Annotated in this window: 70 protein-coding genes, 6 tRNA genes and 1 other RNA gene (1 of these 77 only partly in view); 54 read left to right on the top strand and 23 right to left on the bottom strand. The window is 33.5% G+C overall.

Features of this window, described 5'->3' with window-relative positions; genetic code table 11:
* Positions 1 to 636, bottom strand: partial view of a tRNA (N(6)-L-threonylcarbamoyladenosine(37)-C(2))-methylthiotransferase MtaB gene (gene mtaB / locus ACYSNM_RS09000; RefSeq protein ID WP_461756587.1) — the 5' portion only. It extends 681 nt beyond the left edge of the window; 636 of the gene's 1317 nt are visible here — the first part of the coding sequence; it begins with the start codon at positions 634 to 636; its stop codon lies beyond the left edge, outside the window.
* 87 nt (positions 637 to 723) lie between these two features.
* Between mtaB and ACYSNM_RS09005 the strand changes: the two genes are divergently transcribed.
* The 7 genes from ACYSNM_RS09005 (at position 724) to trpB (ending at position 12033) form a co-directional block, all read left to right on the top strand.
* Complete coding sequence (locus ACYSNM_RS09005) at positions 724 to 2343, top strand: ABC transporter substrate-binding protein (protein WP_461756588.1); 1620 nt, start codon at positions 724 to 726, stop codon at positions 2341 to 2343.
* A gap of 141 nt (positions 2344 to 2484) precedes the next feature.
* Positions 2485 to 3207 (top strand): LytR/AlgR family response regulator transcription factor, encoded by a 723-nt coding sequence (locus ACYSNM_RS09010; protein WP_461756589.1) that lies wholly within the window; start codon positions 2485 to 2487, stop codon positions 3205 to 3207.
* On the top strand, positions 3195 to 6176 hold the full coding sequence (locus tag ACYSNM_RS09015) for a sensor histidine kinase (RefSeq protein ID WP_461756590.1): 2982 nt from the start codon (positions 3195 to 3197) through the stop codon (positions 6174 to 6176). Before ACYSNM_RS09010 ends, ACYSNM_RS09015 begins: the two co-directional genes overlap by 13 nt.
* A complete protein-coding gene (locus ACYSNM_RS09020; protein ID WP_461756591.1) occupies positions 6176 to 7315 on the top strand; it encodes a metallophosphoesterase in 1140 nt (379 codons plus the stop codon). Before ACYSNM_RS09015 ends, ACYSNM_RS09020 begins: the two co-directional genes overlap by 1 nt.
* A 50-nt stretch (positions 7316 to 7365) precedes the next feature.
* Positions 7366 to 9222 carry an ABC-F family ATP-binding cassette domain-containing protein gene (locus ACYSNM_RS09025; RefSeq protein WP_461756592.1) on the top strand — a complete coding sequence of 619 codons (1857 nt, stop codon included), beginning with the start codon at positions 7366 to 7368 and terminating at the stop codon, positions 9220 to 9222.
* Positions 9223 to 9692: 470 nt separating this feature from the next.
* On the top strand, positions 9693 to 10337 hold the full coding sequence (locus ACYSNM_RS09030; protein WP_461756593.1) for a peptidoglycan-binding protein LysM: 645 nt from the start codon (positions 9693 to 9695) through the stop codon (positions 10335 to 10337).
* 514 nt (positions 10338 to 10851) lie between these two features.
* On the top strand, positions 10852 to 12033 hold the full coding sequence (gene trpB / locus ACYSNM_RS09035; protein ID WP_461756594.1) for a tryptophan synthase subunit beta: 1182 nt from the start codon (positions 10852 to 10854) through the stop codon (positions 12031 to 12033).
* 62 nt (positions 12034 to 12095) lie between these two features.
* Here trpB and fumC read toward each other — a convergent pair whose 3' ends face one another.
* Complete coding sequence (gene fumC, locus ACYSNM_RS09040) at positions 12096 to 13499, bottom strand: class II fumarate hydratase (RefSeq protein ID WP_461756595.1); 1404 nt, start codon at positions 13497 to 13499, stop codon at positions 12096 to 12098.
* A gap of 145 nt (positions 13500 to 13644) precedes the next feature.
* Between fumC and ACYSNM_RS09045 the strand changes: the two genes are divergently transcribed.
* The gene (locus ACYSNM_RS09045; protein WP_461756596.1) at positions 13645 to 13821 is read left to right on the top strand and encodes a hypothetical protein; all 177 of its coding nucleotides are present in this window, start codon (positions 13645 to 13647) and stop codon (positions 13819 to 13821) included.
* A gap of 242 nt (positions 13822 to 14063) precedes the next feature.
* Here ACYSNM_RS09045 and ACYSNM_RS09050 read toward each other — a convergent pair whose 3' ends face one another.
* Both ACYSNM_RS09050 and arsC read right to left on the bottom strand, forming a co-directional pair.
* The gene (locus tag ACYSNM_RS09050; RefSeq protein WP_461756597.1) at positions 14064 to 16541 is read right to left on the bottom strand and encodes a TonB-dependent receptor; all 2478 of its coding nucleotides are present in this window, start codon (positions 16539 to 16541) and stop codon (positions 14064 to 14066) included.
* A gap of 90 nt (positions 16542 to 16631) precedes the next feature.
* Positions 16632 to 16973 carry an arsenate reductase (glutaredoxin) gene (gene arsC, locus ACYSNM_RS09055; RefSeq protein WP_461756598.1) on the bottom strand — a complete coding sequence of 114 codons (342 nt, stop codon included), beginning with the start codon at positions 16971 to 16973 and terminating at the stop codon, positions 16632 to 16634.
* Between the two features lie 42 nt (positions 16974 to 17015).
* Between arsC and ACYSNM_RS09060 the strand changes: the two genes are divergently transcribed.
* From ACYSNM_RS09060 to glsA, 3 genes are read left to right on the top strand one after another with little or no spacing between them, the layout of a single operon-like run.
* Positions 17016 to 17921 (top strand): lysostaphin resistance A-like protein, encoded by a 906-nt coding sequence (locus ACYSNM_RS09060; protein ID WP_461756599.1) that lies wholly within the window; start codon positions 17016 to 17018, stop codon positions 17919 to 17921.
* 10 nt (positions 17922 to 17931) lie between these two features.
* Positions 17932 to 18975: an AMP-binding protein gene (locus ACYSNM_RS09065; protein WP_461756600.1), complete on the top strand. Its 1044-nt coding sequence runs from the start codon at positions 17932 to 17934 to the stop codon at positions 18973 to 18975.
* A gap of 10 nt (positions 18976 to 18985) precedes the next feature.
* Entirely contained in the window at positions 18986 to 20020 is a 1035-nt protein-coding gene (gene glsA, locus ACYSNM_RS09070) for a glutaminase A (RefSeq protein WP_461756601.1), read from the top strand.
* Between the two features lie 81 nt (positions 20021 to 20101).
* Here glsA and ACYSNM_RS09075 read toward each other — a convergent pair whose 3' ends face one another.
* From ACYSNM_RS09075 to ACYSNM_RS09110, 8 genes are all read right to left on the bottom strand, one after another.
* A complete protein-coding gene (locus ACYSNM_RS09075) occupies positions 20102 to 21274 on the bottom strand; it encodes a calcium:cation antiporter (protein WP_461756602.1) in 1173 nt (390 codons plus the stop codon).
* 181 nt (positions 21275 to 21455) lie between these two features.
* A complete protein-coding gene (locus tag ACYSNM_RS09080) occupies positions 21456 to 21875 on the bottom strand; it encodes a nucleoside-diphosphate kinase (protein WP_461756603.1) in 420 nt (139 codons plus the stop codon).
* Between the two features lie 81 nt (positions 21876 to 21956).
* Positions 21957 to 23153: a nicotinate phosphoribosyltransferase gene (gene pncB / locus ACYSNM_RS09085; protein WP_461756604.1), complete on the bottom strand. Its 1197-nt coding sequence runs from the start codon at positions 23151 to 23153 to the stop codon at positions 21957 to 21959.
* Between the two features lie 159 nt (positions 23154 to 23312).
* Positions 23313 to 25142: an ABC transporter ATP-binding protein gene (locus tag ACYSNM_RS09090; protein WP_461756605.1), complete on the bottom strand. Its 1830-nt coding sequence runs from the start codon at positions 25140 to 25142 to the stop codon at positions 23313 to 23315.
* Between the two features lie 64 nt (positions 25143 to 25206).
* Positions 25207 to 26934 (bottom strand): phospho-sugar mutase, encoded by a 1728-nt coding sequence (locus ACYSNM_RS09095; RefSeq protein ID WP_461756606.1) that lies wholly within the window; start codon positions 26932 to 26934, stop codon positions 25207 to 25209.
* Positions 26935 to 26936: 2 nt separating this feature from the next.
* On the bottom strand, positions 26937 to 27902 hold the full coding sequence (locus tag ACYSNM_RS09100; protein WP_461756607.1) for a glycosyltransferase family 2 protein: 966 nt from the start codon (positions 27900 to 27902) through the stop codon (positions 26937 to 26939).
* 27 nt (positions 27903 to 27929) lie between these two features.
* A complete protein-coding gene (locus ACYSNM_RS09105; RefSeq protein ID WP_461756608.1) occupies positions 27930 to 28592 on the bottom strand; it encodes a DUF4199 domain-containing protein in 663 nt (220 codons plus the stop codon).
* A 240-nt stretch (positions 28593 to 28832) separates the two neighbouring features.
* Positions 28833 to 30122 carry a S28 family serine protease gene (locus ACYSNM_RS09110; protein ID WP_461756609.1) on the bottom strand — a complete coding sequence of 430 codons (1290 nt, stop codon included), beginning with the start codon at positions 30120 to 30122 and terminating at the stop codon, positions 28833 to 28835.
* 409 nt (positions 30123 to 30531) lie between these two features.
* On the opposite strand from ACYSNM_RS09110, the gene ACYSNM_RS09115 reads away from it, so the two are divergent.
* Both ACYSNM_RS09115 and ACYSNM_RS09120 read left to right on the top strand, forming a co-directional pair.
* Positions 30532 to 30783, top strand: coding sequence for a type B 50S ribosomal protein L31 (locus ACYSNM_RS09115; protein ID WP_155035842.1), 252 nt, complete (start codon positions 30532 to 30534; stop codon positions 30781 to 30783).
* Between the two features lie 127 nt (positions 30784 to 30910).
* Positions 30911 to 32113, top strand: a complete 1203-nt coding sequence (locus ACYSNM_RS09120) for a GlmU family protein (protein WP_461756610.1) — start codon at positions 30911 to 30913, stop codon at positions 32111 to 32113.
* 53 nt (positions 32114 to 32166) lie between these two features.
* Here the strand turns inward: ACYSNM_RS09120 and ACYSNM_RS09125 are convergent, their stop codons facing one another.
* Together ACYSNM_RS09125 and ACYSNM_RS09130 are read right to left on the bottom strand one after the other, a co-directional pair.
* On the bottom strand, positions 32167 to 34032 hold the full coding sequence (locus ACYSNM_RS09125; protein WP_461756611.1) for a hypothetical protein: 1866 nt from the start codon (positions 34030 to 34032) through the stop codon (positions 32167 to 32169).
* A 40-nt stretch (positions 34033 to 34072) separates the two neighbouring features.
* Positions 34073 to 34516 carry a DUF4268 domain-containing protein gene (locus tag ACYSNM_RS09130; protein ID WP_461756612.1) on the bottom strand — a complete coding sequence of 148 codons (444 nt, stop codon included), beginning with the start codon at positions 34514 to 34516 and terminating at the stop codon, positions 34073 to 34075.
* A 49-nt stretch (positions 34517 to 34565) separates the two neighbouring features.
* Here ACYSNM_RS09130 and ACYSNM_RS09135 point away from each other — a divergent pair, with 49 nt between their 5' ends.
* The 9 genes from ACYSNM_RS09135 to fabV all read left to right on the top strand — a co-directional run bounded on the left by ACYSNM_RS09135 (position 34566) and on the right by fabV (position 48514).
* On the top strand, positions 34566 to 35213 hold the full coding sequence (locus tag ACYSNM_RS09135; RefSeq protein ID WP_461756613.1) for an NUDIX hydrolase: 648 nt from the start codon (positions 34566 to 34568) through the stop codon (positions 35211 to 35213).
* 149 nt (positions 35214 to 35362) lie between these two features.
* On the top strand, positions 35363 to 36193 hold the full coding sequence (locus tag ACYSNM_RS09140) for a lysophospholipid acyltransferase family protein (protein ID WP_461756614.1): 831 nt from the start codon (positions 35363 to 35365) through the stop codon (positions 36191 to 36193).
* A gap of 303 nt (positions 36194 to 36496) precedes the next feature.
* A complete protein-coding gene (locus ACYSNM_RS09145) occupies positions 36497 to 38866 on the top strand; it encodes a tetratricopeptide repeat protein (protein WP_461756615.1) in 2370 nt (789 codons plus the stop codon).
* Positions 38867 to 39542: 676 nt separating this feature from the next.
* Entirely contained in the window at positions 39543 to 40502 is a 960-nt protein-coding gene (locus tag ACYSNM_RS09150; RefSeq protein WP_461756616.1) for an AraC family transcriptional regulator, read from the top strand.
* Between the two features lie 174 nt (positions 40503 to 40676).
* Entirely contained in the window at positions 40677 to 41672 is a 996-nt protein-coding gene (locus ACYSNM_RS09155; protein ID WP_461756617.1) for a helix-turn-helix domain-containing protein, read from the top strand.
* Between the two features lie 1142 nt (positions 41673 to 42814).
* Positions 42815 to 44116 (top strand): gliding motility-associated C-terminal domain-containing protein, encoded by a 1302-nt coding sequence (locus tag ACYSNM_RS09160; protein ID WP_461756618.1) that lies wholly within the window; start codon positions 42815 to 42817, stop codon positions 44114 to 44116.
* A 7-nt stretch (positions 44117 to 44123) separates the two neighbouring features.
* A complete protein-coding gene (locus tag ACYSNM_RS09165) occupies positions 44124 to 45071 on the top strand; it encodes a PorP/SprF family type IX secretion system membrane protein (RefSeq protein WP_461756651.1) in 948 nt (315 codons plus the stop codon).
* A 13-nt stretch (positions 45072 to 45084) separates the two neighbouring features.
* Positions 45085 to 47046 carry an OmpA family protein gene (locus tag ACYSNM_RS09170; RefSeq protein ID WP_461756619.1) on the top strand — a complete coding sequence of 654 codons (1962 nt, stop codon included), beginning with the start codon at positions 45085 to 45087 and terminating at the stop codon, positions 47044 to 47046.
* A 274-nt stretch (positions 47047 to 47320) separates the two neighbouring features.
* Complete coding sequence (fabV, locus tag ACYSNM_RS09175) at positions 47321 to 48514, top strand: enoyl-ACP reductase FabV (RefSeq protein WP_461756620.1); 1194 nt, start codon at positions 47321 to 47323, stop codon at positions 48512 to 48514.
* An 84-nt stretch (positions 48515 to 48598) separates the two neighbouring features.
* Here fabV and ACYSNM_RS09180 read toward each other — a convergent pair whose 3' ends face one another.
* Together ACYSNM_RS09180 and ACYSNM_RS09185 are read right to left on the bottom strand one after the other, a co-directional pair.
* Positions 48599 to 51037, bottom strand: a complete 2439-nt coding sequence (locus ACYSNM_RS09180) for an ATP-binding protein (RefSeq protein WP_461756621.1) — start codon at positions 51035 to 51037, stop codon at positions 48599 to 48601.
* A gap of 175 nt (positions 51038 to 51212) precedes the next feature.
* Complete coding sequence (locus ACYSNM_RS09185; RefSeq protein WP_461753049.1) at positions 51213 to 52352, bottom strand: acyl-CoA dehydrogenase family protein; 1140 nt, start codon at positions 52350 to 52352, stop codon at positions 51213 to 51215.
* 97 nt (positions 52353 to 52449) lie between these two features.
* Between ACYSNM_RS09185 and ACYSNM_RS09190 the strand changes: the two genes are divergently transcribed.
* From ACYSNM_RS09190 to ACYSNM_RS09260, 15 genes are all read left to right on the top strand, one after another.
* Positions 52450 to 53547, top strand: coding sequence for an anhydro-N-acetylmuramic acid kinase (locus tag ACYSNM_RS09190; protein WP_461756622.1), 1098 nt, complete (start codon positions 52450 to 52452; stop codon positions 53545 to 53547).
* A 294-nt stretch (positions 53548 to 53841) separates the two neighbouring features.
* Positions 53842 to 54561, top strand: a complete 720-nt coding sequence (locus ACYSNM_RS09195; protein WP_461756623.1) for a MotA/TolQ/ExbB proton channel family protein — start codon at positions 53842 to 53844, stop codon at positions 54559 to 54561.
* Positions 54561 to 54956 carry an ExbD/TolR family protein gene (locus ACYSNM_RS09200; RefSeq protein WP_461756624.1) on the top strand — a complete coding sequence of 132 codons (396 nt, stop codon included), beginning with the start codon at positions 54561 to 54563 and terminating at the stop codon, positions 54954 to 54956. Before ACYSNM_RS09195 ends, ACYSNM_RS09200 begins: the two co-directional genes overlap by 1 nt.
* A 1-nt stretch (position 54957) precedes the next feature.
* Positions 54958 to 55776 (top strand): energy transducer TonB, encoded by an 819-nt coding sequence (locus ACYSNM_RS09205; RefSeq protein ID WP_461756625.1) that lies wholly within the window; start codon positions 54958 to 54960, stop codon positions 55774 to 55776.
* 18 nt (positions 55777 to 55794) lie between these two features.
* Positions 55795 to 57012, top strand: coding sequence for a bifunctional folylpolyglutamate synthase/dihydrofolate synthase (locus ACYSNM_RS09210; protein WP_461756652.1), 1218 nt, complete (start codon positions 55795 to 55797; stop codon positions 57010 to 57012).
* A 92-nt stretch (positions 57013 to 57104) separates the two neighbouring features.
* Positions 57105 to 57182: transfer RNA gene (locus ACYSNM_RS09215), tRNA-Val, on the top strand.
* A gap of 45 nt (positions 57183 to 57227) precedes the next feature.
* Positions 57228 to 57302: transfer RNA gene (locus ACYSNM_RS09220), tRNA-Val, on the top strand.
* 41 nt (positions 57303 to 57343) lie between these two features.
* Positions 57344 to 57418 (top strand) — tRNA-Val (locus tag ACYSNM_RS09225).
* 41 nt (positions 57419 to 57459) lie between these two features.
* A tRNA-Val gene (locus ACYSNM_RS09230) sits at positions 57460 to 57534 on the top strand.
* Between the two features lie 41 nt (positions 57535 to 57575).
* Positions 57576 to 57650 (top strand) — tRNA-Val (locus ACYSNM_RS09235).
* Positions 57651 to 57691: 41 nt separating this feature from the next.
* Positions 57692 to 57766, top strand: a tRNA-Val gene (locus ACYSNM_RS09240).
* Positions 57767 to 58593: 827 nt separating this feature from the next.
* Positions 58594 to 60375 carry an arginine--tRNA ligase gene (argS, locus tag ACYSNM_RS09245; protein WP_461756626.1) on the top strand — a complete coding sequence of 594 codons (1782 nt, stop codon included), beginning with the start codon at positions 58594 to 58596 and terminating at the stop codon, positions 60373 to 60375.
* Between the two features lie 60 nt (positions 60376 to 60435).
* Complete coding sequence (locus tag ACYSNM_RS09250; protein ID WP_461756627.1) at positions 60436 to 61947, top strand: GDSL-type esterase/lipase family protein; 1512 nt, start codon at positions 60436 to 60438, stop codon at positions 61945 to 61947.
* On the top strand, positions 61937 to 63412 hold the full coding sequence (locus ACYSNM_RS09255; protein ID WP_461756628.1) for a LysM peptidoglycan-binding domain-containing protein: 1476 nt from the start codon (positions 61937 to 61939) through the stop codon (positions 63410 to 63412). Before ACYSNM_RS09250 ends, ACYSNM_RS09255 begins: the two co-directional genes overlap by 11 nt.
* Positions 63399 to 65060: an MBOAT family O-acyltransferase gene (locus ACYSNM_RS09260; protein ID WP_461756629.1), complete on the top strand. Its 1662-nt coding sequence runs from the start codon at positions 63399 to 63401 to the stop codon at positions 65058 to 65060. The genes ACYSNM_RS09255 and ACYSNM_RS09260 overlap by 14 nt, the downstream gene beginning before the upstream one ends.
* A 72-nt stretch (positions 65061 to 65132) precedes the next feature.
* Here ACYSNM_RS09260 and ACYSNM_RS09265 read toward each other — a convergent pair whose 3' ends face one another.
* Positions 65133 to 65609, bottom strand: coding sequence for a DUF4265 domain-containing protein (locus ACYSNM_RS09265; protein WP_461753951.1), 477 nt, complete (start codon positions 65607 to 65609; stop codon positions 65133 to 65135).
* A gap of 294 nt (positions 65610 to 65903) precedes the next feature.
* Here ACYSNM_RS09265 and ACYSNM_RS09270 point away from each other — a divergent pair, with 294 nt between their 5' ends.
* The 3 genes from ACYSNM_RS09270 to ACYSNM_RS09280 all read left to right on the top strand — a co-directional run bounded on the left by ACYSNM_RS09270 (position 65904) and on the right by ACYSNM_RS09280 (position 68592).
* A complete protein-coding gene (locus tag ACYSNM_RS09270) occupies positions 65904 to 66206 on the top strand; it encodes a DUF6804 family protein (protein ID WP_461756630.1) in 303 nt (100 codons plus the stop codon).
* A gap of 574 nt (positions 66207 to 66780) precedes the next feature.
* A complete protein-coding gene (locus ACYSNM_RS09275; RefSeq protein ID WP_461756631.1) occupies positions 66781 to 67632 on the top strand; it encodes a hypothetical protein in 852 nt (283 codons plus the stop codon).
* Between the two features lie 117 nt (positions 67633 to 67749).
* Complete coding sequence (locus ACYSNM_RS09280; RefSeq protein ID WP_461756632.1) at positions 67750 to 68592, top strand: sulfurtransferase; 843 nt, start codon at positions 67750 to 67752, stop codon at positions 68590 to 68592.
* Between the two features lie 48 nt (positions 68593 to 68640).
* Here ACYSNM_RS09280 and ACYSNM_RS09285 read toward each other — a convergent pair whose 3' ends face one another.
* Positions 68641 to 69336, bottom strand: coding sequence for an RluA family pseudouridine synthase (locus ACYSNM_RS09285; protein ID WP_461756633.1), 696 nt, complete (start codon positions 69334 to 69336; stop codon positions 68641 to 68643).
* Between the two features lie 77 nt (positions 69337 to 69413).
* Positions 69414 to 70232 carry a 3-methyl-2-oxobutanoate hydroxymethyltransferase gene (panB, locus tag ACYSNM_RS09290; RefSeq protein ID WP_461753956.1) on the bottom strand — a complete coding sequence of 273 codons (819 nt, stop codon included), beginning with the start codon at positions 70230 to 70232 and terminating at the stop codon, positions 69414 to 69416.
* 370 nt (positions 70233 to 70602) lie between these two features.
* On the opposite strand from panB, the gene ACYSNM_RS09295 reads away from it, so the two are divergent.
* The gene (locus ACYSNM_RS09295) at positions 70603 to 70854 is read left to right on the top strand and encodes a PH domain-containing protein (protein WP_461756653.1); all 252 of its coding nucleotides are present in this window, start codon (positions 70603 to 70605) and stop codon (positions 70852 to 70854) included.
* 233 nt (positions 70855 to 71087) lie between these two features.
* Here the strand turns inward: ACYSNM_RS09295 and ACYSNM_RS09300 are convergent, their stop codons facing one another.
* On the bottom strand, positions 71088 to 72512 hold the full coding sequence (locus ACYSNM_RS09300) for an L-serine ammonia-lyase (RefSeq protein WP_461756634.1): 1425 nt from the start codon (positions 72510 to 72512) through the stop codon (positions 71088 to 71090).
* Between the two features lie 539 nt (positions 72513 to 73051).
* On the opposite strand from ACYSNM_RS09300, the gene dnaK reads away from it, so the two are divergent.
* Together dnaK and ACYSNM_RS09310 are read left to right on the top strand one after the other, a co-directional pair.
* Positions 73052 to 74941: a molecular chaperone DnaK gene (gene dnaK / locus ACYSNM_RS09305; RefSeq protein WP_461756635.1), complete on the top strand. Its 1890-nt coding sequence runs from the start codon at positions 73052 to 73054 to the stop codon at positions 74939 to 74941.
* 126 nt (positions 74942 to 75067) lie between these two features.
* The gene (locus ACYSNM_RS09310) at positions 75068 to 75742 is read left to right on the top strand and encodes a DUF2461 domain-containing protein (protein ID WP_461756636.1); all 675 of its coding nucleotides are present in this window, start codon (positions 75068 to 75070) and stop codon (positions 75740 to 75742) included.
* Between the two features lie 56 nt (positions 75743 to 75798).
* Here the strand turns inward: ACYSNM_RS09310 and ACYSNM_RS09315 are convergent, their stop codons facing one another.
* Positions 75799 to 76890 (bottom strand): glutaminyl-peptide cyclotransferase, encoded by a 1092-nt coding sequence (locus ACYSNM_RS09315; RefSeq protein WP_461756637.1) that lies wholly within the window; start codon positions 76888 to 76890, stop codon positions 75799 to 75801.
* 89 nt (positions 76891 to 76979) lie between these two features.
* Between ACYSNM_RS09315 and ffs the strand changes: the two genes are divergently transcribed.
* From ffs to ACYSNM_RS09335, 4 genes are all read left to right on the top strand, one after another.
* Positions 76980 to 77078, top strand: an RNA gene (gene ffs / locus ACYSNM_RS09320) — signal recognition particle sRNA small type.
* 206 nt (positions 77079 to 77284) lie between these two features.
* Positions 77285 to 82387 carry a translocation/assembly module TamB domain-containing protein gene (locus ACYSNM_RS09325; protein ID WP_461756638.1) on the top strand — a complete coding sequence of 1701 codons (5103 nt, stop codon included), beginning with the start codon at positions 77285 to 77287 and terminating at the stop codon, positions 82385 to 82387.
* On the top strand, positions 82353 to 84668 hold the full coding sequence (gene tamL, locus ACYSNM_RS09330; protein WP_461756639.1) for a translocation and assembly module lipoprotein TamL: 2316 nt from the start codon (positions 82353 to 82355) through the stop codon (positions 84666 to 84668). The genes ACYSNM_RS09325 and tamL overlap by 35 nt, the downstream gene beginning before the upstream one ends.
* An 821-nt stretch (positions 84669 to 85489) precedes the next feature.
* The gene (locus ACYSNM_RS09335) at positions 85490 to 86899 is read left to right on the top strand and encodes a sigma-54-dependent transcriptional regulator (protein WP_461756640.1); all 1410 of its coding nucleotides are present in this window, start codon (positions 85490 to 85492) and stop codon (positions 86897 to 86899) included.
* A 93-nt stretch (positions 86900 to 86992) separates the two neighbouring features.
* Here the strand turns inward: ACYSNM_RS09335 and ACYSNM_RS09340 are convergent, their stop codons facing one another.
* Positions 86993 to 87541 carry a ferritin gene (locus ACYSNM_RS09340; protein WP_461756641.1) on the bottom strand — a complete coding sequence of 183 codons (549 nt, stop codon included), beginning with the start codon at positions 87539 to 87541 and terminating at the stop codon, positions 86993 to 86995.
* A gap of 181 nt (positions 87542 to 87722) precedes the next feature.
* Here ACYSNM_RS09340 and ACYSNM_RS09345 point away from each other — a divergent pair, with 181 nt between their 5' ends.
* From ACYSNM_RS09345 to ACYSNM_RS09360, 4 genes are all read left to right on the top strand, one after another.
* A complete protein-coding gene (locus ACYSNM_RS09345) occupies positions 87723 to 88058 on the top strand; it encodes a hypothetical protein (RefSeq protein WP_461756642.1) in 336 nt (111 codons plus the stop codon).
* Between the two features lie 168 nt (positions 88059 to 88226).
* A complete protein-coding gene (locus ACYSNM_RS09350; protein WP_461756643.1) occupies positions 88227 to 91172 on the top strand; it encodes an alpha/beta hydrolase family protein in 2946 nt (981 codons plus the stop codon).
* Positions 91173 to 91418: 246 nt separating this feature from the next.
* Entirely contained in the window at positions 91419 to 92663 is a 1245-nt protein-coding gene (locus ACYSNM_RS09355) for a serine hydrolase domain-containing protein (RefSeq protein WP_461756644.1), read from the top strand.
* Positions 92664 to 92858: 195 nt separating this feature from the next.
* Positions 92859 to 95093 (top strand): S9 family peptidase, encoded by a 2235-nt coding sequence (locus ACYSNM_RS09360; RefSeq protein ID WP_461756645.1) that lies wholly within the window; start codon positions 92859 to 92861, stop codon positions 95091 to 95093.
* Between the two features lie 89 nt (positions 95094 to 95182).
* On the opposite strand, the gene ACYSNM_RS09365 is transcribed toward ACYSNM_RS09360, so the two are convergent.
* Positions 95183 to 97369, bottom strand: a complete 2187-nt coding sequence (locus ACYSNM_RS09365; protein WP_461756646.1) for a M3 family metallopeptidase — start codon at positions 97367 to 97369, stop codon at positions 95183 to 95185.
* A gap of 172 nt (positions 97370 to 97541) precedes the next feature.
* Between ACYSNM_RS09365 and ACYSNM_RS09370 the strand changes: the two genes are divergently transcribed.
* The 3 genes from ACYSNM_RS09370 to ACYSNM_RS09380 all read left to right on the top strand — a co-directional run bounded on the left by ACYSNM_RS09370 (position 97542) and on the right by ACYSNM_RS09380 (position 102328).
* A complete protein-coding gene (locus ACYSNM_RS09370) occupies positions 97542 to 99536 on the top strand; it encodes a S8 family serine peptidase (protein ID WP_461756647.1) in 1995 nt (664 codons plus the stop codon).
* Positions 99537 to 99819: 283 nt separating this feature from the next.
* Positions 99820 to 100884, top strand: a complete 1065-nt coding sequence (locus tag ACYSNM_RS09375) for a type II asparaginase (protein WP_461756648.1) — start codon at positions 99820 to 99822, stop codon at positions 100882 to 100884.
* Between the two features lie 100 nt (positions 100885 to 100984).
* On the top strand, positions 100985 to 102328 hold the full coding sequence (locus ACYSNM_RS09380) for an anaerobic C4-dicarboxylate transporter family protein (RefSeq protein ID WP_461756649.1): 1344 nt from the start codon (positions 100985 to 100987) through the stop codon (positions 102326 to 102328).
* Positions 102329 to 102871 lie beyond the last annotated feature (543 nt).

A 102871-nucleotide genomic window follows, 5' to 3' on the forward strand; every position in this document is an offset into this window, starting at 1 on the left:
TTTTTTATTTCCAAATTCTCCCTTACCATAGTCTCCAATGTTTACTCCAGTAAGAACGATTTCTTTTATGTTTTGAGCGGATATTTCTGCTGCATTTTTCAACACATTTTCCATCGTATCACTTCTAGAGATACCACGTGCTAAAGGAATAGTACAATAGGTACACTTATAGTCACAACCGTCTTGAACCTTTAAAAAAGCTCTTGTTCTATCTCCAATGGAATAACTTCCAACATAGAAATCAGCTTCTGATATTTCGCAAGAATGCACTTGGCCCATATCATTTTTTGAAAGGTCATTGATATAATCCGTTATTTTAAACTTCTCTGTCGCTCCTAGTACTAAATCCACACCATCTACTTGTGCTAATTCCTCTGGTTTTAATTGAGCATAACATCCAACTGCAGCAACAAAAGCTTTATTATTTTTCTTTTGTGCCTTTTTTACTATTTGCTTAAACTGTTTATCGGCATTTTCTGTAACCGAACAAGTATTAATTACATAAATATCTGCTACTTCTTCAAAATCAACGCGATCAAAACCTTCTTGCTCAAAACTTCTGGCAATAGTGGAGGTCTCTGAGAAGTTAAGTTTACAACCTAAAGTATAAAAGGCTACTTTTTTTCTATTTTCCATAATGATTACCTACTATAGTAGTAACTTTGACTATATTTCTTTTTTGCTTTTAAAAAGAATGCAAATTTACGTACAAAAATCGGTTTGATGAAATCAATAATACATTATATATCAATTATTTGGGTAGTTTTAACTATACAAGGGTGCCAAAAAAAAACCAATAAAGACATTGATCACCTTGTTTTTAGATACAATGAAGCCTCTAGTGTAAGTAGTTTAGATCCTGCTTTTGCAAAGAGCATGTCTATTATTTGGCCTTGTAACCAACTTTTTAATTCTTTAGTGCAGTTAAATGATAGTCTTGTGGTTGAGCCAGATATCGCTAAAGACTGGTTTATTTCACCCGATGGCTTAGAATATGAGTTTGTTTTACGTCAAGATGTGTATTTTCATAAACATAAAAATTTTGGACAAGACAGCACGAGAAATGTTGTAGCCTCTGATGTAGTTTATAGTTTAAATCGTCTAAGGGATCCTAATTTACTTTCTCCAGGAGTTTGGGTAATGCAGAATGTGGATCAAATAAGGGCTATTAATGATAGTGTGTTAAATATTCGCCTACATAAAGCATTTCCTGGATTTTTGGCTTTAATGTCTACCCGTTATACCTCTATTGTACCTAAGGAAGTAGTAGAAGATCCTAGTATTGACTTTAGAGTAAGTCCAATAGGAACAGGACCTTTTTATTTTAAATATTGGCAGGAAAATGTCAAGCTAATATTGCGTAAAAATCCATTGTATTTTGAGAAGGATAGCTCCGGGGTAGCTTTGCCTTATTTGGAGTCTGTTGCTATTACGTTTTTACCAGATAAACAAAGCGCTTTTTTGCAATTTTTACAAGGAAATATAGACTTTGTTTCAGGAATAGACCCTTCCTATAAGGATGATATTATCGATGCTAAAGGAGAGTTGCAATCCAAATATACCTCTAAAATACGTATGCAAAAGGGACCCTATCTAAATACAGAGTATTTAGGATTTAATCTTTCTGATACTGTTCAATCTAAGATCGATCACAATTTAAGACAAGCGCTACATATAGGATTTGATAGGGAAAAGATGTTATTATACTTAAGAAATAATCTTGGGATTTCTTCCATAGGAGGCATGATTCCAAAGGGATTAGCAGGTGGTTTTGAAATGCAAAATAATTTTGATCCAATCCAAGCAAGACAACTAGTAGAGAAATATAAGAAGCAACATAATGTATCTAAGGTTAGTTTAACTCTTTCTATGGATGCATCTTATGTAGATATTGGACAGTATTTACAAAGACAGTGGGCTGAAATAGGAGTAGATGTATCCATAGATATACTTCCTGCTTCTACTTTAAGACAAGGCCTTTCTAGTGGGAAATTAGATTTTTTTAGAGCAAGTTGGATTGCGGATTACCCAGATGCTCAAAATTACTTATCCTTGTTTTATAGTAAGAATTGGGCTCCTAATGGGCCTAATTATACCAGATTTTCTAATAAACAATACGATGAGCTTTATCTAAAGTCCCTAGAGGCAACCGATACAAAGCTGCGAGAACAATATTATTATAAAATGGATTCTATCCTAAGGAGGCAAGTTCCAGTAATTGTACTTTATTATGATCAAGCAGTGCGATTTTCCCATCAAAATGTACATAATTTGTCCATTAATCCTATGAATAATTTATTTTTAAAGACGGTCTATAAAACAAGAACAGACCCAAGGAACTAAAAAGGATTAAAAAGCTTAAACTAGCTTTAGGATTAGGATATTTTTACAAGTAAGGTCAAGGTATTTTTTTATCTTTGTGAGGGATTTTATAGGATATAATTTTCCGTTTAACTACTACAACAACAAACAACACTTTAAATAATGATAAATGACCTAGTGGTTCTGATTGTGGATGACGAACCAAAAGTGGCCGATGTTTTAAAAACTATTATAGAAACAAAGGTTACTACGGAAGAAAAAATATTAATTACGTGTGTGCACTCTGTTAAGGACGCTGTGAAATTTATTGACAGCTACCTACCTGATCTAGTTTTTTTAGATATTCATATGCCAGAAGAAAATGGCCTTCAACTTTTAAATCAAGTAGATAGTAAGAGTTTTGAGGTAGTATTTACTACAGCTTATGACCAATATGCAATTCAGGCCATTAATGAATACGATTGTTTAAAGTATTTATTAAAGCCTTTAAGTATAAAGGATGTTCAAAGTGTATTTGATAAATACAAAGACAAAGCCGGTTACCAATATTACTATAAGATTGTAAAGAACAATGCTAAACGCTATTTAATTAGAATTGAAGATGTAGTGTTTTGCAAAGCTGCCGATAATTATTGTGAAATTTATTTGTTAGAAAACAAACATTTGGTTTCTAGGACTTTAAAGTCTGTGACGGAACGTATTTTACATAAGAATTTTCGCAGGGTAAATCGCTCTTTTTTCGTCAATATGGATTATGTACAACATATTGATAGAGATAATAGGATTCATTTTAAATCTGTATTAAAGCACAATAATCAACCCGTAGATCCTCAAATCGTTATTGCTCAAAATACCATGAAAGATTTTAGCTCATGGACGCTATAAGGAAAATTTTTATGGTTTTAGCACTTTTGGTCTGTTCTGTTTTTTATGGACAGTACCGAGTGCTCAGTAAGAAATACGATGTAACTAGTGGATTAATCGCTAATGATGTACAAGCACTATGTTTAGACTCACAGGGTGTTTTATGGGTAGGGTCTACCGTTGGGGTTTCTAAAATTATCAACGGTGTAGTGGAGCTAGATCAAGAAATTAATGAGCATAGCTTTACTAATATCACTAGTATAGTGGAAGATCCCACACAGGGAATCTGGATATCTAGTTATGGACAAGGTGTACTTTATAAAGTAGATGATAAAATTATCACTTTTGGTCTGCTAGAAAATTTAATTTCAGACAGGGTAAAAACCCTTGAGGTCTTTCAAGATAAACTTTATGTAGGGACTACTAATGGGATTTCTATCATTGATTTAAAAACCCATCAAGTCTACAATCCCAAAGTGGAATTACAGAAGAACTTCCCTTATGAAGTAAGTGATTTCTTTGTATATGATGACCAGATTTATGCTACTACCATAAATAATGGTGTATGTGTAATAGAAGACTCTCAAGCTAAATGTATTAATCCTCTAAAAGGAGTTTTTACTGGTATTCCATACCAAGGCATGATGTTTTATGCCACCCAAGAGGGATTAATTGTACAGGATTTTTTAACCCAAGAAACAATTTATCAAAAAAACATTCCAAATATTAAGTCTTTTGAAATAATCAATGGGGAACTTTTTATCATTAGTTCTGGATTTTTTGACAATCAAGGAGGAGTTTATAAATGGGATAACGCTGAGGTGGAACAGATAAACCAAAGTGTTAAACTTCCAACTAATAGTTTTCTATCTATGACCTATGATAATAATCATGAGTTTTTGTACATAGGAAGTACCAGTAGTGGTTTGTTTCAAATAGATATGTTTTCTGCTTTGACTTTAGATACTACTAAGGAACATGTCATGGCCTTAGGTGGGGTAAAGGATACTGTGTTTTTATTTTCTAATAAAGGACTAGATCTCTTTAAGGAAGGAAAGCAAATCAAACATGTAGATATACAGGTTTTTAAAGATTTTCAACAAAAAAACTTCGAACGACTTAAGGATATTACTACAAAAGAGAATTACTTTTTAGAAATAGATTATTCCATCGATGTAGATCATATCTTATTTTATAAAGCAGTAGAACATAAAAACTCCATGTGGGTGAGTAGTAATATTGGATTGTTTGAATTAGATAGCAAAGGGGAGCTAATCCATTATTACAATATTTTCACTGTTCACTTTGAGTTTTACAAAGGACAATTAATTGAAGTGATGCCTTTTCAAGGAGTAAGAATTTATTCTGATTTGAAAAACTTTAAATATACCAATTACCTACGCTTTGATTCCCAGGACATTCCCACGGAAATTGTAAGTATGGTAAAAATGGAGGACACTCTTTATTTTGGAAGTGCCTTTGACGGGCTATTTTCTTATAATGAAGAGCAAGGTTTTGTGAGTTTGTTTGAAAAAGGTTGGTTTAAGCCCAAGCGTATCAAACGCTTATCTGCAGGGCCCAAAGGAATTCTTTATGTAGCTACGGATACCAATGAAATTTATGCCTTACAAACTAATTCTCCTATTTACTATGATCAAAAAGTAATAGATAGAGATCAAATAATGGGATCGGATATTAGCTTTATTTCTTGGAACTTGGACAAGGTAACAATTGGAACCAATAAAGGGCTTACTGTTTTTAAAGAGGATGGCGTTTTTTATTTTGATCAAGAACAGGGTTTTGATCCCACTAAAATAACTACGTATTACAAAAAAGGAAATATACTTTATTTAGGAACTTTAAATGGCCTTTATACCATTGATACTTATTATTTTCAAACCAAGTCTAGGCAGTTAGAGGTGAAAATTTCTCAAATTTTGGTAAATGGTAAGAAGACTACCTTATCTCAGGAGTCCTTTAAAACACACCAAGGTTTAATCCTACCTTATAATATGAATTCTTTGCAAATCAATTTTAGTGTAGATGGGGCAAAGTTTCCTAAAAAGTTACATTATCAATACCGTCTTAAGCCAGATGGGAATTGGCGAAAGGTTAGAGAAAGTAGGGTAGAGTTACACTATTTAGAATCGGGTACTTACCCCATAGAATTGAAAATTCGAGATTACGATTCTGGCTATGAAATATTACGTCCACTTTTATTTGTAAAAATAAGAGTACCTTATTATCGCACCGTTTGGTTTATTGCAGGTTGTATTGTAGGAGTGAGTTTTCTAACCTTTATTTTTTATAGAAATCAAATTCTTCAATTAAAAAGAAAACAGAGCGTAAGGGCTAGAAAACTTGTTTATGATAAGAGGTTAGCTGAGGTAAAGCTTTTAGCTATTCGAAGTCAAATGAATGCCCACTTTATTTTTAATGTTCTTAGTAGTATACAATTTTACATTCTAAAAGATAGTCAGGACCAAGCTTTTGAATATTTAGGGAAGTTCGCTCATTTAATACGAGAGAGTTTGAATCTATCTACTAAAGAAAGAATAAGCCTAGCTAGAGAAATAGAGTACTTAACCCATTATGTGGAAATTGAAAACATGCGCCTTGATGGAAGAGTTGTCTTTGAGGTTAATGTTTTAGATGATATTGATATTGAGCAGATTTTCTTACCCCCAATGCTCTTACAACCCTTTGTTGAAAATGCTATGGTACATGCATTTCCACTTAGTATTGAAAACCCTAAGTTGGAGATTTGTATATATAAGCTTAATCAGGAAGATTTGTGTATTGTCATTCAGGACAATGGTATTGGAGGAGTGAGTAAAGTCAAGAAAAAGCACAACTATAAATCCAAAGGGATGAGTATAGTTCGTCAACGAATGTCCTTGATTCAAAAATACCTTGAACAGGATATAAAAACTTACACCAGTGATAAAGGTTCTAGGGTGGAGTTAATTTTAAAAAAGGTGATTAAATAATGAAAAAATACGTATTTACACTTGTATTTCTACTTTACCTACTGGGTAATTCCTATGTTTTTTACCGCTTTTTTGCCATTGTTTCGGGCCAAGATAATTGGTTAGTTAATTTGTTTTTGACCTTGGCTATAGCAATAAGTTCTAGTATTTTTATATTCTATGGTTTTAGAAATAAGCTATGGGTACCATTAGGTAGTGTTTTATATAAAATAGGAACCGGATGGCTGATGCTATTAATCTATGCTTTTATCCTTTGTGTAATTGCCGACATTGTTTCCTTTGTTGGTATTTACCTTCTGAAAGCAGACTACCATATTTTAGCTTTTGATCATCCAATAAGAGGGTTTATATTAATTGTGTGTACGGTTGTTTTTGCGGCTTTAGGTTTTGCTTCCTACTGGAGTAAAGCAAAAGTGCAACTTTTTTTAACCACAGATAAAAAACTTAGCAAAGACACTAAAATAGTCTTTGTATCGGACTTACATCTTGGGTATGCTATTCAAAATAAAGAATTAGATAGCTGGGTTAAATTAATCAATGAGCAAGAAGCTGATTTGGTTTTAATTGGTGGTGATGTTATCGATTGTGATGTTAGACCTTTAGAGTACCATCAATTGGAGGATTCTTTAAGGCAAATTAAAACCAATTATGGCACATTTACTTGCCTAGGTAATCACGAATATTTAGCTGGAGTGGACCAAAGTATTGCTTTTTTAGAAAAAGCCAATATTACTGTTTTACGCGACAAAGCTGTTTTTATTCCAGGTTTAGATCTATATCTTATAGGTAGAGATGATAAGACAAATACTAAAAGAGAGACTTTGTCTAGTTTAACCAAACCATTAGATCCAAGTAAAATGAGCATCTTATTAGATCATCAGCCTTATCACTTAAAACAAGCTGCTAAAGCTGGTATAGATTTACAGCTCTCTGGACATACTCATAAAGGGCAAGTATGGCCAATTTCTTGGATAACCGATTATTTATTTGAGAAGAGTCATGGTTATTTGAAAAAAGACAACACACAATATTATGTAAGTTCTGGACTTGGTATTTGGGGAGGTAGATATCGAATTGGAACCACAAGTGAATATGTAGTAATAGAGCTTAGCTCTAGGAAAGAGGCCTTTAAAAAGTAGAAGTTTTATTATAGCCGAATAAAAGGCTATTTTTGTAAAAAATAAGTATTGTGAATTATCTATCAGTAGAAAATATAGCCAAGTCTTTTGGTGCTCGCACCCTTTTTGAAGACATTAGTTTTGGAATAAACAAAGACCAAAAAATTGCCTTTGTTGCAAAAAATGGTACAGGGAAAACCACTATTTTAAAAATCTTGATGGGGGAGGACTACCCTGATCAAGGACAGGTGGTTATTAGAAAAGGTATTCGAGTAGCTTTTTTAGCCCAAGAACCACTTTTACAAGACGAATTAAGCATTGAGGAAAGTATTTTTGCCTCAGATAATGATATTTTAAAGATTATCGAGCAATATGAAAAGGCTTTAGAAAATCCAGAAGATCAAGATGCTTACCAAGCAGCTTTTGAGAAAATGGATGCTTTTAATGCATGGGATTTTGAAACCCAATACAAACAAATCTTATCCAAGCTTAAATTAGATGATTTAAAAATCAAAGTAAAAAGCTTGTCTGGAGGACAAAAAAAGCGTTTGGCCTTAGCCATTATCTTAATTAATCGTCCGGATCTTCTTATTTTAGATGAGCCTACCAACCACTTAGACTTAGAAATGATTGAGTGGTTAGAGAATTACTTTGCCAAAGAGAACATAACTCTTTTTATGGTAACGCACGATCGTTTCTTCTTGGAAAGAGTATGTAATGAAATCATTGAATTAGATAATGGTAAGATTTACCAATATAAAGGTAATTACTCTTATTACTTAGAAAAGAAAGAGGAGCGTATTGCCATGGAGAATGCTAGTATTGATAAGGCTCAAAACCTATTGGTAAAAGAGCTTTCTTGGATGCGTAGACAACCTAAGGCAAGAACTACAAAGAGTAAGAGTAGAATAGATGATTTTTACATTATAAAAGAAAAAGCGCAATCTCGACGTACCGAACATCAAGTGGAATTAGAGATCAATATGGAGCGTATGGGAAGTAAGATTGTAGAGATGCATAAGCTTTATAAATCTTACCCGGATAAAACGATTTTAGACAACTTTTCTTACACCTTTAATAAAGGAGAGAGAATTGGTATTATTGGTAAAAATGGAAGTGGAAAATCCACTTTCCTAAATATCTTAACCCAAAGCGATAAACCAGATGCAGGTAAGGTTGTTGTAGGAGAAACCATCAAAATTGGTTATTATACCCAAGGTGGAATTAATATTAAACCAGAGCAAAAGGTAATTGATGTTATTAAAGAATTTGGAGAACAAATACCTTTGGCAAAAGGACGATCCATTTCAGCAGCTCAATTATTGGAAAGGTTTTTATTTGACCGTAAAAAGCAACACGATTATGTTGAGAAATTAAGTGGAGGGGAGTTAAAACGACTGTATTTATGTACTGTTTTAATTCAAAATCCAAATTTCCTTATTTTGGATGAGCCTACCAATGATTTAGATATTGTTACTTTGAATGTTTTAGAGAGCTTCTTATTGGATTTCCCTGGATGTTTAGTAGTTGTTTCCCACGACCGTTATTTCATGGATAAAATCGTAGATCACTTATTTGTCTTTAGAGGAGAAGGGGTGATTGAAGATTTTCCTGGTAACTATTCTGACTTTAGACAATATGAAGATAGCATCGAGCCAGAGAAAGAAGAACCAAAAGAAAAAGTAAATTGGAAACAAAAGCAAGAAAAACAAGGTTTGAACTTCCAAGAACAAAAAGAGTTTCAAAAAATAGAAAGAGACATTAGTAAGCTTCAAAAAAGCAAAGAGGATATAGAAAAGATCTTTGAGGACCTTTCCTTAACAGAAGAAGAAATTCAGAAGAAATCTTTAGAGCTGGAAAAAATTCTAGAAGAATTAGATGAAAAAGAAATGCGTTGGTTTGAGCTTAGTGAAAAAATGGAGCAATAAAACTTAGTAGGGAATTAAAAAGCCCTTGTCAAAATATAAATTTAAATCCCTACCGCCTTGAAAAAGGAGTAGGGATTTTTTATTGGTATAAAAGGCACTTTTTACCCTAGAATATTTTAGACTTTTTAGCGGTTTTATTTTGTCTTTTCTCTCTAGAATTAAAGTTTGGAAAATGGGGATTTAATACAAGAATAGAAGTGTAATAAAAGATGGGGAAAAGGTTGCTTTTTTGGACAAATTGAGGATATATTGTTCCTTGGCATGCTTATGGATGCCTAGTAAAACTGTAAAATGGCTTTTTTTTGATTGTTAAAAAGTTATTTTGTATGTAGCTGATAATTAATAAGTTGTAATTATTTTCTTGTTAAAGTAGGCTTTAAAATGAGGTGTTGTGATACGGAATTGAAAAAAGGCAGTAACTTTGCAAACAGAAATTTCAAGTGGTGACAGGGCTTGAGAAATTAAATTTAATGAGAAAAAAATGTTCTTTTTTTATCGGATCTTTACTACTAGTAGCTATGTTAATTTCCAGTTTTAAACAGTATGAATTACTAGTTACACCGGAGCTAAATATAGCTGCACCAGAGAATCTTTTTTACGCTAATCCACAAGAGTTTAGTGTGACAGAGGTTGCTAAAAGTAGTACAATTCCGTTCACAGGAAAGACCTATATGGGCTTTAAGCAAGCCTTAGGTGTGCGAGAGTCAAATGGATTATACGACATAGTTAATTCATATGGGTACTTGGGGAAATACCAATTTGGTAAATTAGCATTGCGTTCTATTGGAATAGTAGATGCCTCCAAGTTTTTACAAAATCCATTATTACAAGAAAAAGCATTTGATGCATTAGTATCAAAGAACAAATGGATTTTACGTAAAGAAATAAAGGAATTCCACGGTAAGCGCATCGCTGGGATACATATTACAGAGTCAGGTTTAATTGCTGCAGCTCACTTAGGTGGTGCAGGTTCTGTAAAGAAATTTTTAAAGAGTAATGGTGCTTATGGATTCAAAGATGGCTATGGTACTTCCATTAAATCGTATTTAAAACGTTTTAGTGGATACGACATCTCTCAGATACAAGCAGATAAAAACGCTGTGGTTTCCATATAAACCGGTATAATACAATCATTTAGGGCTAAAATACGCAATGTATTTTAGCCCTTTTTGTTTTTAAAGCCATTTTAAGCTTTTAAAAATATTTTACTAGAATAAGTCTTTGGATTGGGTACGGGTGCTTTAAAAGGTGTTTAAAATCGATTCTAAAGCTATTTGGTTCTGGTTTTTAAATAGTTAGAAGTAAGCTATGAAAGATAAGAAAAATTTTAAAGAGTAAAAAAGCGGAGTTTTTTGTTTGCTATTTCGACCTAGCTTTGGGGTGCGTTTTACTTTTTTTTTACTTTTTTTTTGTTTGGTATTGCTTTTTTTATACTTTTGTCCCTCAACAAAGAAAGAAAATGAATTTAATTCTTACAAATACTTGGTGGTGGAATTCTCTTACGTCGAACGTCGTGAGCGCTCCTTGCTATGTGTATATGTAATAATAAAAATATACGTAATTAATGCAAAAAGGCTTGTCACACGACAAGCCTTTTTTTTTGTTTAAAATTTAAAAAATATAGATAGAATGAACTTTCAAATAGACGCAAACGGATTTTATGGAAATTATGGTGGAGCTTATATACCAGAGCAGTTACAACCTGTAATTCAAGAATTACAAGAAAAATATTTACACTACTTAGAACAGGAGGATTTCAAGCAAGAAATGCAAGAATTACTTCAAGACTATGTTGGGCGTCCTACGCCACTTTATTTTGCAAAGAATTTATCCCAGAAGTATGGAGCAAAAATTTATTTAAAAAGAGAGGACTTATGCCATACGGGTGCTCATAAAATCAACAACACTATTGGTCAAATTTTATTGGCCAAGCGCATGGGTAAAAAGAAAATCGTTGCTGAAACTGGTGCAGGACAGCATGGTGTAGCAACTGCTACGGTTTGTGCTTTAATGGGGATGGAGTGTATTGTATATATGGGAGCTCTAGATATGGAAAGACAAGCACCTAATGTTGCTAGAATGAAAATGCTAGGAGCGACAATTGTTGCAGCAAAAAGCGGAGCGATGACCTTAAAGGAGGCAGTCGATGAGGCATTAATGTACTGGATTGATAACGCACATGATACCTTTTACTTACTTGGATCTGTAGTAGGACCTCACCCTTATCCAGATATGGTAGCTAAATTTCAATCGGTGATTTCCAAAGAAATCAAATCCCAATTATTGGAAAAGGAGCAAAGAGAAAATCCAGATTATATCATTGCTTGTGTTGGTGGAGGAAGTAATGCTGCTGGGGCATTTTATCATTTCTTAGAGCAAGATAGTGTTAAGTTACTTATTGCAGAAGGGGGAGGTAAAAATATAAATACTCTAGAAACTGCGGCTACTTCTTTTGTTGGGAAACCTGGTGTATTACACGGAAGTAAGACATTGTATATGCAGGATGAAAATGGAGAGCCTTTAGAGGCATATTCTATTTCAGCAGGTTTAGACTACCCTGGTTTTGGACCTTTATATGCACATATGAAAGAATTAAACCGCGCTGAGTTTTTTGCCATATTAGATCATCAAGCCATGCAAAGCGGTTTAGACTTATGTAAGATGGAAGGAATTATCCCAGCAATTGAGAGCTCTCATGCTTTAGCGGTTTTAGATCAAAAGAAATTTAACCCAGAGGATATCGTTGTGGTGAATCTTTCGGGAAGAGGAGATAAAGACTTAGGGAATTATCGTTCTTACTTTAATTTCTAAATCTTAAGAAGATAGGTTATAAAATTAAGAGGCCTTGCTTTAAGGAGCAAGGCTTTTTTACTTTATTTCTCTGGTGAATTTCTAACCATTTTACTAGGTACTACTAATTGATCAAAATCTTGTTCACTAACATGACCTAAATCCAGGGCAGCTTGTTTTAGAGTTGTATTGTTAGCATGTGCATATTGAGCAATTTCTGCGGACTTATAATATCCAATATGAGGATTTAAGGCAGTAACCAGCATAAGAGAGTTTTGTACTAATTCCTCTATTTTGTTCAAGTTAGGTTGCATCTCTTTTATGGCGTGTATATCAAAAGAAACACAAGCCTGTCCTAACAAAGTGGCAGATTCTAAGAAATTAGCAGCCATTACTGGCTTAAAAACATTTAATTCAAATTGGCCTTGGGTACCACTAAAGGTAATGGTTACATCATTACCTATAACTTGGGCAGCTACCATAGTTAAAGCCTCACATTGAGTAGGATTCACTTTTCCAGGCATAATGGAAGAACCAGGTTCATTTGCTGGAAGTATAATTTCTCCTATTCCAGATCTTGGCCCTGAGGCTAATAAACGAATGTCGTTGGCAATCTTGTATAAAGAAACGGCTAATTGTTTTAATGCTCCATGGGATTCTACTATGGCATCGTGAGCTGCTAAAGCTTCAAATTTATTCTTAGCAGTAACAAAAGGGTATCCAGTAAAACTAGCAATGTATTTTGCTACCAACTTATCATACCCCTTAGGAGTATTTAAACCTGTACCCACTGCAGTACCTCCAAGGGCTAATTCTGCTAGATGAGGTAGAGTATTTTTTAAAGCTGCCAATCCGTGATCTAATTGGGCAACATATCCAGAAATTTCTTGTCCTAGTGTTAAAGGAGTAGCATCCATTAAGTGGGTTCTACCTATTTTAACGATGTCTTTATATTCATGGGCCTTATGGTCTAAGGTATCTCTTAATTGCGTAATACCTGGTATGGTGATATCCATGATTGTTTTATAGGCAGCTATATGCATAGCAGTAGGGAAGGTGTCATTGGAGGATTGGGATTTATTGACATCATCATTGGCTAGTAATACTAAAGGCTCCTCACCAATTTGTCTGTTAGCAAGTACTTGTGCTCTATTGGCAATAACTTCGTTAACATTCATATTGGATTGTGTCCCTGAACCTGTTTGCCAAATTACAAGTGGAAATTGATCCTCTAATTTGTTATTTAAAATTTCATCACATACTTGTGCAATGGCTTGTTTTTTCTCTAAAGAGAGTACGCCAAGGTCATAGTTGGCATATGCAGCAGCTTTTTTTAAGTAAGCAAAAGCTTCAATGATTTCCTTGGGCATAGAGCCACTAGGACCAATTTTGAAATTATGGATAGAGCGTTGTGTTTGAGCTCCCCAATATTTGTCTGCGGGCACTTCAACTTTACCTAAAGTGTCCTTTTCAATTCTATAGTTCATAATAGCAATGTTTTGGATGATACTTCTAAAGTTACTCAAAATTATCTAGTTTGATTCTAAATGATTTGAAAATTTATTTAGGTTTTTAGGTTACAAAAAATAAAGTTCTTATATTTGGCAGGTATATACAAAAATTCCGGAAAAAATGTTTGAATTTCAACAGTATTTAGCTTTTATCGTTGGCATGACCGTTATTACAATGGCATTTTGGCTTTTGATATTCTTGATAGGTTTTGCTTGTTATTGGGCAACTGGAGGAGCTATCGAATTGCTTAAAGAGAAAAAAGCTAAAAAACAGCAATTAGAAGAAAGTCGAGTATAATTTTATACTTAGACAAAAAATAAAAGAGCTATATACTCAGTATGTAGCTCTTTTTTTATGGGTAAAAGTTTCCTTTAACTTTTAAACGATCTGTTTTTTTAAAAAGGACTACTTTACTCTTTACACCTTGGTATCTTAGATAGTAGCATTGTTAGTCTTAGTTAAGGCAGAGGTAGTATTACTACCAATAAAAAATCCCTATACTTTAAAGTATAGGGATTTTTTATTAAGAATCGTATTTATTAAATTAACTCCATATCTGAATCATCTGATGATCTTTCAGAAGAAGATTTTTGTCTGTCATTTTTCTTTTGGTTGAAACGGTAAGTAAAGGAAACATTCATTTGTCTACCTCTCCATTGCATTTCACTAAAAGAGTGAGATTGTGCTAAGAAAGTATCCATCTTTCTTTTTCTACTATTGAATAAGTCACTAATATTAACTGTAATAGTAGCTTGGTCTTTTAATACATCTTTACTTAAAGAGATATTAGCCGATAAAGAAGATTTAATTTTTCCTTGAGCTGTTGTAGTAGGAGCCATGTACATCCCATTTAATTGCCAATCAATTTTGTACGGCAAAGTAATTTTAGAAGAAATTCTAGTAAACCAAGCGTAGGCATTATTGTCGAAATTTTGGATTTGCTTGCTTCCGTCTATATCAATAAAGGTATAATCTCCTTTTGTTTGATTTTTGAAGAAGTTAAAGTTTCCATTTAATCTCCACCATTTAAATGGGTTATAGTTAAGAGTAAGATCTAATCCATAACGATATTCTGTAGCTAAGTTAATAGGAGAACTTACCGTAATTGGCGTACCATCTGGTGTTTGTCCAGCGATATATCTTACAAATTGGAAGGTATCTTCTGTTTTATTCAAATATACTGACCCTGTGAAAGTAAAGGTTGTCCATCTTTTCATAAATCCTAAATCAAATGCATTGGTTTTTGCAGGATTTAAATCTGGGTTACCTTTGAAGTAGTTAATATCACTTGTGTAATTAGAGAAAGGATTTAAAAATCTTCCTCTAGGACGCATGATTCTTCTACTATAACTTACCGATAAGTTAGTAGATTCGTTTAATTCGTAATTTAAGAAAGCACTTGGGAAAAAGTCATTATACTTTTTATTGTTGTAATCGTCTGTTCTTAATTGGTTTACGTCAATGTTGCTAGTTTCCCATCTTAAACCTAACATATAGTTTAATTTATCGGTAATCTTACTTCCAAATTGAGCGTATAATGCATTTACACTTTCTTTGTATTCTAATGTATTAGAAATAGCTGGGTCACTGATCCACTGTTGTTGGTTATTTTGGTTATACAAATCATAATCATTAGTGGTTTTCTTGAAAGTACCTAAGTAACCTGCTTCAAAATTAGAAGACTCTCCAATAGGTAAAGTATAGTCTAACTTCACTAATCCACTTAAATAATCATTATCCGAGGTGTTTTTTTGATAACCAATTGTAGTTACCTTTTGATTGATATCTGTTACATAAGTAGTATCATCATTGGTATCTTGAGATATAGATGCTTCCAAGTTTAATTTGTGATCCGAGTTATCTTTGAACACTTTTTCAAAAGAAGTAGTATAATCTACACTATTCCAAGTACTCTTCGCGTCTTCTTGTCTTTGTCTATTATGAGAAAAATCTCCTTGTGCATTAAAGTAGCTATAATCTACATTATTAGGAGCAGTTCTATTATTTCTTCTAACACTAACGACATTAGACCAAGTTAAGCTTGGGGTTAAGAAATAATCTAAACCAAACATAGCATTATACCCCTCTCTTTTATTATCATTGGTTTTGTACTCATTGATAAATTGAGTAGTGTTTCCATCAGCATCAAAGTACTGACTATCGTTTTTGCTATAGCCTTTGGATTTGCTATCTCTATAACCAATTGTAGTGTAAAAGTTGAAATTTTCACTTCTTAGGTTGAAGTTTCCACTAAGATTATAGTTCTCTGGATTTCCAATTGTTCCAGAAATATTACCATTAATACCTTGGGATTTACCTTTCTTTAAGATTATGTTGATAATACCAGCTCCTCCTTCTGCTTCATAACGAGCAGATGGGTTGGTAATTACTTCTATTTTTTCAATGGATTCAGCAGATAAAATACGCATAGCCTCTTCAATGTTACTAGCTAAACCATTTGGTTTTCCATCGATTAATACTTTTACGTTTTCACTTCCTCTTAAACTAACAGTTCCTTCGCTATCTACTGTAACAGAAGGTACATTATCAAGTACATCAGCAGCAGTTCCACCTTTAACAAGCATGTCTTGGCCAACACTATATACTTTTTTATCCAGTTTAATTTCTACACTAGAGGATTGGGCAATAACTACCACGTCATCTAAAAGCTGGGAATCGTCCTCTACTTTTAAAGTTCCAACGTTAGTATTTTGATCTACGAGAATATCTCTTTTTTCTAAAGGAGTGAATCCTAAGAAATCGATACGTATAAAGTAAGTTCCAGGGGGTACTTGAAAAGAGAAGTTTCCTTTTTCATCGGTCATACCGCCTGAAATAATATTTTCTCTGTCTTGATTTTGAGCATAAATACTAGCAAACTCTAAGGGTTGACTAGTACTATTTTCAATTACTTTCCCACTCAGGGTAAAGAGTTTTGGATTTTGAGCTAATGCTGTAACACTATAACATATAGTCAACAGCATTAGTAGAATGGTGTAAACCTGCTTATTTTTCATTGTAATCGTTAGTTTTTATATAAGTTTAGACGCTAAAGATTTACAATGGTTTAATATAAGGGTTGTTAATAAAGTGTTAAAATTATTTATCTACAATATTTCATGTATTTTTTCAGTGGGTCTTGCAATTACTGCGCGAGGTCCATTGACAACAATTGGTCTTTCTATGAATTTAGGATTTTCCACCATTGCTTGAATTATTTGTTCGTCTGTTAACTCTTTTTGTCCAAAAGTTTCCTGCCAAAGACTATCTTTGGTACGAACAAGCTGAATAGGGGAGTAGTTCAATTTCTGTAAAATTGTTTTAACATCCGTTTCGGTAAGTTCGGCATCTAAATATTTTATAATTTTGTAAGCAACGCCTTGTTGCTCCATAAATGCGATACTCTCTCGAGATTTACTGCAACGAGGATTGTGATAAATTGTGATCATAATTAGGTGATTTTCTATCAAATATAGTACATTTTTTGAAATATGAAATATATTGAACAGTTATTAAAGAAAAAACATAAAGTCAACTTATGGCTTTATTTACCATTTTCTCTACTTTTTTTTGGCATAATGGCCTTGAATGCAGTTGTCTTAAAGCTCACTGATGCTTCCACAAATGACATTATACGCCAAAATATTGCCTTGTATGGAAAGAATATAAACTTTCTACTGACCATAGGACCTTTAGTAGGATTACTCTTTGTATTGCTACTTTGGGTAAAACTTATACAAAAACAAAGTATTTTGACCTTGACTACTTCTAGGGATAAAATAGATTGGAACCGAATAGGTTTTGCCTTTATGTTGTGGTCAGCAATCTGTATATTTCTATTTGTAATTTCTTATATAGCCAATCCTCAAGATTTTCAATGGAATTTTAAGCCAGCTAGCTTTTTTACTTTTCTTGTTTTGGCTGTAGCTCTAGTGCCATTACAAACTAGTTTTGAAGAATATTTTTTAAGGGGATATTTATTACAAGGACTTGGATTGGCTACTAAAAGTAGAGGGGTTGCTTTTATATTGACTTCCTTTATTTTTGGATTGATGCACTTTGCTAATCCTGAGGTAGATCAAAATGGTATGTCTATTATGATCTACTATATTGGTACAGGAGTATTTTTGGGTATGATTACCTTAATAGATGAAGGATTGGAACTTGCCTTAGGTTTTCATGCTGCCAACAATTTAGTTGGGGTATTATTAGTAACCTCTAGCTGGACTGCTTTTCAGACGGATTCTCTTTTTATTAATACAGATAACGATTCTGTTGTAGGAGTATGGGAGTATTTGGCTCAAGTGGGTATAATTCTACCTTTAGTCTTTTTCATTTTTGCCAAAAAATATAAATGGCGTAATTATTCCAAACATTTATTTGGAGCGGTTAAATAGAATGTAATTTATGAAACAATATACTAATGATTTTGTACATGAGGATTTTTGCTTGAACGCAATCCCTTATACAAAAGAAGAACTTATCGATTTTGCACAGCATTCTTTAAGAGTTAGTGGACAAAAACACCTGGTTGAATTAGGGGATTTTATAGTTGAGTGGTTGGATGACAACCCTTATATTGTGGTACAAACCTCTGGAACTACTGGAGTTCCGAAGAAAATTCACCTCGATAAACAAGCTGTGATTTATTCGGCTAGAGCTACAGGGGAATTTTTTAATATACCCAATAAAAGTAAAGCCCTACTGTGTATGTCTACCAACTTTATAGCCGGTAAGCTTATGCTAGTAAGAGCCCTAATATTAGGTTGGGATTTACACCATGTTGCTCCAAGTTCTAATGTAATGCAACAAGTGGAAGGAGATTTTGATTTTGTAGCTATGGTACCTATGCAGGTGCAGGCTAGTTTACAGGAATTACATAGAGTAAAATGTTTAATTATTGGCGGGGCAAAAGTTTCGGCTTCTTTAAGTGAACAATTACTATCCCTTGATACAAGAGTATATGAAACCTATGGGATGAGTGAAACCATTACTCATATTGCAGCAAAGCAGATTAATAAGGAGTACTTTACTATTCTATCCCATGTTAGTATTAAGCAAGATGACCGAGGCTGCTTGGTTATTAATGCTCCAAAGATTACAAGTGAGCCTATTATTACCAATGATGTAGTGACTTTACTTAATGAGAAAGATTTTATATGGAAAGGTAGAATAGACAATGTGATAAATAGTGGGGGGATTAAGTTGTATCCAGAAGAAATAGAACAACTTCTTAGCCCTAAAATACCCTATCCTTTTTTTATTGGCAGTAAAAATGATCCTATTTTAGGAAACAAGGTAGTTTTAGTGATACAAGCCAAGGCTTATATGCTAGAAGATACTATCTTTGAGACCTTACACAGGTACCAAAGGCCTAAAGAGATTCAGTTCTGCGATACCTTTATTACCACCGAGTCTGGAAAGGTGATAAGAAGTAAAAATATTAAATAAAAAACTAATTATGATTAAAAGAACATTTGGGCACTTAGCTTTAGCTCTTTTTGCCTTACATAGCATGTCTATTTTTGCTACTACTAATGAAGTTATTGTTGAAACAAAGAAAAATAGGGATCCTGTTTTAAATACAAAGGTAGCTCAGGCTATTTTAGATAAAAATAGAGATTTCGCTGAGCAAGGTGCTGTTGCGGATTATATTCCAGAGCTTGCAAAAATGCGTAAGGATGCTATTGCTTTGAGTGTAGTTAAGCCAAATGGAGAAATTGTAAGTGTTGGAGATGTAGATCAAAAATTTACTATTCAAAGTGTATCTAAGATTATTTCTTTATTTATTGCTGTTCAAGAATTAGGAGAAGAAGCTGTTTTTAGTAAAGTAGGTTATTATGGAACTAATATGCCTTTTAATTATTCAGCTAATTTAGATTTTAATGGAAAACCATTAAATCCAATGATGAACGCAGGAGCTATTTTAACTACTTCGTTGATCCCTGGAGATAAAGATGTAGCTTACCAAAAGATTTTGGAGATGATTCGCTTTATTACCAACAATCCTAGTATTGATATTAATCAAGCGGTTTATCTATCAGAGAAAGAAACAGGTCATAGAAATAGAGCAATGTTCTATATGATGGTTAACAGTGGCTTTATCGACTATTCTCAAGAAAATGAAGATAAGTTAGATAATTACTTTAAGCAGTGTTCTATTGAAATCACGGCCCAGGACTTGGCTAAAATGGGATATTTCTTCGCAAATGACTGCGTGCGTTACGATGGAAATACTAAATACCAAAGTACAGATATGGCAAGATTAATTCAATCGGTTATGTTCACTGGTGGTATGTATGAGTTTAGTGGAGAATATGCTAGAAAAGTTGGTTTACCTAGTAAATCTGGTGTAGGAGGTGGTATCTTAGTTAGTGCTAACAAAGGATATGGTTTAGGTGTATTTAGCCCTAGCTTAGATAAACAAGGTAACTCTATTGCAGGTTATCATATGATTAAAGACATTGCAGACTTATTGGATTTAAATGTATTCTAATAAGAACAGAATAAGGATAAAATAATAAAAGCCTCAAAAGTTAACTTTTGAGGCTTTTATTATTTTATATATCCCAGCTTTTTATGGAGCTATGGTAGTAAATAAATAGGTTGCAAATAACACCAGTAGTACAATTCCCTGTTGAATGTTTGTTCTTCCAGATGAAATAGAAAGATAAACAGTGGCAATACTTGTTAATAGTAATACAGTTGATTTAGCGTCTATTCCCAAGGCAACAGTTAATCCTGTAAAGTAAGAAACAATTGCTACTGCAGGAATAGTAAGTCCGATGGAAGCTAGGGCAGAACCAATAGCTAGGTTTAAGCTAGTTTGTAATCTATCTTGTCTAGCTGCTTTATAGGCAGCTAAGCCTTCTGGAAGTAAAATAACCGTTGCAATGATAATACCAACCAAAGATTTAGGTGCGCCAGCTTGAGCAACTGCACTTTCAATGGTAGGGGATAATAACTTAGATAATAATACAACTGCTGCCAAAGCTACAAGTAGCATAATAAAGGCTACAACGGTAGTAGGAATATTCACAGGTATATGATCTATGTTATTATCTGCATCTTGATCCATACTATTCTCTGCATCTTGATCCGTGGTCTGCTTTGTAGCTGTAGTATTACTATTAGATGTTTTTAAGTCTTCTTCTAACACAAAGTAATTACGGTGACGAATGGTTTGTACCGCTAAAAACCCTCCATAAAGAATTAAAGAAACAATAGCTACAAAGAATAATTGATTACTTGTATAACTATTACCTGGCTGACTAGTAGTGTGATTTGGTAGTATTAAAGTTAAGGTTGCAATAGCTAGTAGGGTAATTAACCCAGTACTAATACCTTGTTTTATAAAGTTTTGTTCTTTAAAGCGATATCCACCACTTAGAAAACAGATTCCGATTATTCCGGTAAGAATAATCATTATTGCGGCAAATACAGTATCTCTTGCTAAGAAAGAAGGTTCTGAGTTACCTTCACTTAGCATTATAGACACAATTAAAGAAACTTCAATTACCGTTATTGCCAAGGCAAGGATGATAGTTCCATAAGGTTCTCCAACGCGATGTGCAACAGTTTCAGCATGGCTAACCGATGCTAGTACTGATCCAATTAGAAAAGCTCCTAAAAGCAGGTCAGTATATAAATTATTAGGTAGAGAGCCTTGTACAAATAAAAGTAGTACGGATACTAAAGGGATAAGAATAGACCAAATAGGTACTTTTATTGATTTTAATGCTTCTTTCATGAGCTTTATATCGAATTTATTTATTTTGTGTGAAAATAATATTTTTTTCGATAAAAAAAGTATATAAAAGTAATAATATGGGAATATTTATATTAATTGTTAAAATAATACCATAACTAAAGTAAAAAGGCCATTTTTATATATAAAAATGGCCTTTGGTATGATAAAGAAGGGTTTCTTCTTAGAATTGTTCTCTTCCTGCGAAATGGAAAGCTGATTCAATAGCAGCGTTTTCGTCGCTATCTGATCCGTGAACTGCATTTTCTCCAATAGATTTAGCATATTTCTTACGGATAGTTCCTTCTGCTGCGTCCGCTGGGTTTGTAGCTCCAATTAATGTTCTGAAGTCTTCTACTGCGTTATCTTTTTCTAAGATAGCTGCAACGATTGGACCTCTAGACATAAATTCAACTAATTCACCGTAAAAAGGTCTTTCACTGTGTACTTCGTAGAATTTTTGAGCATCTCTAACTGTTAATTGAGTTAACTTCATAGAAACAATTTTAAATCCTGCCTCTGTAATCATGTTGATGATACCACCGATGTTCCCTGCCTCAACAGCATCTGGCTTAATCATTGTAAAAGTTCTGTTAGTTGCCATTATATTGTATTTAAATTTTACACAAAAGTAAACTATTAAAGCTTAATTTTCCAATTTGTTAATTAAAAAAAATTGCTTTCTTTATTTTATAAGTGGAATATCTAATAAGCGTTGTGCTAGTTCGATCATTTCTGGTGTACCAGTATGCTTTTTAGGCTCATCCGATAGTTTTACCACATCTGTCCAATTGCCCTTTTCAGGTAATGCTTGTGACATTTTTATCACAATATTCATTGCAGGTAAACCTACATCATTGGTGAAATCCGTCCCAATTCCAAAAGACATACCTATTTTTCCTCTACAAAAATGGGTGATATGCTGTACTTTTTCAGGATTCAAACCATCACTAAAAATAATTGTTTTTGAGCGAGGATCAATATTCAAACTCTTATAGTGATTAATGGTCATTTGCGCAAATTCAATTGGATCTCCACTATCATGTCTAACACCATCAAATAGCTTAGCAAATTTTTTATCAAAGTGTTCAAAGAAGACTTCACTTGTGTAAGTATCTGTTAGGGCTATTCCTAAATCTCCTCTATAAGTATCCACCCAATGCTCTAAGCCCATGGAATTTGCCATTTTAAAGCCATATTTAGCAGCGTGGAACATAAACCATTCATGGGCATGTGTACCAATTGGTTTAATGTTATTGACCATTGCCAGGTGAACGTTACTTGTTCCAATAAAGCATGCCGAGCCATATTTCTTAAGGGTTTCAACTACTATGCTATGTACTTTATAAGAGTATCTTCTTCTTGTACCAAATTCAGCGATAGTAATACCAAGTTTTTTATAGTTTTCAATCTTGTTTTTGGTAGTTTCTATAATTTGCTGCTCTACCATAGGTTGAGCCCCCGTTAGTATATAATACAATTCGCAAATCAAAGACATTAATGGAACCTCCCATAAAATAGATCTATACCAATATCCTTGGATATTAACCGTTAACTGGTCTTTATCTTGTGTTATTTCTACTTCATTTGGATTATAGCTATATCCTTCTAAAAAGTCTAAATAAGTAGGGTCTAAATAAGGGCAAGTTTTTGCTAAAAAGTCTTTCTCAGCCTTAGTTAAACGTAAATCTGCCATCTTATTTACCTGATCTTGCAAGGCCTCAGCAAATCCATCGGGATACTTATGGTCTCCTCTGTTGATAAATACGTAAGATGCCTTTGCGTAGGGAAATTGTTTAATGGCAGCGTGTTGCATCGTAAATTTATAAAAATCGTTATCTAAAATAGAAGTGATTATGGGGTGTTGTATATTACTTTGCATAAATGTTAATTTTAAAAGTATAGAATATCTTTAGTCCAATAAGCAAAAGCTGAGTGGTTTTAGCTAAAGATACTAAAAAGGTTAAATTTTTTTACTGTGTTTTTTATAGAGGTAATAAAAAAATCCAGATAGGCATAAGTAATGCATCTGGATTTAATATTATTCTAAGGATTGTAGCGTTACTAATTTGGAATAAGCTCCATTTTTAAGTAATAGTTGCTCGTGAGATCCTTGTTCGATTATCTTACCTTTTTGCATTACTACAATTAAATCTGCGTTTTGAATAGTAGATAAACGGTGAGCAATTACAATAGAAGTTCGATTTTTCATCATATTCTCTAAAGCTTGTTGTACTATTTGTTCGCTTTCTGTATCTAGTGCTGAGGTAGCCTCGTCTAAAATCATTATAGGAGGATTCTTTAAAACTGCTCTAGCTATAGATAGACGCTGTTTTTGTCCACCAGAAAGTTTATTACCTGAATCTCCAATATTGGTATCTAAGCCCTGAGGTAAATCTTTCACAAATTCATAGGCATTAGCAATTTTTAGAGCATTGATAATTTCCTGGTCACTAGCATTTGGGTTACCTAATTTTAGGTTGTTTTTAATGGAGTCATTAAATAAAATACTGTCTTGGCTAACTAGACCAATCAGATCTCTTAAATCATCTAATTTGATGTCTCTAATATCTACATTGTCGATAAGTATCTTACCTTTATTGATATCCCAGAATCTTGTAAGAAGGTTGGATATAGTACTTTTTCCACTTCCACTTTGTCCTACTAAAGCTATTGTTTTTCCCTTTGGAATCTCTAAGTTGAAGTCTTTTAGTACTTCTTCTTTGTCGTATTTAAAGCCAACATGTTCTAAGGTAATAGCTGTAGTAAAGTCTTTTTTATCAATAGCGTTCTCTTTACTTGTTATGCTATTTTCTTGTTCTAGTATATCTAAGACTCTTTCTGCTGCTGCATATCCTCTTTTTAAACTGTAAGAGGCTTTACTCATAGCTTTAGCAGGAGTTAAGATATTATAAGCCATACCGATATAAGCAATAAAGGAAGCTCCTGACAAGCTTTGTTCGGTTAAAACCATATGTCCTCCAAATACTAATAAAACAGCAATAGTTACAATACCTAAAAACTCACTTAAAGGAGAGGAAAGGTTTTGACGATTTAAAATTTTATTGTTTAGCTCATAAAAGCTTTGGGTAGATTCTTGGAAACGAGCATTAAAATTAGCTTCTGAATTAAAACTTTTTATAATACGCATACCCTGTAAAGACTCTTCAATCAAAGAAAGAAAATAACCTTGCTCTTGGGATGCTTTTTGAGAACTTTTCTTTAGGGACTTACCAACCTTAGAGATTATTACCCCTGCAATAGGAATGAAAATAAATACAAACAAAGTAAGTTTAACACTTATTCCAAACATTGCAATAATGGTAAATACAATGGTTAGAGGTTCTCTAACAATAACTTCTAAAATAGATAAGAAGGAATGTTGGATCTCAAGAACATCGGCTGTAATTCTGGAAATAACATCTCCTTTTCTTTTCTCAGAAAAGAAAGATAGAGGTAGCTCTAATGATTTTTTATACATGGCATTACGCAAATCCTTTAAAACACCGTTGCGTAAGAAAGTACCAAAATACATTCCCCAATAATTGAAAAGGTTCTTAAGTAAAAACAAGGTTATAATAACCCCTGCCATTACCATTAAAGTCTTTTCTGCACCATGGGCTTGAGAAAAAGAATTAATAAAGTAAGACATATAGTCTTCTAAATAATTCTTTAAACTACCGATACCTTGGTAAACTGGTTTTTGCACTATAGGTTTGGCTTCATCAAATAATACTGTCATCATTGGGATCAAAGCCACAAAAGACAAAGCACTAAATAGGGCATATAGTATATTAAAAAATACGTTTAAATAGGCGTATTTTTTATAAGGAAAGGCATATCGAATAATTTTTTTAAAGTATTCGTTCATAGGTAAAGTATATGGTTTTTAGTAAAAGCAAAGTAGACTAGTATAAATACTAGTCTATTTTATATTAGTTTAGATTCATTTCTTGGATGATACTTTGAATTTTATCCTCTAAATGTTGTTCTACTTCTTTTATTTGTGATAAATCATCTACTGGGTGGTTTACACTAAAATAGAATTTAATTTTAGGTTCTGTACCACTTGGACGAGCAGCAATCTTACTTCCGTCTTCTAGGTAATAAATTAATACATTCGAACTTGGAACTTGGATTTCTTCCACTTCGTTTGTAATTAAGTTAAGGGCTTTTTGGGTTTTGTAATCCTCTACACAAACCACTCTTTGTCCAATAATATGAGAAAGTGGATTTTGTCTTAAATCAGACATAATTTGGTTGATTTGAGCAGCTCCATCCATTCCTTTTTTTACCAAAGAGATTAGGTGCTCTTTGTAGTAACTATGGTCAATGTATAGATTTAAAAGTTCTGTGTAAAAAGAACTCTTTCCAGCTTTTGCTAATGCAGCAATTTCACATACTAAAAGGGCAGAAGCAACAGCATCTTTATCTCTTACTTGATCGCCAATCATATAACCGAAGCTTTCTTCTCCACCTCCGATGAATTTTTGATCTGGGCAATCGTTGATGAATTTAGCAATCCATTTGAATCCAGTTAATCCAACTTTACACTCTACCCCATAACTTTGAGCTAAATCTAACATCATAGGTGTAGATACAATTGTAGAACCAATGAATTCATTGCCTTTAAAACCTTGGTTTCTCTTGTATTGTTCTAATAAGAAAGCAGTCATAACTACCATGGCTTGGTTACCATTTAAAAGCGTCATTTTTCCTTCTAAATCACGTACTGCAATTCCAATTCTATCTGAGTCAGGATCCGTACCAATAACAATATCAGCACCAACTTTTTCAGCTAGTTCCATTGCCATTTCTAGAGCTTCTGGCTCTTCTGGGTTAGGGGATTTTACTGTAGGGAAGTCTCCATTAGGTTCTTCTTGCTCTTTTACAATAAAGACATTTTTATAACCTGCCTTTTCTAAAGTTTGAGGGATTAACTTAATAGAAGTTCCATGTAAAGATGTGAAAACAATTTTCAGATCATCTTTAGCCCAAGCTGGAGTATTAAAGCTCGCATGCTCTATAGTAGAATTAATAAAGGCTTGGTCTAATTCCTTACCTACATAAGTAATAAGGTCATCTTGGCCTTTAAAGTTGATATCTTGGTAGTTTAAGCTATTAATAATATCAATAACTGCTTGGTCATTTGGAGGAACAATTTGGCCTCCATCTTGCCAATATACTTTATAACCGTTGTATTCCGGTGGGTTATGTGAAGCAGTTAAAACAATACCTGCTTGACAGTTGTAGTATTTTACTGCAAAGGAAAGCTCAGGAGTAGGACGCATATCTTCAAATAAGTATACTTTGATACCATTTGCAGTAAATACATCTGCTACCACTTTAGCTAATTCTTTACTATTATGTCTACAGTCATAGTTAATGGCAACACTAGATTGTTTGTTTGGAAAACACTCTTTAATGTATTGAGATAAACCTTGGGTGTTTTTTCCTAAAGTGTATTTGTTGATTCGGTTCGTACCTATTCCCATTACACCACGCATACCTCCAGTTCCAAACTCTAAGTTTTTGTAAAAACTATCCTTCAGTAACTCACTGTCCTCTTGGATCATTCTCTCTACTTCTTGTTTAGTTTCTGTATCAAAAGGATCTTGTAACCACTGGTTAGCTATTTGTAAAATATCTTGTTCTGTTTGCATAATTATATTTTTTTAAAACCGACTTTTTGGGCGATTTTGTATCTCTTATTTTTTGTATTTGTCTTTAGTATTATTTCCCCTATAAAGCCTGCTAAAAACAATTGGCTACCTATGATCATTGTAGTTAAAGCAATGTAAAACCACGGATCTCTAGTGACCAAGATAGAGGGTAGGCCATAGTAAAGTTTGTAGAGTTTACTACCTCCTATAAATAAGGAAGCACAGAACCCTATACAAAGCATTAAAAGGCCAAGAGCACCAAAGAAGTGCATTGGACGTTTACCAAATTTAGTTAAAAACCAAATGGTGATTAAATCTAAAAATCCATTTATAAATCGATTCATCCCAAATTTAGTAACTCCGTATTTTCTGGCTTGGTGGATTACTACCTTTTCTCCAATTTTAGAAAACCCTTCGTTTTTGGCTAAAACAGGTATGTATCGGTGCATCTCCCCTGAAACTTCTATGTTTTTTACCACCTCTAGACGGTAAGCTTTTAGTCCGCAATTAAAATCGTTAAGCTGTACCCCTGAAGTTTTTCTTGCAGCCCAATTAAATAGTTTGGAGGGGATGTTTTTAGCCCATAGAGAATCATATCTTTTCTTTTTCCAACCAGAGACTAAATCGAAATTTTGCTCTGTTATCATTTTATATAGGCTTGGAATTTCCTCTGGACTGTCTTGTAAGTCTGCATCCATGGTAATAACCACTTGTCCTTGGGCTCTTTTAAAACCTGCATGTAAAGCCTGAGACTTACCAAAGTTTCTGGCAAAACGGATTGCTTTACAAGCTGGATTTTGTGCTATTAAACCTTGGATAATATTCCATGAATCATCCGTACTACCATCATCAATAAAGATAATCTCATAACTAAAGTTATTTTCCTGCATAACTTTAGAGATCCATTGGTGTAATTCGGGTAAAGATTCTGCCTCGTTTAATAAAGGTATAACAATAGAAAGATTCATGAAAAAAGCTTTAGTTGAGTCGAAGGATTATTTTTTCGAAGGTTGTTCTTTATTTTTCTTAGGCTGTTTTTTAGACACAGAAGATTGTTTATCCTCAGATACATCCTTTACTTGTAGGTTGTCAGTGTGTTTGTCTGGGCTATCTTGTGTTGGTTTTTCTACAGGTATAAATTCTGATTTGTTTCTGAAAATAGCCGCTAATAAGAAACCTAGGATACAATATTTTAATATACTTCCAGCCCATGCAAATACTTGGGTTTGGAAGGTAAAAGGATTGCTTTCTTCAGCTTGTTTGATTTTAGCTAACCTATCGGCTTCAGGCATACCAAGGGCATTGATTTTGTCAATAGCCATTTGGTACAGAGTGTCTCTAAGGGGCTCTTGTGCATTTGGATTAACAAAGTTAAATAGGATATAGTATACTACCATATTCACCGTAACACCTATTAATACATAAAGTAGGTAAGGAGTAAAGGCCTCTTTAAAAGTAATATAGCCTCCTATTTGTTTCTTAGCCATTAATATACAACCTATAGCTAGAGCTATAGTTACGAAAATATTCAAAAAACCTAAAGGGATGTTTGTGAATAAATTTTGGTCAGTAAAAAAAACTATACAATCAAAAAGGGTATAGTAGGCAGCTAGAATTAAACCAAATTTAATTCCAATTTTATTAATTGGGTCTTTCATTATTTGCTAGTAAGTAAACTTTAAAAAAACAAATATACTAAAATAACCCTTTACCTTAATTGTGAATTGTGATATATATAGGTTTTGTAGTAGACAAACCAACCTAGCTTTCAAGCTCAGAAGCTTGCTTTTATTTAGTAAACAATTGGTTTTTATAAGGCAAAAAAAAAGCAAGTACTTCATCAGGTAAGATAAAGTACTTGCTTTAAAGCCAGTAAGGGATAAACTACTAAGTGAAAGTTAATCCAAGATTGGCTTTAATTGAGTGAATTTTTCAAATGTGTCGAAAAAATCTTGTTGCATTTGCGGATTCATATTACCAACTCTAGCCTTATAATGATCGGCATCTTCTACCATATAAGCCTTAGAGTTAACTTTATCACTTGGAATAACTCTTGTAGCACTCCAAGTATCAATATCTCCGTAAACATATAGGATTCCATTAGCATCATTATCCAACCAATTTTGAACCTTAATTAGAAGGCTATTGTCAAAACTATCCGTTGATGTACCTTCTGGCATATGAATAGCAGATGGGTTTTCTTTGAAAGAAACGTATTTTTTAAAAGGAGTAATATCGTATCCATAATATCCCATTTGACTTCCTGCTTGATAGTAGTGTGAAGCAAATTTTTTAATCATTGCATCTCCAAAAAAGTCAATATTACTGATTTTTAGAAAATCATCTGTTAATTGGTCAATGTTTTTGATGTTAGGTAAAGTAGCGCAATCATTTCCTCCTTGCCAAAAAGCAAAGTCATATTCTAATACAGCTAAATCATAAGCAGTATCTAAACCACCAATATAATCGAATTTTAATCGAGCTCCTTTAGCATACCAACGCAATTTTTCTATAATCTGTTTTTTATTCTCAAATAAAGCTGTTTGTACTTTTTGAATAGCTTCGCGACATTTCTTAGAACCAACGGTATCTAAAAAGGTATAGATTCTTTGGTCCTCTAGAGATTTATTAAATGGAGCAACATAAGGTACTGCTACATCTACGTCCTCTGGGTAGAAATATTTGTAAAAGATAGTAGTTTGACCTCCCTTACTGATTCCTGTTGAAATCCATTTACCTTTGTATAATTCTCTAAATAATTGATTTACCTGGTGAAGGTCAGCTGTGGCTTGCTCTAAAGTTAAGTATTCATAAGGAGTATCCTTAGGGGTAGAATCTCCAAAATAGCGGTGCTCTACACTAAGGTAGTTAGTTTGAAAATACTTAGGCAATTCAGTTTGTCCATGTGAAAGGGTATAACCATTGGTTTCCATCACTGTTGGACGATCAAATCCTCTATGTATATAATACACACTTTGATCAAAGTAACCTTTTGACTCATCATTATGGTCGATTGGTTGTCTTACTTTAAGTTTATACTTTAAAACAGAGTCATCCTCAGAATCCATCTGTGTAAAGGTTACATTCTTTAGGTTGTATAAAGCCTTTTCTACTTGTTTTTGGTCGGGATGTGCCCATATAGCAACAAAAAATAGTAAAAACAGGAAGGTGATAATGTTTTTTTTCATTTGAATAGGTTTGTTTAGGTCGGTTATATGTTATGTGAAATTTTATTTAAAATAAAATATGGGTCAAATATGATAAAACTTTTATTACAAACAAAGTCGTGTATATAAACATTTTATTTGTATATAGATGTTTTTTAGTGATTAAAATTCAATAGAATTGAAGGGTGAAGAAGAGATAAAGGCGTAGGTGGTTTTTAGAATCCTAGACGTAGGTTTGGAAATAAAATAGTTTTGTAGCAAAAAAAGCAAATAAAAGTACATTAGTTATTTGTTATTTCAATTTTAGTTGTAAATTTGCGGTCTGAAAAGTAAATAAATGTAACAAAAAAGTTATTGGACGTTTACACCTTTCTTGAAAAACAGAAAGCTTCGGGACGAAAAGTAACTCATAATTTAAAACAGATTTATCATGAAAAAAGGTATTCACCCAGAAAATTACAGATTAGTAGCGTTTAAAGATATGTCAAATGATGACGTATTCATCACAAAATCAACAGTAGATACAAAAGAAACTATCGAAGTTGATGGTGTAGAGTACCCAGTGTTTAAAATGGAGATTTCTCGTACATCTCACCCATTCTATACAGGTAAATCTAAACTTATCGATACTGCAGGACGTATTGATAAATTCAAAACTAAATATGCTAAATTCAAAAAATAATTTGAATTTTAAATTATACGAAAGAGCTTCTAATTTTATTAGAGGCTCTTTTTTTTTTGTCATATAGGTGGTACTTCTTACAACTTTAGTTAACTTTGATAAAATGTTATACTAAAGAACAAGTGCTATGAATTATATATTATTTGATGGGGACCTAAGGGATAATTTTTTACCTTTTACCTCTACTCGTCCCGTTGCAGATATGCGAATTGGTATATTAACTATTCGTGAAAAATGGGAGAAATACTTAGGTTATACAACTACTACTTTGACCCAAGAGTATTTGTCTTTAAAATACCCTATGGTAGAGCTTGAAAACAATGTAATGATCAACTCTTGTTTTCTTCCTACTCAAGCCTTAGTAGATAAGGTTAAAGCTCTTCAAGTTAATCAAGCTATCGTTTATAAGGACGATATTATTGCCTTTTTCACCCAAGATAATCAAGAGGAGGTAGATTTTGATTCCTATCAAATTATTCCATATGATGGAGCATTGGAAAAGCTGGAAAATAAATGGGATATTTTTCAGAAAAACCATTTAGCTATAGAGCAAGATTTTGCATTACTAACTGAAGGCGAAATATCAGAACCTATTTCCAAAACAGTTAATATTATTGGTCCTAGAGAAAATGTTTTCTTAGAGCAAGGAGCAATAGTGGAGTGTGTTACTTTAAATACAACACAAGGACCTATATACATTGGTCGAGATGCTGTGATTATGGAAGGATCTTTAATTAGAGGCCCTTTTGCACTTTGTCAGGGAGCCCAAGTAAAGATGGGAGCTAAAATATATGGAGCAACTACTATTGGACCGGAGTCTCGTGTAGGTGGAGAAATTAGCAATAGTGTCATCTTTGGTTACTCTAACAAAGGACATGATGGATTTTTAGGTAATGCAGTGCTTGGGGAGTGGTGTAATATCGGTGCCGACTCTAATAACTCCAATTTAAAGAATAACTATGCTAATGTGAAGGTATGGAATATGGCCCAGCAAAAGTATGAAGACACTAAGTTACAGTTTTGTGGCTTGTTAATGGGAGACCATAGTAAATGTGGAATCAATACCATGTTCAATACCGGAAGTGTAGTTGGGGTTAGTTGTAGTATTTATGGAGGAGGATTTCCTAAAACTTTTTTAAACAACTTCACATGGGGTGGTGTTGATCAAGAGGAGTTATATGACTTTAAAAAAGCAGTGCAAACCATGAAGGTGGTGATGCAAAGAAGAAATGTAGAGTTAACTCAACTTGACATAGATATCTTGGAATATATTTATGAGCAAACTAATTTAGAGCGCTATGAATTGTCTTTAAAGCAATCTGAATTATAACCAATATAGAACTTAAAAAAAGCTATTATCTTTAAAAGATAATAGCTTTTTTTTTAATAGTAATTTACTGTTTGCGGTTTACCGTAATTAAAATCAGGTAATTCCATATCGTATTTTCTACCATTGGCATAGAATATTGCTCTTTGAGAATCTGGCATAGTAGGGTAGTAAACTAAAGAAATTGCTATACTGCTAAAAACCAAATATTCATTACTTGCTACAAAGCCTATACTTAAACGAGAATATAATTTACCGTCCAAAAAGGCATGGTTTTTATATCCTACAAAAGCCCCTTCTATATTTACATAGGGACTAATATGAAACCCTTTCCAACTATAAGGCGCATAAGCTTGCCATTGATAGGACAGAGAAACTCTTCTTGCCGCTCTAATTTTGGAGGCGCGTATCCCGGCAATTACCTGTTCTAAACGCAATTGATCCTCCATGTGGTCATAGCGATTATAGCCCATTATAAAGCTAGGATTTATAAAGTGTCTAAATTTCCAATTACCACGAAAAAGTAATTTAGTAAAGTAGGTGACATCTAGGCGCAAGGCTCCTTGCTCTGATTTTTTTCCTAAAAAATAGCTTCCCCATTCTATATTAGTGGCTAAATAACCAAAATTGGTGTATTTTCCCATGGCAAATTTTGCTCCAAAATAACTTCTAGTTTTATGGAATTGGTTATTAAAACCACCTGTAATAGAGAAGATTTTCCCAACAGCTACATCTTCAATTCTATCATGAGTGAAGATAAAATGGTCTTGTATATAATTAATAGAGCTAATTCCAAGTGTTGCTAAATAGGTTTTAGAGTTGGAAAAATAGCCTATTGTATCATATTTTTGATCTGGTCTATCAATGTAATCTCTTTGGTAATAACGAACAGCAGCTCTTAAGTTAGTGATTACTGTGTTGTCTTTAACTCTTTGGTAAAGAGGGATAGAGCGTCCCACCCAAGCATCATATTGATTATATTTTCTAGCCTCAAAGCTATATTTATCATCTACACCAATTAAGGAGTCTCTAGAGAATCTTTGGGTGTAATTAAAACCTCCTGCCCATTTGGTGTAAGGAGAGTAGAAAGGACGGTCTACTAAGGCAAATTTTCGATAATTACCCCATACATCAGAGTCATATAATAATTCACTTCTTATAAAGGTTCTTTGAATATTATTGATTCTATAGTTGAAATAGTAACCTTGCTTATCTTGGTCGATACGCCTTCTGTATTGCATACTTAATTCATGACCTAAACCAGCAAAGTTCTTATCGGTAAGGCGAATTCGCATCGAGCTCGTAGAGATAGATCCACTTGGATAAATGGTCCAATAATCAAGCTCCCTTACCATAATATCGACTGAATCTGGGGAAGAAGTAGGAATAGGGTAAATAAGCACTCTTTTTACATAGCGTTGAGAACGGATTAAACGCTCACTTTCTTTAATCATTAAAGAATCAAAAGGCTTGCCTTTTTCAAATAGTAAAAAATTGCGGATCGTAAATTTTTTGGTTTTCAAATGTAGGCGATTTCCCAAGTTTTCTGCTTTAGTAGTGGGAACTTGTAGGGTATCTATTTCAGAAAATCCAAAAGGATCAAGGGTTACAATGTCTATATTTCGTATAATTTTCCCCTCTCCAAGAGCCAGATCTCTATCAAAACTAATAGTAGGAGCTTTTCCTTGACTAGAACTTTTACTCTTGACAAACATTCTTTTGATTAATTTACCTACTTGTGTCTTTGGTTGGTTTGTCACAATGGTATGATTATGAATAGTATCAGTAAGAAAATCAAAATCAGGGGTGTCACCTTGCATTTGGCTTCTTAGGGTATCTAGTTCTATGCTTTTTTGTGTAGATTGACTATAGGTTAAAAAGCAAAAGAAAAAGATAAGTAATAAAGAAAGTTTAAAATGCATGAGTGTGTATTATATTAAGCAACTGAAATATACAACTAAATTAGGTGTTTATTTCTAAATCTCTTAAATAGTCTTCGTATTCGTAAAAAAATAATTCAAAAGCTGCCATGTTTTTCTCAAAGAAATCGAAAATCTCAGGCCATGAATTTCTATTATTAATGGATATACCTGTTAATTCTACCCATATTCTTGAAATTAGTTTGCCATTTTCTAAATAGAACTCTCTTTCAAAAATAGCCTCTGGGATATAATCCTCGGTAAGGATTGTTTTTAAAGATTCCATTTTTTCAAAATAGATTTTTCTTTTCTCTGCATCTCTTGGTTCTATATCTAATAGAACAAAAGCTTTTTTGTTATCGCAATAAAATTTAAAGGCAAAATCTTTTATTTTAGTTTTGTGCAGTAGCCATTTTCTAGGATAAGCCTGGGCAAATTCTATCCAAAACTCTTTTTTAATTCTTTGTGCTTCTTCTTTGCTAAACATGGATATAAAGTTGTATTTTTAATTAAGTGAAATTATAATGTACAAACTTATGACATTTGATTCTTTTTTGCATAAGATCCCTGAAATTAAACGTCTAAAACCTCTGGGATTTCCCGCACAAGCTATAATGATGCCTGCAAACCGTCAAAAACTATCTTATATAGACGAACAGTTGCATAGAAATGCTAAGCAATCTGCTGTAATGATGTTATTGTATCCTAAAGATAAACAAATGTCTATCTTACTAATACAAAGAGCACTTTCTACAGGAGTACATTCTGGTCAAATCGGATTTCCTGGTGGAGCTATGGATAAAGAAGATAAGGATTTACAGTACACAGCATTAAGAGAAACTTATGAAGAAATAGGGGTACATCCCACTAGTATACAAGATATAAAAGCTTTCACAAAGCTGTATATTCCTGCTAGTAACTATATAGTACAGCCTTATTTAGGGGTCTTAACCCAATCTCCTAATATTGTATGTAATTATGATGAAGTTGCAGGGATTATAGAATTGCCAGTAAAGGATTTATTATCCCCTAGTATCATTCAACATGTAGGGCGTACAACAAGTTATGGAACCTATTTAGATGTGCCTGCTTTTGTATATAAGAATTCTATTATATGGGGTGCCACTGCTATGATGTTAAGTGAATTAAGAGAAGCCTTAAAAAGCCTTTATGGTTTAAGTTGATTGTATAGGTTTACCTAAATAGAGAATAAGGTTAGTTAAAGGTCTTCTATTAAAGGAATTAGCATATAAAGTGATAAATATTTATTAAACAATCGAATATAACTCTAGTAATGTAGTAAATTTGCTTTTTGTATTAATCTACATCTATTATGGGATTGTTTAAAAGAAATCCGTTTGGTCATTTGCTTTTTATAAAGCGTTGGATTATTAGGATATTCGGTTTTGCTACACATCAACGCTTTAGAGGCTTCAATGACTTACAAATTGAAGGATCGGAAATTCTTAGAAATTTACCCGATAAGAATGTTTTGTTTATATCCAATCACCAAACCTATTTTGCAGATGTTGTTGCTATGTTTCACGTTTTTAATGCTAGTTTAAAAGGTAGAAGCGACACCATTAAGAATGTGATGTACATTTGGAATCCTAAATTAAACATTTATTACGTAGCGGCTAAAGAGACGATGAACTCTGGTATCTTACCTAGGATCCTATCTTATGTAGGAGCTATTACTGTAGACCGTACATGGAGAAGTAAAGGAAAGGAATTAACAACGAAAAAAAAGGTAAATAAAGCTCAAGTAGAAAATATCAAAATTGCTCTGCAAGATGGATGGGTAATTACTTTTCCACAAGGGACAACCAAGAGTTTTAAGCCAATTCGAAAAGGGACAGCACATATAATTAAAGATTATAAACCTATTGTTGTACCTATTGTAATTGATGGATTTAGACGTTCTTTTGATAAAAAAGGACTTCATTTAAAGAAAAAAGGTATACTACAATCCTTTGTGGTAAAACCTCCATTGGATATCGACTATGAAAACGATACCATTGAACAAATTGTGGAAAAAGTAGAACTTGCAATAGAACAACACCCTTCTTTTTTGAAAGTTATACCACAAGAATTTTTGCAAGAAGAAAAGTTACTCAATGAAAAGAGAACATACGATTATATTGAAAATGAAAAAAAACATTAACCCCTAATTAGTGTTTTTTATCTTACCTTATACTAGCCAAGTAGATTTTATTTACTTGGCTTTTTTTTTATAAAAAGAACAATAGCTCCATTGTAGGACTACTTTAGCCTAGTTTTTTTTGTTTTAGGTTAGGTTACAACTTTAAAACAAGCCATTTTAGTTTATTAACGCAATAAATAATACTAACTTTACTTTTGTAATGGAAAACTTCTACTTCTTTAGAAGATAGCCTAGGTGTTTATATGGCTAAATAGAAAAGCAGTAAAGAAAATAATAGGAGTTAGGTATAGTATTTATAAGAAAATGAACGATAATCAAGCGCTATTAGAGCAAATTAAAGACCTTTATAATCAAATAGATTTTAACCTAATTGCCATAGGTTCTGAGCAAGAACAAGATCCCCAAGGCTATGTAAGAAACAAAGAATTATCTCACGAGATTATTGGCTTGATTCAACAAGTATTACAAAATGATGCATATAATAAAGAAGCTTTGTTTTGGAAGATAAAGATATATGACGGCCCAGTTTTATTTGATACTTCTATAATGTTAGAAACGGCTGATTTTATTATCGAGAACTTAAAAGAAGATTTAGAAGCTGTCTTACAAGCTTACCATTATCAGGCATGGATTTATGAGTACAAGTTACACTTACCTCAGAAAGCGATTCAAAGTCTAGAAGATCGCTTGATTGTATTATCCTTAGCTAAGGAAAACTATAGTTTGGTGGATCATAAATTTGCCGAAACCTATTATATGCTGGCTCTTTTGTATAAAGATATGGATAAGGTAGATAGCTCAATGGATTATTATTCCTTGTGTTTAGAACATTATCCAGACCATAACTTGGCTCTTTTTGAAGCTGGCCTTTTATACTTAGAACAAAGAAATTATCCAAAGGCATATGATTATTTGGAACGTTTTTGCACTTATTTCTCAGAAGATCGCAATGTGGAGATTGGTAGAGAATTAGAAAAACATTTTCATAAGGGGGATTTAGATCTAAGTGTAGATTTAATTGGTTTATTATACCGTATAGAAATAAGAAATTATAAAGATTTTAGGGCAGTCACTAGTAAACAAATTTCCAATCGTTTTTCAAAATGGTTGAAAATGGATGCTAAAACGAGTTCTGAGGCTGTTTTGCGTATGCAAATAGAGCACTTTATCTCCTGTGAAAAAAACTATCCAAAACTCTGGAATCTTTTAGAGATCTATTTTCAAAATCATCCTGTGATTCAAAATGAGTATTACTTTTACTATTTTGAAACTTGCCTTGCCTTAGAGATTACGCCAAAGCACTTTAGCTTTCAGTTAGATGGTTTTTCAGGATGTATGCTAGCTCTGGCTTTTATAGAAAGGGCAGAATATTTTTTGAATAATGACCAAAGGGATTTAGCCTTATCTTACTTTAAAGAAACCCTGAAAATATCCCAATATACTTTAGAAGTGATTCACACTTATTTTGAATTTGGTACAGGAAGTAAAGTAAGTAATAATAAAAAGGGTTATTCTTGGGTATGTAATGCTTTTGGAACTTGTGTTTATAATATTGCTTTATTAGAAGAACAAACAAATAAAGAAGATCCTATTTTTAATAAAGCCGTTGAGATGCACAAAAAAGGATTTGAGCTTGAACCCCTAAGAGAAAATCTTCACAACGGGTTTTTGTTGAGTTCTTTTATAGGCGATATGGTCTCTTGTGAGTGGTTCTTAAGAGAATTATTAGACTATTATCCTTTCTTTACTTTAGAATGGTTAAGAGTACAGTCTAGTATTGTAAATTGCTATATTGAAATGGATAACCAAGAAAAAGTACTTAGTCATTTCGAGCTTCTTACAAAAGACTTCTTAAACCAAGAGATACAAGACCAAGATCTTGTAGAGCAAATGATTTATATAGCAGCGGAGGTCTTTTCTTATATAAGGTATCAAAAGCACCAATATGAACTGTGTATTACACTGACTAATAATTTTTTCGAGCACGCTACTTTTTTAGAAAATGCACCTATTGTGGGGAAAGTAAATTATTGGTTTTCTCTTGGATGGAGTTATCATGGCTTAAAGAAGGAAGTATTAGCACTACAATACTTTACTTTAATTCGAGAGAACTTTTCCGATAACCCTCATTATGCTTCTACGATAGAGGATATACCTAAAGAGTACGTAGTGGGAGTTACGGAAAGACAAGCAATGCATCGATTAAAAGATTGGATGGATCACAAGGAAGTACATCAGCAGAAAGAATATAGTCTTTTTGACCAGCGAATAGACCATAGTCTTTATTTGGAGCACAGTTTAGAATTAGTTTTAAGGGATTGGAAACAACCTTTAAGTATGTGGATAGATGATCAAATGCATATTAGTGTATCGCCAAAGCATTTAGCAAGTGAACAAACCAATAGTGGTTATCAAACTTATATCTCTGTCTATTTGAATGATCAGCAGATTACTATTCAGTTTCTTATTGAAGAAATTTCCTATAATAAGAAGAGCTTTTTTGGTTTGCTTAACTCTCCTGGATGGCATAAAAGTTTTAACGTGTGGATTTATCACCATAAAAATAATGAAATACAAGCTAGCCATTTTACTAGTTTTAAGGATAGTAATACACAAATACAACAAACAGTTCAAAAGATTTGGAATACTTGGCTTACTAAAAGTATTATTTAGTAATAAAAGCAAGAATGTTTTGAAACATTAATTAAGAAATGTAGAGGTGTAAGTATCTTGTTTTTAACTTTTTATAGATTTTTTTAGGGCGAAATGTACTTTTTTCAGTTTTATTTTAGAAATAATTGTGACTTTTTGTGAATTATTAGGTCTTAATAGAGAAGTAATTTTCAAAAGGTGCATATTGTGCGATTTAAGTAGAAAATAATGGTTCATTTTATTAGGACTTGTGGCAAGCGTTTTTTATATATGCAGAGGAATATCTCTTTAATATTTACTTGTGTTAAATGATTTTAAGATTTTTTATTCCTTTTATATACCTATAACTGCTTTGTATCTGTTAATGTAGTGAAAAATCATTTAAAAAACATAGTGTTTTTGGCAAATGATTTGTATTAATTACTTAATATGTCTAAAAAAAATAGAAAAGAGTTATCTTCTTTATTTAAAGATTTGCTTTTTTATAAATCGAATTTAACAAATCGTCAATTGCGTACTTTTTAAAATATAAATAATAATTTTGTACAACTTTAGAAAAACATCTCACTATATAAGTTTCTTAGTGTAATGTTTGTCCCCACTTTAAAGTGTTTTATTGATTTATAATACTCTCCTTTTGAAAAAGATAGGAGTAAAAAAGTGTGTTCTAAAGTGAGTTTAAAAAACCTTACTTACCATGAATGCGATTAATTATTTAAAAACAAGACAACAAAATCACAAGGGTTTCCCCTTGTTACTTTGTATTGTAATTTTGAGCTGTAGCTTACAATGTGTTTTAAGTTTATTGCACAGCTCTATTACTGTTATTTACTTAGCAGCTCCAGTAGTGTATCTTTACTCTGAATCTGTTATTAAATCTAAAAGACTACCTAATATTCTGGTTTTAGTCCATTTATTAGGGGCTGTTGTTCTTATTACAGCCCAGTTCTTCTATCATCAACTAATTTTTTTACTTGTTCAGATTTGTTATTTAATGGCTTATTGCTTTTTGATTTCTGCTAATAGTCTACTAGTTAATAAGGATACTAATAAAAAATCCCAAGTTAACCTGATTATTATTTACAGTAATTTTATGGGAGCTTTCGCTATTGTGCAAGGACTTTACTTTTTGTTGTATTATTTTGAGGTCCCACATGTAATAGAGAATTCTTTTATGAGTTTTAGTCTTTCTTTGATTTGTCTGTTATTTTTGGTTATTACTTCCTACTACATGGATAAAATTACTTTAGTAAATTCTTTAGAAAAAGGAGTTGTAGGAAAAGAGCCTAATTGGCAAACAGCCCAGAAAAAGGTTGAATTATCTCCTGAAGCATCCGTTATTCTTGCTTTTCTACAAACCAATAAGCAAGTTTTGCACCCTAGTTTTAACTTAGAAGATTTAGCTTTTTTCGTTCAATTAACCAAAATGCAAGTCTATGAGGTTATTCACAAAGAGTTGGCCATTAACTTTAGTCAACTAGTGGCAAAGTACCGCATTGATTATGCTAAGGTACTATTGCAAGAGAATCAAAATTTAACCATCGAGGCAATCATGGAGGAATCCGGATTTAACTCTAAGAGTACATTTAATAAGTATTTTAAATTATTTGTTGGACTGACCCCTTCGGTATATAGAAGTAATGCTTTAGTAATATAATGTAGTATGATGGAAAACTATATTTTTATAATTATTCTAAGCTTAACGATTATTTTCAGTTCTATATCGTATTTTATTAATAGCTATTTAGTTCGTTCTAGCTTCGCACAAAAAGCTTTAAAACACTTTTTAATTTTCTTCATCGTTGACAGTTGTTTTTTAATAATAAGTAAAGTGTTTTTTAAGTCAATTGTTTTCGTTGGACTTGGTGCGCCTTTTATTATTTACTATGGTCCTTTCTTTTTTTATTTTATAACGGGCTTATGTAAAGACACTCAAGGGTGTGATCCTACCAATAATAGGATACGTTATCACTTTATCTTGCCAGTATTAATAAGTGTTTTATACTTAGGCGCACTTTTCTTTGTAAATAGTTTAAGTGTGAAGTTTTTAGTATACTATTATTTGTGGCTATATCTTCTAACAGGTTTCTTATTGATTGGTTACGGTATATATGGGTATGTGTTTTTAATGCAAGCTACTTTTAAAATTAAATTTAGATTGTTTTTATTGGGAATCATATGGTTTATGCTTTTTATGGCTATTATTATTATAGGTATTGGGGTATATAATGCAATTCCTAATAATGATATGGATAAGGTGATTTATGGCATGTTATTATTATCCTTCTTAATTTTTAATTATTGTCGTAAAAGGATCAGTATTCCTTCTTCCAAAGAAGAGCAAAGTGAAATAAAACAAGTAAAAGATTATCAGAGCAAAGCAAGTGACAATGTAGTTAACACTCTGCAAGAGAGTTCAGCGGAGACTCAAGTAGCTACAAAATATATTAAAAGCCAACTTTCTCAGGAATACCTTCAAGCTTGTCAAAGCAAAATTGAATATTATACCATCGAGAAGCAATATTATAAACAAGTGGATTTTAATGTAGATATGCTACGTTCTTTATCAGGTATTCCAAAATACCACATTGCTCAAGCCTTTAGTGTATTGTATGGAATGAACTTCAATAGTTTTGTAAATGAGAAGCGAATAGAGTATGCCCTTTTGATCATGGACCAGGAAAACTACAATATTCCTATCTCAGAGTTAACTGAGCGATGTGGATTTAATTCAAGGACTTCCTTTTTTAGAGCATTTAAAAAGCAAACGAATCTATCTCCTTCCCAATATATGGATGAACAAAGGTCTTCACACTATAAATCTTAGTAGTATTTTATTAATAGATTAAAATAGGTTTTTCTATTGTTTTGTGCTATAAATGTCACTAAACATACAAATGGTACCTAAATATGGTTTCAGTTTCTAGGAAAAGACGTGCAGACTAAAGATTTGCACCTTGATTTTAACATGTCAATAGGATATTTGTAGGTAGATAATATAATGGTAGTTTATTTAAAAGTAAAATTCTTAAATTGTATTTCTACAAGATAATGTAGATTGACAAGAAATAATTTTCTAGTTAATTTTCTTTTATGATAACCTTGAGCAAGCATAATTTCTTAAGGCATTTTAGCGCTTTATAAACTTTATTATAGCTTAAGTGTAAACAGGAAAGAGGGTAATATTTTTGTAAATTAAAAGGTGTCAACCTTTATTTTATAGCTTATGCCTGCTGTTTTTTAGGGGTATAAATGTGCTCGCATTCAAATACTATTTGTAAGCTTTTAAACAGTGAATAGTAAGAGCAACAATCTTTTTTTTTTCAAATATCTTTGCGTTAGATGTAAAATAACTCAGAAACTAGCTTAAATAGAGGTTCTTTTTAAAAAAGGCCTCTATTTTTTTTTATCCGTTTTTTAAGTAAAAAAGACAATAGCCCTAAACCGCTTTGAATTGCTTTTTTTACCTTTCATTTACTATATATGGCATCGTGTTATAGCTATTAAATAAGTAAAAACTCTTCCCAAATATAAGCTTTACACCACCTTGTGGCGATGCCAAGGCGCAACCTTATGCAGTCATAGTATAATTTAGCAGAGATTGCTGTTGAAATTTATCTAAGTATTTTATAGACTAAGAACTGACGTTATTTTTATCTGATTTTTTTGGTTGAATACCAAAATGAGTAAAAAGGTAAAATTGAAATAAATTTATGTTTGTAATTCATTTTAACTAATATAATATGTTGGTTTTTAATCAGTTGCGATGTTTGAATACTTTATATATTGGTTTTAGTAAGGGTAATCGAATGTAATTTAATAATATATGTTAAAATATATTTTTAATTTTGTTTTAATTTGTTAAATTTACATTTAAAAAGGTTTTATTCTTAATTGTAGTTGTTTTAAGTATATAAAGTGAAAACTTTTAAATGTTTAGTAAGTTAGAAATCATAAGAAAAATGCAATATGAAAATTGAACGTGTCTTTAGTGGTTTGGTTTTATTAGGAGTGTGCTTGTCGGCAATAAGTAGTTTTGCACAAGAAACGAATAATAATAATGTTTTTTCCAATAGTGGAGTCTTTTATATTAGTCCTGGGACAGAAGTAGGGGTAGAGTCTGAATTCTTAAATGAAGCGGTCAAACCTGGCGATATGTTCATAAATAATGGATCGATCCATTTTTTTAATGATTTTCAAAATCTAGGGATTTTTGATTTTGATTCTACTTTGAAATCAGGGAGAGTTAATTTTGCAAAGACTGGGGATAGACAATTGATTTTAGGAGGTGTCAATCCTACTTCTTTTTATGAGGTTTCTTTTGACTCGGATAGTGATATTTCCATTGAAAATGCTTTAAGTGTTGCTTCTAAAGCTTATTTTGTAAATGGTATCTTATATGTTAATCCATATGAAGGAAGTCTTACTTTTTTAGAAAACTCCTCTCATGAAGGAGCAAGAGACGGGGCCCATGTGGTTGGAAAGGTAGAAAAAGAAGGGAAATTCTTTTTTGAAATGCCCGTAGGAGATTCTCAATATTACAGAGGAATGGCTTTAGGAGAAAGTGGGAGTAGCAAGGATGTCTTTACGGTTCAGTATGTGAGAGAAAACCCAGTGAGCGCTTCCCGACCTTTTGACGCCAAGGAAGATGAACAGATTGATATCATTGACGAAGAAGAATACTGGGAAATAGATACCACTTCTGTAGATGGAAGGGTTATTATCTCTTTGACCTGGAATGAGGCTACAACGCCAAAAGAAATTATTGCCAGAGGAGGTGAGGATAAACTTAGGATTATGTGGTGGGATGAAGTGCTAAAGAAATGGGTAAACGAATCAGGGGTATCTGATGTGCAAACTAAAACGGTAACTACAACCATAGAAGTACGCGCTAAGGGAATCTTTACCTTAGGGGTTGCTTCGGAGAAAGAGGCGGATAATGATACCGATGTTATTATTTATAACGGGGTGAGTCCAAATGGGGATGGAATTAATGATTACTTTACTATTAAAAATATTCATAAATACCCTAACAATAGTGTAGAAATTATTAATAGATGGGGTAATACAGTGTTTAGTACAACCAATTATGATAAAAATGGAGATGGAAGTGAAAATGTGTTTACTGGAATGGCTGAAGGTCGTGGAGTTAGGTCAAGTGGTAAATTGCCTTCCGGTACCTACTTCTATGTCGTAAAATATGAATTTACCGATGCTAATGGTACAAGATGGATTAAGAAAGCGGGTTATTTGAACTTAGAAAACAACTAAATGCATGATGGAAGTAAAAATTGCTATTAAAAAGATAAAGGGACTAGTATTGCTAGGTTTCTTCATGTGTATATCAGCACAGGGATTGGCCCAACAAGATCCACAGTATACACAATATATGTATAATACAACTAACATTAACCCTGCTTATACAGGTTCGAGAGGAAACCTAAGTGTCTTTGGTCTCTATAGAACCCAATGGGTGGGAATGGATGGTGCTCCAAAAACCGTGAATGCATCGGTTGACTCTCCAATTGGGGATACTAATTTATCGGTAGGGGTAAACTTTATCAATGATAAAATTGGTGTTACCACCGAGAATACTTTTTCGGTAAACCTTGCTTATACGGTGTCTTTAAACTATGACTTAAAACTTGCTTTTGGTTTAAAGGGAACCGGAAATTTATTTAGTGTAGAATATTCTCGATTAAATTTAGAAAATCCAGATGATCCAAACATGAATGGAGGACAAGATCTGAAAAATAAGTTTAATCCCAATATTGGAGCTGGTTTATTCTTATATTCTGATAAGGGATATGTCGGGTTCTCTATTCCTCATCTTCTAGATACGGATGTTAAGGGAGAGGAAGGTACAAAACTTATAAAGCAAAGGGCACATTATTACTTAACAGCAGGTTATGTATTTGATGTATCTCCAACGGTGAAATTTAAACCTGCTTTATTAGCAAAAGCCGTTAGTGGTGCCCCTGTACAGGTGGATATTACAGCTAATGCTATGTTTGTAGAAAAGTTCACTTTAGGAGTTGCCTATAGATGGGATGCTTCTGTGAGTGCTTTAGCTGGTTTTCAGGTAAATGACAATGTGTTTGTAGGTTATTCTTATGATGCAGATACATCCAAGCTTAAGAACTACAACAGTGGTTCACATGAAATTTTCTTGAGGTTTGATTTATTTAATCGTTACAATAGGGTGAGTAGTTCTCGCTTCTTCTAAATGAAATTATCTTATGAAAAAATATTTATACAAAGGTTTGGTCGTTATTGGTTTGCTATGTCTTCCTATAACAGGAGTAGCTCAAAACAAAGCTGCTACCAAAGGGGATAGGGAGTTTAATCAAATGGGATTTGCCGAGGCGATTTTAGACTATGAGAGAGCCATTGCTAAAGGAGATAGATCCATTGGAGTACTAAGTAATTTAGCGGAGTCCTATTTTGTAAATGGCCAGTATGCAGATGCAAAAAAATGGTATGATGAATTATTTATAACAGGTGGATTTGATCCAACGGCTGATCAATATTACAATTATGTACAAACCCTGAAGAATGCTGGGGATTATAAAAAAGCAGATGCTTTATTGGATAAAATGAGCCAAGTTTACCCAAGTGATAATAGGGTTATTCTTTACAATAAGGATAAACATTATATGCAGACTTTAAGGAGTAATCCTTATGCTTATGGGGTTAGACATATGCCAAGTGTAAATACTCCTTATGCAGAATTTGGTTCTGCAATGTATAAAGGAAGTATGATTTTCTCTTCCTCTCAAGAACGTACCAATTATTACCAAAGAATACATTCTTGGACCAATGATCCTTTTACGAAAATTTATTCCGTTGAGGTATTTATAGATGGTAGAATTGGAAAAACAAAACCCTTTTCTAAGCAAATAGATAGCAAATTTAACCAATCTACTCCTGCTTTTACTAAGGATGAAAAAACCATGTATTTTTCTAGTAATGACAGGGATCAAAAGTATGGTTCCTCTACCAATTATATGAATCTTTATAGAGCTACTTATAATGGGAAAGTATGGACTAATATTGTAAAGTTGCCCTTTAATGTAGAGGGAGCAAGTACTGCGCATCCTGCTCTTACTAATGATGAGAAGTGGCTTTATTTTGTATCTGATAGGGATGGAGGGTTTGGTCATAGTGACTTATATAGAGTGGAGATTTTGCCTTCAGGGGCTTATGGGGAGCCACAGAACTTAGGCTCGCAGATTAATACAGAATCAAGAGAAAGCTTTCCATATATAAGCAAGGAGAATGTATTGTATTTTGCCTCAGATGGTCATCCAGGGATGGGTGGTTTAGATGTTTATGGCGTACAGCTTTATCCAGATGGAAGTTTTGGGTCTGTTGTGAATTTAGGACCATCTGTGAATACAGCGTACGATGATTTCGCCTTCTATTTAGACAGTGAAGGAAAGTATGGTTTTATGAGTTCGAATCGCCCTGGCGGTTTGGGGAAAGATGATTTATATTTCGTTAGAGAAGCGGAAGGGATTGATTTAAGCCAACACCAAACTATTTATGGAAAAGTGTATGACTTAGCTACTTTAGAACCAATTATGAATGCTCAAGTTTCTTTGCATGATGCCAATAATACTATTGTAGGTAGTGTGACAAGCAATCAAAATGGAGATTACTCCATGGAAGGGGTTACCACTTTTATTGGATACTCTATTAGTGTTCAAGCTCCAGATTATAATTATATTCAAATAGGATTTGATCCTTTTCAACAAGGAAATAAATTTTTCTTTGATTTTGGATTACAACGCAGTGTGCCAGAAGCTCCTGCTTTGAAGATTGAAGAAGGACAAGATTTGATGAAGGTACTTAACTTAGAACCTATTTATTTTGAGTTCGATAGTGCTAAGATAACTAGTAGAGCAGAAATTGAGTTACAATATATTTATAAGATTATGGTGGAAAATCCTACCATGACTATTTTAATTCGCTCTCATACAGATAATAGAGGTGCTGCGGCATATAACCTTGCTTTATCTCAAAGAAGAGCAGATTCAACCAAAGCATGGTTGGTTAAACAGGGAATAAATTCAAGTAGAATAAAAACTATTGGAGTGGGATCTACAGAGCCAATTAATGAGTGTAGTAAAGCCCAACCTTGTACAGAGTTACAATATTTAGAAAATAGAAGAAGTGAGTTTATAATAACTAAATTATAGGGAATATTTTTTGTTTTAAATTCGATATTTTATTCATTAAAAGCATCCTTTTATACTTGTATAAAAGGGTGCTTTTTAGCTTTTTTAATGTTTTGTTTTTAGTCTATTTACTCTAAAAAAGTGGGAAATATTTCTTTTATTGGCTTTTAAAACACGCTGTTTTACTCCCAATAATAGGGGGAAAGCAAAAATATGGTCTAGAGCGATGGTTTGTTGAGAGAAAATGCTTAATTTGCACGATAGAATTAATTTCAAAAGTAGAAAAATATTTATAATGATAATACAACCTAGAACAAGAGGATTTATTTGCTTAACTTCTCATCCACAAGGATGTGCGAAAAATGTTGAAACGCAAATTGAGTATGTAAAATCAAAAGGACTTATTGAAAATGGTCCTAAAAAAGTATTAGTAATTGGAGCTTCTACCGGTTTTGGTTTAGCTTCTCGTATTTCTGCTGCCTTTGGATCCAACGCAGCTACAATAGGAGTGTTTTTTGAGAAACCAGCTGCTCCAGGTAAACCAGGTACGGCAGGTTGGTATAATTCTGCTGCATTTGAGACATTTGCACATGAGCAAGGGTTATATGCAAAGAGTATCAATGGAGATGCTTTTTCTGATGATATTAAAAAACAAACTATTGATTTAATTAAACAAGATTTAGGACAAGTAGATCTTGTGGTATATAGTTTAGCTTCTCCTAGAAGAACTCACCCTAAAACAGGAGTGGCACATTCTTCGGTTTTAAAACCAATAGGACAGCCTTTTACTAACAAAACAGTTGATTTCCATACAGGAGTTGTTTCTCAGATCAGTATTGATCCAATCCAAAATGAGGAGGATATCGATAACACTATTGCTGTTATGGGTGGAGAAGACTGGAAATTCTGGATGGAAGAATTAAAGCAAGCTGGAGTACTAGCTCAAGGATGTAAAACAGTTGCTTATTCTTATATTGGACCTGAGTTGACTTTCCCTATTTACCGTAATGGTACAATTGGTATGGCTAAGAATGACTTAGAGAAAACTGTAGAATACTTAAATGATTATTTAAAAGATCTTAATGGTGTTTCTTATGTTTCTGTAAACAAAGCTTTAGTTACTCAATCTAGTTCTGCTATTCCAGTAGTTCCTTTATATATTTCTTTACTATATAAAGTAATGAAAGAAAAAGGAATTCACGAAGGATGTATTGAGCAAATGCAACGTTTATTTGCAGAGAGACTTTATAGTTCCACTACACAATTAGATGAGCAAGGAAGAATCCGTGTGGATGATTTAGAAATGAGAGAAGATGTTCAACAAGAAGTAGCTAAGTTATGGGATGAGGTAACAAGTGAAAATATTGCTGAAATTTCTGATATTGAAGGATACAGAAAAGATTTCTTCAACTTATTTGGTTTCGAATTTGACGCTATAGATTATGATAAAGATACAGATGAGCTTGTAATGGTTCAAAGTATTGGATAATCTATCTTAGATACATAAAAAAAGAGTTCACTTTTAGTGAACTCTTTTTTTTTATCTGCCAGTTACAATACCAAATTGTTTATTTTAAAAGTAATCTGTTTTGATTTGCTTTATCAATAGGGCTATGCTCTTATTGAGATGTTGTATATGGGATTGTAATTTGTTTTGCTTTTCAAGGTCGCTAGGTCGCTGTTCTAAATCCTCTAAGTATGGTATAACCTCTATGACTTTAAGTTGTTTAAACATAGGTAGCATTTTATGGGCAATATTGGAAACCATTGTCAAGTCTAATTCTTGCTCGGCATAACTTAAATCCAATAAATTCTCACTAGTACTTTCCATAAAAATAAGAAGTATTTTTTGTATTGCCTCTAGATCTTGACCTATGAATTTTTGTAAATCTTCTACACTATACATGGTAGAAGATGTGCTATTTGGTAGTATTTGTGTTTCTTTTTTATCCTCTATTTCCTGTAGTTGCGCTTCTATTTTTAAAGCTTTTGCAATAATAAGTAGTAAAATATTTAAATGCAGAGGTTTATTGTGGGAAGCAGTAAAGCCAGCTGAAGTAAAGTCCAAAGGATTTAAATCTCTCTTACCTGAAAGGGCTATAATAGGTATGTCACAAAAAGCCGTAGTGGATCTTATTTTTTGTACAAGCTCAAAACCATCTAATTGCGGCATCTGTATATCACTTAGAATAATATCTACTTTTTGTTTTTCTAAAGCAGGAATCACCTTTGTAGAGTCATTTATTAATATGGTCTCTTTAAATAATGGAGTAAAGATTTCCTGCATTAATTGTAGCTGTATTTTATCATCATCTACAATTAGTACTCGGTGATTTTTAAAAAGATCTTTAGCTAAAAGATTTAATTCAAGATCTTTTGGTTTTGCATCTATTTTTTCTTGTAAAGGTAAACTTATTGTAAAGGTAGATCCTTTAGAAAGGATGCTTTCTACTTTGATGCTTCCTTTTAGAAGTTCTACTAAACGTTTAGAAATATTTAAACCTAATCCTGTACCTCCAAATTTCTTTTCAATACCTGCATTGGCTTGGGTGAATTCTTTGAAAATTTGGTCTAACTGATCTTGCTCAATACCTATTCCTGTATCTTTCACTTCAATGATTAGATCCATATCTTTTTTACTTGCCTTGATTTGCACAGATCCCTGTTGAGTGAATTTTACAGCATTGGAGATAAGATTGGTAAGTATTTGTTTAATACGGTAGCCATCTACATAGAATTCTTGATCTAAGTCTGGCTCAATATCCCAAGTTAGTTCTATGCTTTTGTTATTAGCCATTACCAGTAAAGGAAAGCAAGAGCTTTGTAAAAGGTCTTTTATATTGGTATTGGTATAGCTAATAGTAATTTTATTATTTTCTAATTTAGAAAAGTCCGTTAAGTCTTGAATTAAGTTTGCAATGTATTTTCCCGAAGATTTTATGTTCGCGATATATTGGGTTTGCTTTTGATTTAAAAGACTTTGCTCTAGTAGATCACTAAAGCCAAGTAAGCTTCCTAAAGGAGTCTGTAAATCATGGGTCACTGTTGCAAATAACATTGTTTTACTTCTTAAAAGCTCTTCTTTTTCAATGTTTAATCTTTCTAGGGCTAGACGATTTTCTTGGGTTTGATTAATGTCTTTTATGATAATAAAGCCAAGTATGATAATAACAAATAAGGCAGACCCACCTATATAGGCAATGTTTGTTGAAGCTGTGCTTATATGGGATTTTGATTCGTTTATTTTTTGGAAGGAAAGGGCAATAATATTTTTCTCAACTCCTAGTAGAATGTCATTTAGTTGATCGGTTATGATTTTATTTTGGTCAATTAACTGTAGTTCTCTTTGGTATAAAATATTTTGTTGGCCTTTGATTTTATCCTGTGTACTTAGGATAATTTTTTGCATAGATGAAATTAAAGAGTCTGCTATACTAGGGTAGTTTACCGTTGTTTTTATAGTATCGGTATGATCTCCTTTAAATAGTCTTGCAAGAGCTCCTCTTTTTTCTTTTTGCGTAGTTTGTACAATGATAGGTTCGATGTTCTTTTCTATTTCCTGTCTAATGTCATAGATTTCTAAGAATGCTGCATCGTAATTATTTTGATCCTCAATAGCTGCTCTAGCAACTAATAGTTCCTGAAAGCTCGTTTTCTTTTTTAAAAGTAAATCTTTTACTGTATCGAGTTTATCTAGTACTACTTTATCTGAAATTCCTTGTTGTAATAGTTCAATTTGTCCAACGATTGTATCTAGCTCTGCATAATAAAGATGAATGTCCTTTTTATTATTAGTAAGGATGGCATTTCTGGCGTAAGACTCCGAATTGAATATATTATTCATCATAGTACTTACAAGAAAAGCTTTGTTGTTTTCCTGTTGAATTGCCGTCTCTGGCTCAGTAAAAGTTTTAGCTTCTCTATATATATATGCACCCGATAAAATAACGGTGGTCAATAGAATCAGATATAAGGTAAATATTTTGAGCTTAATGGATAAACTATTCTTCATTATAAGGGACTTGATAAGTTAGTCAACTGCAAAAGTACAAAACAACTTCATAGCTTATACTCCTATAAGGAAGATTCTTACCCTAGAGTAAAACAAAATCTAAGAATATATTGGAAAGCAAAAAAAAATGGAGACACATTACGTATCTCCATCTTACTTTATTTTTTTAGAGGGATTATTTTGCAATACCTCTTGAAATAACGATTTTTTGGATCTCTGAAGTACCTTCATAGATTTGAGTGATCTTAGCATCTCTCATCATTCTCTCTACGTGGTATTCTCTTACATATCCATTTCCACCGTGGATTTGTACCGCTTCTATAGTGGTATCCATAGCTGTTTTTGAAGCAAATAACTTAGCCATAGCACCAGAGATAGAGATATCTTGTCCTTGGTCTTTTTCTGCAGCTGCTTTCATACATAATAAACGTGCAGCAGAGATATTAGTAGCCATATCTGCTAATTTAAATGCAATAGCTTGGTGGTTGATAATCTCTGTTCCGAAAGCTTTACGCTCCTTAGCATATTGTAAAGAAAGCTCATAAGCTCCTTGTGCAATACCTAATGCTTGAGATGCAATACCAATTCTTCCTCCGTTTAAAACATTCATTGCAAATGCAAAACCAAAACCATCTTCTCCAATTCTGTTAGCTTTAGGAACTTTCACATCTGTGAACATTAAAGAGTGTGTGTCAGAACCTCTAATTCCCATTTTTTGTTCTTTTGCACCAATTTCAAAACCAGGAGTACCTTTTTCAATAATTAAGGCATTGATTCCTTTGTGTTTTTTATCTGCATCGGTTTGAGCAATTACGATAAAAGTATCTGCTGTTCCTCCGTTTGTAATCCAGTTTTTTGTACCATTAACAAGGTAGTAATCTCCCATGTCAATTGCTGTAGTTTTTTGAGAAGTAGCATCTGAACCTGCTTCAGGCTCTGATAAACAAAATGCTCCGATTACTTGACCAGAAGCTAGTGGAACTAAGAATTTTTCTTTTTGTTCTTCACTTGCGTACTTTTCAAGACCTGCACAAACTAAAGAGTTGTTTACAGACATAACCACTGCAGCAGAAGCATCCACTTTAGCGATTTCTTCCATAGCTAATACATAAGATACGCTATCTAAACCACTACCTCCATATTTTGGATCTACCATCATTCCTAAAAATCCTAACTCCCCAAGTTTTTTAACTTGTTCTGTAGGGAAGATGGAATGTTCATCTCTTTCTATAACTCCAGGTAATAGCTCTGTTTGAGCAAAATCGCGCGCAGCTTGTTGAATCATCAACTGCTCTTCCGTTAAATTGAAATCCATTTATTTTTCTTAATTTATATTTATTTAGTTTTTTGTAGTGCTCAAATATATATGAATTTAATTAATAATTCAACCAAGTTTCTGTATTTTTATAGCCATGGGAAGATATTGTTATAGTATTGTCGGTGTTATGAGTGGTACCTCTTTGGATGGAATTGATTTAGCATATGTTAAATTTAGCTATGATTCAGACAAAGAAAAGGGATGGAGTTTCTCGCTTAAAGAAGCTCAAACGATACCCTATAAGCAAAAGTGGCGTACTACTTTAAAACAAGCTTTGCATTATAGCAAAGAAGAGTTAGAACAGTTAAATCACGATTATACCGTCTATTTAGCAGGAGTAATTCAGGATTTTATTACCCAACACAATCTAGAGGATATTGATGCGGTTTGCTCTCATGGGCATACCATTTTACATCAGCCAGATTTAGGGTATACCTTGCAAATTGGCAATTTGCCAATTTTAGCGGATCTTATTAATCAAACGGTGGTATGTGATTTTCGTACCCAAGATGTAGCTTTAAAAGGACAAGGTGCTCCACTAGTTCCATTAGGGGATGCTTTACTTTTTTCCCAATACCAGGCTTGTGTGAATTTAGGAGGTTTTGCTAACATTTCCTTTACTGATGCATACAACAAGCGCATTGCCTTTGATATTTGTCCAGTGAACATTGTTCTAAATGCTTTTGTAGCTGGGCAAGGATTATTGTATGATAAGGACGGAGATCTGAGTAAACTAGGTAAGGTTAATGTTGATTTGTTAGAGGAGTTAAATGCCTTAGATTACTATAAAGAACCTGGGCCAAAGTCTTTAGGTGTAGAATTTGTGCAGGAGTATATACAACCTGTTTTACAGAAGTATACTTTATCTACGTCTGATTATTTATGTACTTATACGGCTCATATTGTGAAGCAAATAAAACTGGTTTTAGAACACAATGCCTTGCAAAATGTTCTCTTAAGTGGTGGTGGAAGTCACAATGCTTTTTTAGTAGAACAATTAAAATCTTCGAGTGATAAATTCACCCTAGTGGTTCCAACAAAAGATATCGTGGATTTTAAAGAGGCTATTATTTTTGGTTTTTTAGGAGTTTTACGACTTTTAGGGCAAAATAACATTTTAAGCAGTGTTACAGGAGCAACCAAAGATCATTGTGGCGGAATGGTTTATCAACCCTTTACCCAATTCAAATAAGGGCTGTTTCTTTGTATAGCCTCCGATTTTACGCACAGCTATTCTTATAGTTGAGAAAATCTTATATTTAGCTAGCTATTTGGGAGATAAAAAAACGTGTATTTGATTCGTTTGTGACTAAAAACATTTTATATTTGACTAATAATAACTAAAGGATAAAATTTCTAGGTTTTTACAGGTGGAATACCTCTTAATTTGACTGAAAGCAAAGTAATAGAGTAACTTATCGGCATGACTCTTGCAGTTGTTGTGTCAAGCAAAAAAAATACGTACAAAATTTAAACAAAATTATTTATGATTCATTTCTTACAAGTGGATACAGTGGGAGTTGCAAATGCTGCTTTGCAGGGTATAGAACAAGGTGAACAAGCCATTAAAAAGGAGCTTGCTATTAGTGAAATAATTTTTAGCGGTGGAATAATTGGTCAGACTATTATGGCTATTTTATTTATAATGCTTTTTATGACGATCTACCTTTACTTTGAACGTTTTTTTGCTATTAAAAAAGCAGCTCAAATTGATCAAAATTTCATGACGCAGATCAAAGTATTCTTAGCTCAAGGTAAAATTGATAAAGCAAAAGAACTTTGTGCCTCTACTAATGCCCCTGTTGCTCGATTAATTAATAAAGGTATCTCTAGAATTGGTAAACCACTTCAAGATATTAATACAGCTATAGAGAATACAGGTAAAATTGAAATTTACAAATTAGAAAAAAACTTGAACTTATTAGCAACTCTTTCAGGTGCTGGTCCTATGACTGGATTTTTAGGAACAGTTGTAGGAATGGTAATGGCCTTTCATGAAATGTCTGCTCAAAGTTCAGCTAGAATTGATATGAGTGTTTTAGCCGAAGGTATTTATACTGCGATGATGACAACTGTTGCTGGTTTAATTGTTGGAATTATTGCCTATGTAGGTTATAACCACTTGGTTTCTAAAATTGATAAAGTAATACATCATTTAGAGGCAAGTGCTATCGAATTTTTAGATCTTTTAAATGAGCCTGCATAATGAATATTAGAGGAAGAAATAAAGTATCAGCAGAATTCAATATGTCTTCAATGACAGATATTGTTTTTTTACTATTGATTTTCTTTATGGTAGCCATTACAACGATGACAACTACTAATGCTTTAGATTTGGTTTTACCTAATTCAGAGGGTAAAAGCGATGCGGTGGAAACCCTTGCAGTTAGTATTGATCCTCAAAGTAATTATTTTGTCAACCAAAAGAAAGTAGACCCATCTGTTTTGGAAGTAGAATTACAAGAGGCTTTGAAGGACGAACAAGAACCTAACCTTGTTTTACATGTATCTAAAGGTGTTCCTGTGGAAGATGCAGTGCTTGTTATGGATATAGCTTATAGAAATAATTATAAAATTGTATTGGCCGTGCAGCCAAAATAATATGAAGATACTCCAAGAAGATAGCCAAAGACGATCCTTTGCGATAACCTCTACTATTTTTGTAGTCTTATTGCTTTTGATTTTTTTCTGGAAGTTACCCAAGGTAGAAGAACAACCTATTTTAACAGGAGGGGAGATAGCTATTAGTTTTGGTAATAGTAAAACAGGAAGTGGAAAGGTACAGCCTAAGGAAATTATAGAAACAACTCCTGAGGTTGCTAAACCAGAACCTAAGAAGACCCAAGAAGTACAAGAGGTTTTAACGCAAAATACAGTGGAGACTCCTGTGGTGAAACCACCTACAACTAAACCTGTAGAGAAAATAGTACAGCCAGAACCTGTGGTTAAGCCCGAACCAAAGCCTGATCCAAAGCCAAGCCAAAGTACTACAGATGCTTTAGCCTCACTTATCAATGGACCTAAGCAAACAGGCAAGCCTGAACAAGGTCAAGGCCAAAGTAGTACTGCAGGAGATCAAGGTGCTTTACATGGAGATATGTATTCCAATTCTACCTATGGTAGTGGACAAGGCCAAACAAGTGGAGGAGGAGCTAGTTGGGGGTTAAATGGACGTTCTTTATCTAGTAGAGGACAAGTAATCCCAGATTGTAATGAAGTGGGGACTGTAGTGGTGGAAATTCGAGTAGATCAGTCCGGAAGGGTAATTTCTGCTCAACACACTAAAGGAACTACTAATTCAGCTAAATGTTTAACGGATGCTGCTATTGCTACAGCTAAGACCTTTAGATGGAAACCAGATCAAAAAGCTCCAAGTACACAAATTGGCTTTATAGTAATTAATTTTAGAGTGGGGGCTTAAGGCCTTTATTGTATGAAAATGACTTATCAACAAACTTTACAATGGATGTTTGCTCAATTACCTATGTACCAAATGCAAGGTGCAGTAGCTTATAAGGCAGATTTATCTAATATTTACAAACTATGTGATTACTTAGGTAATCCACAAAAAGATTTTAAGACCATACATATAGCGGGAACCAATGGTAAAGGGTCTACCTCTAGTATGGTTAGTTCTATATTACAACAAGCAGGTTATAAAGTAGGATTGTACACCTCTCCACATTTAAAAGACTTTCGCGAGCGAATTAAAATAAGTGGGCAGGAAATATCCCAAGATTTTGTAGTAGAGTTTATACACAATAACAAATCTTTTTTTGAACAAAATGATTTAAGCTTCTTTGAGATGACTGTAGCGATGGCTTTTGCTTATTTTAAACAGCAACAAGTTGATGTAGCAGTTATTGAAGTTGGAATGGGTGGGCGATTAGATGCCACCAATATTATTAATCCACTTTTAAGTATAATTACTAATATTGGATTAGATCATACCGCTTTTTTAGGAAATACCTTAGCTAAGGTTGCCTTTGAGAAAGCTGGTATCATTAAAGAGAATACTCCAGTGGTGATTGGTGAATATACCCATGAAACCAAAGAGGTTTTCTTAGAAGTTGCTAAGCAAAAAAATGCACCTATATATTTTGCCCAAGACCTTTATAATAAAGAACTACCTCAAAGTGATTTAAAAGGAGCTTATCAAAAGAATAATATTAGATGTGTTTGTCAGGCGATGGAGGTATTAAAGCAAGATTTTACTATTTCTTCTGATGCTATAGAGCAAGGCCTATTACATGTGGTAGAGAATACCCATTTTCTAGGACGCTGGCAAAAATTAGGTCAAAATCCAACTATTATTGCGGACACTGCACATAATGCTCATGGATTAGAAATAGTGATGCAGCAATTAAAAGAGCAGACTTATGACAAGCTTTGGATTGTTTTTGGGGTAGTAAATGATAAAGATTTAGATAGTATTTTAGGATTCTTACCTAAAGAGGCTAATTATTTATTTTCAAAACCAGATAATTCAAGAGCAATGGATCCTTTTGTTTTACAAGAAAAAGCAAAACAATATGGATTAATTGGCGAGGTTTATGGTTCAATACCAGAGGCTTATGCTAAGGCAAAGGCTTTAGCAGCACAAGAAGACTTTATTTATATAGGAGGAAGTACTTTTGTTGTTGCAGAAATTTTATAAAAAAAGTGACAAAATGCTTGCAGAGTTAAAATGAGGTCGTATATTTGCACCCGTAATAACAACAGTATTACACGTTCTTTTAAAAGGAAAATGGGCGATTAGCTCAGTTGGTTCAGAGCACCTCGTTTACACCGAGGGGGTCGGGGGTTCGAATCCCTCATCGCCCACCATTTTTCTAAAATAGCGTAATCCAAACTTGTATTAAAGACATTTTTGGGCGATTAGCTCAGTTGGTTCAGAGCACCTCGTTTACACCGAGGGGGTCGGGGGTTCGAATCCCTCATCGCCCACAAGAATTTAAGTTTATCCAAAACTTGTTTAATACAGTTTCGGGCGATTAGCTCAGTTGGTTCAGAGCACCTCGTTTACACCGAGGGGGTCGGGGGTTCGAATCCCTCATCGCCCACAAGAATTTAAGTTTATCCAAAACTTGTTTAATACAGTTTCGGGCGATTAGCTCAGTTGGTTCAGAGCACCTCGTTTACACCGAGGGGGTCGGGGGTTCGAATCCCTCATCGCCCACAAGAATTTAAGTTTATCCAAAACTTGTTTAATACAGTTTTGGGCGATTAGCTCAGTTGGTTCAGAGCACCTCGTTTACACCGAGGGGGTCGGGGGTTCGAATCCCTCATCGCCCACAAAATCTAAGTTTACCCAAAACTTGTTTTAATACAGTTTCGGGCGATTAGCTCAGTTGGTTCAGAGCACCTCGTTTACACCGAGGGGGTCGGGGGTTCGAATCCCTCATCGCCCACAAAAAAGCCTTACATAAATTTATGTAAGGCTTTTTTTATTTCTAGTTTATCCTTTTGCTTAGTCTGCTTACTGTGTTTTTTGAGCTATAACAGAATTTATTTCCAAAAATAAAGCCGAGCAATTAATTTAATTCTTACCTTAGAAAGGCATTATTTCAATACTACTAATTATGATTTATCCATTTATCTCATTAGGACTATTAGTTGCTTTTTTTGTTTACCTTATCTACGTAATAGGTATAAAAAAAGATTTTAAACGACAGAAAAATAATGTTTTTGCAGGTTTATTTATTGTATTGATTTGGGGAGTTATTTATTACTTTTTGGTTAAGTAATTTTTTTATTCAACGAACTAAGTATTACCACTCTACGTATTTCTCCTTCTGACAAGCAAGTGTAGCTATGCTGCAATGAGATATAAAGCAACCTTTTATAAAAAAAGGCAGTATTTGCCGTTATTTTTACAGACTAGTTAAAGGTATAACTCAGAAAATAACTAGGGATCAAAAAATAAAATTCTTATCTTAACTATACATTCAAAGATTTTCAATTTTTATTACAGCCTCTAAAAGCCTGTTTTTACAAAATTAAGGGAAGAATGAGCCGTTCTAAGGTTAGTTCGATAACTTTAGAAGTGGACTTAAGAGTAAAGACTTTGTAATTTTTTAGTTTCTAAGCTTCCCTTTGTTTTTTGGTAAAGGCCTTGGTTTTGCATTATGCTAGCTAAATAGTGGTTAATTGTTGGGATAAAAGCTAAATTACCGCTGTAGAGTTCTTGTAATGTGGAAATATGAATTATCTTTGTCTCTTATTAAAATTAAGAAAAATGACATTAAATCAGATATTAACTCCACAGATAGAGAAGGCAGTTCATACCATATACGGAGTAACCGTAGAGAAAGTTGAATACCAAGGTACAAGGAAAGAGTTTGAAGGAGATATTACGGTAGTTATTTTCCCTTTTTTAAGACAAATAAAGGGGAATCCAGTAGAGATAGGAACCAAAATTGGGGAATACTTAGTGGAGAATACTTCTATTATCGAACGGTTTAATGTAGTGAAAGGATTCCTAAACCTTGTGGTTTCTGATACCTATTATATTAACTTCTTTAATGATATTAAAGCACAAGAGCATTTTGGATTTGTTCCTTTAGATCAAAATTCAAAGGCTGTATTGGTAGAATATTCTTCTCCTAATACCAATAAACCTTTACACCTTGGACACGTTAGAAATAACCTTTTAGGTTATTCTGTTGCTGAGATTTTAAAGGCAGCTGGTAATAAAGTATATAAAACACAAATTATCAATGACCGTGGTATCCATATTTGTAAGAGTATGCTTGCTTGGCAAAAATTTGGACAGGGACAAACTCCTGAATCTACAGGATTAAAAGGAGATAAATTAGTTGGTAATTACTACGTTAAGTTTGATCAAGTTTACAAAGAGCAAATTAATGCTTTAATGCAGAACGATGGCTTAACAGAAGAAGAAGCTAAAAAGCAAGCTCCTATTATTTTAGAGGCTAAGCAAATGCTTTTAGATTGGGAAGCTAATAAACCAGAGGTAATCGAATTATGGAAAACAATGAACCAATGGGTTTATGATGGTTTTGCTGTAAGTTATAAGAACCTAGGTGTAGATTTTGATAAAAACTACTTTGAAAGCGACACCTACCTTTTAGGAAAAGATATCGTTGAGCAAGGTTTAGAAAAAGGAGTGTTTTTCAAAAAACCAGATAATTCTGTATGGATTGATTTATCAGATGAAGGTTTAGATGAGAAGTTAGTTCTAAGAGGAGATGGTACTTCGGTATACATGACTCAAGACTTAGGTACAGCTATTCAACGTGTGAAAGATTTTGCTGATACTTCAGGTATGGTTTACACTGTTGGAAACGAACAAGATTATCACTTTAAAGTTTTGTTTTTAATTTTAAAGAAATTAGGATACCAGTGGGCAGAAAGCCTATACCATTTATCATACGGAATGGTGGACTTACCTTCAGGAAAGATGAAGTCTAGAGAAGGAACTGTTGTGGATGCGGATGATTTAATGTTAGAAATGGCTCAAACAGCTCAAACTATATCAGAAGATTTAGGTAAGTTAGAGGGGTATTCTGATCAAGAGAAACAATCTTTATATAATACAATTGGACTTGGAGCTTTAAAATACTATATTTTAAAAGTAGATCCAAGAAAGAGAATATTATTCAATCCTGAAGAATCTGTGGATTTTGCTGGGAATACAGGTCCTTTTATTCAATATACTTATGCGCGTATCCAATCTATTATTCGCAAGAGTGATTTTGATTATAGCCAAACTATCTCCAATATCGCATTAGATCCAAAAGAGAAAGAATTATTAAAACTTGTTGCTGAATTCCCAACAGTTATCCAAGATGCAGCACGTAGTTATAGTCCTGCTTTAATTGCAAACTATATCTATGATTTGGTAAGAGAATACAACTCTTTCTACCAAACTGTTTCTATCTTAGGGGAACAAGAACAAGACTTAAAGGTTTTCAGAGTACAATTATCTCTAAAAGTGGGACAAATCATTAAAGATGCATTTGCACTTTTAGGTATTGCTGTACCTGAGCGTATGTAATATTTTACTTAAGTGAAAAAAGAAAAGTCCTATATATATCAGTCGCTTGTCATAATCATTATGGCAAGTGGCTTTTTTTTATTCTTTAAGGCTCAGTTGCCCAATAAGATATTCTCTGTAGAACCTATTGTAAATAAGAATGTTGTCATTGATTCCCTTCTTTTACAAGCAGTAGCCGATTATAAAGATAGTAGCTTAACTACAGCTGATACCTCTAGTGGTAAACAAACAGAAAAGCAGAATACTTCTGAGAATAATCAAGACACTACTGTAGAGCAAAAGGGGCAAAGTCCAAAGAGCAAAGATGGTTTCTTGGGGCAAGAGGATTTTAAAAACAATGGCTTTGCCAATACCGATGGTATGGACAATTTGGAGTACTTCTACAGTCAATTATACGATCTACAGCAAGATCCTAATAAGTCGGTTAGGATAGCTTATTATGGGGACTCTATGACAGATGGTGATATGATTGTACAAGATTTAAGAGCAAGCTTCCAAGAGAACTTTTCTGGTAACGGTGTGGGATTTGTACCTATAACCAATGAATCTAGTAGATCAAGGGCTTCTATTACCCATCGTTATTCCAATAACTGGAACACTATTTCTTATGTAAATAACAGAAATCCTATACGTCCTTTTGGGGTATCTGGACAAGTGTTTTTAGTAAAAGATAGCGTTAATCCCACTTGGGTTTCTATTGCTGCTGGTGGTATTAAACATATGCGCTCTTTATATAGTCCTACCCTTTATTATGGCAAGTCGGATAATAAAACAGCAAGTGTTCAAATTATAGCTGATAGAGATACTGTAGTAAAACAATTACAACCCAATAATAAGCTTAATCGTTTAGAGCTTGTAAAAGGTCCTGTTAAAAAACTAGAGGTTAATTTTATAAAGGCTGATTCTATTGCCTTTTACGGTATAAATGTTGGAAGCAGTAAAGGAGTACAAGTAGATAACTTCTCCTCTAGAGGAAATTCAGGTCTACCTATCTCATTATTCTCTACGGGGTTAATTAATTCCTTTGATAACTATTTACATTACGATCTTATTATCTTACACTTTGGTACTAATGTTTTAAACTATGGTTCTTATAATTACTCTTGGTATACCAATCAAATGTCTAGGGTAGTTAAGCACTTACAACAGTGTTTTCCTAAGGCGGATATTTTGGTTATTTCAACAGCAGATAAAGCAACAAAATATGAAACAAGTATGCAAAGTGATTCAGCAGTTACTCCATTAGTTAATGCCCAAAAACGCTATGCTAAGCAAAATAATATTGCATTTTTCAACCTGTATAAGGCCATGGGAGGAGAAGGTTCTATGGTAGAGTGGGTGGAAGAGCTTCCTACAAGAGCCAATAAGGACTATACACACTTTAACTATAGAGGTGCAAAAGAAGTTGCTAATTTACTGTATAAGCAGATCGATCAAGGTTATTTATTATACCAAGGTAAAAGAGAAGAGCAGAAAAAAAATAAAGAAAAACAGATTCGATTAGAAAAGCAAAGAGATTCTTTAGCCCTTGCTAAGGACTCTTTGACAATAGAAGTATCCAATGAAAATTAAATCACTACCCAACATAAGCCATTTGTTCAATAAATTTCACCTATTTGTTGTTCTATTTTTTAGTTGTTTTACCCTAGCTTTTTCTCAGTCTACTACCATAGCAATAAAAGATAGCGAAGAGCAGATCTATTTTGATAGCACTTCAACAGAGCAGCCAGCAATTTATTATGCCGAGCATTTAGAACAGTTTTTTACCAAACTAGAAATGCTAGATTCTTTAAAACAAGGTAAAATTAATATCGTACACATAGGGGATTCTCATATACAGGCCGATTTTTTTACTGGACAAATGCGTAATTTATTACAAAATCGCTTTGGAAATGGAGGAATGGGGTTTGCTTTCCCTTACAAATTAGCGCGAACTAATGGTAATAGCGATGTAAAATATACCTCGAATATCGCCTGGGAGAGTTATAGAAATATCTTTCCAGTCAATGGTGCTAAAGTAGGCTTAAGTGGTATTGCATTATCTACTAGTAGTAAAGATGCTGTGGTTGAACTTTCGGTGAGTAATCCTTTGTTTTACTTTTCAAGATTAAAGGTATTTACTCCTTCTGATCAGCAGATATTTAATATTGCTACTTCCAATACGCCTATTAATATGGTGAGTAATGTAGCCAAGAAAACTAGCCATACCATAAAAAGTGGGGAGTCTTTATCTGGAATTGCTCGAAAATATGGTACTACAGTTGCCCAAATTAAGAAAGCTAATAATCTAAAGAGCGATAATATTGTAGCTGGAAAAAAGCTTAGTATTCCCTCTAAAGAAATGCAGACTGTAAAGGTGAATATTTCTTCTTTTAATCCTTTAGTAGCCGAACAGAAAACGGGTTACTATGATTTTAGTTTTGAAGAGCCTTTAAGTAAGGTTTACCTATATCCAAAAGAGGATCTTTCTTTATATGATTTGAATGGGATTGTATTGGAAAACTCTTCTGCGGGGATTATCTATCACAGTATAGGAGTTAATGGAGCAAGATATTCTGATTTTTCTAAGTATCCTTTATTTTTTGAACAGTTAAAGGGATTAGAACCGGATTTAATTATTTTATCTATGGGGACCAATGAAGCTTTTGATAAAATGAGCGTAGAAGATTTTACTTATTCAGTAAATAATTTTTTAAAACAAATAAAACAGGATAACCCTCAAGTGGATATATTGCTTACTTCACCACCTCCGAGTTACTTTTCTAGATCTAATCCAAATACCATCGTAACGAGCTTGAGTAATGAGTTAATCATACAGGGGATTTCTAGTAATTATGCTTTGTGGGATCTTTATTATAACTTAGGAGGTACTCTTGGTCTTCCCAATCTTCAGCAAAATGGTTATTTAGCAAAAGACTTAGTACATTATACCGTAAAGGGATATGAGTACTCAGCCGAGCTTTTCTACCAGGCCTTATTACAGAGTTATGATCAATTTCACAAGACTAAAAGCTTATTAAACAATGAGTCTATTTAATATAGAGATACCTTCCTTTACCACTAGCGAAATAATAAATTGGTTTACTTTCAATGCAAAGGAGCCATTGTTATTTAATTCCGGGTTATTCTTAGGAATGTTTATAGTATTTTACTTTTTTTATATTGCCCTTAGAAAGACATTCCACATCCGTCTTTTATATGTGGTACTATTCTCTTTATTTTTTTATTATAAATCCAGTGGTTATTATTTTATCGTTTTAGTGGGCTCTTCCTTATTGGATTATTATTTGGCCAATATTATATATAATACCCAAGACAATCTACGTCGAAAGACATTACTTACCATAAGTATTATTGTCAACTTGTCTTTGTTAGGATATTTTAAGTATACCAACTTCTTCTTAGATGGGGTAAATGTTTTAGCAAACACTAGTTTTCATTTAGATGCAATTATTTTACCAGTTGGTATTTCCTTTTTTACTTTTCAATCCATTAGTTATATCATTGAGATATATAGAAAAGAAATAGAGCCTACCAAGACCTTTTTAGATTATGTATTCTTTATTTCCTTTTTCCCTCAATTAGTAGCAGGACCTATTGTTAGGGCAAATGAGTTCCTACCTCAGATTTATGCTAAACTACAGGTAAGTAGAGAACAGGTAAATGAGGGGTTTTTACTTATCATAGGTGGTGTTTTAAAAAAGGCAGTAATCTCTGATTATATTTCGGTAAACTTTGTGGATCGCGTTTTTGATGCGCCAAACACCTATACAGGATTTGAAAACTTAATGGCTACTTATGGGTATGCTATTCAAATTTATTGTGATTTCTCAGGGTATTCTGACATGGCCATTGGAATTGCATTATTAATGGGCTATCGTTTGCCAACCAACTTTAATGTTCCTTATCAAAGTATGTCTATTACCGAGTTTTGGAGAAGATGGCATATTTCACTTTCTACTTGGTTGAAGGACTTTTTATACATTTCCGTAGGAGGAAATAGAAAGGGGAGTTTTGGTGGATATTTATTTCCAGCTTTGTTTTTTATAGGAATTTTAGGTTGGGGTATCTATTATTACCCCCATAGTATATGGCCCTTAGTAGTAGCAATAAGTAGTATTGTTGTATTTGGATTAACTATACTTCTTTCTCCTCAAAAGCAGAAAAGTACCTTCACTAATTTCAACCTTTTAACCACAATGCTTTTAGGTGGTTTATGGCATGGAGCTAGTTTGAGGTTTATTGTTTGGGGAGCTTTGCACGGGATGGGTTTAGCGGTTCACAAAGTGGTGATGGAATTGTTTCCAAGAGCCAAGGGTAGTAAGCCAAGTTTTTTATGGCGTTTATTTAGTGTAATTCTTACCTTTCACTTTGTTACTTTTTGTTGGATTTTCTTCCGTTCCGATTCCTTTGAGGTTGCTTTAAATATCATCGATAATATTATTAAGATGGAATTCTCCTGGAAGGCGTGGCTTATTATTATAACCTCTTATAAGAGTTCTTTTATCTTAATTGCAATAGGGTTTATCTGGCATTTTATACCAGTGAATTGGTTTAATCCTATTCATCAGCTTTTTAATGCTGCACCTGTTTTTGTAAAAAGTGTTGTGTTAGGTTTCGTTTTCTGGGTTGTTTACGCTACAGCTACAGCTGGAGCCCAACCTTTTATTTACTTCCAGTTTTAAGGTAAACACATATAGATATAAAATAAAAATGCTTTGTTAATTATAACAAAGCATTTTTATTTTAAAATTGAATTAGCGCAAATCACTAGAGTGTTTTGGAGAAAGACAAACTTCCGCAAATTGGATCACTTTCTCTTCTTCTAAAGCTGCTAAAATGGCATAAACATTTTTATAATCGGTTTGTAAAGGAACATTAATTACAAAGTAATAATCATCTACTAATTCGATTTCTGTCTGTGCATAAAGTATTTCATTGTATAAATCTTCTTTATTGTATTTATCGGACTCTACAATGACTTGTATAGTACTATTGCCACAATACTCATATACATGTTCAAAAGTATAAAGATTAGGAGTTTTTGTAGGTGTTGCATAAACGATATCCTCGCATGATAAATCAGGACCATAAAATGGGATGTTATCAATTTTAAATAATCCTTTCTCTTTATCGATAGGAATTCCCCAAAATATTTCCTGAGTTTCTTTTTCTAATACTTCACTTTGATAAGTAATTTTAATTTGGGCAAACTCTTCCTTGTTTTTGTTCATATTCTAAAGGATTTTATTACAATTATATCTATTGCAAAGATAATAGACTTTTATGGCTTACAATAGCATGTTAATAAATATTCTACACTTAGCTACCTATAGTGCATTACCACATTGTTTTAAGATATAATCTTAAGTGTTTGGTTATTCTTTAATATACCATATAAGGGGACAACTTCAAAAGAAAAAGGATACAGTAGATTTATGTTAATGTTCTATAGCTTTGGTTTTTAAGGTAAAAGCAATACTTTTTTTTATTATCTTTAACAGTACTACTTCTAAAAGAGAATAGCTATGGAAAAAGCAATTAAACTATTTGTGGCTGTGTTATTATTACTAACTACCTTTTCTATGCCAGCGGACTTTTATCGTCTTGTAAGTTTTGTAGTTGTGGTAGCCTTTAGTATTCTAGCTTATAATTCTCATGTCAATAAGAAATTAGTAGAAATGGGCACCTATTTAGGGTTGATCTTAGTTCTACAACCATTCTACTCTTTTGACATTAGTAGAACAGTTTACATTATTATAAATATAGTGATTGCTGTAGGTCTTATTTTGTCCATATTCATAAAAATTCCTCCTAAGAAATCCGTTTGATTTCTATGTAATGGTCTACTTTCCTTTTAGAAATTTAATAGAGCTATAGTTTTTATCGGCTCCTTGTACTTTGATCCACCTTTTTCTGTTTGTTAAGGTAAGATATCCTTGTATTATAAAGCGATGGGTAATGGTATTTTATTCTTGATATGCTATTTTATGTTAATATTTTCAAATAACTATTGTTTTTTATATTAATAAATATGTAATGTATATGTATTTAATAAGATTTATGTAAAAGATTGCGACTAAGTATATTGTGTTTGAATTTTTATTATATTGCATATGCTGTTCATACAAAAGGTTTAGGTAATCTTTTTATTGGAGATTAATAATAAAAGAGTGGGGACTTTTTTATTAGTTTTTAAAGGGAATAAGGACTATGTTTTGCATAGTCCTTTTTTTTTGCTCATTAGCCTTAATTACAAAGCTTTTGTTTTTAATGGGGATTGCAAAAAATGTTATTACCTTTATTTTTTTAAATTTCACTCTTATGAACAGGTATTTTATATTCTTTATTGTCGCATTGTCTTGCGCGCTATACAGTTGTAATAAGGCTAAATCTACTTCCACTATGATTATTGCGTCTAATAAATCTAGTGAACCAAAGAACCCTGTGAAAACGGATTTTGAGCAAGGAGTTTTATATTATGATTTAGTAATTAGTGATACAATAGTACAGCACTTTATAGACCTTATGGCCAATAATGCTACTTATGTAAAAGATTCCTACTATAATCAAAGTCCAGATAGTGTTTATTTGAAAAAGTTTATCACTGAAAATCCCGATTTTTGGCAAGAAGTGGGATATTTTCCCTTTATGAAAAACCAGATCTATATAGCGGGCTATGAAGCAGTCTATAAAGGGGAGACCTTAACCCTTAAACAGGAAAACAAATATAATGATCTCTTGGAGCAAGGATATGCTTATACGGGTTCAAAACTGGGATTAAAGACCTCTGTGAATGCCCATTATTCCCTTAAAACTCCCATCATAAGAGAAATGCAGTATTCTATAGATCTAGCCAAATATACTCAAGAAGTTCAGAGAGATTCTACTTCTGTTTTAGGTTATCCTGCCCAGGTTGCCACCTATGTATTAAAGCCGGAGAATGCCGATAAAGGCTTTTTTACACCTTATCAAATTAGTCTTTATCAAAGCCAGGCTTTTCACAATAGTTTAAATAGGGTATTACCCTTTTTTATCCATGTTCCCTATGGTATAGTAAGAATGGATTTTAAACTTAAGCAAAACGATACTTATAGCTTTAGTTTTTTAGCCAATTCTATTGTGCAAAGGAAAGTCTTACCAGAAGAATCTATGGTTACAGTTGGACAGGGGCTTTTTGATTTAACCAACTCCCAAGACAAGGATAATTTCCAAAAGCAGCTTCTTATTTTAAAGGAACTTCCCAAGGTAAAGTAGTAGTTGCCTGTAAGTCTTGTCTTCTGGGTTTTATTAAAGATGAAAAACACTTTGTTTTTATAGTAACAACTTATAAAAAAGTAGTAATTTACCCTTTTGTTATTAAACCTAAAACCTATGAACTATAATACCCTAATTAGTCCTAAAGAGTTATCTAATTGGATGCAAGACTCCAACAAGGAACTAGTAGTACTTGATGCAAGTGCAAGTGAGAAAGAGTATCAAAAATATTTACAAAGCCATATCAAAGGAGCAAGATTTGTTTTTAATGAAGACTTGAGTCGTCCAGTGACAGATGCTTCTTTAGGTGGAAGACATCCTTTGCCAAGTATAGAAGCATTTGAAAAAACGCTTCAAAAGCTGGGTATTACAAAGAATAGTACAGTGGTTATTTATGATAATCAAGGGGGAGCTAATGCAGCAAGTCGTTTTTGGTGGATGCTACAAAGTGTAGGACACACACAAAGCTATGTTTTAGATGGTGGTTACCAAGCAGCCCTAAAGTATGGTATTGCAATGCAAAGCCAACAGGATGAAATCCAACAAGTAGCACCTTATGGGCTAAAAGGATTTATGTGGCCTACTATTGAAATAGACCAAATAGTAGATAACCAAAATAAAAAAGATAATGTTTTAATTGACGTAAGACAAGGTTTTCGTTATGATGGAATAAGTGAACCCATTGATTTACTAGCTGGGCATATTCCAGGGGCAGTGAATATTTGTTTTGATCAAAACTTAGATGCAGAGGGAAATTTTAAAAGTAAGCAAGATTTAAGACAATTATATCACAGTGTAGTAGAGGGATGTAATGCAGTCAATATTCAGTGCGGCTCAGGGGTAACAGCCTGCCATACTATTTTGGCCTTAGTGCATGCAGGTTTTGATTTACCAACACTTTATGTGGGATCATGGTCTGAGTATAGTAGAAATAATTTTCCAAAGATTACTAAAGAATAAACAAAATATAAAAGGGCTATTACTAGTGGTAATGGCCCTTTTTGCTTTTTAGCTATTGATTTGGTCCCAAAGCACATCGGATGGTGGATCTGCTTTAAGGGTAAGCTTTTCTTTAGTTACTGGATGAATAAAAGTCAAACTTCTAGCATGAAGATGTATTCCTCCATCTGGGTTACTTCTGTCAAAGCCATATTTTAAATCGCCTTTTATAGGACATCCAATAAAAGATAATTGTGCTCTAATTTGATGATGTCTACCTGTGTAAAGATCAATTTCTAAAGCAGAATATTTCTTGAATTGATGGAATATTTTATAACTCAATTTAGCTTGCTTGCTATTTTTCACTTCTTTAGCATGAGCTCTAGAGGTGTTATTCTTGGGATTTCTAACTAAATAATGCTCTAAAACATCTTCTGTTTTAGGAGGTGCATCCTTTACCACTGCCCAATATGTTTTTTGGGTATCTCGGTTTTTAAAGGATTCATTTAAGCGAGTCAGTGCTTTTGATGTTTTAGCAAAGACAATAATACCTGAGGTAGGTCTATCTAAACGGTGTACTACCCCTAAGAAAGCCTCTCCTGGTTTATTAAAGGCTCTTTTCAAATAGTCTTTTACTATATCACTTAATGGCTTATCATTGGTTTTATCCCCTTGTACAATATCTCCAACACGCTTATTGATCACAATAATATGATTGTCTTGGTAGATTATTTGTAGATTGTCAATGTTAGAAACAATTTTCATGAATGCGTATTTTAAACAAAAATATCCTTTTTAAAAGTAAAAAGGATATTTTTAGTTATACTATATTAAATCTAGTTTTAATATTGTTCATTTTCATTTGGAAAGTCAACTGACTTAACATCTTGAACATATTGTGCAACTGCTTGTGACATTTGCTCATAGATATTTAAATATCTACGTAAGAACTTAGGATTGAATTCATGAGTTAATCCAATCATGTCGTGAACTACTAAAACTTGACCATCCACGCCACTTCCTGCTCCAATACCAATAACAGGAATAGAAATACTTTCTGCTACTTTACGTGCTAATTCTGCAGGTATTTTCTCTAATACTAATGCAAAACACCCGATTTCTTCTAGCATTTTAGCATCTTTGATTAGTTGCTGTGCTTCTTCATCTTCTTTTGCTCTTACAGTGTAAGTACCAAATTTATAGATAGATTGTGGTGTTAAACCAAGGTGTCCCATAACTGGAATACCAGCATCTAAGATTCTTTGGATTCCTTCTTTAATTTCATGTCCACCCTCCATTTTCACAGCATGAGCTCCACTTTCTTTCATAATGCGGATAGAAGAACGAAGTGCTTCTTGTGGGTCAGATTGATAAGAACCAAAAGGAAGGTCTACAACTACTAAAGCTCTGTCAGCTCCACGTACTACAGATTGAGCATGATATATCATCTGATCTAAAGTAATAGGAAGAGTAGTTTCATGTCCGGCCATTACGTTACTAGCAGAATCACCAACTAACATTACATCTATACCACCAGCCTCTAAAGCCTTAGCCATGGAGTAATCATAACAAGTTAACATAGATATCTTTTGACCATTGGCTTTCATATCTATTAGTGATTTTGTAGTCACTTTTTTATAATCTTTTTTTGCTACTGACATTTTTAATGTTTTTTAGAAAGTGTAAAGGTAAAGAATTTAGCAACAAAACCACTTTTAAAAGGGAAAAATCCTCAGATATTCCACCAATACACTAAAAAGTCACTACTCTACCATAAAGTAGGTAAGTATAATAATCAATTTACAGAGTAAAGCAGTTTTTTTACTATCTTTAAAAGAGAAATAGGTAAAAAGCACGAGTGTTTCTCTTTTTTTATATCTAACCAAACTACTGCTTATGAGGACTAAATTTTATTCTGAAAAAAGTGTTTTCTTCCTTTTGCTTTCGTTAATTATACCTGTGGCTATTATTTGCTACGCACAAATAAGATATGAAAAAAGCTGGTTTATTTTAGTGACTATGTTGCTAGTTATGCTAGTGAATCTATATCTATTCTTTTTCACTTATTTTATCGTTACAGCGGATAAATTAATCGTTAAGATCGGCTTTGTTACCTATAAGATTATACCTTTAAAGGATATAAAAAGCATAAAAGAAGATAAGAGTTTAAGAAAAGGTTTAGCCGCTAGTTGGAAAAATAGGATTGAAATCTTTTACAGTAACACCAGTATTATAGTATCTCCAAAGAATATGGAGGAATTTTTACATAAGGTAACCCCGTGAATTCTATGTTTTTTGTAAAGTTATAAAAGGTGCGTATAAGGGCAACCATAAAATTCCCCTTAGGTTTTGTAAAGGTATTAAGCCTACGCATTGGAGCTATTCATTTGTCTTTTAAGCTATAGAATATAGGGGGTGAAAATATATGTAGTGAATTAAAGACATAAAAAAATCTGCTTGAGGACATCCCAAGCAGATTTTATATTTATATCCTTTTAGCATAATGCCAAAGGTTTCTAACAATCCGATAAGTTTACTGCAACAGCTAGTCCTCCTTCAGAAGTTTCCTTGTATTTGTTATTCATATCCTTTGCTGTTTCCCACATAGTGTTCACCACTTTATCTAAAGGAACTTTAGCATTTTTAGGATCTGTTTCTAGGGCTAATTCAGCGGCATTAATTGCCTTTAAAGCTCCCATTGTATTTCTTTCAATACAAGGTACTTGTACTAGACCTGCAATTGGATCACATGTCAATCCTAAGTGATGTTCCATGGCAATCTCTGCTGCAATAGTTACCTGTTCAGGTGTTCCTCCCATTAATTCACATAATGCTCCTGCTGCCATGGCACTAGATACGCCAATTTCTGCCTGACATCCTCCCATGGCTGCTGATATAGTAGCTCCTTTTTTGAAGATACTACCTATTTCTCCTGCAACCATTAAGAATTGTTGGATTTCTTTATCAGAGGCTTTATGATTTTCAATTACTAAGTAGTACATCAATACTGCAGGAATTACCCCCGCACTACCATTAGTAGGAGCAGTAACTACTCTACCTAATGCAGCGTTTACTTCGTTAACTGCCAAAGCAAAACAACTTACCCACTTTAAAATTTGTCTAAAGTATACTTTTGTTTTTCTAATAGTTTGCAACCATTCTTGTGGGGTGTTGTAAGGAAGGTCGCCTTTTAATTTACTATGGGTGTCATATGCTCTACGTCTAACGTTTAAGCCTCCTGGTAATACTCCTTCAGTATGACATCCAATATACATGCACTCTAGCATAGTATGCCACACGCGCATTAATTCTTTTTCAATTTCCTCAGGACTTCTAAGAGAAAGTTCATTTTCATAAACTATTTCCGAAACCTTTTTATTTTGGTCCTTACAATAAGCTAATAATTCGGTAGCCTTGTCAATAGGGAAAGGGAAAGAAGTTTTAATTTCTTGTTTTTCAATATTATCGGCTGTCTCCTCTTTAACAACGAATCCACCTCCAATAGAATAGAATGTAGACTCATAGTATTGGTGTTCATCCACTTTTGCTGTAAAAGTCATTCCATTAGCATGGAAAGGCAAGAATTCCTTATTAAAGACAATGTCTTGTTTTGGATTAAAAGGCAATAGACGCTTATTATCCAAATTTAATTGACAAGTGGTATTGATTAAATCAATAATACCACTGATATCATCAATAGGTACATATTCTGGGTCTGCACCACTTAAACCTAGCATTACCGCAAGGTCTGTTGCGTGTCCAATCCCAGTTAGAGATAAAGAGCCATATAAATCTATTCTTATATGAGTAACCTGGTCAAATAAGTCGCGGTCATGCAATTCTTTTAAAAAAAGTTCTGCAGCACGCCAAGGTCCTAGAGTATGCGAACTAGATGGGCCAACGCCAATCTTTAGCATATCAAATACAGAAATACATTCCATAAAGTAGTTTGGTTTTAATAATTACGAAGATAGCCAAATTCTATTCTGTTCCAACTTTTTGGCTTTTTTTTCTTAGCGTTAGATAGTGTTTGTGCTGGTATACAATTAATTAAGTGTTATTTTTTGTAACAAAATGATTTGAAAAGAGTAAAAAAATCATTAATTTTAAGGGAGTCTTATAAAATATTAAGTGCAAGGTAATCTTGTTAAAAAAAGATATTTTTATTTGTTGAAAATAAAAAATTACATTACTTTTATGTGACTTTCTGATAAAAATAAGGAAAGAATCCTATAATGAGGTTTTTTTTTGTTTTGCAGAAAGAAGAAATCTCTGCCGTTTTTAACACTTATAAAAGCGATGGTTCTAGTAAAAATGACAACTTGTCATTGAAATTTGCAAGAAAAATGTAATTAAAGGTAAAAAATGACATAATTATGGATTGGCACAATCCTTGTCTAAGTAGAGGGGAGCTTCGAGCTCACAATTAATATAGAATTGAAAATTAATAGAAGTATAAAAAGTAAATTATAAAAATATTATGAGTAAAATTATTGGTATTGACTTAGGGACTACAAACTCATGTGTTGCTGTAATGGAAGGTAACGAGCCTGTAGTAATTCCAAATGCTGAAGGTAAAAGAACAACTCCGTCAGTAGTTGCTTTTGTTGAAGGTGGTGAAATTAAAGTAGGAGATCCTGCAAAACGTCAGGCAGTGACTAACCCTACTAAAACAATCTCTTCAATCAAGAGATTTATGGGAGAGACTTACTCTCATGTTGCTAAGGAAGCTAAAACAGTTCCTTACGCAGTTGTAAAAGGAGATAATGATACTCCACGTGTAGATATCGACGGACGTTTATATAGTCCACAAGAGATTTCTGCAATGATTTTACAGAAAATGAAAAAGACAGCCGAAGACTATTTAGGACAAGAAGTTTCTGAAGCAGTTATTACGGTACCAGCATATTTTAATGATGCACAACGTCAAGCTACAAAAGAAGCTGGAGAAATTGCAGGATTAAAAGTTAGACGTATTATTAACGAACCAACTGCTGCTGCTTTAGCATACGGTTTAGATAAAACAGGTAAAGACCAAAAAGTTGTTGTTTATGACTTAGGAGGAGGAACATTTGATATTTCTATCTTAGAATTAGGAGACGGAGTATTTGAAGTACTTTCTACAAACGGAGACACTCACTTAGGAGGGGATGATTTTGATAACGTTATCATTAACTGGTTAGCAGAAGAATTCAAAAGCGCTGAAGGAGTTGACTTACGTGAGGACCCAATGGCTTTACAACGTTTAAAAGAAGCTGCTGAGAAAGCAAAAGTAGAATTATCTTCTGCTACACAAACGGAAATTAACCTTCCTTATGTGACTGCTACAGCTTCAGGACCAAAACACTTAGTTCAAACTTTAACTAGAGCTAAATTTGAGCAATTATCAGATGATTTAGTTCGTCGTTCAATGATCCCTTGTGAGAAAGCATTAAAAGATGCTGGAATCTCTAAATCAGACATTGATGAGGTAATCTTAGTTGGAGGTTCTACTCGTATCCCAAGAATCCAAGAAGAAGTAGAAAAATTCTTTGGTAAAAAACCACACAAAGGAGTTAATCCAGATGAGGTTGTTGCTATTGGAGCTGCTATTCAAGGTGGTGTTTTAACAGGTGATGTTAAAGACGTATTATTATTAGACGTTACTCCACTTTCTTTAGGTATTGAGACAATGGGTGGTGTATTTACTAAATTAATTGAGTCAAATACAACTATTCCTACTAAAAAATCTCAAGTATTCTCTACTGCTGCAGATAACCAACCATCGGTTGAAATCCACGTTTTACAAGGAGAAAGACCAATGGCTAACGATAACAAAACTATTGGACGTTTCCATTTAGATGGTTTACCACCAGCACAAAGAGGAGTGCCACAAATTGAGGTTACTTTCGATATTGATGCTAACGGAATTATCAAAGTTTCTGCTACAGATAAAGGAACAGGAAAATCTCACGATATTCGTATCGAGGCTTCTTCAGGATTAACAGAAGAAGAAATCCAAAGAATGAAACAAGAAGCTGAGGCTAATGCTGAAGCGGATCAAAAAGCTAAAGAAGCTGTAGAGAAAATCAATGAGGCAGATGCTATGATTTTCCAAACAGAAAAGCAATTAGCTGAGTTTGGTGAGAAATTATCAGAAGCTAATAAAACAAACATCCAAGGTGCTTTAGAAGAGTTGAAAAAAGCTCACGAATCTAAAGATATCGCTACTATCCAACCTGCACTTGATAAAATCAATGAGGCATGGAAAGCAGCTTCTGAGGAAATGTACAATGCTCAAGGTGGACAAGAACAAGGAGCTCCAGAGCAAGGTGGACAATCTACTAACGAAGATGGTACACAAGATGTAGAATACGAAGAAGTGAAATAATTCGCTTTTTACAATAACAAAGGCCAGATTCCAAAAGAATCTGGCCTTTTGCTTTTTAAGTAATTCTCTTATAGAGAGTTTAACCAAAAATGCTTAATTTACATCGAATAAGAAATTCATCCGGATATGCATAGTTTACAACAAAGTAATTTAGATTTTTTAAAGGCTCTAAGCCAAAATAACAATAGAGAATGGTTTAGTGAGCACAAAGAAGATGTAGAGGCTAATATGAAGGATTTTAAGGCTTTTTTTGCAGAGGTTGAAAAACAAATGAATCAAGTAGATCACTTAGAGAAATTCCACATGTATCGTATTTATAGAGATGTAAGGTTCTCCAAGGATAAGACTCCTTATAAAAACCATATTGGTTTTCATATTGCTCGAACCAAGCCTTTATTAAGGGGAGGGTATTATATTCATATAGAACCAGGGAATAGTTTCGTTGCAGGAGGGTTATGGGGCCCAAATAAGGAAGATCTTTTTCGTTTAAGACAAGAGATTGAAGTTGATGCTGATTCTTTTAGAGAAGTTTTAAATCAAAGCCAAATCAAAGACTTCTTTGGTGAGCTAAAAGGGGAGGAGCTTAAAACAGGTCCTAGGGATTTTGATAAAAACAGCCCCAATCTGGATCTACTAAAGAAAAAGCAATTCTATTTGCAGAGAAATTTTGATGATAAAAGCGTACTAAGGGAAGATTTCGTCTCTCAAATAGTGGAAAGCTTTTTGGCAATGAGGCCTTTGTTTGATTTGTTTTCAGAGGTACTAACCCATGATAGTAATGGTGTACCATTATATGAATAAAAAAATAAGCTGTTTTCTCTAGGTGAAAACAGCTTATTTTTTTTTGAAGTAAAGATTTAATAAATCTTTACTTCAAATATTTTATCCCAGTTCTTTCCAGTGACAAAGAAAGTATTGGTGTTTTTATTATAGGCAATACCATTGAATACATCTCTATCCTCATGGTAGGTGGTTTTGTTTAATAAATCATTAAAATCAATAATGTTTATAATTTCTCCACTTTTAGGGTCTATTACTGCAATGGCATTTTGTCCATAGAAATTGGCATATATCTTTCCATCTACCCACTCTAATTCGTTCACTCCTTCAATGGCAGAGCGATTGGTATATACCTGGATTTGATCTACCTCTTTAAAGGTATTTGGATCAACTTTGTAAATAGTATTGGTACCATCACTCATATAAAGATATTGACCATCATTGGTAAGCCCCCAACCTTCCATTTTCTTAAAGTAATCAAAGGAATCTATTTGCTCTAGGGTATTTAAATCGTACACAAAACCTTTATTGTTTAACCAAGTAAGTTGATAAAGTTTATCGTTTAAAATAGTACATCCTTCTCCGAATATAGAAGTAGGTAAATTGTTAATTTGCACTACCTTTCCAGTTTTTGGATCTACTTTTCTAACACTTGAAATACCTGTTTTTCCAGTACCACCACTTTTACTTGTTCCACCTCCGACTCCGTTTCCAGTACTCTCATATAATAGGCCATCGTAAAACTCTAGTCCTTGAGTATATGCATTTATATCATGGGGATAAGTATTGACAATACTATAGTTTAAAAACGTTGGTTGCACAGAAGACATAATTTCAATTGGCGTAGTAAAGGTTTTACTGTTTTTTCCAACATAAGCTGTAGCTTTTATGGTTTTCTTACCTAACTTTTGGCCTTTTAAATCAAAGTTCTTTACCTCATTATCCTGTGAGGATAAGATTTTTTGGTCATTAAGGTAATAAACCACTGAGTCTACTTTTGCATTTTCTGTGGTTTTTAAACGCAATTTTAAAGCATCTTTAGGGCTATATTGTTGTTTTAATTGACTAGTATCAATGGAAATAAGATTTTTTTCTATGTTTTTTTCTTGAGAACAACCACTTACGGTAAGACCTAAAGTTAAGGCTATTAGTAGGTTAGCTTTTATCATAGTCGTATAATATTTTTATACAAGATACAAATCTTATGGATAAAAGTATAAAAGACTTGGAAAAATATAAAATGGTTGTATATTTGCACTGGCAAGTCCTACACGACCAGCTCCTGCAGAATCCTCCAGGGTGGGAACGCAGCAAAGGTATGCGGTTGTAGCGGTGCGATGTAGGTAGCTTGCCACTTTTTTGTCTCCCATAGTGGAGATTTTTTTTTGCCTTTTTTTGCTTTATTCTTCCCTAAGCAGTTTTATTAGGCTAACTCTTTTTTCAATACTACTTTTTGAAAATACTTGGTGTTTTATAGTCTATTTTAATAAAGTAAAAATATATTAAGGGTATCGCTTTTACTCTGAGATGCTTTTTGTTATTTTTGAAGTAAAATACTTCAAATTGAAAAATATAATAAAGAAGGTAGTAAAATTAGCCCTATGGGTTGGTGGTTGTATTTTAGCATTGCTTTTATTGCTAATAGTTTTGATACAGTTACCTTTTATTCAAAATAAAATAAAGGACGTTGCCATTGGTTTTGTGCATAACAAAATAGGCACGCCTATTTCTTTGGATCGCATTTCTATCGCCTTTCCCAAACAAATTGTAATAGATGGGCTGTATATAGAATCCCAGCAGCAAGATACCTTACTTTATACCAAACACCTTGGTGTGGATATTGGTCTTTTTAAATTACTTGGTAATACCCTTGAGGTATCTAATATTGATTTAGAAGGTTTAACAACTACTGTTAAAAGAGATAGTTTACAAGGGTTTAACTTTGATTATATCGTAAATGCTTTTGCTAGTGATACTCCTGAGGAACCTTCAGAGTCTAAGCCTATGGATATACAACTAGGAGATATCAACCTTAAAGATATTAAGGTGAATTTTCAAGATGACTACCAAGGCCACCATTTGAAGATGCAACTAGCAGATCTTTTAGCTAAAGTCAAAGATATTGACCTAGAGAAAGAGCATTATGGTCTTTCTAAAATTGCAGTGGATGGTCTTAAGATAGACTACCAAAAGAACCCATCTCTTGAACCGGAGGATTTAACACAAGCCCAAGATTCTGCTGCAGTGCAGACATCAGATGCTTTACCTAGTTTAGACTTGGGGATTATCTCTTTGAGCAATTTTGACATTAGCTACAAAGACCAAGAAAGCAAACTACAAGCTGCGCTGGTGATGAAGCAATTAGAGGTAGATATCCAAAGCATTGATTTAAATACACAACAAGTAGAAATTGATAATGTGCTGTGGAACAATACCTATATCAAGGCATTGTTTTTAGAAAATAATTTACCCCTTACTTCGGATACTCCAAAACAGGCTAGCTCCCAGGAAGTTGTAGAGACTAAAGTGGATAGTAGCTCAAGTAGTTTACCATGGCAAATTAGTGTAAAACAAATAAGCGTAGGTTCTATTGGGGTGGACTTTGACGATGAGAATTTTAAAGCGCAAGATAGTGGATTAGATCCTTACCATATTGGTATAAGTGATCTAGGAGTTCAGGTGAAGGATTTTCAATTCTCTGGCAGTACTATAACTGCTAATATCAAAGATTTTGCCTTTAAGGAGAAAAGCGGTTTTGTATTAGAGAATTTCAGTACTTATCTTTTGTATGATAAGCAAACCTCTTTTATAAAGGATTTTTATTTAAAAACACCTAATACCAAAATAACTTCTTCTATAGTATTGAATTATCAAGATATAAATACAATAGAAAAACAATTGGATAAAATTTCTGTAGATGCAAGTATTTTAAATTCTTATATAGGATTTAAGGATATTGATCTACTACTGCCGGGTGTATTGCCTAGCGATCAAATTAAAGGTATACAACAAGAAAAAATAAGCTTTGATGTTATCGCCAAAGGAAAGGTAGCAGATTTAAATATAGAGAAGTTCTTTGTACGGGCTTTAGGGTCTACCTTTATAAATGCTAATGCCAAGGTGAAGAACTTGCCAGATGTGGATAAGGCCTATATGGAACTTAATCTAAAAGATCTGCAAACTACCAATAATGACATTGCAAAAGTGGTGGATAAATCCCTTTTACCTGCCGATATGCAAATACCTGCTTTGATTAAACTACAAGGTTTTGTCAAGGGAAGTATGCAAAATGCCACTACGGATTTAAAACTAACTTCTAGTTTAGGAAACCTAAGCTTAAAGGGCTTATTGGATCAAAGAGCAAAAAATAAAGAAACCTATTCTTTAGATGTAGAAGTGGATCAATTACAATTAGGCCAGTTAATTGGTAATGACTCCATAGGAATGGTTAATCTTTACCTTGGTGCTAAAGGACAAGGTTTAGATGTAAACACCGCTAAGGCTACCTTTGAAATGGATTTAAAAGATGCACATTTTAATGGTTATACCTATAAAGATGCTGTAATAAAAGGTGAATTTGACCAAGGTGCCTACCAAGTGAATTGGAATAATACCGATCCTAATTTATTAGTTGACTTATCGGCCAAAGGCCAGGTGAGTGAATCGGCTATTAGTTTAGATTTATTGGCTGATTTAAAGAATATAGATTTTAATAAATTAAAATTAGATAGCGAGCCTAGAGTATTAACCACCACTATAAAGGCTAATATGCCTAATATCCTGCCAGATAGTTTAGTGGGAACTCTTCGCATTGAAGACTTAGGTTTTGTTCTGCAAGATAGGGCCTATACTTTACAACCAATTGTCTTTACTGCTTTGGCTCAACCGGGCCAACGCCAAATGAGTTTAACTTCTCAATTAATAGACTTTAATCTAAGTGGAGATTATGTATTAACGGATTTAGCTACAGATTTAACCCAAACTATCCAAAGTTATTTTAATACCACAGAGCAGCATATAACTAGCACAGATCAAGAACAAGAACATAAACAAGAGAAGTTCTCCTTTTTTGACTATTCTTTAGATATCAAATACGATAGAGTTTTAAAGGATATGTTACCAGAGCTTACCAAGTTGGAGCCTTTTTCTATCGCAGGAAAATACGATCAAAGAACCAATTACATCAGTGTAGAGGGAGGTATATCTAATTTGGAATATGCAGAAAACACCATTAACAATGTGTATTGGAATATAGAGCCATATCAAGGAGCATTAGGCTTTAGCCTTGGTGTGGTAAGTATTTCTAATTCCTTTTTACAGTTAAGGGGATTGAATTTACAAGGGGATATGAAAGATAATATGTTGCGTTATAGTTTAAATTTAAGTGATTCTAAAGATAGACTATGCTATGTATTATCGGGTGAGGTAGAAAGTAAAGAAGATCAAATTATCGCTAAACTCTATCCAAAAGGATTTATGCTAGATTACCAGAATTGGCAAATCAATCCTTTAAATGAAATCGTTGTGGATTCTAATGGGATTTACATCAGTGACTTTGATTTGAGTCAAGGTAATAGTAGCATAAAAATTGCTTCACAAGAAAAAGTAGCCAATAGTCCGCTTCATATACAGTTTACGGATTTTAATTTAGCTACATTAACCAAAACAATTCAAAAAGATAAACTTTTAGCTGGTGGAAATATAACTGGTTATGTCAACTTAGAAGATCTTTCTAAGGATTTCCGTTTTGTATCTGATATTGATATTAAAGAGTTTCAGATGATGGAAATGCCTTTAGGAGATTTACACATAGGTGTTAAAAATGCTTCCTTAAGCCAATACCTAGCAAGTATAGTCTTAGATGGGCAAAACAATACCATTGCATTAAAAGGTATGGCTGACATGCAGGACTCTACTTTGGATATGTCCTTAGATATTTCGGAATTACAAATGGAATTTTTAGCTGGTTTTGTTCCAGAATTATTAAGTGAGGCTCAGGGATACTTTAGTTCTAATTTAAGAATTAACGGAAAAATGGACGACCCTAAAGTATTAGGTGATTTTAAATTCAACAATATAGGATTCCATGTAAATAACCTCAATGCAGACTTTACAGATATTAATGAGTCGATCACCTTTGTGGATAATGCCATTAACTTTGATACGTTTACCATAAAGGATAGCGATGGAAACATATTAGTGGTTAACGGACAAGTTTTAACCAAAGACTACACCAATGTAGGTTTTAAATTAGATATCACAGCCAATGATTTCAAAGCGGTAAACTCCACTTCTAAAGACAATGAAATGTATTATGGAACTTTGGTCTTTGACACAGCTATGAAAATTAGAGGGGATATGAATAAGCCTGTAGTTAGTGGTGAAATAGGAGTAGGGCCAAAGACGGACTTCACCATTGTAATGCCACAAGAAGATCCATCTATTGCAGATAGAGAAGGGATAGTGGAATTTGTGGATCAACAGAGTTTGCAAAATGCAGAGCTAATGAAGTACCAAGAAGACTTTAATACCTCGGCTATTATGGGATTAGATGTTTCTTTGATTATTAAAGTAAGCAAAAGTGCTGTATTTAGTATGATCATGGATAAGAGCAGTGGGGATAAAGTAGTTTTAAAAGGACAGGGAGATTTAGTAGGAGGTATTGATCCTTCTGGTAAAGTTACTCTAAGTGGTAGATATGAGTTTGATGAAGGTTCCTATGATTTGAGCTTCAATATGATTAAAAGGAAATTTGAAGTACAAAAAGGTAGTTCTATTATTTTCGCAGGAGATCCAACCGATGCCATTTTAGATTTAACTGCTATTTACCAGGTCAATGCTGCTCCTATAGATTTATTGTCTAATCAGTTAAGTGCACTAAGTCCAAGTCAGCAAAACATGTATAAGCAAAAGATACCTTTCCAAGCTTTATTAATGATGAAAGGACAACTCTTAGAGCCCGAAATTAGCTTTGATATTAAATTAAAAGACGATATAACCAGTGTTTCTGGAGATGTAATTAGCAATACTAATACCAAACTAGCTCAATTAAGGAATAATGAGTCGGAAATGAACAAACAAGTTTTCGCTCTTTTACTATTGAATCACTTTATTGGAGAAAACCCTTTTGAGAGTAGTGCAGGTGGGTTAAGTGCCGGGGCAATTGCCAAGCAAAGTGTTAACCGTATACTATCGGATCAGTTAAATAATTTAGCTAGTAGTTTAATATCAGGAGTGGAACTGAACTTTAACTTAGAGAGTAGTGATGATTTCTCTACTGGTTCCAAACAAAGTAGAACCGATCTTAATGTGGCGGTATCTAAAAGGTTGTTTTCCGACCGTTTGAAGGTAACAGTAGGTAGTAGTTTTGAAGTAGAAGGAAACCAAAGACAAAATGAGCAATCGGCTAATATAGCTGGGGATGTAGAATTAGAATACGCCCTAAGCCAAGATGGAAGGTATCTGTTAAGAGTATATAGAAAAAATAGATATGAGGTAGCCCTTCAAGGTCAAGTAGTAGAGACTGGGGTAGGATTTGTAATTACTATGAGCTACCAACACTTTAAGGAGTTATTTGAAAATTCTAGAGATAAAAAACAATTGAAAAAGCAATTAAGAGAGCAAACTAAAGATGAAAAACAACAACAAGAGGACCAGAACATTTAATGCAATTGGAGTAATCCTATTAACTTTGGTCTTGTACTCTTGTAGTAATACCAGGTATATTTCAAAGGGGGATTATCTTTATACTGGAGCGCAAATTAATATTATTAGTGATTCAATGTCAGCTAAGAAAAAAACGGCAATGGTGGAAGAGCTAGAGGAATTAGTACGCCCCATTACAAATAGTTCTTTTTTTGGTTTTCGACCTAAGTTATTCTTTTACAATCTAGGAGGGGATCCTTCTAAGGATGGTAAACTAAGAAATTGGTTTAGAACAAAATTAGGCCAAGCTCCTGTATTATTTGACAAGGTAGATATGGACCATAATGCTTCTATATTGAGTAATCGCTTGGAAAATGAGGGATATTTTAATGTAGTAGTCAACGCAGATACTTTAAAAACCGGTCAGAAAAAAAGAGGTGTACAGTATAATGTTACCCCAAAGGATCAGTACTTAATTAATAAAGTTACCTTCATTAATGACTCCACTCCTTTGCAGGAGTTAATTTACCAAGGTAGAAAGTATACAACCCTTAAACCTGGGGATCCGTATAATCTGGAAACCATTAAGGAGGAAAGAGTGCGATTTGATAATTATGTAAAAAATAAAGGATACTATTATTTTAGTGCCAATGATTTAATTGTGCAGGTGGACTCCTCTGTAGGTGACCATAAAGTAGACTTATATGTGAGGGTAAAAAACACGGCACCTAAACCAGGGTTATCCGCTTATAGTATTGACAGTATTTTTGTATATACCGATTATGTATTATCCGATACTGGCTTACAACAACAAGCTGATTCAGCCACCTTATATAAAGATCTACGCATTATAGATCCTAAGAAAACCTTTACACCCCAAATTTTTGATAGAGCTATATTTTTGGAGACAGGAGAATTATACAATCGAAACAAACACAATATGTCTTTGAATAGATTGGTAAACTTAGGAGTGTTTAAATTTGTGAAAAACTCTTTTGAGATATCCGATACCCTAAACCATAAACTAAATGTATATTACTTCTTAACCCCAGATAACCCTAAAGCTATCCGCTTGGAGTTATTAGGTAAGAGTAACTCGGCTAGTTACCAAGGAGCTGAAATCAATTTAAACTGGAGTAATAAAAATACTTTTAGAGGAGCAGAATTACTTTCAGTAAGTGCTTATGGTGGGGCAGATTTTCAGATGTCTGCAGAGAACAAAGGATATAATATTTATAAGGCCGGGTTAGAGACTTCCTTAACTTGGCCTCGATTAATTTCTCCATGGAACTTTAAAAATGTAAGTACCTATACTCCTAAGACAAAAGCAACCTTAGGGTATGAATACTTAGAGAGAAGGAAATTATATGCCTTAAACTCCTTTAAGGCTTCTTGGGGATATTTATGGAGACAAACCCCTTATGTAGAACATCAATTTAATCCTATAGAGGTAACTTATGTGGCGCCTCAACATGTCACTGACCTTTATCACGAGTCCGCTCAAGGAAATCCATCGTTGGAAAAAGTATTGGAGAAACAATTTATTTTTGGTCCTACCTATAGTTTTACCTATACCAATACCATGAAGAATTTTAAAGAGCATACTTATTATTATAGAGGTCTAGTAGATCTATCGGGTAACCTATTAGGACTTGCTTTGGGAGCAGACCAAAAGAAGGGAGACCAAAAAGAGATATTAGGGGTAGCTTTTAGTCAATTTGTAAAGTTGGACCAAGAATTTAGACATTATTGGAAACTATCTAAAGAGTCTACTTTAGTAAGTCGCTTTCGCGCTGGAGTTGGGATTGCTTACGGGAATTCACATGGAATGCCTTATAGTAAACAGTTTTTCATAGGAGGTACCAATAGTATACGTGCTTTTAAAGCTAGAAGCCTTGGGCCAGGTAGTTTTAATCCACATAGCTTAAACACAGCCTTTGTACCCGATCAAGGTGGAGATATGATTTTGGAATTCAATATTGAATACAGAAAGAAATTATTTAGTATTGTGCACGGGGCCTTGTTTGTGGATACAGGGAATATCTGGAATCTAAATCATGTAAGTGACCGACCAGGTGGTAAGTTCACTAGAGATTTTTATAAAGAAATTGCAGTAGGTACGGGGGCAGGTCTACGTTTTGATGTTACCTTTTTAGTGCTTAGACTAGATTTGGCTTTCCCTTTAAGGGTGCCTTATAACCCAAAAGGAGAAAGATGGGTAATAGATGATATTCGCTTTGGAAGTTCAAAATGGAGAAAAGAGAATTTAATGCTCAACTTCGCTATTGGTTATCCTTTCTAAGAAAGCTATAAACGCATTATTTTAAAAGGGTAAAGTTTCTTTTTTGTAGAGAGACTTCACCCTTTTTTTATTAAATACTACATATTGGGGAAAGCATCCCCATTCTATAAATCTGCATAATATACTTGTTTTAATAGCTTTAAAAATACGTAAAATAACTTATTTTACTGATTGTCAGGTAATTGTTGCTTGTCCCTGGTGTAAGTTACTTTAGTAGAATAGGGTATTGGCATGATTTTCTCTATATAAGTAAGTGTAAGGTGTTATACAAAAAAGAGTTTCACTCTTTGTTATGAAAAAGAAAATGTATTGAATAGTTTATAAGACTTAAGTCTTATTTAGAATACAAAAAAAAGATCGTTAGTAAGGTGAGGAAGAGAAATCTTCTGGTATTAGGGAGCATATTTGCTCCCTTTTCTTTTGCTATAAATAAGGCAGGCATTACTTTTCTTATACTTCTATAGTTAAGTGGTTATAAACCAAGATGCTCACAAAGTAAACAAACTTCGGATAATTCAATTTTTGTGCATTAAAACTTTTACTTCTTAACATATCCAAAGAGTATCGAACTAAATAATAAAATTAAAGTGCGAATATATTTATAGGGTATTAGGCCTGTTTTGTTCAGAAATAAACGATATACAAATAGCTTTAGCTTATAAAAACTATTTTTAAGTAGTTATTTTTGATAAAAGTATAGTTTGTAAATAATATAAAGAAGTAAATTAATTTATAAGGAAGGTTAAATTTTCGCTTGAATTGGTTAGTGAGGTAGAAAAAGTTTAAATTTGTCACTAGCACCCTAAAATAAAACAATAAATATGAGTCACAAGATTCTTGTAATAGATGATGATGTACCATTTTGCGAAATGCTTAAAGCCTTTTTAACCAAGAAAGGCTATGTTGTTTCAAATGCCTATTCTGCTGCAGAGGCTGAGCAACAAATAACAAGCAACTCCTTTGATATCGTTTTAACTGACGTTCGACTTCCAGATAGAGATGGAATGGAATTATTGAAGTTAATTAAGGGACAATCTCCAGGATCTCAAGTAATTTTGATGACTGGATACACAGAGATACGTACTGCTGTTAATGCAATGAAATTGGGAGCTTTTGATTATGTAGCTAAGCCTATTAATCCAGATGAGATCCAATTGACTATTAAAGCAGCATTGGAGGCTAAAAATGATCCAATTCAACATACAACCGTTACTACCTCTAAAAAGGTAGGAAGTTCTAAACAAAATAAAGCCAATACATCCCACACTCAAACTTATGTAAAAGGACAAAGTGATGTTTCTTTACAATTACATGAGTATATTGAACTTGTAGCTCCAACTAATATGTCGGTATTAATTATCGGAGATAGTGGTACAGGTAAAGAGAATATTGCACATTCTATCCATTTAAAAAGTAAAAGAGCAGATAAGCCCTATATTGCTGTAGACTGTGGAGCTATCCCTAAGGAGTTAGCATCAAGTGAGTTCTTTGGACATATAAAGGGATCTTTCACTGGAGCTGTTGGCGATAAAATAGGCCATTTTGAAGCGGCTAATGGTGGAACTATTTTCTTAGATGAGGTAGGTAACCTTTCCTATGAGGTACAGGTACAATTATTAAGAGCCTTACAGGAGAGAAAAGTAAAACCTGTAGGAAGTAGTAAAGAAATTGAAGTAGATATTCGCGTAATTGCTGCAACTAATGAAGATTTACCTAATGCAGTTAGAGAAGGAGAGTTTAGAGAAGACTTATACCACCGTTTGAACGAGTTCGGTATAGTAGCTCCTCGTTTGTGTGATAGAAAGGAAGATATATTGCATTTTGCTTATCACTTTTTAAATACTTCTAATGAAGAGTTAGAAAAAGAAGTAGAAGGTTTTTCTACAGAGGTTGAAAAAATATTTTTAACCTATGATTGGCCTGGGAACCTTCGCGAGATGAAAAATATTATCAAGCGATCTGTTCTTCTAACAAGAGGGGATACTATCGAAGAGGAAGTACTTCCTTTAGAATTAAAGCAACCTTACACTCCTGAGCCTATAGCTGTAAAGCAAGTACAGGAGACAGAATCAGAGGAGGATTTAAAATTGTTTTCTTCTAAAAACGAAGAGCAAGCTATTCGTTTAGCTCTTGAGAAGGTAAAATTTAATAAAACCAAAGCTGCTCAAGTATTGGGAATAGATAGGAAAACATTATATAATAAAATGAAATTATATAATATCGAATTATAATAACTAGCCTTTAAAGCAAAGGTTGGTATAAAGCTACAAAAGGCCTTTCTTGTTGAAGAAAGGCCTTTTGCATTATAGGAATTAAAAACTTTTTTAGATAAAAGGATTAATTTGATCGGCTGTTGGAAACTCTTGTGAGGTAGTTTTTAAACTTTGATCAAAATCAAATTTTGCAGCATCGGTAGCTTTGCCACCTCCTGCTAGTTTTACGCGATCTAGCAAAGAAAGAGCTAATTTTTCTTCTTCTCTTTGTTCGCTTACTAGCCATTGTAGGAAGTTCCATGTTGCCCAATCTTTTTGTTCAAAAGCAAGGGTAACAATATTGTGTATAGCTTCTGTGTTTTTAACCTCTTGTTGAAATACCATTTCAAAGCATTCTAAAAGAGATTTAGGTTCGCTTCCAGGGGCCTGTATAGCTTGTATGGTTACCTTGGCTCCTCTTTCCTGTACATATTCAATAATTTTAGCCATATGTACCCTTTCTTCTTGTGCATGTCGCATTAAAAAGCTACTTACCCCAGCCATATTTGCTTGGTCTGCCCAGCAAGATAACATCAAGTATACTTGGGAAGAAAAAGCCTCTAAGGTGATTTGATCATTAAGGGCACTAGTTAATTCGGAAGATAAACGATTTGTTTTCATAGTATATTTTTTGATTGTTCTATATCTTGATTTGCTTAAAGATACAAAATATTACCCTGTTATAGAAGGAGTTATCTGTTAAATAAAGAGGCTTTTGCTTGTTTTGTATTAAAATAAATAAAGATAAGCTTTGGGTTGAGGTTTTATTTTTACCTTTGTATAAAATAGAGAATTATATATTATGGACATACAAACCTTGATTCAAAAGAACCTTGATGAACTATTTTATTTAGCAGATAAAAAGCAAGTGCTAGATACTGTTATGGTAGTGCGTATTGGTGCCTTTGTGGGGGCAGCTGTATTAAGAGGTCGATTTGCCGATCAAAAGGAGGTTTCCCAAGAGGAGATTAATGGAGTGTTTGGAATTATTGGAGATTTTTGTAGAATGAGTTTCGGAGGACGCAGTTTTTCAAAAGTACATTTCAATAAAATGGTGAAATTAGCACTAGAGTTAATACAAGAAACTAGCTTTGATCAAGACGTAGAAGAGTTTATTGCTAGCCTACAAGAAGATTAAGTTTAAAATGCATATACTTTTAAGACTGCCTTTGTACAAGGGCAGTCTTTTTTTTGCAATTAAGTAAGGCGTATATTTTTTTGGGGGTATTTGTGGTTGAGATACTTTGTTGCTTGGCAGCATAAAATAAGTTATCTTTCAAGCAATAAATTAACTACCTAACACGAAATGAAAAAATACCAACAAAAGTCCAAAGCACCTGGCTTTGGTCAAGGAGCAAAAATGCTTAGCCTAGCTTTTTTCGCTCTTGGATCTATAACGGGTTATGCGCAAAAAAAACCATTAGATCATTCCCTTTATGACCAATGGGAAACAATAGGAAACAAAGCCTTCACTAACGACGGTAAATGGCTTTTTTACCAAGTTAATCAACAACAAGGAGATGCTACTCTTTATTTAAAAACCACAAAACTAGATAAGACTTTAGTGGTGGATAGAGGAGAATCTGCTGTATTTACAGGAGATTCTAAATTTGCAGTTTTTAGTATTGTTCCTACTTATGAGGATTTAAAACAAGTTCGCATTAAAAAGAAAAAGCAAGATGAGATAGCTAGAGACTCTATAGGGATTGTAAATTTACAATCGGGTGCTATGACTAAGTATGCCAATATTAAGTCCTTTAAAGTACCGGAGAAAAACAGTAGTTATTTAGCCTATTTATTAGATCCAATTACTGAAAAGTCAGATGATACCAAGGATCAAAGTGATGCTAATTCTAATGATACAGCCCTTGTAATCCAGGATACCAAAGACAAAAAGTCTTCGGATAAAAAACAAAGCTTTGAACTTATAGTAGAAAATTTAATTACTTCTAGTAAACAGAGTTTTGAAAATGTTAGCGATTATTACTTTGATAGTCAAGGAAAGTATTTAGTTTTTGTAACCAAAGCGCCAACAGCTAAGAAAAAACAGGATAAAAAAGAGGCCTCTGATCAAGATCAAGTAGAAGATAAGAAGGTATACGGGGTGTATGCCTTAGATTTAAAAACCAATAAAGTGGTTAGTATTCTAGAAAACCAAGAAGAATACTCTCAGTTTGCTTTTGCTAAGAACTCTGCAAATTTTGCTTTTATCGCCAATAATGACCCAGAGAAGACTTTGGATAAAACCTATAGTATTTACCAAAGTGACTTTGTGAGCCCTGCTACACTTTTAGCTGATAACAAAACTAGTGGGTTACCACAATCTTGGGTTATTTCACCAAACTATAAACCTGTATTTAGCGAGAATTCAAGTAGAGTGTTTTTGGGTATTGCACCAGCTTTAATGGTAAAGGATACTACTTTAATTCAGGAGGATCATGCTATTGTAGATATCTGGCATTTTAATGAAGATGTATTACAAACCCAACAATTAGCTAATTTAGAGAAAGATTTGAAAAAATCTTACCTAGCAACGATAGATCTTAAAAACAACAATGGTATTGTTGCTTTAGGGGACCAAGAAGTAGATCAGGTTCAATTAGTAGACAAAGGAGATGCTAATTTTGTTTTAGGATCTGGAAATATGGGCTACCGTATTCAAAGACAATGGGACATATCTCCAGTTGCTTCTTATTATTTAATTGATGTAACAACAGGTAAACGTACCACTGTGGTGGAAAACCTTAGAGGCCAAGTAAGAGTATCACCTAAAGGACAAAGCGTAGTATATTTCAATAGCGAGAATAAGAATTGGTATGCTTATAATGTTGCAGCCAAAACAACCAAAGAGTTAAATAAAGGACTTGAGGTTTCTTTTGCCGATGAATTAAATGATATGCCTGATTTAGCAGGACCTTACCGTATTCAAGGATGGACTACAGGGGATGAGTCTGTTTTAATTAGAGACCGCTACGATATTTGGGAGTTTGCTTTAAATAGCAATAAGGCCCCTAGAATGATCACCAATGGTTATGGAAGAAAGAACCATGTTTCTTTTGATTTAATGAATCTTGATCAGGATAAGGTAGCCTTTACAACGAAAGAGAATCTTATTTTAGCAGCATTTAATACTGTAAATAAGAAGGCAGGTTTTTTCCAAACACAAATTAGCTCAAAGAAAAATCCAGTAGAAGTATTAATGCAAGACTTTAGTGGATTTACGACTTTATTTAAAGCTAAAGATGCTGTTATGTATGGTTATTTAAAAGGCTCATTTGCCCAAAGTAATAATTTATATATAACTACTGATCTAAGTAAAGCTACTCAAGTATCCGATATTAATAAGCAGCAAGCTTTATATAATTGGGGAACTGCTGAATTAGTAGAATGGGTTACACCAAAAGGATTCGAAAGCCAAGGAGTATTATTTAAGCCAGAGGATTTTGAACCAAATAAGAAGTATCCTATGATTGTATACTTCTATGAGAGGTTATCGGATAACTTACATCGTTATGAGGCTCCGGCTCCAACGCCTTCTCGTTTGAATATTCCATTTTTTGTAAGTAATGGTTACTTGGTTTTCACACCAGATATCGCTTATATGGATGGTTATCCTGGTAAGAGTGCAGAGGAGTATATCAACTCAGGAGTGGATTATTTAAAACAAAACACTTGGGTAGATGGCCAGAAAATTGGAATACAAGGACAAAGTTGGGGAGGTTATCAAGTAACTCACTTAATTACAGTTACTGATATGTACGCTGCAGCTTGGGCTGGTGCTCCAGTGGTAAATATGACATCGGCATATGGAGGAATTCGTTGGACAACAGGAATGAGTAGACAATTCCAATACGAAAAGACCCAAAGTAGATTAGGTGGAGATTTATGGAATAGTTTAGATTTATATATGGAAAACTCTCCACTATTTAATATGCCAAAGGTAACTACACCTGTGGTTATTATGCATAATGATCAAGATGGGGCAGTGCCATGGTACCAAGGTATTGAGATGTTTATGGCTCTTCGCCGTTTAGGTAAACCAGCTTGGTTGTTAAACTACAATGGAGATGATCACAACCTTATTAAACGTCAAAATAGAAAAGATATCCAAATTCGTCAACAACAATTCTTTGACTATTATCTTAAAGGGGCTAAAGCGCCAGTTTGGATGGTTAAAGGAGTTCCTGCAATAAATAAAGGAAAAGATTGGGGATTTGAATTAACACAAGAGAAAGTACCTTCTAGCTTATAATAGAAGACGCTTAAACAAGTAAAAGGGACATGTCTAAAATAGGCATGTCCCTTTTTATTATATTAGAAAGCCTGCTTAAAAAAAAAAGAAATTACTTAATATAATAAACGATAAAGTATAATAAATTAGAAATGAATTGTTTATTATTGTTATTCACTAAGTGGGAAAGTAATATAGTGTATAGCTCTATGTTGTTAGTCGTAAAATAAATGGCCATTTAAATCACTTTAAAGGATTCTTAATAGGATGAAAAAAATAGTTGTTTTAGTATTATTATCCGTGCTTTTTATTTTTTGTAAGAAGCAGAATCTACAAAAAAATGTAGTAGAGCTGCCCTTTAGTAATCTACTTACTTCAGATATTAATGAAATCTATAAGCAGAGTGATTTTAATGGCTTTGCTGTTTCTATTGTCAATGAAAGTGGAAGTTTATATCAACATGGCTTTGGGTATGCTGATACTCAAAATAGGATACCTTATACAGATAAAACTATTCAAAATGTAGCTTCCATCTCTAAGGTATTTATTGGAATAGCCTTATTAAAAGCTCAGGAATTAGGTAAGTTACAATTGGATGATCCAATTAATGATTATTTACCCTTTAAAGTAGTAAACCCTTCTTTTCCAGATAAGGAAATAACAATTCGACATCTAGCTACTCATAGCTCAGTTATTGTAGATAATGCGTTTTATTTAAGTAAAAACTACATCTTAAAGCAAGGTGAATCTCCTATAAATGCAAGTTTAAGTTTTGAAGATATGCAAATCTTTAATCCAAATGATTCTCTTGTGTCTTTAGAGCAATTTTTGCAAAATACACTAGTGCAACAAGGTAAATGGAATACAAAGGATACCTATTCCAACTACCAAGGAGCAAGTGTGTATGAATATTCTAATACAGGGGCAGCATTGGCAGCTTTTGTTTTAGAAAAAGCAACAGCAGAGCGATTCGACGACTTTACCCAAAAGTATATTTTAGATCCTTTAAAAATGAAGGATTCTGGATGGCATTTTGAAAATATCCATTTTGAAAATTATTCAAAATTGTATGCCGATAAAAACACAGAACTTCCTTTTTACCACATGATTACTTATCCTGATGGGGGCCTTATTACATCTGTGGATGATTTGAGTTTATTTTTAACAGAATTAATAAAGGGATATAATCAAAAAGGAACAATACTAAAAAAGGATAGTTATAAAGAATTCTTTCGTGCCCAATTACAAGAAGAAAATTTTTTAGAAAGGGATCATAACAATCCCTATAATGAAAGTTATAATGTAGGAGTATTTATTGGCTTTGGTTTTTCTGGCTATATAGGTCATACGGGGGGAGATCCTGGAGTAGCTTCCCTTATGTTCTTTGATCCCAAAAACAATATAGGACGTATTTTGATTTTAAATACCTCTTTTAAAGGGCCAAAGTCAAGTCAGGATTTTTATGGAATATGGAATGCTTTAGAAGAGTATCAAGATAAGTTAGATAACTAATCTTTTTTTACTTCCTTTTAGTAGGAAAGACAACTATCTTTTGTCCTAGCTTTTATCAAAATAATATAGGGAGATATTTTTAGGCATGGGCCTAAAAGAAAGCTTTATGTTTTTTTTAGGGGCTATTTATATTTAGTTGGGTATTTTTACCTTTATTGTCTTTTAACGGGCAATTTTACTTTATAACTTTTTTTCATGGAACAAATAAAAGCATTACAAACAATCTGGCATAGCAAGTCTACTATACAGCAAATACCACTTGATATAGTTGTTGATATGCAAGATATCAATAAAGAGCAATTGCAACTTAAGGCCGTTATTACTTTAGGGGAACAAGAACCTATCGAAATTCAGACAAGCCAAGTTGCTTTTGATGACAATTGTTTAACGTTTAGCATCGAAAAGATGCAGATGGATTTTAAGCTAGCCCTTGTAAAGGATACCCTAAAGGGAGAGGTTTTCTTTAAGCAACAAGCATTTGATATTGTATTTCATCCTTTAGAGAATTCTTTACCTGGAGACCCTACTTTAGTATCTAGTGTTCAAGACTTACAAAAGTTACAATACATGGAAAAGCAGCAGTATAAGTACAAGGTTTCAGATTACTTTGAGCGTCCTGATTCCTTTGGGTTTCAACTTTCTCCACAAGGGAGGTATTTGTCTTTCAAGAAAAAGGATGAAAATGGAAAGGCTCATGTGTATATTAAGGACATTGAGAAGGATCAGGTAAATAGAGTAATTCAAGAAGATAAGGAGCTAATACGCGGCTATGGCTGGTTAACTGAGCAAAGGCTTGTTTACATAATGGATAAGGGAGGGGATGAGAATTACCATATTTACGCCGTGGATGTAGATGGCTCTAATGCCATGGACTTAACGCCATATCCAAAAGTAAAGGCTAACATTTTAAATTTATTAAAAGAGGACCAAGACCATATTATTATCAGTCTTAATTTAGATAATCCTCAAGTTTTTGAACCCTATAAGCTCAATATCCACAATGCTCAAATGGTAAAACTCTTTGAGAATAAACAAGCTAGTACTCCGATTTCAAGTTATGATTTTGATAAGGATGGAAATTTAAGGGGATATAGTCAAATGCTTGATGGGATAAAAACCCAGTATTTTTACAAAGCCCAGGACAAGAGTGAATTTTCTTTGTACCATACTATTGATTGGTGTGATACTTTTGCCATTTTAAGTTTTGATTATTCCAATGAAAATAAGGATGTTGCCTATGTTCTGACCAATTTAGATTCGGATAAGCTAAGAATTGTACTGTGGGATTTTGCAACTAATACGGCAATTAAAACGATTTATGAAAATCCAGATTATGATGTATCTATTTTAGGTTTATCGCGATTAAGAAACTGGGAGATTGATTATGTGGGCTATAATGGTAGTAAGCTTACTATAGAACCTGTAAGTGAAACGTATAAGCAAATACATCAAGATTTAACCCAGTATTTTACAAAGGATCAATATAGTATTGCAGACAAAACCGATAAGGAGGATAAGTACTTGGTATTTGTGCAAAGCGATACTTTATATGGAAGCTATTATTTTTATGATAAGCAAAGTAGAAAGATTTCTTTACTTTATGATTTAATGCCTCAATTAGAACGTAAAGATATGGCCACTATGCTACCAATTAGCTTTACTTCTAGGGATAATATAACCATTCACGGATATATTACTTTACCTCAAAAGGCATTGGAGGGTCAGAAAGTAGCTTTGATTGTTAACCCTCATGGAGGGCCACAGGGTATTAGAGATTCTTGGGGCTTTAATCCAGAAGCTCAACTTTTTGCCAGTAGGGATATGGCCACTTTACAAGTAAACTTTAGAATTAGTGGTGGATATGGGAAGGAATTCTTTACTAGTGGTTTTAAACAAATTGGTAGAAAAGTAATGGATGACATCGAAGATGGGGTAGCTTATTGTATAGCTCAAGGTTGGATAGATCCCGATAGAATCGCCATTTATGGAGCTAGCCACGGAGGTTATGCTACTTTAATGGGACTAATTAAGACCCCGGATTTATACCGTTGTGGGGTAGATTATGTTGGAGTCTCTAGTATTTTTACCTTCTTTGATTCTTTTCCAGAGTATTGGAAGCCTTATAAAGAAATGGTAAAACAGATTTGGTACGACTTAGATGATCCTAAGGAAAGGGAGATAGCAAAATTAGTTTCTCCAATTTATCAGTTGGATAAAATATCTAAACCATTATTTGTGGTTCAAGGAGCAAATGATCCAAGGGTTAAAATAGGGGAGTCCGATCAAATTGTGAAGGCTTTAAGGCAAAAGGGATTTGATGTGCCTTATATGGTAAAATATGATGAAGGCCATGGCTTTGGTAAAGAGCAAAACCGCATTGAATTCTACCAATGTATGATGGGATTCTTTAGTGAGCATTTAAACAAATAATGTAAAGAGAAGATTATTCTCTTTCTATATAGAAAACAAAAAGCTACCAATATTAATTGGTAGCTTTTTCTATACATAGTAATGTAAAATTATTTTACAGTAAAACCAGAATTCTTTAAGTATGCATCCATACTTGGCTCTTTTCCTCTAAATTCTTGGTAAAGAACATCTCCTGATTTAGAATTTCCTTTAGAAAGTATTTTTTCACGGAAATAGTCTCCATTTTCACGTGTAATACCTCCGTTTTCTAATAACCACTGGTAAGCATCATTATCTAATACTTCTGCCCATTTGTAAGAGTAGTATCCAGCTGCATATCCTCCACCGAAGATATGGTTAAAATAAGAAGAACGGTATCTTGGAGGCACTTGCTCTATATCTAAACCATATTTAGCTAAAGCTTGTTTTTCAAATTCTTGTACATCTTCCACAGTAGCATCTTCAGGTAAAGTATGCCATTCTAAGTCTAATAAAGAAGCACCAAGTACCTCACTTAAATTGTATCCTTTGTTGAAGTTTCTTGCATTTTCAATTTTCACTAATAATTCCTGAGGAATTACCTCTCCTGTCTCATAGTGTTTTGCATAGTTCTTTAAAATAGCAGGATCAAATGCAAAATGCTCATGGAATTGAGAAGGTAGTTCTACGAAATCTCTAGAAACTCTTGTACCTGATAATTTAGGGTAAGTTTGGTCAGAGAAAAATCCGTGTAAAGCATGTCCAAACTCATGGAAAACAGTAACTACGTTATCTAATGAAAGTAGCGCTGGTTGTCCAGGTGCTGGTTTTTGGAAGTTTCCAACGTTATAAATAACTGGTAAATTATTTAATAATTTAGATTGGGTAACAATACTGCTCATCCAAGCTCCTCCACGTTTAGAGTCTCTTTGGTAGTAGTCAGTATAGAATAATCCAACTGGAGTTCCGTCTTCATTGAATATTTCATATACTTTTACATCCTCTTGCCATACTGGAATATCTTTTCTTTCTTTAAAAGTAATTCCATAAAGCTCTGTAGCCATGTGGAATACTCCGTTTTCTAAGACAGAATTAAATTCAAAATAAGGTTTGATTTCATTTTGATCTAAGTCATACTTTTCTTTTCTAATCTTAGAAGAATAGTATTCCCAGTCTGCTGGAGTTAAAGTAAATGGATCTTGTTGTGCATTTACTGCTGTTTTTAATTCATTTGGTTGTAAAGCGCTATGGTTTTGCACTTTATTCATATAAGCTTGTAATTCTGCAGCTTCTTCATTAGCACTTTGTACAGCATAAGGACTCATCTTCTCTAATAATGCGATTGCATTAGTAGGGTTCTTTGCCATACTAGTCTGTAAAGACCACTCTGCATAGTTATCATACCCCATTAACTTAGCTTTTTGCGCTCTTTTTTTAGCGATTTGTGCAATAGTTTTTGTGGTATTGTTTTTATCATCTTGCTTTTCAGCTCTTTGCCAAGCTTGATCGTAAAGTTTTCTTCTTGTTTGTGGATCCTCAAGTACTGCCAAGTCTGGTTGCTGGGTAGTATTGTTTAAATCAATAAGGTAAGTTCCATCAGGTTGCTTAATAGACTCTAGTTCTGCATCTGAAAGACCTTTTAATTCTTCTTTAGTAAAGCTTACTCCTCCTTGTTTTGTAGCAGCTAATAACTGATCAGAGAAGGTATTAGTTAAAGTAGCTAATTCTTGATTAATTACTTTTAACTGCTCTTTTTGTTCTTCATTTAAATTGGCACCAGCAATTTCGAAACCTTGGTAGTAAACCTCTAAAAGTCTTTGTTGCTCTTGGTTTAAATCTAAATTATCTTGGTTATCGTATAATACCTTAATTCTTTGGAATAATGGATCGTTCAAATAAATAGCATCAGAGTGTTGTGCAAACACTGGAGATAACTCACTGTTTATTTGTTTTAATTCATCATTGGTATGTGCTCCGATTAAAAGGAAATACACAGCGCTAACTCTATCTAAGAGTTCGCTAGATTTTTCCATTGCTACAATAGTATTATCAAAAGTAGGAGGTTCTGGATTAGTAGCAATTGCGTTAATAGCTTCTTGTTGACGACGCATTCCTTCTAATAAAGCTGGTTTAAAGTCTTTATTTTTAATGTTGTCAAAATCTGCCGTTCCATAAGGCAAGTTACTTTTTTCTTGAAAAAAAGCATTTGAGGAATCCCAATTTTGAGATTCTTGGTTGTTGTCTTTGTCCTTTTGGCATGAAACCGATAAAAGAGAGGCTCCTGCAAAAACACTTAGTACTGCTTTTTTAGCATTCATAAATTAAGGTATTTGAGTTAGTTGGTGTCAAATATATATAATATCTTAGTAATATGTTGTTTTATCTAGGATAATAATGTGCTACTATAAGGTATATCTCAAAGGTTTTCTCTCTTTTTAAGGAAATCAACTAAAAAACAACCGTTAACTCCTTTTTATTATAAGTAGTATAGTGAAAATAAAAATATATAGTGTCTTATTTTGTTTTGCCTCTGGCTTTGCTTTTTCGCAAAGTGCTCAGGTGCGTCAAATAATGACTAGGGAAACTTCCTTGCAAACCCAAAATGAATTAATTGAGCAATTTAATTGGCTAAAACAGCAAGATGAGCAAAGTAAGGCCTTTATTTTAAAAGATACTTTAGAGGTATTAGTTCCAAAGGACCCTGTTTATAGCCTAGAGAGAATCAACCCTGATGGAGTTTATATTTATTATAGTGTAAACAATAGTAAAACCGCAGAATTCTCTCGAGTACATTACTTACAAAGAGGACTGTTGGAACTTAAGGGAGAAAAGCTCTTAGGACAAAATATGTTCGTTGGATTATTAGATGCCGATGTAGTATTAGATAGTCACAAGGAGTTTGGTTCGGATGGGACTAATACAAGAGCTCTTGTAATGGATCAGGCAAAAGAATCTTCCCTTGTTTTTGATTTAGGCTCTTCCCAAAGTATAGATAGGCGTAATCACGCTACCCATGTCGGAGGAACCTTAATAGCAGGTGGTTATAAAAGCAATGCTTTGGGCATATTACCCTATGGTCAGCTATATAGTTATAATTGGGACAAAGATATTTTAAAAATGGTATCTCTTGCATCAAATGGGGTTTGGCTATCGAATCATTCCTATGGGATTGCTACTATTTCAAAAGATAATATGGCTTTAATACCTGCCCATTATTTTGGTGTTTACTCTCGTGAGGCTAAGAACTTTGATACAGTCATGAGAGAATTCCCTTATTATCAGGCAGTGGTAGCAGCAGGTAATGACAGGAAAAACTACACAATTCTCAATCCTAGTAAAAAAGGAAAGGATTTATTGGTGGGATATGCACTTGCAAAAAATGCTATAGTTGTGGGAGCAATTCTAGGGGAAAGATTAACTAGTAAAGGAGTAAGGTTTTTAGAGACCAATTTTAGTAGTTATGGCCCTACTGCTGATTTTAGGGTGAAACCGGATATTGTAGCCAATGGAGTAGGAGTGTATTCTAGTATTTATAGTAGTCTAGATGGACCTAAAAATGCTAGTTATGGTTTAAAATCAGGAACCTCAATGGCTACACCTGTGGTAAGTGGTATTCTTACCCTTTGGCAACAATGGGTAATTGAAAATAGAAAAATTCCCTATAAGGCAAGTAGTATTAAGGCTATAATGATTCATTCTGCCGAGCCCTTAGAAACGTCTTTGGGGCCTAGTTATCGTTACGGATGGGGATTGATAAATGCTTATAGTGGTTTTCTGTTACTCAAGAATTCTTTGGAGCAAAAATCTCTGATTTTGCAAGAGGCTATCTATGATAATCAGGGGTTTTCAGCAAGTGTTTTTCTTAAGGAAGATAGTCCTAGTGTGAGCTTTACCTTAGTGTGGAATGATTTAGCTGCACAGGATAAGATACAGTTAAACCTCGATGGACAGACGCCTGATTTAATAAACGATTTAGATATGCGTATTATCGGGCCAGACGGGCAAGAACACTCTCCTTGGGTACTCAATAAAGACTATAATAATTTGGTTGCTATCCAAGGTGATAACGATGTAGATAATGTGGAGAAAGTAGATATTTTCGATGCACTAAAAGGAGAGTATATCATTAATATTCGCCCTAAGGGTAACTTTATTAATAATTGGCAGGATTTTTCTTTAGTGGCAAGTGATCAAAATTTTGGAGGATTAAGTCTGGTGCCTAGGCAGCAAAAACAGGAAGACTTGACATTTCAAGTATGGCCTAACCCTGCCCCAGATAAATTACACTTATTAATACCCGAGCAAATTGTTTTTGATAAAAATGAGTTAGAGGTCTACAATATTAAAGGGCAATTAGTTTATTCTAAAGTTATTTTCAAAGTCGATCACTATGAATTAAATGTAGCTCATTTTGAGCCTGGACTTTATTTTTTAAAATTAAAAGGCAGTTTAAAAGACTATCAAGCCAAATTTATAAAGAAATAAGGTCAAAAGTGTATAATGTTTTTTTTCTAAGTAAATCTCTACTGTCCAAGGAATAAGAAGTTTAGGGTTTTATTTGTACGAAAAGAACATAGACAACAGCCCTGAGGGGCTTTAAATACAGGGATACAGTAGTATTTTTAATACAATAAGGATATATTTGCTTTACTAGGTTAGACAAGTATTGGGATAGTATTTCTAAATCAATCTTGGCTGAAATGCGTTACACTGTAACCTGTTTTTTTCCTAGTGAACAATAAAAACTACAAAATAAACTACAAAAATTATGAAAAAAACATTTACTATTGCTCTGATGTTCCTTTGCAGTATGCAAATTTTTAGTGCTAATCAGCAAACGCAAAATAGCAAAAAACCAAGAATTATCATTTTAGCAACAGGAGGAACTATTGCAGGCTCAGGAGAGTCTTCTACTAAGGCAGCCTATACAGCAGGAAAAATTCCTATTGAAACACTTTTAGATGCTGTACCTCAAATGAAGGATATTGCCGATATTCAAGGAGAGCAAATTGCACAAATTGGAAGCCAAGATATGAATGTAGAAACTTGGTTGAAATTAAGCGATAGAATCAATGAGATTTTCAATGAAGATTTAGCAGATGGTGTAGTTGTAACCCACGGAACAGATACACAGGAAGAAACGGCTTATTTTTTAGATTTAACAGTAGAGTCTAATAAGCCAATTGTTGTAGTTGGAGCTATGCGACCTGCAACAGCAATGAGTCAAGATGGAAATAGAAACCTTTTAGATGCTGTAATGGTTGCTGCAAGTCCAAATAGTAAAGATGTAGGTGCAGTTATCGCTATGAATGAGGCAGTTTTTGCCGCTAGAGATGTAACAAAAACAAATACTACTAACATGGCTACTTTTCAATCTAGAAACTTTGGACCTATAGGACTTATTTTTGATGGAAAAGTAAGCTATTACTATAAGAGTATAAAAAACCAAGGTCCTTTCTTTAATGTACAAGGATTAAAAAATCTACCTGAAGTAGAAATTGTGTATGGATATGCAGGAGCAAGCGACAGAGCAGTAAGAGCTGCTATGAGAGATAAAGTAAAAGCAATAGTATACGCTGGTGTAGGAAATGGAAACTTTAACCAACAAGTAGGAGCTTCTTTAGAAAAAGCTGCTAAAGATGGAATTATTGTTTGTCGTAGTGCAAGAGCAGGCGAGGGGCGTGTTACTTTAAACAACGAGGTAGATGACAAAAAACTAGGTTTTGTTGTAGCGGATGATTTAAGTCCACAAAAGGCTAGAATTTTATTAATGTTAGCTTTAACTAAAACACACAACATAGAGGAAATTCAAAAAATATTATTTGACTATTAGTTTAGAGTGCGAAAAAACAGTACCTTTAACGAGAATATTAAAAATAGAGTGTATGTCTTAAGATATACACTCTATTTTGTTTAAATAAAATATTGAAAAGATGTTGTTTATTCAATTTTTAGTACTTTTAAGTATGATTCTGATTGGTTCTCGCATGAAGGGAATCGGATTAGGAGTAATGGGAGTAGTTGGATTAAGTATTTTTGTATTTATTTTCCAAATGAAACCAGCAGAACCACCCATTGATGTTATGATTGTGATTATGACTATCGTAACAACTGCTGCTGCATTACAGGCTTGTGGTGGATTAGACTATTTAGTTAGTCTTGCAGAGAGAATAATTAGAAGTAATCCTTCTAATATTGTTTTTATAGGACCTTTTACCGTTTACTTCTTTTGTTTGTTTGCAGGTACTGCTCATTTGCTGTACTCTTTACTTCCTATTATTTCCGAAGTAGCTGCAAAAAAGCGAATTCGTCCTGAACGACCTCTAAGTATGTCTGTTATTGCCTCTCATATGGCTATAACGGGAAGTCCTATGAGTGCTGCTACGGCTGCTTTTGCAGGAGCAGGTATCTTAGGATATCCAGGAGCTTTGGTAGATATTATGAAATATAGTATACCAGCTTGTATACTTGGTATACTTATCGGATGTTTTTCCGTTTTAAGAAAAGGGAAAGATTTAGATCAAGATCCAGAGTTTTTAGAAAAGATGAAAGACCCTGCATTTGCTAAATCTATGGATAGTGATGTGGACTCTAGCCCCAATACTATAGGTAGAGGTGCTAAAGTTTCTGTGGTTATTTTCTCTTTGGCTGTTGGGATGATCGTTTTATTTGGAGCTTTCCCAAGTTTGTTACCAGTATTTGAACCAGGAGAGGCTAATTTGATTTTAAAAAGTAATGGGGAATTACAAATGGTAGGTGTTATTAGTATGATTACTTTATCGGCTAGTGCATTAATGCTTTTAATTACCAAGACTTCTGCTGTAAAGGTTACCCAAACCTCTCTATTTACATCTATGGCTACTGCTGTTGTAAGTGTTTTTGGAGTTGTATGGATGAGTAAGACCTTTATTGATCATAATATGGCGGAGATTAAGTTATTTCTAAGTGCAGTGGTAGATGATTACCCTTGGACATTTGCCTTTGCGGTATTTATTTTAGGAGCTTTGATGTTTAGCCAAGCGGCAACTACAAAAACGATGATGCCTTTAGGAATGGCTCTTGGGATTAGTAATCCAGCTTTAATTGCGATTTTCCCTGCTGTAAATGCAGATTTCGTTCTTCCTGGGTACCCTACTTTATTAGCAGCTATTAACTTTGACCGAACAGGTACTACCAAAATAGGTAAGTATGTCTTTAATCACAGTTTTATGCTACCTGGGCTAGTTACTGTTATTTGCGCTATAGCTTTAGGATTTTTATTTATAGGTTTATATTGATACATCTCTATATATAAGGTAGTATTTGAACTACCTTATATGGGAGAAAAGGGAAGTAAGCTTAAAGGGGGGATTATTTAAAAAAATAATTCAAGGCTTATGTGGTTGTATTTTAAATAGTTAGTTTTTTTATTGAAAAAAGAATGAAAAAAAGCATGCATAAAGTTTGGAAGTAAACAATAAGTTTCTACTTTTGCACCCGCATTAAGCAAGACGATCTTATACAAAAAGAAGTAAAGTTACCTTTTAAAAACATTAAAGAAATTTTAAGAAAAATAAATTTGGATAATGAAAAAATAAGGTGGTATCTTTGCAGTCCGCTTTAGGAAATACGAGGGCTGGCAAGAAATTAAAAAATAAAAATTTTCGAAATTTCTTTGGTAGTTTAAAATAAAGTATTACTTTTGCAACCGCTTTGAGAGATAAGCGAAACATTTGAAGACACGTTCATAGACATATTGGATTGACAGCAAAATTTAACAAAGAGTAAGGCAAATCGCAAGATTTGATTTATATATCTAATTTAAGATATAAAAAATATAC

Source organism: Myroides sp. LJL116 (genome assembly GCF_054871685.1).

Bases quoted from the DNA above. Each gene is read 5' to 3' on its own strand.
- ACYSNM_RS09005 (WP_461756588.1), top strand. From the start codon at position 724: ATGAAATCAATAATACATTATATATCAATTATTTGGGTAGTTTTAACT.
- ACYSNM_RS09010 (WP_461756589.1), top strand. From the start codon at position 2,485: ATGATAAATGACCTAGTGGTTCTGATTGTGGATGACGAACCAAAAGTG.
- ACYSNM_RS09015 (WP_461756590.1), top strand. From the start codon at position 3,195: ATGGACGCTATAAGGAAAATTTTTATGGTTTTAGCACTTTTGGTCTGT.
- ACYSNM_RS09020 (WP_461756591.1), top strand. From the start codon at position 6,176: ATGAAAAAATACGTATTTACACTTGTATTTCTACTTTACCTACTGGGT.
- ACYSNM_RS09030 (WP_461756593.1), top strand. From the start codon at position 9,693: ATGAGAAAAAAATGTTCTTTTTTTATCGGATCTTTACTACTAGTAGCT.
- trpB (WP_461756594.1), top strand. From the start codon at position 10,852: ATGAACTTTCAAATAGACGCAAACGGATTTTATGGAAATTATGGTGGA.
- fumC (WP_461756595.1), bottom strand. From the start codon at position 13,499: ATGAACTATAGAATTGAAAAGGACACTTTAGGTAAAGTTGAAGTGCCC.
- ACYSNM_RS09045 (WP_461756596.1), top strand. From the start codon at position 13,645: ATGTTTGAATTTCAACAGTATTTAGCTTTTATCGTTGGCATGACCGTT.
- ACYSNM_RS09050 (WP_461756597.1), bottom strand. From the start codon at position 16,541: ATGAAAAATAAGCAGGTTTACACCATTCTACTAATGCTGTTGACTATA.
- arsC (WP_461756598.1), bottom strand. From the start codon at position 16,973: ATGATCACAATTTATCACAATCCTCGTTGCAGTAAATCTCGAGAGAGT.
- ACYSNM_RS09060 (WP_461756599.1), top strand. From the start codon at position 17,016: ATGAAATATATTGAACAGTTATTAAAGAAAAAACATAAAGTCAACTTA.
- ACYSNM_RS09065 (WP_461756600.1), top strand. From the start codon at position 17,932: ATGAAACAATATACTAATGATTTTGTACATGAGGATTTTTGCTTGAAC.
- glsA (WP_461756601.1), top strand. From the start codon at position 18,986: ATGATTAAAAGAACATTTGGGCACTTAGCTTTAGCTCTTTTTGCCTTA.
- ACYSNM_RS09075 (WP_461756602.1), bottom strand. From the start codon at position 21,274: ATGAAAGAAGCATTAAAATCAATAAAAGTACCTATTTGGTCTATTCTT.
- ACYSNM_RS09080 (WP_461756603.1), bottom strand. From the start codon at position 21,875: ATGGCAACTAACAGAACTTTTACAATGATTAAGCCAGATGCTGTTGAG.
- pncB (WP_461756604.1), bottom strand. From the start codon at position 23,153: ATGCAAAGTAATATACAACACCCCATAATCACTTCTATTTTAGATAAC.
- ACYSNM_RS09090 (WP_461756605.1), bottom strand. From the start codon at position 25,142: ATGAACGAATACTTTAAAAAAATTATTCGATATGCCTTTCCTTATAAA.
- ACYSNM_RS09095 (WP_461756606.1), bottom strand. From the start codon at position 26,934: ATGCAAACAGAACAAGATATTTTACAAATAGCTAACCAGTGGTTACAA.
- ACYSNM_RS09100 (WP_461756607.1), bottom strand. From the start codon at position 27,902: ATGAATCTTTCTATTGTTATACCTTTATTAAACGAGGCAGAATCTTTA.
- ACYSNM_RS09105 (WP_461756608.1), bottom strand. From the start codon at position 28,592: ATGAAAGACCCAATTAATAAAATTGGAATTAAATTTGGTTTAATTCTA.
- ACYSNM_RS09110 (WP_461756609.1), bottom strand. From the start codon at position 30,122: ATGAAAAAAAACATTATCACCTTCCTGTTTTTACTATTTTTTGTTGCT.
- ACYSNM_RS09115 (WP_155035842.1), top strand. From the start codon at position 30,532: ATGAAAAAAGGTATTCACCCAGAAAATTACAGATTAGTAGCGTTTAAA.
- ACYSNM_RS09120 (WP_461756610.1), top strand. From the start codon at position 30,911: ATGAATTATATATTATTTGATGGGGACCTAAGGGATAATTTTTTACCT.
- ACYSNM_RS09125 (WP_461756611.1), bottom strand. From the start codon at position 34,032: ATGCATTTTAAACTTTCTTTATTACTTATCTTTTTCTTTTGCTTTTTA.
- ACYSNM_RS09130 (WP_461756612.1), bottom strand. From the start codon at position 34,516: ATGTTTAGCAAAGAAGAAGCACAAAGAATTAAAAAAGAGTTTTGGATA.
- ACYSNM_RS09135 (WP_461756613.1), top strand. From the start codon at position 34,566: ATGACATTTGATTCTTTTTTGCATAAGATCCCTGAAATTAAACGTCTA.
- ACYSNM_RS09140 (WP_461756614.1), top strand. From the start codon at position 35,363: ATGGGATTGTTTAAAAGAAATCCGTTTGGTCATTTGCTTTTTATAAAG.
- ACYSNM_RS09145 (WP_461756615.1), top strand. From the start codon at position 36,497: ATGAACGATAATCAAGCGCTATTAGAGCAAATTAAAGACCTTTATAAT.
- ACYSNM_RS09150 (WP_461756616.1), top strand. From the start codon at position 39,543: ATGAATGCGATTAATTATTTAAAAACAAGACAACAAAATCACAAGGGT.
- ACYSNM_RS09160 (WP_461756618.1), top strand. From the start codon at position 42,815: ATGAAAATTGAACGTGTCTTTAGTGGTTTGGTTTTATTAGGAGTGTGC.
- ACYSNM_RS09165 (WP_461756651.1), top strand. From the start codon at position 44,124: ATGGAAGTAAAAATTGCTATTAAAAAGATAAAGGGACTAGTATTGCTA.
- ACYSNM_RS09170 (WP_461756619.1), top strand. From the start codon at position 45,085: ATGAAAAAATATTTATACAAAGGTTTGGTCGTTATTGGTTTGCTATGT.
- fabV (WP_461756620.1), top strand. From the start codon at position 47,321: ATGATAATACAACCTAGAACAAGAGGATTTATTTGCTTAACTTCTCAT.
- ACYSNM_RS09180 (WP_461756621.1), bottom strand. From the start codon at position 51,037: ATGAAGAATAGTTTATCCATTAAGCTCAAAATATTTACCTTATATCTG.
- ACYSNM_RS09185 (WP_461753049.1), bottom strand. From the start codon at position 52,352: ATGGATTTCAATTTAACGGAAGAGCAGTTGATGATTCAACAAGCTGCG.
- ACYSNM_RS09190 (WP_461756622.1), top strand. From the start codon at position 52,450: ATGGGAAGATATTGTTATAGTATTGTCGGTGTTATGAGTGGTACCTCT.
- ACYSNM_RS09195 (WP_461756623.1), top strand. From the start codon at position 53,842: ATGATTCATTTCTTACAAGTGGATACAGTGGGAGTTGCAAATGCTGCT.
- ACYSNM_RS09200 (WP_461756624.1), top strand. From the start codon at position 54,561: ATGAATATTAGAGGAAGAAATAAAGTATCAGCAGAATTCAATATGTCT.
- ACYSNM_RS09205 (WP_461756625.1), top strand. From the start codon at position 54,958: ATGAAGATACTCCAAGAAGATAGCCAAAGACGATCCTTTGCGATAACC.
- ACYSNM_RS09210 (WP_461756652.1), top strand. From the start codon at position 55,795: ATGACTTATCAACAAACTTTACAATGGATGTTTGCTCAATTACCTATG.
- argS (WP_461756626.1), top strand. From the start codon at position 58,594: ATGACATTAAATCAGATATTAACTCCACAGATAGAGAAGGCAGTTCAT.
- ACYSNM_RS09250 (WP_461756627.1), top strand. From the start codon at position 60,436: ATGGCAAGTGGCTTTTTTTTATTCTTTAAGGCTCAGTTGCCCAATAAG.
- ACYSNM_RS09255 (WP_461756628.1), top strand. From the start codon at position 61,937: ATGAAAATTAAATCACTACCCAACATAAGCCATTTGTTCAATAAATTT.
- ACYSNM_RS09260 (WP_461756629.1), top strand. From the start codon at position 63,399: ATGAGTCTATTTAATATAGAGATACCTTCCTTTACCACTAGCGAAATA.
- ACYSNM_RS09265 (WP_461753951.1), bottom strand. From the start codon at position 65,609: ATGAACAAAAACAAGGAAGAGTTTGCCCAAATTAAAATTACTTATCAA.
- ACYSNM_RS09270 (WP_461756630.1), top strand. From the start codon at position 65,904: ATGGAAAAAGCAATTAAACTATTTGTGGCTGTGTTATTATTACTAACT.
- ACYSNM_RS09275 (WP_461756631.1), top strand. From the start codon at position 66,781: ATGATTATTGCGTCTAATAAATCTAGTGAACCAAAGAACCCTGTGAAA.
- ACYSNM_RS09280 (WP_461756632.1), top strand. From the start codon at position 67,750: ATGAACTATAATACCCTAATTAGTCCTAAAGAGTTATCTAATTGGATG.
- ACYSNM_RS09285 (WP_461756633.1), bottom strand. From the start codon at position 69,336: ATGAAAATTGTTTCTAACATTGACAATCTACAAATAATCTACCAAGAC.
- panB (WP_461753956.1), bottom strand. From the start codon at position 70,232: ATGTCAGTAGCAAAAAAAGATTATAAAAAAGTGACTACAAAATCACTA.
- ACYSNM_RS09295 (WP_461756653.1), top strand. From the start codon at position 70,603: ATGCTAGTGAATCTATATCTATTCTTTTTCACTTATTTTATCGTTACA.
- ACYSNM_RS09300 (WP_461756634.1), bottom strand. From the start codon at position 72,512: ATGGAATGTATTTCTGTATTTGATATGCTAAAGATTGGCGTTGGCCCA.
- dnaK (WP_461756635.1), top strand. From the start codon at position 73,052: ATGAGTAAAATTATTGGTATTGACTTAGGGACTACAAACTCATGTGTT.
- ACYSNM_RS09310 (WP_461756636.1), top strand. From the start codon at position 75,068: ATGCATAGTTTACAACAAAGTAATTTAGATTTTTTAAAGGCTCTAAGC.
- ACYSNM_RS09315 (WP_461756637.1), bottom strand. From the start codon at position 76,890: ATGATAAAAGCTAACCTACTAATAGCCTTAACTTTAGGTCTTACCGTA.
- tamL (WP_461756639.1), top strand. From the start codon at position 82,353: ATGAAAAACAACAACAAGAGGACCAGAACATTTAATGCAATTGGAGTA.
- ACYSNM_RS09335 (WP_461756640.1), top strand. From the start codon at position 85,490: ATGAGTCACAAGATTCTTGTAATAGATGATGATGTACCATTTTGCGAA.
- ACYSNM_RS09340 (WP_461756641.1), bottom strand. From the start codon at position 87,541: ATGAAAACAAATCGTTTATCTTCCGAATTAACTAGTGCCCTTAATGAT.
- ACYSNM_RS09345 (WP_461756642.1), top strand. From the start codon at position 87,723: ATGGACATACAAACCTTGATTCAAAAGAACCTTGATGAACTATTTTAT.
- ACYSNM_RS09350 (WP_461756643.1), top strand. From the start codon at position 88,227: ATGAAAAAATACCAACAAAAGTCCAAAGCACCTGGCTTTGGTCAAGGA.
- ACYSNM_RS09355 (WP_461756644.1), top strand. From the start codon at position 91,419: ATGAAAAAAATAGTTGTTTTAGTATTATTATCCGTGCTTTTTATTTTT.
- ACYSNM_RS09360 (WP_461756645.1), top strand. From the start codon at position 92,859: ATGGAACAAATAAAAGCATTACAAACAATCTGGCATAGCAAGTCTACT.
- ACYSNM_RS09365 (WP_461756646.1), bottom strand. From the start codon at position 97,369: ATGAATGCTAAAAAAGCAGTACTAAGTGTTTTTGCAGGAGCCTCTCTT.
- ACYSNM_RS09375 (WP_461756648.1), top strand. From the start codon at position 99,820: ATGAAAAAAACATTTACTATTGCTCTGATGTTCCTTTGCAGTATGCAA.
- ACYSNM_RS09380 (WP_461756649.1), top strand. From the start codon at position 100,985: ATGTTGTTTATTCAATTTTTAGTACTTTTAAGTATGATTCTGATTGGT.